The organism is Kumtagia sp., from assembly GCF_059502445.1.
In genome coordinates, this window is sequence record NZ_JCACER010000096.1 from 55,135 (window position 1) to 167,495 (window position 112,361).

Here is a 112,361-nt window from a genome sequence, read left to right on the forward strand (position 1 = left end):
GGCGCAGTCGCGCCGGCGGCCGAGGGACGTGATGAAGAATTTCCTTGCCCAGTTCTTTACCTGGTGGAACGGCCAAACGCTCGGCACGCGCTTCCACACCTGGCGCTACGGCAACAAGGTGGGGCAGGACGAATTCGGCAACACCTATTACGAAGGCGGCATCAATTCCGACGGCCGCACCCGGCGCTGGGTGATCTACAACGGCGTGTCGGAAGCCTCGCGCATTCCGCCAGGCTGGCACGGCTGGATCCATCACCGGGTGGATGTCGCGCCGTCGCAGGAGACATACAAGGCGCGCGACTGGCAGAAGCTGCACGAGCCGAACCTGACCGGAAGCCCCGCCGCCTACCGGCCCAAGGGCTCGCTGGCGCACGGCCTGCGCCGGCCGCAGGTCACCGGCGATTACGACGCCTGGACGCCGGGCGGGTGATCGGGCGCTTCGGTGTCGCCACAATCCGGGGTTAACGGCATGTTGACCTTGACGGCGCGATACGCCAGTCAGGGTTTTCAGGCAGGCACAGTCCGGAATCATCGATGATGACGCTTTTCTCGACCCTGCACGGGGCCAAGCTCGCAGCTTTCACAGCCGCGAGCCTGACGGTGGGCGTCTGTTGCGCGCCGCCCTCGGCGCAGGCCGAGCGCCTCACCAATCCGGTGGCCGAATTCACCGGCGTCGACAAGATCACCGGCCGCATCATCACCTTCGACGTCTATATCAACGAAACGGTGCAGTTCGGCGCGCTGCAGGTGACGCCGCGCGTCTGCTACTCGCGGGCGAAGGAGGAGGAGCCGAAGACCGACTCCTTCGTCGAGGTCGACGAGATCACGCTTGACCGAAAGATCCGGCGTATCTTCACCGGCTGGATGTTCGCCGAGAGCCCGGGGCTCAACGCCGTCGAGCACGCCGTCTATGACGTCTGGCTGAAGAGCTGCAAGCAGAACTCCGACGTGCCGGCGCCCGAGGCGAGCAAGACGAACTGAGTGGGGCGGGCGGAGGGCACAGGAAGAGCGGTGCCAGGCCTCTCTACGGATAAAAACGCGCAGCGCCCCGCAGCGCCTCTTCCAGCATCGTCTCGTATTTGCGCCGCGGCACGTCGATCGCTCCGAACGATTTCAGATGCTCGGTGGTGAACTGCGTGTCGAGCAGCACGAAGCCGCGCGCGCGCAGCCGCTCCACCAGATGCACCAGGCAGACCTTCGAGGCGTCGGTCTCGCGCGAAAACATGCTTTCGCCGAAGAAGGCGCGGCCCAGCGTCACCCCATAAAGGCCGCCGACCAGTTTTTCCTCACGCCAGGCTTCCACCGAATGGGCGTGGCCGATCCGGTTCAATTCCACATAGGCCTCGCGGATGGGTGCGTTGATCCAGGTGGAATGCCTGCCCGCGCGCGTCTCGGCGCAGGCGTCGATCACGCCGGCAAAGTCGGTGTCGACGCGGATGTCGAAGGGATGGCGCCGCACGGTCCTGCGCAGGCTTTTCGATACGTGGAAAGCGTCGAGCGGCAGGATGCCCCGCGCTTCCGGCCGTACCCAGAAGACTTCCGGATCATCCGAGCTTTCGGCCATCGGGAAGACACCCGAGGCATAGGCTTTCAACAGCAGGTCGGTCGGGATGCGATGGCCGGGCGCAAACGGGCGTGCCATGGGACCCAGCGCGTCAGGCGCTCTCCGCGAGATGTTTTTCCAGCCAGTGGATGTCGTAGTCGCCATTGGCGATGTCGCTGTTGCCGACCAGCTCGCGGAACAGCGGCAGCGTCGTCTTGATGCCGTCGACCACGAACTCGTCGAGCGCCCGGCGCAGCCGCATCATGCATTCAACCCGGTTGCGGCCGTGCACGATCAGCTTGCCGATCAGGCTGTCGTAGTAGGGCGGTATGCGATAGCCGGAATAGACGCCGGAATCGACGCGGATGCCGAGCCCGCCGGGCGTGTGGAAATGGGTTATGGTGCCGGGCGACGGCGTGAAGGTGCGCGGATCCTCGGCGTTGATGCGGCATTCGATGGCGTGGCCCTGGAACTTCACGTCCTCCTGCCTTACCGACAGGCCGCCGCCCGACGCCACCCGGATCTGCTCGTGCACGAGGTCCAGGCCCGTGATCGCCTCCGTCACCGGATGCTCGACCTGCAGGCGCGTGTTCATCTCGATGAAATAGAACTCGCCGTTCTCGTAGAGGAACTCGATGGTGCCGGCGCCGGAATAGCCGAGCTCGGCCACGGCGTTGGCGCAGATGTCGCCGATGCGTGCGCGTTCCGACTCGTTCAGCGCCGGCGACAGCGCTTCCTCCCACACCTTCTGGTGGCGGCGCTGCAGCGAGCAGTCGCGTTCGCCGAGATGCACACCCTTGCCGGCGCCGTCGCCGAACACCTGCAGCTCGATGTGACGCGGCTTTTCCAGGTACTTCTCGATGTAGACGGAATCGTCGCCGAAGGCGGCACCCGCCTCGGTGCGTGCGGTATGCAGCGCCTCGACGAGATCGGCCTCGGTGCGCGCCACCTTCATGCCGCGTCCGCCGCCGCCGGCGGCCGCCTTGATGATCACCGGGTAGCCGATGTCGGCCGCCAGCCGCTTGGCCTCGGTCTCGTCGGAGACCGCCCCGTCGGAGCCGGGAACACAAGGGATGCCGAGCCGCCTGGCCGTGCGCTTGGCCTCGATCTTGTCGCCCATGATGCGGATGTGCTCGGCCGAGGGGCCGATGAAGGTGATGTGGTGGGCGGCCAGGATGTCGGCGAACTTGGCGTTCTCCGACAGGAAGCCGTAGCCCGGATGCACGGCGTCGGCGCCGGTGATCTCGCAGGCGGCGACGATCTGGTGGATGTTGAGATAGCTCTCGCGCGACGGCGGCGGGCCGATGCACACGCTCTCGTCGGCGAGCCGCACATGCATGGCGTCGGCGTCGGCCGTCGAATGCACGACGACGGTCTTGATGCCGAGCTCCTTCGCCGCGCGAAGCACCCTGAGCGCGATCTCGCCGCGGTTGGCGATGAGGATCTTCTGGAACATCGGCAACCTACTCGATCACCACCAGCGGCATCCCATATTCGACCGGCTGGGCGTCCTCGATCAGAATCGCGGTGACGGTGCCGGCGCGCGGCGAGGGGATCTGGTTCATCGTCTTCATGGCTTCGATGATGAGCAGCGTCTGGCCTTCGCGTACCGTCTGCCCGACCTCGATGAAGGCCTTCGCGTTCGGCGCGGGCGCCAGATAGGCGGTGCCGACCATCGGCGAGGCAACGGCGTTCTTCGACAGGTCCGCGGCCGGAACCGGGGCGGCAACAGCGGCGGCCGCCGCGGCGGGAGCGGCAGGCAGCGGGGCGGCATAGGCCTGGATCGGCGCGGCGTGGCGGGCGACGCGCAGCTTGAGGTCGCCGAGCTCGACTTCGATTTCGGAGAGATTCGTGTCGTTCAGGATACCGGCGAGATCGCGGATGAGCTGCTGGTCAACATCCGTCTTCTTTGTCGACATTTCGAGACCTTTTCCCTTCTGTTGCCGGCTGCCTAGAGCCGAGCGGCGAGCGCCTGCAGCGCCAGCACATAGCCCAGCGGCCCGAAGCCGCAGATCATTCCCACGGCGACCGGAGCGATCATGGACTTGTGCCGGAACGGCTCGCGCGCGTGGATGTTGGAAAGATGCACCTCGATGACCGGCAACGGCGCGACGGCGCGGATCGCGTCATGGAGGGCGATGGAGGTGTGTGTGTAGGCGCCGGCGTTGAGAACCACGCCGACCGCCTTGTCGGCAGCCTCGTGCAGCCAGTCCACCAGGTCGCCCTCATGGTTGGACTGGCGGAAGTCGACGGCCAGCCCGAGCGGCTCGGCCGCAGCCTTCAGGTCCGCCTCGATCCCGGCAAGCGTCTTGCCGCCATAGATCCCGGGCTCGCGCTTTCCCAGCGCGTTCAGATTGGGACCGTTGAGGACGAAGACCGTTTTCAATCAGCAACACCTTGCACCGGCGCCCGCAGGAATTGCGGCACCGCGACCTCTATAAAGGGCATAGGCCGCCCCGGAAAGAGCGCAAGCGCGTTCTTTCGCTGTCCACAGGCGGAGGAGGGCGTCGGCCCGACTTCGGATCAGCAGGCGGTTTCGAGACAGTCTTTCGCAGCCGCGATCTTCTCGGCCAGCACTTCGCGGCCGAGCGCGCCGAAAACCACCTCATTGCCGACGACATAAGACGGGGTGCCGGTGATCGACAGGCGGTTGGCGAGGTCGTAGGTCTGCTCGAACGCCTCGCCGATCGCCGGATCCTTCATCGCCTCGCGCAGCTTCGCCTCGTCGGCGCCGAGCGAGACCGCGAGCTGGACGGCGCTCGCCTCGGTGGCGCGGGTCTGGGCGGCGAGCAGACGGTTGTGGAACTCGTCGTACTTCTCCGGCATCACCTTCAGAAAGGCCTGCGAGACGATGTGAGCTTTTTGCGAATCGGCTCCGAGGATGGGGAATTCCTTCAGCACGAAACGGACTTCCGGATCGCTCTCGATCAGCGCCAGCATGTCCTCCTGGGCGCGTTTGCAGTAGCCGCAATTGTAGTCGTAGAACTCGACGATGGTGACCCTGCCCCGGGGATTGCCGAGCACCCCGTCATGGGCGGAGTTGAAGATCAGGTCCCTGGAATCCTCGATGACCTTCACATTGGCGAGCTGCTGCTGCTCGCGCTGCTTGGTCTCCAGTGCGGTCTGGACTTCCAGCATCACCTCCGGATTGGCGAGCAGATAGTCGCGGACGATCCTTTCAACCGCCGGACGATCCAGCCCCGGGTCGGCTGCCGCCGCCTGCGGGGCATTGTCGGGCACCGTGTTTGCCTTGCTGCCGGCGGCGAAGCCGACCGCCAGCGCGGCGAAAGCCACGACCACGCCGGTCGCGCCCAGCAGGATTGCCTTGTTCATCGAATCGTTCTCCTGCCGCGGCGACGCGATACGCCTGCCGCTAGCCTCTTTTCTTGCTCGGAATCTTGAAATTGATGATGTCCTGCGCCCGCACCCAGCCGGGCGAGCCGCGCTTCATCTTGGCCTGGGCGCGTGCTGCGAACACCTTCGCGTCCTGATATCTGCCGGCATAGAAGTTGCCCTCTGCGCTGGCGAGGTCGGCTTCCGGGATCTGGCCGAGCTGCCCGTAGGCCTGCGCGAGATAGCGATAGCCCATGGCGTTCTCGCGGTCGCGCTCCAGCCCGGTGTTGATCTCGCTCACCGCCTTCTTCAGCGAGGCGGGATCGCCGGTGGCGATCAGCGCCTGCCCGAGCGCGATGCGCAGGATGCCTGATTTGTAGGAGTCGAGACGCACCGCGTCCCGATAGGCCTCCGCCGCCTGGCCGGGGCGATTGGCCTTCATCAGCACATCGCCGAGCAGCTCGTGGAAATAGGGGTTCTTCGGCTGCGCGCCGACCAGCGCCTCGGTCTTCTTCTGCGCCGAACGGAGATTGCCGTAGAGATAGGTCGCCATGGCATCGCCATACTGGTTGGCGAGGCCTTGCGGCGCCTTGCGAAACAGCCTCGCGGCCGCCGACTGGCCCTGCGTGTAGACGGCGATCTTGGCGCGCATCATGTCGTGGCGCTGCTGCAGGGCAGGCGGGTCCTCGACATCGAAATATCTGCTGCCGGTGGCGAGCGCCTCCAGATTGGCTATGCGCTCGCGCGGCATCGGATGGCTGATCCGGTAGGGATCGACCCGCGTGCCGGAGAGCGACAGCGCGTTCTGGAAGCGCTGGAAGGTCTTGAGCATGCCCTTGGCCGACTGGCCGGTGGCCTCGAGATAGGTGATCGCCGAACGGTCGGCGGTGGTCTCCTCGGTGCGCTGGTAGCCCATCAGGCTGCGCCGCGCCGCCTCGCCGCCGCCCATGACGATGCCGCCGCCGGCCTGGGCGAGCTCGCTGGAATTGGCGGCCGCGCCGGCGGCAATGGCGCCGATGCCGAGCAGGCTAGCGACGATCGCCATGGTTTGCGCCCGCGCGATCTGGTCGCGCAGCCGCTCCTGGTGGCCGCCGGCGAGGTGGCCGGCCTCGTGGGCGATCACGCCGATGATCTCGTTCGGGGTCTCCGACTGCATCAGCGCGCCGGTGTTGATGAACATGCGGCGCCCGGCGACGAAGGCGTTGAAGCCGGGATCGTTGACCAGGATGATATCGATGTTGGACTTCAGGCCCGCCGCCTTGAAGATCGGCCGGGCATAGTCGCGCACCAGCGCCTCGATCTCGGCGTCGCGCACCACGGAGACGTTGCCCTGCGCCTGCGCCGGCATGGTCGCGGCGAGGCCCATGGCGATGCCGACGGCGCAGCCGACGAAGGCCCGGACAGCCGAGCGCAGGACGGGGATTTTTCCGGTTGTGATCATGGCCGCAAGCACTGGTAACCGAGTGGTGGAGCGATGAAAAGGCGATGGGTCGATTTTCCTGAACTTGTGATCCCCACATCAATCGGGCATTTGTGCGGCGCGGCGGCATCGCCGGACGACGGAGCAGACAGCGAATGACAGCACTATCCCGACGCGGCGAGGTCGAGCCGTTCCATGCCATGGACGTGCTGGCGGAGGCGAACCGGCTCAAGGCCGAGGGTGTTCCGGTGATCTCGATGGCGGTCGGACAGCCGTCCGATCCGGCACCGCTTGCGGTGCGCGAGGCGGCCGCGCGGGCGCTGGAGCATGGCCGCATCGGCTATACCGACGCGCTCGGCACGGCAGCCCTGCGCGTGGCGATCGCCGCGCATTACCGCGAGCTCTACGGCGTCGAGGTGGCGCCGGAACGGGTCGCGGTGACGACCGGATCGTCCGCTGCCTTCAACCTCGCCTTCCTCGCCATGTTCGACCCCGGCGACGCGGTCGCCATCGCCTCGCCCGGCTATCCCGCCTATCGCAACATCATGGCGGCGCTCGGCCTCGACGTGGTCGAGGTGGAGATGGAGGAGGCGCCGTTCCTCACGGCCAGGCAGCTCGCGGCGGCGGATGCGCGCAAGCCGCTGCGCGGGCTGCTGTTCGCCAGCCCGGCCAATCCGACCGGAGCGGTGGTGCCGCCGGCGGAGATGGCTGCACTGCTCGCCGAGGCGAGAGCGCTAGGCATCGCCGTCATCTCCGACGAGATCTATCACCGGCTGAACTACACCGCGCCCGACGTCACCGCGCTGTCGCTCGACGACGACGTGGTGGTCATCAACTCCTTCTCCAAATACTACTGCATGACCGGATGGCGCATCGGCTGGATGGTGCTGCCGGAAAAACTGGTCCGGCCGGTGGAGCGGATCCAGCAGAGCCTCTACATCTCGCCGCCTGAGCTGTCGCAGATCGCCGCCTGCGCGGCATTCGGGGCAGGCGCCGAGCTCGACCGGGTGAAGGCGCGTTATGCGTCGAACCGCGATCTGCTGATGCGGCGCCTGCCGGAGCTCGGTTTCGCCCTGGCAGCCCCCATGGACGGCGCCTTCTACGCCTTCTGCGACGTCTCGACCCTGACCAATGACAGCATGGCCTTCGCCCGCCGCATGCTGGCGGAGGCGCATGTCGCGGCGACGCCCGGCCGCGACTTCGACACGCTGCAGGGCAACCGCTTCATGCGCTTTTCCTATGCAGGCAGTCACGAGGACATGGCCGAAGCGCTCCTGCGCATCGAGCGCTGGCTGAAATAGGGGATCATCTTGCCGGAAATCGAAGACGTCCTCAGCGACCTCGCCGCCGAGATGGCGGCGCGTACCGACCGCGGCGATGTCGCCACCTACATTCCGCAGCTCGGCAAGGTCGACCCGAAGAAATTCGGCATCGCGGTCGCCACCGTCGACGGGCGGGTGATCGCCGCCGGCGACGCGGGAGAGCCGTTCTCGATCCAGAGCGTATCGAAGGTTTTCACGCTGACGCTGGCGCTCGGAAAAGTCGGCGATTCGCTGTGGAAGCGGGTCGGCCGCGAGCCGTCCGGAAATTCCTTCAACTCGATCGTCCAGCTCGAGCACGAACGCGGCATTCCGCGCAACCCGTTCATCAACGCCGGCGCCATCGTCGTCTCCGACGTGCTGCTGGCCGGCCACCAGCCGCGCGAGGCGATCGGCGAGATCCTGCGTTTCGTCCAGTTCCTGACCGACGACGACAGCGTCTACATCGACCAGGGCGTGGCAGCGTCGGAGCGGGAGACCGGCTTCCGCAACTTCGCGCTCGCCAACTACATGCGCTCCTTCGGCAACCTGCACCATCCGGCCGAATTGACGCTGGGCGTCTACTTCCACCACTGCGCCATCGCCATGAGCTGCCGGCAACTGGCGCTTGCGGGCCGCTTCCTCGCCTGCGGCGGCCGCAATCCGGCGACTGGCCATTCGGTGATCTCCAGCGAGCGGGCGCGCCGCATCAATGCGCTGATGCTGACCTGCGGCCATTATGACGGCTCGGGCGACTTCGCCTTCCATGTCGGCATTCCCGGCAAGAGCGGCGTCGGCGGCGGCATACTCGGCATCATCCCCGGCGTAGCCTCGGTTGCGGTCTGGTCGCCGGGCCTCAACGCCAATGGCAACTCGCATCTGGGATCGGTGGCGATGGAAAAGCTGGCGCGGGCGATGAACTGGTCGATCTTCTCACCCTGACGCCGATCGTGCGTTTCAGATCAGAAACGCAAAACCCGCGCAGCCGGGCTGGCTGCGCGGGTTTCGTTTCACTGCGATCCGGCTTCAATGAGTGAAGCCAGGATGCCGATCGGCTTATAGAAAACCCCGCCGCTGCCACCAGCCGGATTTTTTCGGCCGGTCGGCCGCCGGCTGCGGTTGCGCCACAGGCTCCGTCGCGACAGGCTCCGGTTCCTGGGCAGGCTCGGCATGCGGCTCGTCAGATGCGGCTTCCGGCTCCGGCTCGGGAGCCTCGGCGGCGGGCGCCGCTTCGCTAGCCTCCGCAGCCTCGGGCTCCTGCTTCTTGCGCGAGCGCCTTGCCGGCTTCTTGGCGGGAGCAACTTCGGCATCGGCCACGGCCTCGCCGCCGGCTTCCTCGGCGGCGGCTGCCTTCTTGCGCGGCGCGGCACGGCGCTTCTTCGGCGCTTCGACCGGCTCGGCTTCGGCCGAAACGTCCTGTTCGGGCACGACAGCGGCAACGGCCTCGGCTTCTTCGACGACTTCGGCCTCCGCAGGTTCGACGGGTCCCTCGACCGCAGACGCCTCCGTGGCCGCCTCATCCTCGGCCTCGCCGCGATGACGACGACCGCCGCGCTTGCCGCGCCGCCGCTTCTTGCGTTCTGCCTCTTCGGCGGCCGACACGGCTTCGTTCACGTCTCCGGTGCCGCCGGCTTCCTCGACCTCGCCGGAGACCGCCTCGTCGTGCGCGGTATCCTGCTCGACGCCCGCCGTTGCTTCCTCGGCATGCGGCTGGGCATCGTGATCGCGGTCGCGTCCGCCGCGCCGCCGGCGCCGGCGGCGCTTGCGCCGGTCGCGCGACTCGCCTTCCGGATGGGAGCGTTCCTCGCTGGGCTCGGCCTCGACGACGACGCCTTCATCCTCGGCCTCGATTTCGTCCTCTTCCTCGAAGGCTGGCTCCAGGGTTGGGCTGACGATGGCGGAGGGAGGGGTCAACGACTTCTCGGCGATGGCGCCGCGGAAGATCGCATAATGCTGCGAGCCGACCGTCTCGTCGGCCTCGATGGTGATGGTCAGGCCGAAGCGTGCCTCCATCTCCATCAGCGAGCTGCGCTTGTGGTTGAGCACGTACATGGCCGTGGAGACCGGCGTCTTGACGACGATGTGGCTGCGCGAATCCTTGAGCAGGAATTCCTCGATCGCCCGCACCACCAGCAGGGCGACGGAGGAATCCGAACGCACATGGCCGGTGCCGCCGCAGTGCGGGCACGGTTTCATCGTCGATTCCAGCACGCTGGCGCGGATGCGCTGGCGGCTCATCTCCATCAGGCCGAAATGCGAAATGCGGCCGAGCTGGATGCGCGCCCGGTCGTTCTTGAGATGATCCTTGAGACGCTTCTCGACCGCACGGTTGTTGCGGTTCTCCTCCATGTCGATGAAGTCGATGACGATCAGGCCGGCAAGGTCGCGCAGGCGCAACTGGCGGGCGACCTCCTCGGCCGCCTCCAGATTGGTGTGCAGCGCCGTCTCCTCGATCGAGTGCTCGCGCGTCGAGCGGCCGGAGTTGACGTCGATCGAGACCAGCGCCTCGGTCTGGTTGATGATGATGTAGCCGCCGGACTTCAGCGTGACCTGCGGCTGCAGCATGCGGTCGAGCTGCGCCTCCACGCCATAGCGCGCGAACACCGGCACGGTGTCGCGGTAGGGCTGCACCACCTTGGCGTGGCTCGGCATCAGCATGCGCATGAAGTCCTTGGCCTCGCGGTAGCCGTCCTCGCCGGCAACATGGATCTCGTCGATGTCCTTGTTGTAGAGGTCGCGCACCGAGCGCTTGATCAGGCTGCCTTCCTCATAGACGAGGGCAGGGGCCGACGACTGCAGCGTGAGCGTGCGCACGTTCTCCCACAGCCGCATCAGATATTCGTAGTCGCGCTTGATCTCGGCCTTGGTGCGGCTCTCGCCGGCGGTGCGCAGGATGACGCCCATGCCCTGCGGCACCTCGAGATCCTGCACGACCTCCTTGAGGCGCTTGCGGTCCTGCGCGTTGGTGATCTTGCGCGAGATGCCGCCGCCGCGGGCGGTGTTGGGCATCAGCACCGAATAGCGGCCGGCGAGCGACAGATAGGTGGTGAGTGCGGCGCCCTTGTTGCCGCGCTCCTCCTTGACGACTTGGACCAGCAGGATCTGCCGGCGCTTGATCACTTCCTGGATCTTGTACTGGCGCCGCATCGGCTTGCGGCGGACCTGCACTTCCTCGAGCGCATCGTCGGCGCCCACCGATTCGATCTCGTGATCATCCGTGGATGTGTCGGCAAGTTCCTCGACCTCGCCGCCGCCCGGCGCGGGCGCCGTCTCGTGCGTCTCGTCGGCGACCGTCTCCACCTCTTCCGACACGACATCGGCCTCGATGGCGGCCGCCATGTTGGATGGCTTGTCGCTGCCGGACCGGTTTTCAGGCTCATCGGCCGGTTCCGGAACCTCGGCCGATTCGAAGGCGGCATCCTCCGCCCCGCCCGCCTCGGCGGAAAGCTCCTCCGCAACCGGGGCTGCATCCTCGTCGCCATCGGCATCTTCGCCGGCTTCGGCCCCGGCGCGCGATGCGTCCTCGCCATTGCGGCCGCGGCTGCGTCCGCGCCGACGGCGGCGCCCGCGGTTGCGTTCCTGGCGGTCCTCGCTTTCGCCGTCGTCATCCGCCTCGTCCTCGGCGGCTTCGGCTTCGGCGCGCAGCAGCGCCTGGCGGTCTGCGACCGGGATCTGGTAATAATCGGGATGAATTTCGCTGAAGGCGAGGAAACCGTGCCGGTTTCCGCCATATTCGACAAAGGCAGCCTGAAGGGATGGTTCGACCCGAGTTACCCGGGCGAGATAGATGTTTCCTTTTAGCTGCTTCTTGTCCTGTGATTCGAAATCAAATTCTTCAATACGGTTACCGTGAACGACGACGACCCGTGTTTCCTCCGGGTGGGAGGCATCTATGAGCATTTTGTTGGGCATTATGTTTTTTCCTGCCGAGCGCACGCCTTCCGCCGCGGGGCAAAGCCTCCGTGGTGAGCAGAATCTGCGCTTCGATCGTATTGATGTCCGCCTGCCGCTGCCGCCGCGCCACGGTGGTGCCGCCCGCCGCCTGATAGGCGCGGTACAGTGCGGACCTTTCCGAGATTGCGCTTCCGACCATTGCTTGCGTTGCGGATCCTCTTGAACCAAGGCCCGGGGAGCCCGGACCAGCTATTTGCTCGTGTCGAGCCGGCGCGAATTTCCTGTTCGCGCCGTTTGCCTTGACGTTCCGAGAGCCGTGGGGACGGCGTCCCGGGACGAATTCTGTGCTGGCCACGCCTGCCCGGACGGAGCTGTCCGGCCGCATTTATCCGACTCCACAGTCTGCCACTAGAACAGCAGACACCGAGCATTGCAGTGTACCAGTCCCGCTTTTATGATTTGACCGTGTTTTAGGCAACCCCGGATTCCGATTGCCGACAAAATGGATGGCGTTCACCGGGCGCGAGGCAAAAAGGCTTGGTTAACCTTATCTGGATACCAATCCTTAATTGAACAGGGCCCGCAGGCGACGGGCCGGGGCAGTTCGTCCAGCGTCGGAACGGGTAGCAGCATGAGTCCAACCGGTCGAGCCAATCGCAGGGCGATGTGCAGCCTCGCGGCGATGCTGTGGGTGGGCGGCATGATTCTGCTGATCGCCATCCTGTCGCCCGTTTCCGGGGCGGCTGCGGCAAGTCTCGGTGCTAAGGGGTTCAAGATGGCCGGCGATGCGACGCGCATGCGCGTCGTGATGCATTTCGATGCCGAGCCGGAGTTGCGCTGGTTCCTGCTGCGCGGCCCGCACAGGCTGGTGTTGGACCTGCCCGATACCCGCTTCGCCTTCGAGCCTAAGGACATGAAGCCGCGCGGCCTCGTCCGGCGGGTCAGCTACGGCGACGCCGGCGAGGGCAGATCGCGGGTGATCTTCGCCACCAAGGGTCCGTTCGTCGTGGAGCACGCAGACGTGGTCGCCGAAGAGGACGGCGCCGGCTACCGGCTGTCCATCGATATCGCGGCGGCCGGGGAGCGGCAGTTCGAGGCGGCGCTGGCGGATCAGGCCGAAGTCACCGGCTCGACCGCCGCGGCACCCAAGGGCAGCCGGGTAGGGGCCTCCGTGGACCGCCCGGCCAAGCCCTTCGTCATCGTCATCGATCCGGGGCATGGCGGCATCGACAGCGGCGCGCTCGGGGTCAACGGAACCGTCGAAAAGACCATCACGCTGGCCTTCGCGCTCGAGCTCAAGGCGAAGCTGCAGGCGGAGGGCAAATACGACGTCCATCTGACCCGGTCGAGCGACCTGTTCCTGAGGCTCGACGACCGGGTGCGGATCGCGCGCCAGCAGGAGGCGGATCTGTTCATTTCCGTCCATGCCGATACCATCAACCTGAAAGGCATCCGCGGCGCGACCGTGTACACGGTGTCCGACAAGGCGTCCGACGCCGAAGCCCAGGCGCTGGCCGATCGCGAAAACCTTTCCGACAAGCTCGCCGGCATCGAGGTCGAGGATGAGAACCACGAAGTCGCGGACATTCTGGTCGACCTCATCCGCCGCGAGACCCACGCCTTCTCCATCCGCTTTGCCCGAACGCTGGTCGGCGAACTGTCCGAGACGGTGGGCCTGATCAACAATCCCCATCGGTTCGCCGGATTCAGGGTGCTGAAGGCGCCGGACGTGCCGTCGGTGCTGGTTGAGCTCGGCTATCTCTCCAATGCCGAGGACGAGGAGCAGTTGCGCAATCCCGAATGGCGCGGCAAGGCGGTGACCTCGATCTCGAATGCGATCGCGGCCTTTGCCTCGGCCAGGGCGGCGGGCGGCTGATGTCGCCGGCGGGCTCGTCGCGAGGTTGCGTTGCGGCTGCGCCACACCCGAACGGTTTCGGCGGAGAAGCCCCGGATGCCCATCACAATGCCGTATTTTGTCTACACGCCGAGGACAATGCTATATTGATGTTCGGGCTCGCCGGTTCGGGTTGCCGACCAGTTGGGAATCAACAAGAACCGCCGGGGCTTGAAGTGGAGCGGAAATGATTCGTCTCATCGGCTATTTCTTCGGGATCGGCACCATGCTGGCGCTGCTGGTCGCCGGCGCCGTTGCGGTCTATGTCGGCGGTCTCTCCAAGGATCTGCCCGACTACGAGGTGCTGGCAAACTACGAGCCGCCGGTGACGACGCGCGTGCATGCGGTCGACGGTTCGCTGATGGGCGAGTTTGCACGCGAGCGGCGGCTGTATCTGCCGATCCAGGCGATCCCGGACCGCGTCAAGGCGGCCTTCCTCTCCGCGGAGGACAAGAATTTCTACCATCATCCCGGCGTCGACGTGGAAGGCGTGGTGCGCGCGGCCCTCGTCTATGCGCGCGGCGGGCCGATGCAGGGCGGCTCGACGATCACGCAGCAGGTGGCGAAGAACTTCCTTCTCACCAACGAGCGGTCGCTCGAGCGCAAGGTCAAGGAAGCGATCCTCTCCTTCCGCATCGAGCAGGCCTATTCCAAGGACCGCATTCTCGAACTCTATCTCAACGAGATCTTCTTCGGCCTCGGCGCCTACGGCGTGGCGGGGGCCGCGCTGACCTACTACGACAAGTCGGTGAATGAGCTGTCGGTCGCGGAGGCCGCCTACCTTGCGGCCCTGCCGAAGGGGCCGTCGAACTATCATCCGTTCCGCTATGCGGATCGCGCGATCGTGCGCCGCAACTGGGTGATCGATCAGATGGTCGACAACGGCTATGTGACGCGCGAGGAAGGCGTGAAGGCCAAGGCCGAGCCGCTCGGCGTGACGCCGCGGCGCAAGGGTACCTACCTGTTCGCCGGCGAGTATTTCACCGAGGAGGTTCGCCGCGAGATCATCGCCCGTTATGGCGAGAACGCGCTCTACGAGGGCGGCTTGTCGGTCCGCACCACGCTCGACCCGAAGATGCAACTGGTTGCGCGGCGGGCGATGCAGAGGGGCCTGCTGAAATACGACACGCTGCGCGGTTATCGCGGCCCGGTCACGCATGTCGAAGTGGGCGGCGACTGGGGCGTGCCGCTGGGCGAGGTCAAGCGCCTGGACGATGTGCCGGAATGGCAGCTCGCCGTGGTGACGGATGTCGGCGCCTCCGGAGTGACGATCGGCTTGCAGCCTCCCCGCGAGGCTTCCGGCAAGCTGTCCGACGAGCGCAAGACCGGAAGCATCGCGAAAGCGGACATGGCCTTCGTCATGCGCCACGTGGTGGACGGCAAGCGGCTGAAGGCGAATTCGCCCGAAGACGTGCTGAAGATCGGCGACGTGATCTATGTCGAGGAGAAGCCGGAGAAGGACGGCTATCTGGTCCGCCAGGTGCCGGAGGTGTCGGGCGGCCTGGTGGCGATGGATCCGCATACGGGCCGCGTGCTGGCCATGGTCGGCGGCTTCTCCTATTCGGAATCCGAGTTCAACCGCGCGACCCAGGCCTGGCGTCAGCCGGGCTCGTCGTTCAAGCCGATCGTCTATGCCGCCGCGCTCGACAACGGCTACACGCCGGCTTCCGTCATCATGGACGGACCGATCACCATCAAGATCGGCACCGAGGTCTGGACGCCCAAGAACTACGACGGCAAGGCGGCCGGACCGTCGACGCTGCGCAACGGCATCGAGCGCTCGCGCAACCTGATGACGGTGCGGCTCGCCAACGACATGGGCATGAAGCTGGTCGCCGAATATGCCGAACGCTTCGGCGTCTACGACAAGATGCCGCCGCACATCGCCATGGCGCTGGGCTCCGGCGAAACCACGGTCATGCGCATGGTCTCGGCCTATGCGGTGATGGCCAATGGCGGCCGGCAGATCAAGCCGTCGCTGATCGACCGCATCCAGGACCGCTACGGCAAGACCGTCTACAGACATGACGAGCGGGGCTGCGAAGGCTGCAACGCGGCCGAGTGGAACAACCAGCCCGAACCTGACCTGGCGGACAATGCCGAGCAGGTGCTCGACCCGATGACCGCCTACCAGATCACGTCGATGATGGAGGGCGTGGTGCAGCGGGGCACGGCGGTGACCGTCTCGGAGCTCGGGCGTCCGATCGCCGGCAAGACCGGCACCACCAACGACGAGAAGGACACCTGGTTCATCGGCTATACACCGAATCTCGTCGTCGGCCTCTACATGGGTTTCGACAAGCCGCAGACGCTCGGCAAGGGCGCGACCGGCGGCGGCCTCGCCGCGCCGATCTTCAAGGAGTTCATGGGCGAGGTGCTCAAGGACACGCCCGTCGTCGACTTCCAGGTGCCGGAAGGCATGAAGCTGATCGCCATCAACCGCAAGACCGGAATGCAGGCGAGCGAGGGCGCCGGCGGCACCATCATCGAAGCCTTCAAGCCGGGCACGGGTCCCGCCGACAGCTACTGGGTGATCGGCATGGACGACGGCGGCCCGGCGGGCGTCGCCGAGAAAATCTCGCCGCAGGCGAGCAAGGCGATCAGCCAGGGCGGCGGCGGTCTCTACTGACCTGGTCCGGCCGCCTCCAGGCGGACGGCAAATCTCATTTCCTTGGCTTTACACCCGGTCGGCGCGTGCCTATGGTCCGCGCCGACCGATTTTCCCACGCAAGCGAGAAGGGCAAGAACACTGCCATGCGTGCAGAGACCGAAAAGCTCGTCGACGAAATCAAGCAGGCCATAAGCCTGCTGAGGAGGCATCTTTGACTGGGATGCCGCTTTAAAGAGACTGGACTACCTCAACAGCCGCGCCGAGGACGCCACCCTGTGGAACGATCCGCAGGAGGCGCAGAAGCTGATGCGTGAGCGCCAGGGCCTCGACGAGGGCATCACCTCGATCAAGCAGCTGACGCAAGCCCTCGAGGACAATGTCGGCCTGATCGAACTCGGCGAGGAGGAGGGCGACGAGGCCATCGTCTCCGAGGCCGAGACTGCCATCCGCTCGCTCTCCGGCGAGATCAAGGCACGCCAGATCGAGACGCTGCTCTCGGGCGAGGCCGATTCCAACGACACCTATCTGGAAGTGCATGCAGGCGCCGGCGGCACCGAGAGCCAGGATTGGGCCAATATGCTCCTGCGCATGTATACGCGCTGGGCAGAGCGGCGGCGCTTCAAGGTGGAAGTGCTGGAGATGCACGACGGCGAGGAGGCCGGGATCAAGTCGGCCACCCTGGTGATCAAGGGCCACAACGCCTATGGCTGGCTGAAGACCGAGTCGGGCGTGCACCGCCTGGTGCGGATCTCGCCCTATGACAGCAATGCGCGCCGGCACACGTCGTTCTCGTCGGTCTGGGTCTATCCGGTCATCGACGACACGATCGAGATCGACATTCCGGAATCGGACGTACGCATCGACACCTACCGCTCGTCGGGAGCGGGCGGGCAGCACGTCAACACCACCGATTCGGCGGTCCGCATCACCCACATCCCGACCGGGATCGCCGTGGCCTGCCAGGCCGAGCGTTCGCAGCACAAGAACCGCGCCAAGGCCTGGGAAATGCTGCGCTCGCGCCTCTACGAGGAAGAGCTGAAGAAGCGCGAGGCCGAGGCCAACGCGACCGAGGCGGCCAAGACCGACATCGGCTGGGGCCACCAGATACGCTCCTATGTGCTGCAGCCCTATCAACTCGTGAAGGACCTGCGCACCGGCATGGAGAGCACGAGCCCGTCGGACGTGCTCGACGGCGACCTCGACGACTTCATGGAAGCGTCGCTGTCGCACCGCATCGAGGGCGGCGCCGGGCAGGTGGCGGATATCGACTGACGGCGATGCCGCGCCCGCCGGTGATCCGGCCGGCGTGGAGTATCTCCCGGCGAAAGCCCGTCGACCAGGTCACGCGGCCTTTCGCACCGCGATGAGCTTTGCGGCGGCAGGAAAACGCCTGCAACGGCCGGGGCCCGTGCAACCCTTCTTGTAAGTAATCGTTAATGCTGGCGGCGCACACTTGCCCTGCGGTCGGCGCGATAGGGTTGCATTATTGTGCACTGCAGCAATGTCTTGCGCCGGCTTGGGAATCGGTCCAGCCTGCAAGGGTTGGTGCAAAAAGCATTGATGGCCGGTTGCGGCATTGGATCAACGCTGACGTCCGGCTGAAAGGGAGACACGTTCCGGGAAGGGGCAAGCCATGCGCTTGATGACCTCACTTCGAAGGAATGCGTCATGCCCAAGACAGCCAAAGTCAACCAGAAATCGGCCCATGCACGGTCGCCCCGCGCTTCGTCCGCCCTCGTTGCTTTCTGGGTCATTGTCGGTTCCGGAGTTTTTGGTGCCGCGCCCGCCGGGGCGCACGATGCGTTGCCGACGGCCGCCCAGCCCAATGGCTGGAGTTATCCTTTCTCCTGTTGCTCGGGCTATGACTGCCGCGCGGTCCCGCAAACGGCGATCAGCGAACGCCCCGAAGGTTATGTGATTCAGGGAACAGGCGAGGTACTGCCTTACCGGGACGCCCGGCTGAAGGATTCTCCCGACGGGGAGTTTCATTGGTGTTCGGTTGCCGGAGCGAATGATTCCCGTACGATCTGCCTGTTCGTCCCGCCGCGCTCCTACTGAGTGCTACGTCTCGACCTCCAGGGAACGTCACGGCGGCAGGTTCGTTAGGCGTTTCCTTCGATGGAGATCGACATGGTCAGGCTCGTGCTTATCGCCGCATTGCTGGGGGCGACACAGGTTCATGCGGCTTCGAGGTTTTCCGCGGCGGACATGAGTTGCCGAAGCCTCCAGCAAGGCATAGCCGCGGACGGCGTGGCGATCGTCTATTATTTGTCGTCCCGCGGCAACCTGCTCTACGGACGCTATGTCCGCAGCCAGCAGTTCTGCGGCAACGCGGAGGTCACGAGCACCAGCTACATCCGAACCGCGGACAGCCGGTCCTGCCCGGTCAAGACCTGCGTTCAATACGACTTCAAGCCGGACTGATCCCGCGCTATCGCAGCCATGCGGAGGCCTTCCCCGGCTGCCGCTCCGGATCGGCCGCGCTCAGCGACCTCGGAACTGCGCCTGCAGAGCAGAGGCAGGCTGGAGGCGGAAAAAACGCGACCCTTGCAGTGCGCGGCGCAATCGGGCACACCGCGCCATCGAAAAGGCAGCCGATAGTCTCGCCCTTTGCCGTGCGACCTGTACCTGCCTTCGCGCCCGAGGAGTTACCATGACCAGCCCCAACCCGATCGTCGCCGTCGGCAACGTCTCCTTCGACAACGCGGCGCCGCTGGCGCTGATTGCCGGACCCTGCCAGCTCGAAACCCGCCAGCACGCGATCGACATTGCCGGCCGTTTGAAGGAAATCTGCGCCGGGCTCGGGATCGGACTGGTCTACAAGACGAGCTTCGACAAGGCCAACCGTACGTCGCTCGGCGGCCGCCGCGGCGCCGGTCTTGAGGCTGCCCTGCCTGTATTTGACGAAATCCGCGAAAAGCTCGGTCTGCCGGTGCTGACCGACGTCCATACCGAGGAGCAGTGCGGCATCCTCGCCGCGCATGTCGACGTGCTGCAGATCCCGGCCTTCCTGTCGCGCCAGACCGATCTCCTGATCGCCGCGGCAAGGACGGGCAAGGTCGTGAACGTCAAGAAGGGCCAATTCCTCGCCCCCTGGGACATGAAGAACGTGGTGGCCAAGGTCACGGCTTCCGGCAATCCCAATGTGCTGGTTACCGAGCGGGGCGCCTCCTTCGGCTACAACACGCTGGTGTCGGACATGCGCGCCCTGCCGATCATGGCCGAGATCGGCGCGCCCATCATCTTCGACGCCACCCATTCGGTGCAGCAGCCGGGCGGGCAGGGCGGTTCATCCGGCGGCGACCGCCGCTTCGTCGAAACCCTGGCCAGGGCGGCGGTCGCCGTCGGCGTCGCCGGTGTCTTCATCGAGACGCACGAGGATCCGGACAACGCGCCATCGGACGGGCCGAACATGGTGCCGCTGGACAAGCTGCCTGGGCTTCTGGAGCGGCTCGTCGCCTTCGACCGCGTCGCCAAGGGCCTGTAGCGACAGGCAGGCGGGCGCTCTCCGTCGCAGGACCGCAAGACGTTCGTTTCGACGGAACCTCGACGGCGTCCGGTCATTCTCCTCCCATCACCAGATGAGGAGTTTTGCCATGACAACAGCTACCGGCCACACGGATGCCATCGCCGCCTCGCGCGTCATCGGGACGGCAGTCTACAACACGTCCGGCGAGAAAATCGGCACCATCCAGGACGTCATGCTCGAGAAGACGACGAACGGCATCATGTTCGCCGTCATAGGTTTCGGCGGCTTTCTCGGCATGGGCGAGAAATACCATGCGGTGCCCTGGTCGGTCCTCGACTACGATGAGGGCCGAGGCGGTTATGTCGTTCCTTTCACGAGAGAGCAGATCGAAGCTGCGCCGGCCGATTCCATCGACGCGCTGACCCGCGGCGACGGCGAAAAATCCCGCAACGCGGCCTACCAGTATTACGGCGTGGAGCCCTACTGGCACTGACCGGCCGTTTCGAACCAAGCGTGCGGCCCCGGGATGCCCGGGGCCGCATTCGTATCGGCCTATGGCAGTGGACAATGGGTGAAACGAGCGTCTTTTGCGGGTTAGTTGGCGCTCGGCCATAATCCTGCCCGCTTCCCGACACAATCGATTAATGGCGTGATAACAGTTTCCCGTTTAGGAAGGGACGGGGACGATTTGTGGCTGCCTGTGTCGTTCGCGCAACGCGAGGACCAGGCGGACGGCACGCAAACGAAGGTGTTGGGGACTTCCGTATGGCTCTTTCGGCGCGCTCGCGTCTCCGCCGCGCAAGCTCAATCACGGTGATCGCGCTTTGTGTCGGCTTCCTTGCCGCATGCGCCGGTCCGCAGCCTCAGCAGGCCGCCAAGAAGACGCGCTCGAAGGAATATTTCCCCGAATCCGTATGGGGCGTTAAGGCCAGCCCGCGCGTCAGCGACAAGAAATCGAACCTGCCGCGCGGCGGCGGCCGCGACCAGACCGGCAAGCCCTATCAAGTGCGCGGCAAGATGTACTATCCGAAGGAAGAGAAGAACTACAAGAAGGTCGGCTATGCCTCCTGGTACGGCGACGCCTTCCACGGCCGTCTCACCGCCAATGGCGAGATCTACGACCAGACCCATCTGACCGCCGCGCATCCGACCATGCCGCTGCCGAGCTATGCGCGCGTCACCAACGTAAAGAACGGCAACTCGGTGATCGTCCGCGTCAACGACCGCGGGCCTTATTCGAACGGCCGGGTGATCGACCTGTCCAGGCGTGCGGCCGAGATGCTCGATTATACGCATCACGGCACGGCCCAGGTGCAGGTCGAATATGTCGGCCGGGCGCCGCTGGACGGCCGTGACGACCAGTATCTCATCGCGTCCTACCGGCCCGGCAACGTGGCGCCCGATCCGTCCGACGGTCTGCCGACCGGCGTGATGATCGCCATGAACGGCTCGACCCCGAGCAACCCGCAGGTGGGGCAGCCCGCAGCCGCCTTTCCGGGCACACTCACCGACGTAACGCCAGCGCAGCGCGCCGAGACGGTGCTGACGGCCAACGTGCCCGGCGAACTGGTGCTGCCGGCCTTCGGACCGATCGCCCCGGAACGGCCGTCCGTCGGCGAGACCCGGATGGCGCTGGCAAGCATGTCCTATGCGCCGCAGGAGAACGTACCGGCTTCGCAAGCCTTCGACGTGCTCGTGGGCAGCGCCAAGGCGCCGAGCGGGAAGGGGCAGGCGGACCGGATTCTGGTCGAGCAGGCTGGCGCCCCGAATCCTGCGGCTTTCGTCATGGCGGGCACCTTTGCCGCTCGAGTCGACGCCGAGCGAGTCCGCCAGGATCTGGCGCCGTTCGGTCGTGCCGTGCTGGAAACCGCCCGCATCGACGGCGTCGAAATGGTTTCGGTCAATCTCTACGAGGACGGCCGCAACTCCCTCGACGACATGCTGGTCGCCGCCTGGCGGAACGGAGCGCCGGACGCGATCGCGGTGCGCGACTGATTTTCCTGGTGCCGTCGCCATCCGGTGCCATCCTGTTTCGCCGACGGTTGGAGTCGGCCGCTCCATCGGGAAAGCGCAGAGTTCTTGAACCTCGTCGCTGGCGGTCTTTCCAGAAAGGCTGGGCAGGATGCGCCTGACATTTCCGGTCATTGCCGCGGCGATCGCGTTGCTGCTGGCGGTTGCGCCGGCGCAAGCGCAGGAACCGTTCGAGACAAAGGCGTCGGAGGCGTTGCTGATCGATGCGGAAACCGGCGCGGTGCTGTTCGCCAGGAACCCCGACAGGCCGGTCCCGCCGGCGGCTCTCGCCAAGCTGATGACGATGGAGGTGGTCTTCCACGCCATCGAGGAAGGCAGGGTCAATCTCGATGACAGTTTTGTCGTCAGCGAGAACGCCTGGCGCAGGGGTGGCGCGCCGTCCGGCGGCTCGACCATGTTCGCCGCGCTCAAATCGTCGATCCGGCTGGAGGACCTTGTCCAGGGGGTCATCGTGCAGTCGGCCAATGACGGCTGCATCATCATCGCCGAAGGCATGGCGGGCGACGAGGAAAAGTTCGCAGCACTCATGAATGAGCGGGCGCAGGCGATCGGCCTGAGCGCATCGACCTTCCGCAATTCCAGCGGGCTGCCGGCGGAGGGCCAGCTCGTCACCATGCGCGACCTGGTTCGGCTCGCCATGCATCTGTGGCGCGCATATCCGCAGTTCTACCGCTATTATGCCCAGCCCGAATTCACCTGGAACAAGATCCGCCAGCGCAACCGCAATCCGCTGCTGACGATGGGAATCGGCGCCGACGGTCTCGGCACCGGCTATACCGACGAATCCGGCTACGGGATCGTCGGCTCCGCCAGCGGCGGCGGCAGGCGGGTGTTTGTGGCGATGAGCGGCATGGAGAGCGACCGACAGCGCGCGGACGAGGCCCGCAAGCTGCTGGAGTGGGGTATGAAGGCCTTCAGCGAGGTCAGGCTGTTCGTGCCCGACGAGATCGTCGGCACCGCGGCTGTCTATGGCGGCGAAAAGGCGGCCGTGCCGCTTCGTGCCGACGGCGCGGTGAACGTGCTCGTGCCCGCCGCGGACCGCAGCCAGGTCGAAGCGCGCATCGTCTACGACGGGCCGGTCGCGGCGCCGGTGGAGCAGGGCGCCCGCATCGGCGTCCTGCAGGTCTGGCTTGGGGACACGCTGAGCCAGGAAGTGCCGCTCTACGCCGCCGAAACGGTGGCGCTCGGGGCGATCCACCAGCGCGCCATGGGCGCCGTCGCCGAACTGCTCACCGGTTGGATGCGATGAGGTCGATGTCCTTGCCGATGGACCTTGCGGTCCGCCGGTTCTAAGAGGGGTTCGGAATTCGACACAGGCAGGCCGGTTTGGCGCGCGGATTGTTCATAACGTTCGAAGGCGGCGAGGGCGCCGGCAAGTCGACGCAGATCCGGCGGCTTGCCGAGAAGCTGCGCCGCAAGGGCTACGACACGCTGGTGACGCGCGAGCCCGGCGGTTCGCCGGGCGCGGAGGCGCTGCGCCACGTCATCCTGTCCGGAGCTGCGGAGCCTTTCGGCCCGCGGATGGAGGCGCTGCTGTTCGCCGCCGCCCGCTCGGATCATGTCGAGCAGGTGATCCGGCCGGCGATCGAGCGCGGCGCGATCGTGCTGTGCGACCGCTTCCTCGATTCCTCCCGCGTCTATCAGGGACTCGCGAACGACGACGACAGCGCCTTCGTTGCGATGCTCGAGCGCGTCGCGGTCAACGGCATGATGCCGGACATGACGCTGATCTTCGACATCGACGCCGAGATCGGGATGCGCCGCGCCGCGGCAAGGCGGGGCGCCGGCGAGGCCGACCGCTTCGAGAAGGAAACGCTGGAGACGCATCGCCGCCGCCGCGACGCCTTCCTTGCCATCGCCGAGAAGGAGCCGGAGCGCTGCATCGTCGTCGATGCCTCCGAGAGCGAGGACGAGGTCGAGCAATTGGTGACCGCGGCTGTTTTCGCCGCGCTCGAGGTGCGGGCGGCGGCTGCCGGTGGCAAACGGGAGGCCGGATGATCTTCGAGCGCATAGCCCCCGAACAGCACGACACGCTGGAAGGCGTGGCCGAGCCGGGCGAGAACCCGGTGCTGGTCGGCCACGGCGACGCTGTGGCGATGATCGCGGGCGCATACGCCGCCGGCAAGCTGCCGCACGGCATCATGCTGGTCGGGCCGCGCGGCATCGGCAAGGCGACCCTGGCGTTCCACATTGCCCATCACCTGCTTCGGCATCCCGTCGCAGCGGCCGCGCCGGACCGGCTGGCCGAGCCGGATCCGGCCTCGCCGCTATTTCGGCAGATCGCCACCGGCGCCCATCCGGCGGTGCTGCACCTAACCCGGCCGTTCAACGACAAGACCAAGAAATTCGCGACCCTGCTCACCGTCGACGAGATCCGCCGGGTCAACCGGTTCCTGTCGATGACCTCGCATGACGGCAGCTACCGCATCGTGATCGTCGACCCGGCCGACGACATGAACACCAACGCGGCCAACGCCCTGCTCAAGAACCTCGAGGAGCCGCCGGTCCGCACCGTGTTCCTGCTGATCGTCCATTCCGCCGGCAGCCTGCTGCCGACGATCCGCTCGCGCTGCCAGGTCGTCCGCCTGCATCCGCTGTCGGCCGAGGAGGTCGAGACGACGCTGCGCCGTCTCGGCGTCGCCCTGCCCGAGAACGCGGCCGCGCGCCAGGCGCTGCTGGAGCGGGCAGGGGGGAGCGTGCGCAACGCCGTGCTGCTGACCGAATTCGGCGGGCTGGAGATCGCCGACACCGTCGATTCCCTCGTCGCGGCGGCGGACCTGGATCTTGCCCTGGCCTACCGGCTGGCCGATGCGGTCAGCGGGCGCGACCACGAGATCCGTCTCGATCTGATGAATGCCCACATGCTCGACCTGGTGGCGAATGCCGCCAGCGCCGCCGCCGCGGCCGGCCAAACGGCCCGCGCCGACGATTTTGCCGGCCTCTGGCAGGAATTGCGCATTGCGATCGGCGATACGGATACCTACAATCTGGATCGCAAACAACACGCGCTGAACATGATCCTGCGTCTGCACGACACGCTTCGAATGTGACGCCGCCCCCCGGCCGGGGTGGCGGCAGCCGTCCCCTTGCGCTATCTCACCCTCCGCTTTCTTCAAGGCTTGGCAACGGCACGCTCATGTCACGCGAAAAATTCTACATCACCACGGCGATTTCCTATCCCAACGGCAAGCCGCATATCGGCCACGCCTACGAGCTGCTTGCGACCGACGCGCTGGCGCGCTTCCAGCGGCTCGACGGCAAGGACGTCTATTTCCTGACCGGCACCGACGAGCACGGCATCAAGATGCTGCAGACGGCGAAGAGGGAAGGCCTGTCGCCGCGCGAACTCGCGGACCGCAACGCGCCGGAATTCAAGCGCATGGCCGAGGCGCTGAACGCCTCGAACGACGATTTCATCCGCACCACCGAGCCGCGCCACTATGCGTCGAGCCAGGCGATCTGGAAGGCGATGGCCGCCAATGGCGACATCTACAAGGGCGGCTATGCCGGCTGGTATTCGGTGCGCGACGAGGCCTATTACGGCGAGGAGGAGACCGAACTGCGCGACGACGGCGTCCGCTACGGCCCACAGGGCACGCCGGTAGAATGGGTCGAGGAGGAAAGCTATTTCTTCCGCCTTTCCGCCTATCAGGACCGGCTGCTGGCTCACTACGAGGCCAATCCCGGCTTCATCGGGCCGGCCGAGCGGCGCAACGAGGTGGTGAGCTTCGTCAAGTCCGGTCTGAAGGATCTGTCGATCTCGCGCACGACCTTCGACTGGGGCGTGCCGGTTCCCGGCGACGACAGGCACGTCATGTATGTCTGGGTCGACGCGCTCACCAACTACATCACCGGCGTCGGCTATCCCGACACGCAGGCGGAGAGCTGGCGCTACTGGCCGGCCGACGTCCATGTCATCGGCAAGGACATCGTGCGCTTCCACGCCGTCTACTGGCCGGCCTTTCTGATGTCGGCGGGGATCGACCTGCCGAAGCGTGTGTTCGGCCACGGCTTCCTGTTCAACCGAGGCGAGAAGATGTCGAAGTCGGTCGGCAACGTCGTCGACCCGTTCACGATGGTCGAGCACTACGGCGTCGACCAGGTGCGCTACTTCTTCCTGCGCGAGGTGCCGTTCGGGCAGGACGGCAGCTACAGCCACGAGGCGATCGTCAACCGCACCAACGCCGATCTCGCCAACGACCTCGGCAACCTCGCCCAGCGCTCGCTGTCGATGATCGCCAAGAACTGCGGCGGCGCGGTGCCCAGGCGCAGAACGTTGGCCGACGCCGACAAGGCCATCCTCGACCAGGCGGAGACGGCGCTCGCCACCGCGCGCAAGGCGATGGCCGAGCAGGCGATCCACGTCGCCCTGGGGGCGATCTTCGGCGTCGTGGCCGAGGCCAACCGCTACTTCGCCGGCCAGGAGCCCTGGGCGCTGAAGAAGACGGATCCGGCGCGCATGGAGACGGTGCTGCATACGACGGCCGAGACGGTGCGGCGGGTGGCGATCCTGTGCCAGCCCTTCATCCCGGCATCGGCCACCAAGCTGCTCGACCTGCTGGCGGTGCCGGCGGATCAGCGCGACTTCGCCCATGTCAGCGATGCGCACGCGCTTGCCGAGGGCACGCCGCTGCCAGCGCCGCAAGGCGTCTTTCCGCGCTATGTCGAGAAGGGCGAAGGCTGAGCCGATGCTGGTCGACAGCCACTGCCATCTCGACTTTCCGGATTTTTCCGAGGAGCGCGCCGCCATCGTGCGGCGTGCACTCGACGCCGGCGTCGGCCGCATGGTCAGCATCTCGACGCGTGTCAGGCGATTTCCGGAACTTATCAAGATCGCTGAGGAATTCGAGGCCGTCTATTGCTCGGTCGGCACCCATCCGCATAATGCCGGCGAAGAAGCCGGAATCGCTGCCGAAGAGCTCGTCAGGCTGTCCGAGCACCCCAAGGTCGTAGCGATCGGCGAAGCCGGCCTCGACTACCATTACGACAAAGCACCGCGCGACCTGCAGGCAGAAGGGTTCCGCACCCACATCGCGGCGGCGCGCCAGACAGGTCTGCCGCTCGTCATCCATGCACGCCAGGCCGACGACGACATCGCCGCAATCCTGCGCGAGGAAACGGGGAAGGGGGCCTTTCCCTTCGTCCTGCATTGCTTCTCTTCCGGCCGCGAACTGGCAAGGACCGGCGTCGAGCTCGGCGGCTACGTGTCGTTTTCCGGCATCCTGACCTTCAAGAATTCCGAGGAGCTGCGCGGCATCGCCCGGGAACTGCCGCGCGACCGGTTGCTGGTCGAGACGGACGCACCTTACCTCGCGCCGGTGCCGCATCGCGGCAAGCGCAACGAGCCGGCCTATGTGGCGCGGACGGCGGCCGTCCTGGCGGAAACCATAGATGCCGACGAAGCTGAAATCGCCGAGATCACCACCGACAATTTCTTTCGTCTTTTCAGTAAGATGCCGAGGCCGGCGGAAGTGGGTCGCTAAGCCGTGTCGGCGCGACTCAGACTGACGATCCTCGGCTGCGGCTCGTCGCCGGGAACGCCGCGCATCACCGGCGACTGGGGCAATTGCGATCCGTCCAACCCCAGGAACCGGCGTACGCGGCCGGCCGCCATGGTCGAGCGCATCGCCGGGAACGGCGGTGTCACGCGCGTCGTCATCGATACCGGCCCGGATTTCCGCGAGCAGATGCTTGCCGCCCAGGTGCAGCGCCTCGATGCGGTCATCTACACGCATCCGCATGCCGACCACATCCACGGCATCGACGATCTGCGCAGCTTCGTGCTCGAACAGCGCAAGCTGATGGACATTTTTGCCGACCAGCCGACGCTGGAGCGGCTGATGCAGGCCTTCGGCTACTGCTTCGAGACGCCGCCCGGCAGTTCGTATCCGCCGATCCTCAAGGCGCATCGCATCGACCATGCAGAGACTGTCATCGTCGAGGGCGACGGCGGCGCGCTTTGCTTCGAGCCGCTGCCGCAGATCCATGGCGACATCGTTTCGCTCGGCTTCCGTATCGGCCCCGTCGCATATTGTCCGGACGTGAGCAATTTTCCGCCGAGCACGGCCGAGCGGCTCGGCGGGCTCGACCTGCTGGTGATCGACGCGCTGCAGTACCGCACGCATCCCAGCCATTTCTCGCTGGCCGAATCGCTGGAGTGGATCGGCCGGCTGGCGCCGAAGAAAGCCGTGCTGACGCACATGCACGTGCCGCTGGATTACGCAACGGTGCTGGCCGAGACGCCCGATCACGTCGAGCCGGCCTATGACGGCATGCTGCTGGAATTTCTTTTAGAATCAGACTGAAGATATGCGTTCCTCAAGTATGGGTGGCGGTTTGGACGAGATCCAGGGCGGCTGGCGCGGCTGCGAAAGTTCCATAATATATCTTATGCGACTTAAGCATGCGCCCGATCGAGGAAGTATGACGGCGTTGCCTTTCGCCAAGCGCGATGGCCGCCTTGATTCGGCAAAGGTCCGTTGTTGAATCCGACCACGCCTTGTAGATTGGGCACATGGCGCTCAAACGGATGGACAATGTAGGAATTGTCGTCGATGACCTCGACGGGACGATCGATTTCTTTCGCGAGCTCGGCCTCGAGCTCGAAGGGCGGGCCACGATCGAAGGAGAATGGGCCGGACGAGTCACCGGACTGGGCGATCAGCGCGTCGAGATCGCCATGATGCGCACGCCGGACGGCCACGGCCGGCTCGAGCTCTCCCGCTTCCTCACGCCGCCTGCCCTCGAGGATCACCGCAACGCCCCGGTCAACGCTCTTGGCTACCTGCGCGTTATGTTCGCCGTGGACGACGTCGACGAGACGCTTGAAAGGCTCCGCAAGCGCGGCGCGCAGCTCGTGGGTGAAGTCGTCGAGTATAAAGACGCTTATCGGCTCTGCTACATCCGCGGGCCTGGAGGGCTTCTCATCGGACTCGCGCAAGAACTGAGCTGAGCGCACTTACTGGAACGCCCGACCGGCTTGCGCAACACGGGCGCCCGCCGAAGCCGGGCAATCGGCCGGACCCCTGCCCGCTAGTCGAGCACGACCACGGCCTCGACCTCGACGAGCATGGGGTCGATTGCCAGCTTGGGAACGGGAACCAGCGTCTGCGCCGGCAGCGCCTCGCCGAACATCTCCTTGACGTTCCTGGTCAACACCTCGAGCTTGGACATATCATGATCGACCACGAAGACCGTGAGCTTGGCGACCTGATCCGGCCTGGCACCGAGTGCGTCGAGGGCGGCGCGCAGATTTGCGTAGGCCTGCTCGACCTGGACGGCGAAGTCGGGCGACAAGCCTCCCATGCTATCCTGGCCGCCCTGCCCTGAGATATAGGCCAGCCGGGCTCCGCGGGGCGTGATCACTGCCGTGCTGTAGCCGTTCGGCGACGGGTCATAGAGGTTTTGCGGATTGACGATGGTCAAGCCGCGATCATTCTCATTCGCTGTCGTCGCGATTGAAATTCCCAGGGTCATGGTGCCGAGCCCTCCGATAAGCATATGCCTGATTGAGCGTGACATGATTTTCTCTTGATGCTGCTGCCGAGCAACACGCCCGCAGCCGGCATTCATCGACCTTCGATCCGTCGGTCCCATGACGACTCGTACGTAGTACCATACGGCATGCGAGTCATCGTATGGTACGATGTACGAGTCAACCGCTCGGCATCGACATTCCTGACGTTGCCTGCCAAAATCGCAGGTATGACCAGCGGGGAAGACGAATGGCAGGCAAACGCGGCGCCCGCAGCAAACGGACGCAACGGACAAGTGGACCGCTCCCGCCCGTGCGCAGTGAACCGCCTCTCTCCCGGCAACGCATCGTCGCCACCGCGGTAGAGCTGCTGGACGCTCAGGGACTCGATGGATTGACCATGCGTCGGCTGGCCGATCGCCTCGGCTCGGGTGTGATGAGCCTGTATTGGCATGTCGACAGCAAGGAGGACGTCTTTGATCTGGCGCTCGATTCAGTGCTCGAATATCGCGGATCGCCGCACATCGCCCAGCTTCACGACTGGCGCGGAGAAATCATTCACGTACTCGAGGACTGGCGCGCCAGCATGCTGCGTCATCCCTGGTCAGCGTCGCTGTTATCGCGCCGGGCACTCGGCCCGAACACCCTCGGCCGGCTGGAGCTGCTGAGCAAGGCCCTGTCCAGGGCCGGTGTAGCCGCCGCGGATATGAACGTCGCGATATGGTCGCTCTGGAACTATGTGATGGGCGCCACCATCACCCGTGCGAGCTTCGAGCTTTCGGACGAGGACAGGGCAGCCGCGCAGCTGCGCCTGGCACGTCTCAGCGAACGCTACGCGGCGATCGAACGCTCCCGGCTGCTGCTGGATGACGATTGGGATGGCACGTTCCGGAGAGGCCTGGGCTTCCTGCTGGACGGCCTCGCACCAGGACAAAATTCGAGCGCGCCATGATGACACGACCAGGATGAGACAAGGGCTGCGGCCGGGGGAACTGGCCGCCGAAACCGGCGCGTCAGTCCGGCAGCCCTGCCTTTCTGAAGCCATCGACAAAATGCGCGAGCGTCGCGGCATCGCGGAACGGTTCGGTGGCGGCCCAGTGGCGGGTTGAAAACTGCGGGTTGGCGACGAGGAACAGTTCCGCCTCGGCACGCGCCGCGTCGAGCCGGCCGAGCTGCGCGAGGCTTGCCGCCAGGAAACGGCGTGAGCTCGTCCGATACGTCTCGTCGCGGCGCAGCGTCTCGACAGCCGCCTCGTAGTCGCCGGCCGCATATTGCGCCTGGCCGAGCACCAGATAGTACCAGCTTGCCGGAAACGGATTCAGCCGGAACGCCTTGCGAACATGCTCGAGCCCCTCCCCGATCCGCCCGGCGAGCACCGTGATGTCGGACAATGCCGCCCAGGCGTCGGCTTCGTTCGGGTCGAGTTCGATCGCTCTGGCGAATTCCGTATCCGCTTCGGCGAAGTTGCGGTCATAGGCCAGCAGATAGGCCAGCACCCAGCGGCAGCCGGCATCGTCGGGATCGAGCGCCACCGCCTTGCGCGCCAGCTCCAGAGCGTCGCCGCGGGCGGCCTCGCTCGGCCCGCCGGAATGCACCCAGCCCATCCACCGGTTCATGGCAAGCCAGCGATAGGCGTCGGCATAGCCCGGATCGAGCGAGACAGCGCGCGTCAGCATCAGATGCGTTTCCCGCGCTGCCTGCGGCGTGTCGTCCATCAGCCTGCGCGCCCGCACGCAGAGGTCGTAGGCCTCGACGCTTTTCGGCCGCTTGCGCGGCGGGGGTACGGCGAGCCGGCCGAGCAGTGCCTCGACGATCCTGGCCGTCACCTCGTCCTGAACGGCAAAAATGTCGTCGAGGCCGCGGTCGAAGCGTTCCGACCATAGATGGTCGCCGCTCGCCGCCTCGACGAGTTGCGCGTTGATGCGCACGCGACCCGCGGCGCGGCGTGCACTGCCGGTGAGCAGATAACGCACGCCAAGCTCCTCGGAGATCGCCCGCACGTCCATCGCCCTGCCCTTGTAGGCGAAGGCCGAGTTGCGCGCGATGACGAACAGGCCGGCGTTCCTTGAGAGATCGGTGATCAGGTCTTCGGTCAGTCCGTCGGCGAAGGCGACTTCGTCGGGATCGTTCCCGAAAGTGTCGAAGGGCAGCACGGCGATCGACGGCTTGTCGGGCAGCGGCAAGGGATTTCGCTTCGCGCCGCCGAGCCGTTCGACGGCGCCGAGGAAGCGATAGCCGACGCGCGGCACCGTTGAAATCCACTCGCCACCCCCCTTCCCGGCTGGGCCGAGCAGCTTCCTGAGCTGCGCGATCTGGACGGTGAGGTTGCCTTCCTCGACGGCCATGCCGGGCCAGGCCGCGTCCATCAGCTCGGCCTTGCCCAAAATTTCGCCGGGCCGACCGACGAGTGCCGCAAGCAGCTTCAGCCCGCGATGGCTGGCGGCAACAGGCACATCGTCCCGGACGAGCGTTCCCGCGTCCGGATCGAGCACGAACGGACCAAAGGCGAAGCGCGATCCCTGCATGCGGCGTATCGTCAGAGTGTCAGATTCACAGGTTGGTCTTCTCCGTGATCCGGGTCAGGCAGCAGCCCTCCTGTCCAGGGGACCAGAGTTCAATCTCATAGTCGAAGCCCGCGGCTTCCAGGGTCGCCTCGTCAAGCGCGGAGGCGCAGTAGAGCAAGGTGATGATTTCCGCTTCGCTGCACCCGGCTTCGACCCATGCGTCCTTGATCGGGCATGCCATCATCTTCACTTCGAGGCATGTGCTGTCGAGCCGCCTGATGTCCGGGCAGAACACCGACCCGTCATCCGGGGATTTCGCAAAACCTCTTGCCATGCACTGGAAATCCCTCGGGGCGCAGCCCGCGAGCGATCTGCCGATGTGAAGTCCGTGGGCGCGGCTTGCACTGCGCATGACGTCCTTGGCCTCATCTTCGCCATAGCGGGCCTTGAGTTCGCGAAAGACCATCAGGTAGGCCGTGCCCCGGTCCTTGATGGCGTCGTACAAGAGTTTGTTGGTTGGCTTGCCGGTCATTCAAGCCTGCCGGACGATGGCGTCGATCGCGTTGACGAGAAGGTGCGCGGCGGTCAGGGCCGTCAGGCCGTCGATGTCGGCGGGCGGATAGAGTTCGACAAGGTCGAAGCCGGCGATGTTCGCTCGCCGGCCGAGGCCCGCGATCAGGTCGATGGCCTGCGTGTAGGTGAGGCCGCCGGGCGTGCGCGCCGCCACGCCAGGCATGATGCCGGGGTCGAGGCCGTCGCAGTCGAGGGTGACGACCACCCGCGCGCCTTCCGGAATATGCCGCAAGGCGGCTTCGGCGCCCCCGGCATGAACCTCCCGGGCGGTGACGAAGCGGCTGCCGAAGTGCCGCGCCGCTTCGATTTCGGTGAGGCGCGCGCTGCCGACGCTGCGCAGGCCGACCTGCACGATGCCGGCGACATGCGGCATCTCGCTCGCCCGCCGCATTGGGCTCGAATAGCCGTAGCGTTCGCCATGCACCTCGTCGCGCCAGTCGATATGGGCGTCGATCTGCAGGATCCAGACCGGTCCGTGATCCGCAAAGCCGGCAAGGAAGGGAATGACCACGGAATCGTCGCCGCCGAGCAGGATCGGCACGGCGGGCAGCGCCAGCACCTCGCGGGTCTTTGCCTCGATGCGGGCCCGGTTGCCGGCGTTGTCATGCATGGTGGTCGCAATGTCGCCGGCGTCGACGCAGCAGATCGGCCCATCGCCGAACAGCGGACCGCCCAGATCGAAATCCCAGTGCCCGACGAGCGCCGCATCATCCTGGCTGGCAGCACGAATGGCGTTCGCGGCCAACGCATGGCCGCTGCTGTCGTTGCCGGGGTAGGTACTGCCGTGACCGGCCCCAAAAATTACCGCGCGCGGCACGCCCCCTTCGGCGAGGCGGTCGGGAAAGCCGAGAAAGGAAGGCAAAGCGGTCATTTTCTCGATGGTTTCGGTTGCGATTTTGCCGATTTCGGTGCGCGAGACTAGCCCGTTTGCAAGTTTTTGGAACTATTTGGGTGAGCTTAATTACGACGCTGCGCACATCCCGCAGAATTCAACCTCTTAGGATCGAGGGCCTCAGCCCTCAAACCACAGGAGGTTGCCATGGGCGGTACCCCTTCCCCGCATCGGACAGCGTGGCATGACGCGCCTGTCGGGTCGGCTGATGTCTCGTGTCGGCACGACGGACTGGCGGCCCTGCGAGGCATCATCGCGATCTGGGACGGACGGATACGCTTGCGCTGGAAGCTCGCGCAGATGTCGAGGGACGATCCCCGTTTGATCGACGACATCGGCCTGACGAGACGGCAGGCCGAGGCGGAGATCGCCAAGCCCTTCTGGCAAGCATAAGGCGGCGCCCGCATGACCGCCGAAGGCACGACATCATCGCGCGAGGATCGCATCCCGTTGGCTGCGATGGCGGGCCTCATCGCGACCGTCACGTTGGGCGCCGTGGCGGCGGGGCTGACCTATCCGCTGCTCAGTTTCATCCTCGAGCGCCAGGGCACCGCGCCCGGCCTGATCGGCTTGTCGGCGGCGATGATGCCGCTGGGCTTCATCGTGTCTGCCTATCTGACACCGGCACTGACGCGGCGCCTGGGGGCGGCCCGGCTTGCAATCGCGTGTTCCCTCCTGGCGGCTGCCACGCTGATCGCGATTGGCTGGACGCAGGACGTCTGGGCCTGGATGCCGCTGCGTTTCCTGCTCGGCTTCTTCAGCAAGCCGTCTTACGTGATCAGTGAAACCTGGCTGATCGCGATCACGCCGGCATCGCGCCGGGGCCGCATCATCGGTCTCTATTCGGCGATCGTTTCGGGCGGCTTCGCCATCGGCCCGCTGTCGCTCGGCCTGGTCGGCACCGAGGGCTGGCCGCCCTTCATCGTCGCCATCATTGCTCTGCTTCTCTGCGGCCTGATCGTGCTTGCGGTCGTTCCGCTCCTGCCCGAGATCCCGCACGACGGCGAGACGACTTCGGTCGGCCGCTTCTTCGCACTGGCGCCGCTGCTGTTGTTCGCGGTTTTCGCCGCGGCCGCCTTCGAGCAGACCCTGATTTCGCTGTTCGCGGTCTATGGCGCAGCACTCGGCAGCTCCGAAAGCCGCATCGCTGCGCTGATCGGCTGCTTCATAGCGGGCGATGCCGCGCTGCAGATATTGCTCGGGCGCATGGCCGACCGGTTCGGCTCTGCGCGGATCATGCTGTTCTGCGTGCTCGCCTCGCTGGCCGGCTGCTTTGTTCTGTCGCCGACCTTCGGCTCGTGGCTTGTCTGGCCGCTCGTCTTCGCCTGGGGCGGGGTTTCGTTCGGCATTTACACCATGACGCTGATCCAGCTCGGCGAGCGTTTCACGGGGCAAGCCCTGATCGCCGGCAATGCGGCCTTCGCATTCGTGTGGGGTGTCGGCGGCATCGTGGGATCGCCCGTCACGGGACTGGCGATGCAACTCATAGGACATCAGGGGCTGCCATTGTGCCTCGGCCTGCTGTGCGGGGCTCTGGCGGTGTTTCTGATGTCGGAGAAACGGCGCGTGTGATCCATGCCCATCGACATTATGCGCGGGGCACGGCGGAAACAAACACGCGCTCCGCGCGTTCGCAATCAGCGACGGGCAGCAACGGGGAACCATGGAAAGGACTTTTTTATGCCCGCCCTCCCCGGTCAACTCGGAAGCTGTTGGTCTTCGACCGCCGCGGCGACGCGTTATGCCCGCCTCGAGGGATCGATGCATGCTGACACCGTCGTTGTCGGAGGGGGAATAGTCGGCCTGACCACGGCACTACGCCTTTGCGAGCAAGGCCGTTCGGTCATCCTGCTGGAGGCGCTCAAGATCGGTGGACAGGTGACGGGCCGCTCGACGGCGAAGATCACGACGCAGCACGCCCTGATCTATCGATACCTTATGGAGACCCTCGGCCGCGAAGCAGCAAAAACCTATGCCGAGGCCAACGGCGCCGGCGCCTCCTGCATCAGGAATTGGATCGACGGCTATGGCATCTCGTGCGACTTCGAGGTCAAGACCGCCTATGCCTACACACATCAGTCGATGCGCCGGCACGAGATAGCGGCCGAAGCCGGGGCCGCGCGCGAGTTGGGGCTGAATGCGGAAATGCTCGGCCGCGCTCCCCTGCCCTTCGCCACCGCGGCAGCTCTGGCGTTTCCCGATCAGGCGCAGTTCAACCCGGCGCGCTATCTGGTCGGTCTCGCCGGGGCTGTCGCCGGCCGCGGGGGGCAGATTTTCGAGAACAGCCGGGCCAGGCTGATCGATGAGGCGAGCCGCTGGCGTGTCGTGACCGACGGTGGCACGGTGCATGCCGAACATGTGATCGTGGCCACGAACCTGCCCGTGAAGAGCCCGATCGGCATGGCGAACCGGACGCAGCCGCGCAGTCATGTCGCGATGGCGTTCCGTACCGACGATCCAGTCATGGTCGACGGCATGTTCATCGGCATTGATGAGCCGACGCGGTCCCTGCGGATGGGCCGCGACGCCGAAGGGCCACTGCTCATCGTGCTCGGCCCGAAATTCGATACTGGGCAAGACGGCGACGTGGCGCGCCGCTTCGTCGAGGTCGAACTGTGGGTCAGGCAGCACTTTCCCGTCGGCGAGGCGGCTTGGCGTTGGTGCAACGAGGACTACGACACGGCCGACCGGGTACCTTTCGCGGGAACGCCTGATCCCGAAAAGGCACCGGGCTTCCACATCGCCACCGGCTTCAACGGCTGGGGCATCAGCAACGGAACGGCAGCCGGCATGCTGATCGCAGACCTTGTCGCGGACAAGGCGAACTCCTGGAAAAACCTCTATAATCCGACGCGGCCTTTTCCGAAGGATTTTCACCGGAACGGCGAAAGCCAGTCGATCGTCGCCAGCGCCGAGGACATCGCGCCCGGCGGAGCAGGCGTCCTCCTGCGAGGCGACGAGAAGATCGCCGCCTGGCGTGACGAGGACGGCAGGCTGCATGCGACTTCGGCGACCTGTACCCACAAGGGCTGCACCGTCACATGGAACAATGCGGAGCGCACCTGGGACTGTCCATGTCATGGTTCCATCTTCGCGGCGGACGGATCGGTGATCCATGGACCGGCGAGAAAACCGCTTCCACCGGCTCAACTGTAGCGAGCCTCCGGCGCAGTCGCCGGCGCTTCGCCAATTTCCTGCCTTCACGAAGAAGTCGGAACGTCGAATCTCCCGAGATGTTCCCGTTCCTTTTCTTCGCCCGCGTTATGGCGAGTTCGCTATGTATCTCTTCCGTAACTGTTAAGTATCGTTTTTGAAACAGTGGAAAACTATGCGCGATAATGCCGAAACAAAGCTCCTTTATTAATGATCATATCGATTATTTTGACAAAGGACTTGGGAAATGTCTATTCTCGACGATATAGGCCATTTCGGTACCGCGTTGCGCGCAGCACGCCGCAACAGGCGGACCTTTCGTGAGATCAACGCGCTGCCGCCGGAGCTCCAGAAAGACATAGGCTGGCCGATGGTGAACGACTCGCCGGCCGATCTGGGGGCTGTCAACTCGCTCTGGCGTACGCTGCGCTGATCGCGGGACGCCGGCCCGCGCTTCGCGTCAAAACCTGCCGGTCTCCCGAAACACCTCGAAGGTGGCGCGGATATGGTCGGCGACAGCCTTCACCGGCGCGCTGGCGTCCGGCGCGACGATCATGGCAAGGCTGTAATTGCCGATCTCCGGCATGCCGTCCTTGGGCGTGAGCTCGACCATGTCGTTGCCGAGGAAGGATCTCGGCAGCGGTGCGACGGCCAGATCGGCCTGGATGGCGGCGCGCTGTCCGGCCGTGTGCGCGCTCATATAGGCGACGCGATAGTTGCGGCCCTCACGGCCGAGCGCCTCGAGAGCCCCTGCCCGCCAGACGCAGCCCTCCTCCCACAGCGACACCGGCAAGGGCTCGCGCATATGGGCGCAGCCGCCCTTGGAGCCGGCCCAGACGATCGGCTCGGTGAGCAGCACCTCGGCGCCGATCGCGCTGGTCTTGTAGGAGTTGGTGAGCAGTGTGATGTCGAGCGCGCGGTCGTCCATGCGCCGGCGCAGGTTGATCGACTGGTCGATGGTGACGTCCACCGCGATCGACGGATGCGACTGGGCGAAACGCTTCAGCACATGCGGCAGCACGCGCTCGCCATAGTCGTCCGGCGAGCCGAGGCGGACCACCCCGATGATGTCCGGCACGATGAATTTCGACACCGCCTCGCGGTTGATGGCGAGCAGCCGCCGCGCGTAGCCGAGCAGCATCTCGCCGTCCGTGGTCAGCGATACCGAGCGGGCGTCGCGGGTGAACACCGAGCGGCCGAGAATGTCCTCCAGCTTCTTGATCTGCATGGAGACGGCCGACGGCGTGCGGAATACGGCGGTCGCGGCGACGGTGAAGCTGCCTGTCTCGGCGATCGCCACGAAAGTGCGCAAAACGTCGAGGTCGAGCAGCGGCAGCGGATGATTGAGCGGCGCGTTCATCGGTGTCGTTCCATTCAAAAAATCTGATCGGAGCAATCACTTCATTTCGTTTGATTGAACCGTAGAAGAGAGCGATAGTCAACATCGTGGACGGCGACAATCTTGTCATCCTGACAATCGCCGCCAATGCGAAGACCGAAATCGAAGTCGAACGGATCGCGGACCGACCGGCCCGCGTCAGCGACCCGGCTTGTCCCGGGTCAACCGAAGGAGGACGTCATGTCTGTCATTTCTGCTCTCGGTCGCATCGCCGCGGAATATCAGGCGGCCCGCAACCGCTATCTCACCGAGCGCCAGGTTCATGCCCTGCCCTACGAGATCCAGAAGGATATCGGCTGGCCGGACCTGTACCAGCGCCGGCCGTCGCATCTGCCGCTCGGCACATGGGCCGGTGACACCGACCGTGTGCACTGAGCCGTGAGCCCCGCCGCCGAAGCGCGACGGCGGGGCCTGTCTCTACCCTGCCCGATTTCCGCGCAGCCATGCTTGCCGTGCATGCCGCATCCCGGGCAAACACATGGCTGGACCGAAACAACGGCAACAGGTTGATTTTCTTGTTCTTTGCCGATCTGATCGATGTCGTTCCCGCGCCCGCATGTCGTTTTTCAAGCGGAGCACTTCGCTTTCCCTGCTTCGACAACAACAAACAATGCCTATATCCGCGCCAGCAAACGAGATGCCCCACTCCTAACAGACCTAGCGAAGGCACCCCGTGTAACTCGACTGCATGGAGCCGTGTCATGACGTTCTTCTCCCGCCTGTTCTCGCGCAATCGCGACATCAACCTGACCACCGCCCTGGAGCGCCAGCGGCTCGACCGCACCATGCCCGGCCAGTCGGGCGCGCTTGCCGCCGCCCGCCTCGGCTTCCTGGTCCGCTAAAGCCGTAGCGCCGTTCTTCTCCTCCCGCGTTTTCGGGAGGAAGAAGCTGCGCGTGCCGCTGAAGGCGGCGAACGCGGCAAGCGGCCTGGCGCAGCACCGTCCCTTGCCCACGCGATACGTGCCTTCCTAGGCGGCCCGCCGGATCATGGGATGTCGCAAATTTTGCTGTCACGCAGCGTGCACATCCATTGACAGTCAAGGGTTTTCCTGATGACGCTGTGCTGATCGCGACATCGGCGTCGCGTCGTCAGGCTCGCGCGAGGAACCCTTGAACGCCGTCAAACATCCGATCAAACGATCGCTTGTCTTCTTCCTGGTCCCCGATTTCACCATGATTGCGTTCGCGACGGCGCTGGAGCCGTTGCGTTCGGCCAACCGCATGCTCGGCTACGACGCCTATCGCTGGCGGCTGGCGAGCTATGACGGCAGGCCGGTGCATGCCTCGAACGGGGTCGAATGCGCGGTCAATACGTCGCTCGACGAGGAGCGGCGCAAGATGGCCGGACCGGATCGGCCGTCCATGGTGGTGGTGTGCAGCGGCATCAATGTCGAGAGCTATTCCAACCGGTCGGCCTTCGCCTGGCTGCGAGAGGAGTACAATCGCGGCGTGGCGATCGGCGGACTGTGCACCGGCGCGCATATTCTGGCCGCCGCCGGGCTGCTGGCGGGCAAACGCTGCGCCATCCATTGGGAAAACCTGCCGGGGTTTTCGGAAGCCTTCCCCAAGGCGAATGTCTTCGCCGACCTGTTCGAGGTGGACCAGAACATCTATACCTGCGCCGGCGGCACCGCGGCGCTCGACATGATGCTCAAGCTGATCGGCGACGACTTCGACGACAACCTCGTCAACCGCGTTTGCGAGCAGGTCCTCACCGACCGCGTGCGCAGCCCGACCGACCGGCAGCGACTACCGCTGCGTGCCCGCCTCGGCGTGCAGAACTCAAAAGTTCTCTCCATCATCGAACTGATGGAGGCGAACCTGTCCGAGCCGCTGTCGCTGATCGAGATCGCCGACCATGTCGGCCTGTCGCGACGCCAGATCGAGCGGCTGTTCCGCACCGAGATGGGCCGTTCGCCGGCACGTTACTATCTGGAGATCCGGCTCGACCGGGCCCGTCACCTGCTGCTGCAGTCGTCGCTGCCGGTGGTCGAGGTCGCCGTCGCCTGCGGTTTCGTCTCAGCCTCGCATTTCTCCAAATGCTACCGCGAGCTCTATTCGCGCTCGCCGCAGCAGGAGCGCGTCGACCGCAAGCAGTTGATCGCGGCGTAGCGGCGCCGACGTTCACCAAGCGGAAAGCCGAAGACCTGTATCCGTGGACGTCCTGCCACGGAGATAGCGATGACGGGCATTGCGTTTGTCGGCACAGGCTTCGTCGCCGACTATTACATGACGACGCTGGTCAACCATCCCGGGCTGCGGCTGGCGGGCGTGTTCGACCGCGCGCCGGCTGAGCTGCGGCGCTTTGCCTCTTTCTACAAGGTATCCGCCTATCCGTCGCTGGACGCGCTGCTCGACGATCCGGCTGTGGAGATCGTCGCCAACCTCACCAATCCGGAAAGCCACTATGAAGTCTCAAGGCGTGCGCTGGAGAAAGGTAAGCATGTCTATTCGGAAAAGCCGCTGGCCATGCGCCACGACGAGGCGGAACAACTGGTGCGCTTGGCCGCGCAAAAGGGCCTGAGCGTCGCCGCAGCCCCGGCCAACGGGCTGAGCGCTGCCCATGCGGCCGTCGCCAGGGCGATCGCCGCGGGCGAGATCGGAACGCCGCGCCTCGCCTATGCCGAGATGGAGGACGGCGCGGTGTTTCGCGACAAATGGCAGAGCTGGCGGTCGCGCTCCGGCGCCAAATGGCCGGGCCTGCACGAGTTCGAGATCGGCTGTACGCTGGAGCATGCCGGCTATGCGCTCACCTGGCTGGTCTCGCTGCTCGGCCCGGTCGCAAGCCTCACCGCCTTCTCCACCCTCGCCTTCGCCGACAAGGGCGTCGGCACGCAAGGCCACGCCATGGGGCCGGATTTTTCCGTGGGCTGCCTGCGCTTCGCGTCGGGCGCCGCCGCCCGGCTGACCTGCGGCCTGGCAGCGCCACGCGACCGCTCGCTCACCATCCTCGGCGACGGCGGCACGATCTTGGTGCGCGACCTGTGGGACCATCATTCACCGGTCTATCTGGAAAAGGCCGGCGCGCCGCGCAGCCTCGCCGATAAAGTGCTCGGCCGCATCGAACGCCGGCTGGCGAACGCCTTACCCCTGAAGCCGCGGCCGGGAAAGCGGCTCAGCCTTCCCCTTGACGCGCGGCGGCCTGTTCTACCGGCATTCCCGTCGCAGATCGATTTCTGCCGCGGCATCGCCGCCCAGGCGGAGGCGGTCGCGCGCGGCGGCGCGCCGTTCTTCTCCGGCGACGTGGCGCTGCACATCACCGAGCTCGCGCTCGCGCTGGCGCTGTCAGATGCCGGCGAGAGGGCGCAGCCCTACGAGGTCCGATCGAGCTTCACGCCGGCTGCGGCGGCTGGCCGAGCACCGTCTCGATGATCTCCAGCACGGCGACGCTGTCCCCGAGCGGCATCCGGGGAGACTGCCGCTCGCCGCGCCGCATGGCATCAATCGCCGCGGCGGTTTCGAACTGAAGACCATTGCCGGGGAAGCGGAAATTTTTCACCTGACGACCTGGTAGCGGCAGCCGCGACAGGATCCTTGCCGCCGGTCCGGATGTCGCCCCGCGCGCGCCAACCAGCGGCCAGTCGCAAATCGTCTGGCCAAAGAGCGTCACCTGCTGAGCCTTCAGGAACGGCGCCTCGATGCGGATCGCGCCGCGACTGCCGAGGATCGTGAAGGTGTTACGGCCATCGCGGTCGAAGCCGCACGAGAGCATCGCCGTGACGCCAGCGAAGGAAAGCTGGAAATCGGTCCTGCGGTCGACACCGGTTCCTGCCGCCCACCAGCGGCCGGACGTTTTTTCAGGGCGGCCGAACAGATCGAGTGCCAGCGACAGCGGGTAGACTCCAAGGTCGAGCGCCGCGCCGCCTCCCATGGCAGGGTCGAAGAAGCGCCCGCCCTTTTCTTCCTTGCGGTAAGCAAGTTCGGCTTCGACATGCCGGACTTCGCCAATCGCGCCGGCTGCAAGCATGCCTCGCACCGCCTCCACAGCCGGCAGGAAGCGCGTCCACAGGGCCTCCATCGCGAACCGATCCGCGTGGGCCGCCGCTTCAACGACGCGTGCCGCGTCGCGGCTCGACGTCGCCAGCGGCTTTTCGACCAGCACCGGCTTGCCCGCCGCCAGCGCTTCCAGCGTCTGACCCGCATGCAAGTGATTGGGCGTCGCGATGTAGATCGCGTCGATAGTCTCGTCGGCCAGCAGCTCGGGCAATGTGGCGCAGTATCTTCGGATACCGGCTGCCGCCATGAATGCCTGCGCCGACTCCTCGCTGCGCGAGCACACCGCTCCTATCCGCGCCCCGGCGACATGCGCCAGATCGGCAGCGAACTGGCGCGCGATCGTACCCGCGCCGACGACGCCCCAAGTAACGGGGCGGGCCGCGACCGTCGCCGCCTTGTAAATGTCCTGATCCTGCATGGCGAACAGCATAAGGCTGTGCGCCTAAGAGAGGATTGACGGGATGAGCAGGTTTTTGGGTCGTGCGTCAGCGGTGCATCGAAGCACTTACCGCGATTCCCACAGATAGGAGCGGTCGCGCCACATCTTCTCGCCGACCTGGCAATCGTAGCCCTTGGTCTCCTGCGCAAGCACGACCGGCAACGCATCGTATTTGTGCACCGGCCTATTGTCCGCCAGCTCCAGCACCAGCTTGCGCCGGATGGCTTCCGGGAACTGCGACCAGTCGTTGACCGGAATCATGAAGGCGCCGGGGCCGCCGATGACGCAGTCGGTATAGTAGCGGTCGAGATCCTTCACATCGTAGACGCTGGTGAAGCCGCCATTGGTCATCAGCGGCAGGCCGTTGATGACGATGCCCTGCTCGAGGACACGGTCGCGGACCAGATCCACCGGCGCGCCCTGGTTGTTCGGTCCGTCACCGGAGATGTCGATCACCCGCTTCATGCCGCGGAAATGGCTCTCCGCGAAAAGGTCGGCGCCGAACTCGAGCGCTCCGGAGATCGATGTGCGCCGGGCGCTGTTCGGCGGATTGGCGGAAAGCTGCGCCACCACCCGCTCGGCGTCGGCGCGCGACGCGATCACCGTCCAGGGCACGATCAGGTGCTGTGTGGTCGAGCCGGCCCATTCGAAATAGGTCACGGCGATCTTGCCGTAGGCGCCGTCGGCGATCGCCTGCAGAACCTCGTCGTCGGTCAGCGCGGTCGCATAGCCGCGGCGCTGGATCTCCAGTTCCTGCGGTGACATGGAAAGCGAAACGTCGACCGCCAGAACCAGCTCGACATCGACGGCTTCCTGGGATTGTGCGACCTCGAAGGGCAGCAGGCCGAAGGCCAAAGCGACGGCTGCGAAGTAATGTCCGGTGCGCGAGGGACGAGACATTTTGGAAAGGTGGCCCGAATCGGCCGGTTTGAAAAGAAAGCGTCGGAAAAGCCCCGGCGCTTTCCCTTCACAATTTCGCGACCGGGGTGTGCTGCCCGTGCCGATCAGCTTCGCGGCTTGAGATTCTCCGGATCGTAAAGCGGCTTGTAGCCCACGCCGGCCACCTCGACCGGAAACGCCTCGCCAAAATACTCGACCGTCAGCTTGCGGCCTTCCTGGCACCAGGCCCACGGAAGATAGGCGAGCGCGATGTTCTTGCCGATGGTCGGGCCGTAGGCGACCGAGGTGGTGAAGGAACGGCGGCCAAGCTCGTCGACCAGCGTCTCGCCGGTTCCGGGGTCGAGCACCGGCATGCTGCCGACGGGATAGCGCGGCACGCCTTTCGAATCGCGATTGTCGGTCATCACCAGCGTGCACAGCATCGCCGGCTGATTTTTCCGCGCGCGATGCTCCAGATGCTTCTGCTTGCCGCGGAAGTCCGCCTCCTTGACCTTCGGGCGTTGCAGATCCGACTCGATCAGGTTGTATTCGGTCAAGAGATCGGCGTTCTGCAGGCGCAGGCTCTTCTCCATGCGGCGCGAGTTGGCATAGGTCTCGACGCCGAAGGCCATGACGCCCGTCGAGCGCAGCGCATCCCATACAGCCAGGCCGTCCTCGTAGCGCATGTGCAGTTCCCAGCCCTGCTCGCCGACATAGGAGATGCGGAAGGCGGTGACGTCCTTGACGGCAATCTTCATCGGCCTGATCGCCGCGAACGGGAAATTTTCCGGCAGAAGTCCAGCGGGATCTTCCACCACTTTCTGCAGCGTCGCCCGCGCGTTCGGTCCCCAGATGCCGATCGTCACGAACTTTTCCGAAACATCGGTGACCGTCACGTCGAACCCTTTGTCCTCGGCGACGCGCTTCACATAGTGGAAATCGCGCGGGCCGGCATCGGCGCCGTCGATCACGCGGCAGCGGTCAGCCATGCGGATAACGGTAAGATCGGCGCGCACCATGCCCTCGTCGTCGAGGAAATGCGTATAGATGCCTTTTCCGATATTGGCATCGCCACCAATCCTTGCCGCGCACAGCCATTCCATCAGTTCGACGTGATCCGGGCCTTCGACGTCGAACATGTAGAAATGCGACAGGTTGACGATGCCGCAGTCCTCGCTCATGGCGAGATGCTCGGCATTCGACACGCGCCAGAAGTGTCTGGCGTCCCATTCGTTCTCTCGCACCGGCACGCGGTTGCCGTATTTTTCCAGGAGATGCTCGTTGGCGGCATAGCCATGGGCACGCTCCCAGCCGCCGAGCTCCATGAAATAGCCGCCGAGCTCCTTCTCGCGCTCGTAGAAGGGCGAGCGCTTGACGTTGCGCCCGGTCGCATAGGGCTCGCGCGGATGGACGGCGGGATTGTAGATTTTCTGCGCCGCCTCGCCGCAACGTCCCTCGACGAACTTCTCGTCCATCTGGTGGGGATAGAAGCGGGAGTAGTCGATCCTGGCGTGATCGATGGAGGTGCGGCCGTCCGTCATCCAGTCGGCGACGAGCTTGCCGAAGCCGGGACCGTCCTTCACCCAGATGGCCACGGCATACCACAGCCCCCTCACCGTCTGGCTCTCGCCGACAGACGGACCACCGTCCGCCGTCACCTGCAGCAGGCCGTTGAAGGAGCGCCGCTCGTCATAACCGAGTTCGGCAAGGATCGGGGTCAGCTCGATGGCGCGCTCCAGCGGCTCCAGAATCTGCTCCATGTCGAGGTCGCGCTGTGAGGGAGACAGCCGTGCCTGGTCCTTTTCCAGCAGGTCGCGCGGATGGCAGAGCCGCGGATTGGTCTCCTCGTAATACCCCCATTCGATCATGCCGCCTTCCGACGTGGTCGGGTCGCCGGTGTCGCGCATATAGGCGGAATTGCCCTGGTCGCGCAGCAGTGGATAGCCGATGTCCTTGCCGGTGCCGGCGAACTCGGTATAGGGGCCGAAGAAGGTGAGCGGATGGTCGACCGGCATGACCGGCAGGTCCTCGCCGGCCATCTCGGCGATCAGCCTGCCCCACAGGCCGGCGCAGACGACGACATGGTCGGCATGGATGGTGCCGCGGTCGGTGACGACGCCCCTGATGCGCCCGTTCTCGATGACGAGCGACTTCGCGGGCGTATTGGCGAAAGCCTTGAGCTTGCCGGACTTTTCGCCCATGTCGACCAGCTTGCCGGCGACGGTCTGGCTGCGCGGGATGACGAGGCCCGCATCGGGATCCCAGAGACCGCCCTGCACCATCGACTCCTCGATCAGCGGGAATTTTTCCTTGATCTCGGCCGGGTCGATCAGCCGCGCGCGCGTCCCGAACGCCTTGCCGGACGAGACCTTGCGCCGGATCTCCTCCATGCGGGCGTCGTCGCCGACACGCGCCACTTCCAAGCCGCCTATGCGGTCGTAATGGCCGAGCTTGTCGTAGAAATCGATGGAATAGAGCGATGTCCAGCAGGACAGGAAGTCATGGCTGGTCATGTAGCAGAAGTCGGAGGCATGCGCGGTCGAGCCGATGTCTGTCGGGATGCCCGACTTGTCGATGCCGACGATGTCGTCCCAGCCGCGCTCGATGAGGTGATGCGCCACCGAGGCGCCCACGATGCCGCCCAGGCCGATGATGACGACCCTCGCCTTAGTCGGAAACTCTGCCATTGCCCGTGCTCCGAGATGTTCTGCAGGCAGACTTATAGGGCCGTGCGGCGCCAAGCGCGCAGCCTGTTTGCGACATTGCTCCGAAGCGGCGCGACTTGGGTGCCGCATCTTGGCGCTACGCGGTCTCGGCGAGCGGCATCAGCGTTTTCGTATTCTCGGCACCGGCCTTCAACTTGAAATATACGGCAATTTGCCGTATTTACGCCGATAATGGAGGCATACGACATGGGTGAGTCCACTATGGAGATGGCGCGGCTCGAGGCGCGCATTCCCGTCGAAACCTATCAGCAGATGCAGCGCGCCGCCAAGCTGCGCGGCATGACGCTGACGGGCTATCTTCTGGCGACCGCCGGGGAGGACGCGCGGCGCGTGATCGAAGAAGCCGAGATTATGCGGCTGAGCCGCGAGGACCAGATCAGGTTCGCCGAAGCCTTGATCACCCCCCCGAAACCCACCGCCAAGTTGGTGCGCGCGGCTGAACGTCATGCCAAGCTCTTCAGGAACCGATGAGCCGCAGTTCCTTATCGAGTCTCTGGGGAAGGAGCATGATCGTTCGCGGTTCGCCTGCGGCAACGAGCGCATCGACGCCTATTTTCGTCAGGCCGTTTCGCAAGACATAAAGCGCCAATACGCCACATGCTTTGTAGCCCGCCCGGCAGATAGCAGCAGGGTGGCCGCCTTTTACACGCTCTCGGCCAGCTCCGTACCGGTCACCGAGGTGCCGGAGCCGCTTGCTCGGAAATTGCCGCGCTATCCGACAGTTCCCGCTATCTTGATTGGCTGGCTGGCTCGCGATCTTGACTATTCCGGGTTCGGCCTTGGGGAAGCGATGCTGTTCGACGCCATACGAACGGTCGCGAGCGCACCCATCGGTGCGCATGCGGTGTTCGCCGATGCGATTGACGATCGCGCGAGTGCCTTTTACCGGTCATATGGGTTCACGCCGCTCACTTCACGGTCTGCGACGTTTTATCTGCCGCTTGCCGCCGCCAAGACGTTGGTGCGATGACCTCTGGCGAGCTCATCGCCATTCACGCAAACGCCCAGACATCCTCGGCATAGAGGCCGACCTTGTAACCGGCGGTCTTCAGCTTGACGACCACCTGGCCGATCTCGTCGGCCGGCAGCGCCCCGACCTCGACCTTGACCATGCCCGGCCGGTAACGCTTGAGATCGAGCTGCTCGAACACCATCCAGTCGGCGCCCTCGCAGTCGACCAGGAAGGCGTCGATGTGCTCGACCCGGTTGCGGTCGAGCACATCCTGCAGCGTATCGCCCGGTACGTCGATGTCCTTGAGATAGGGCGCGAATTTCTCGAAGTTGCCGTCCGCCTCGCCCCAGGCGTTCTTGCCCGACATCAGGTTGGTGTCGGTGATGGAGGAGCAGCCGACGAACTCGATCGGCAGCCGACCGTCCTCGAGGGCGGCGGCGTCGAACGTCTTCACCCGGATCGCGCCCTTGGTCCTGGTCACCGCCACGGGCTCGATGACGAAGCGCTGGGCGTCCGGATAGTTGGCGCGCAGCCGCTGCTGGTTGTACGGAATGGGCTCCACCAGGACGGCCCGCGATCCGGGAATGCGGTTCAGCCATGGCGTCACGTCGTCGAACAGGACGCCGTCGCATGCGCCGACATTGACCATCTGGAACGGACGGCTGTTTCCAAAGCGGGCTCCGAGTGCGGCCTGGGCGAGGAAGCGCGTCCCGCGCAGCGGTGCGCCGCGGTCCAGAATCCCGACGGGGACGGCGAAGGCCGCCATCATGCGCAGGAATTCCAGGAAGATCGAGACTTCGCCGCCGTCCATGACTATGTCCTTATGCGTGCCGTATCGAAACGCGGCTTCCAGATCGCCACCAGCAGGACCGCCATGCCGATGATGAAGACATGGTAGAAGCGGTCGTCGGGCAACGGGAAGCTCGCGAATTTTCCGAGCGCGCCGATCGCCAGAGCGAACAGCATGCCGTTCTGTCGGCTGGTGATCGCCCTGCCGAAGCGGTTGAGCAGCGCCCAGCCGGCCGTGAACAGGGCCAGTAGTGCCGGCCAGTCGCTATGCACCAGCGAGACCACGACGCCGCGCGCATAGCCCTTTGCCATCGCCGCCAACGACAAGTCCGGATGGAAGCCGATCATCGACTTCTGGATCTGCACGCAGGAGAAGTAAAAATGCGCCCACCATCCTGGATGCCCGCCATATCTGGAGATCAGCGCGCAGGCGGCGAAGCTCGCCACGAAGGTCGCCAGCAGCGGCAGGATGCGCCAGCCGAACACCACGGCGGTGACGAGCATCGCAAAGATCAGGATGATGTTGTCCGGGCGGACGAAGACGCTGGCGAACAGCAGCACGCAGGCGAGCGTGTCGCGTCCCCGCACGAAAGCATAGATGGCGGCCAGCGACACCAGTGACAGCAGCATGTCCGGCACCACCGCCGTGGTCATCTGCGCCTGGTCGGCCAGCATCAGCAGCGGCGCCAGCACGAAGGCGCCCTGCAGTGCGTTCTCGCGTGCCAGCCAGTAGAGCGCCAGCGCGCCGACCAGCAGCGACGGGATCACCGAAAGCAGGATGGAGGCATTGGCCAGCCCGACCACCGGCTCCATCAGCCGCATCAGCCAGATGTAGCCGACCTTCACCCGGTACATGGAGAGCTGCGACTGGAAGTCGGCCGGGTTCTCCCACTGGTGCTTGTTGTACGGGTTGCCGTACTGGATCTCGTAGAGCTGCGATTCCCGCGCGCCCTCCGAGATGACCGCCCAGGTCGCGGCATGCAGCTCGGCCGGATCCTGGTAGCGGTCCTCCAGCGCGGTCGCCACATAGGCGACCATGTCCCAGTTGTAGTCCGGCTTGATCACCCCGTAGAGGGCGATGGCCACGCAGACGCAGGCGAAGAAGGCGACCGCCAGCCGGTCGAGCAGCGTCCTGTTCTCTGCAACCTGGGCGAGGTTTTTGCCAAGCCCTGTGTCCAGCGCCCAGATGATCGGCGCCCGCTCGCTCTTTATCATTGCCCCTGCCTCTCCTGCCCGAGGGTTTCTCCCCCGCCTCAGTTCATCTGGCTCTTCACGAAATCCTTGACGATCGAAACGATGCCGCGCGACAGCAGGCTGTCCAGCGCCTCGACGAAGCGGTCGACATGCTCCCTGCCGCAGATGAGCGGCGGCTCCAGGCGGATGACGTTGCGGTTGTATTCGGTGAAGGCAACCAGCACGTCGTAGTCGCGCAGCAGCAGCGACCCGACGAAACCCGACAGCGAGCCCTTCAGCTTGTCGTCAAGCACGCTCACCACCGGCCGCAGCACCATCGGCAGCGTCTGCGAGAAGTCGTGGAACTCCAGGCCGATCATGAAACCCTTGCCGCGCACGTCCTTGATGATCTTGGGGTGCTTGGCCTGCACGGCCTTGAGCCGTTCCAGCAGATAGGCGCCTGTATCGGCGGAATTGTCGATCAGGTGTTCGTCATAGAGCACGTTGAGGCCTTCGATGGCGGTGACGCAGGCCTCGCCGATGCCGCCGAAGGTCGCCATGGCATGGATCATCGCCGTCTTCGGCGTGCCGTAGGCCTTCATGTAGACGTCGCGCCGCGCGATCATGGCGCCCACCGCCGCCTTACCAGCGCCCAGCGACTTCGCCAGCGCGGTGACATCCGGCACTACGCCATAGTGCTCGAAAGCGTAGAAGCGGCCGGTCCGGCCATAGCCGCACTGCACCTCGTCGGCGACCCACAGCACGCCGTACCGGTCGCAGAGCGCGCGGAGCTTCTGCCAGAATTCCGCCGGCGCCTGGATGATACCGCCGCCGCCCTGGACCGTCTCCAGCACGATAACGCCGATCTCCGGATCGCTGCGGAACGCCCGCTCGATCGCATCGATGTCGCCGAAGGGCACGCGCACGGTGTTGTCGGCCATCTTGAACTCGGCGCGGTAGAGCGAGCCGTCGGTGATGGCCAGCACGCCCTTGGTCTTGCCGTGGAAGGAATTCTCTGCATAGACGATCTTCGGGCGCTTCGGCCCGGCGGCGCGCTCGGCGACCTTCACCGCCGCCTCCATCGCCTCGGAGCCGGAGGAGCCGAGGAAGACCATGTCGAGATCGCCCGGCGAGCACTGCGCGATGTTGTAGGCTAACGCCGTCGCATATTGCGACATGAAGGCGATGGCGATCTCCTGCCGCTTCTCCTCCTGGAATTTCTTGCGCGCCTCGAGGATGCGGGGATGGTTGTGGCCGAAAGCGAGCGAGCCGAAGCCGCCGAAGAAATCGAGGATCTTCCGGCCGTTCTGGTCGACGTAATACATGCCCTCGGCGCGCTCGATCTTAATCTTGTGGAAGCCGAGCAGCTTCATGAAATGCAGCTGGCCGGGATTGAGGTGGGCCTTGAACAGGTCGGTCAGCCGGGCGACGTCCATCGCCTTGGCCTGCTCGACCGTCATCAGCGCCGGCTTGGGGATGCCGCCGGGCACCAGTGCCGGGGCTGCGATTGTCGGGCGGGCTGCCGTGTCCGGCTTGGTCATGACGTTCATGGAAAAGACTCCTATTCGGCCGGGACGTGGGTTGCGGCGGGCGCGCGGCCCTCTTTCTTGGCGCGATATTCCGTGTAGGCGGCGATCAGCATGTCCTCGTCGCGGAACTGGGGCACCCAGCCGAGCTGGCGCTCGCCCTTGGAGACGTCGAGCACGCATTCCTCGTCGGCGATCAGATACTGCTCGGGGTCCATGATCGGCATGTTCACGAGGTCGAGCAGGTCGAGCGTGCGCTTCACCGCCCAGCCCGGCGTCGGGACCAGGATCGACTTCGAGCCGGCATGGCGGATGAGGTCGCCCAGCAGCTTTCGCACCGGCGGTGGGTTGAGCGAGCCGAGGTTGTAGGCCTCGTTGGGCACGCCCGCCTTGAAAGCGGCGCGGGCGGCCTCGGCGCAGTCGAACACCGAGATGAACTGGTAGGGGTTCTTGCCTGACCCGATCATCGGCACGGGAAGATTGAAATCGATCAGCTTGAACAGCTTTTCGAGGATGCCGAGCCGGCCGGGGCCGATAATCAGGCGGGGCCGGAACAGCGAGATCGACATGCCCTTCCCGCGCCACACGGCGGCGAGCTTCTCGGTCTCCCATTTCGACATGCCGTACTCGCCGAGCGGCGCGACCGGATGCTCCTCCGTCATCGGATAGGTGACGGTGTGGCCGTAGATCATGTCGGTGGTGAAGTGCACCAGCTTTGGCGCGCCGGCCTTGTCCATGGCGCGGATGATGTTCTCCGTGCCGTGATAGTTGACCGGGTAGAAGAAGTCGTGGCGCTTGGCCCGCACCTGGATCGGCGACAGCATCTTGGCCGACAGGTTGTAGACCATGTCGTCGGCCTTCATGCCGACAGCGGCGACCGACGCCGGGTCGGTGACGTCGCAATGGACGAAGGACGTATGGCGGTAGTGCGAAAGATCGCTCTTGACGATGTCGGCGACGACAACCTCGTGGCCGTCGGCGAGGAGCTTGGGGGCGAGGTGGCGACCGACGAAGCCGTCGCCGCCGAAGATGACGTGTCTCATTTTGAGATCTCACTGGTTTTCAAGGGAGCAGCAGCAAGCTTCGTGCCATCCTCATGGCCGGAACGGTCGCTCTGGGCGATGAGCACCGTGCCGACGCAGATGAGGGCGATACCGGCGATGCGCCAGGCGTTCAGGTCCTCGCGGAAGACGAAGTAGGCGAACACCGCAACCGCGACATAGGCGAGGCTGAGGAAGGGATAGGCGAAGGAAAGCTCGACCTTCGACAGCACGTAGAGATGGGAGGCCATCGAGATGACGAAGATGCACAGCCCGAGGAAGACCCACGGGCTGAAGACGATCTGCAGGACCTTGATGGCCGGGTTGACGCCCTCGAAAGAGAGCGGCCCAAGGCTCATCATGCCATGTTTCAGCATCAATTGAGCGGCGGCATTGGTCAGCACGGTGAAAAGGATGAAAGGCAGGAATTTCATGTCGTTCGCTCTCTTTGTTCGATCCCTACCAGAGACCTGGAAACTTCCCGTGAAATCAGTCGCGGCATTTGACTAGAATTGTCCGCATCTTGGGCTGAACCGTTATTCCGCTGCCCGCGCCAGTCCCTGGTCGCGGTTGCCGAGCCGCATCGCTGTCCTTGCCCAGAATCGGGACAGGAAGGCCGGATCGCGCATGGCCTCCATCTGCCGCCATGCCGGGAACGAAGCCGCGAACGTCTCCGCCGACATGCGCGCGTCCTTGTAGGGGTTGACCGCGCCGCCGGCCGCGACCGTGATGGCGTCGAGTTCACCAAGCAGCGCCAGCGTGCGCGCGCCGCGGTTGGGAAAGTCGAGCGTCAGCGTATAGCCGGGGCGCGGAAACGACAGCAGGCCGGGCGAGGCGATCGCCCCGAACCGTTTCAGGACAGTCAGGAAGGAACCCTGCCCCGCCATGCGTGCAGCCTCGAGCATGGCCGGGATGGTTTCGGCCGCTGCCTCGAACGGGATCACGCTCTGGTGCTGGAACAGGCCCTTCGGACCATAGAGCCTGTTCCAGTTCGCCACGCCGTCGAGCGGAAAGAAGAAGCCCTGATAACCGGTCCTATGCGTGCTGAGATCGCGACCGCGACGCCATCGGTAAGCGGCATTGAACGCGGTGAGGAACGGCCGGTTGAGCACGTTGAGCGGCGGCTGAAACGGCACGGACAGCCGCCTTCCGGCCGTGTCTGCCTGCCTCGCGCCTTGCTTCGCGTGATTGCCGCTGATCAGCAGGCCGCGCCCGGCGCGGCGGCCGGCGGCGAGCTGGTCGATCCAGGCGACGGCGTATTCATTCTCCCTGTCCGCCGCTTCCGCCTGCTCGAAATACTGGGCAAGGCTGTCGAACGGCACCGTCTTCTCGATGATGTCGAGGGATGGCACTCGCATCAGCCGCAGCGAGGCTGACAGGATGATGCCGGTCAGCCCCATGCCGCCGATGGTCGCGGAATAGAGTCCCGTGTTGGTCGCAGGAGTGCAGAGATGCGTCTCGCCGTCCGACGTGAGGAGTTCGATCCGCTCGACATGGCAGCCGAAGGTGCCGCGGCGATGATGGTTCTTGCCGTGCACGTCGTTCGCGATCGCGCCGCCGAGCGTCACGAACTGCGTGCCGGGAACGACCGGCGGGAAGAAGCCATGCGGGGCGGCGTAGGCGATGATGTCGGAAAGCAGGACGCCCGCCTCGGCCGTGAGCAGGCCGGTGGCGACATCGAAATCGAGGATGCGGTTCAGCGAGCGCATGTCGACCAGCGTGCCATCCTCAACCTGGCAGGTGTCGCCATAGGAACGGCCGTTGCCGTAAGGCAGGATGGTGTCCGCACCGCCTTTCCCACTCCGCAGCGCGGCGATCGCTTTCGCGGCGTCGACGACGCGCGGCGACGGCGGCGTGACGCGTCCGAAGCTCGTGCAGGCTGCGGTCATCGGACGAGACCCGCCGCGACCAGCATGACCGCGCCGAGCAGCACCACGATCTGGCTGCGCCAGTCGCGCACGATGAATACCACCGGATCGTCGTGCAGTTCGTCACGCCGCGCCAGTATCCAGATGCGCATGGTAAGGTAGAGCACGATCGGCGCCAGCGGCCACACCATCCAGGGATGCGAGTAGAGCTCGCGCACGGCGGCGCTGTCGATGTAGAGCGCCAGCACCAGCGCGGCGGAGAAGGCCGAGGCTATGCCTGCCTGGGCGACGATCTCCTGATCCTCGGCCCGATAGCCGCGACCGGCGATGCGCTCGCCGGGCACCAGCATCGAGGATCGCAGCTCGACATAGCGTTTCACCAGCGCCAGCGACAGGAAGAAGAAGGTCGAGAAGGCGAGCAGCCAGAACGACACGCCGATATTGGTGGCCGCCGCGCCGGCGAGGATGCGCATCGTGTAGAGGCCGGCCAGCATCAGCACGTCGAGCAGCAGCATGCGCTTGACCGACAGCGAATAGGCGGTGGTGGCGACGAGATAGGCCGCGAGCACGGCAAGAAACAGAACCGGCAGCAGCGCTGCCGTGGCAAAGCTCACCGCCAGCAGCACGACGATGGAGGCCATGCCGAAGCGCATCGACAGGAGCCCGCAGGCGAAGGGCCGGTTGCGCTTGGTCGGATGGCGGCGGTCCAGCGCCAGGTCGAAGCAGTCGTTGAGGATGTAGATGGCCGACGCCGCCGTGCTGAAGGAGATGAAGGCGAGCAGGCAGGACAGCACCATGCCGGGGTTGAAATATTCGTGCGACAGCACGACCGGCACGGCGATCAGGCCGTTCTTCAGCCATTGGTGCACGCGCAGCATCTTCAGGATGGTCTTGAAGGTCGGCTTGGGCGTAGCGATCAGTTCGCAGCCATGCTTGGCCTGCCAGCGCGCCGCGCTGCGGTCGGGCGCCACCACGGCCGCCTCGCGCGCCGCGTCGAAGATTTCGAGGTCGTGCCGGCTGTTGCCATAATAGTCGAAGCCGGCATCGCCATAGGCGGCGACAAGGGCGGCGCGCTTGCGGTGCGAGGTCAGGTTTTCCGCCCCGTCGGTCGCCAGCACGGCATCGAAGATGCCGAGATGCGCGGCGATCTGCTCGGCAAACTTGCGCGGCGTGCCGGTGGCCAGGACGAGCTTGCGGCCGGCGGCATGCGCGGCCTGCAGACGCTCCATCACCTCCTTGCGATAGGGCAGCGAGGCCGCATCGATGTCGATGCGCTTGGCCATTTCCAGCTTCAGCGTGGCCGGGCCCCGGGCGAGCCAGAACGGCACCAGGAACAGGTAGAGCGGGTTCTTGCGCAAGAGCAGGAACAGCCCCTCCCACAACAGATCGGTCGCGATCAGCGTCCCGTCGAGATCAACCGCCAGGGGAACTGCATTCTTGTCGGACCGGGCGTCCATCGGGTCATTTCCGCAAGAGGGGGAAGCGCCATTCCCGGCGCCATGGGAGCGGCTATAGAGGAGCGACCATTAGGGACGGTTAATTCCGGCCGGGCCGGCAGCCGGCGCCGGCGCACTTCGTCGCTCAGGGTTAAGGCACGGAAACCGGAACCGTTAAAAGGCGAGATATCCCGCCGGCGTGGATCGCAGCCGGCGATTGGCGCGCTTGCCGCCCAGCCGGCGGAACGGTCATCCACGGGTGCCCTTGCGTTGCCGCGGCGAACGTCTTAAACGTCCGCCACGCCCGGGGGCGATTAGCTCAGTTGGTAGAGCGCTTCGTTTACACCGAAGATGTCGGCGGTTCGAGCCCGTCATCGCCCACCATTCCCGGTGTACTTCAAGAAATACACGGTCATTCTCCCGTGCACCCCGCTGTGCTATGTCTCAAAACTTGCACAGGAGGGTTTTATGCTTGTCAGTCAGTTCGCCTCGGGGGTTTCGCCGGAATTTTCGCTGGTCCGCGTCGGCAATCAGGTGGTCGCCACGCTCTACTACGGCCTGGAAGGCACCTCCACCTGGAACGGAGACATCACCGCCAGTATCGGCACGTATCAGGCGTCGGCCACTCAGAAAAGCGCGCCGCCGCTTGATCTTGAGTTCTACGCGACGTTGGCCACGGGAATAACCACCGACGGCGCCTTCATGCTGCACGACAACAATGCAGGGATCGAGCTGACCAGGGAATTCACGGTTACGCGCTACACCGTCGCGGGGTCGTTCACCGGGACGAACAAGGCCGACTATGTTTTCGGTTCGACTTATGGCGACACGTTCCAATCCCTTGGTGCCGGTGATGTCTTTGAAGGCGGCATGGGCGACGACCTCTACCGGGTCTACAGCGCCGACGTGCGGATCATCGAGGACGCCGGACAAGGGACGAACGACCGCGTCGCAGCGGGCGTGTCCTATACGCTGGCTGCTGGCGTGGAAATCGAGCAACTGACGACCAACGGGGCGGCCGGAACGGCGGCGATAAACCTGACCGGTAATCTGCTGGCGCAGTCGATAACCGGAAACGCCGGCGCGAACATCCTGAGCAGCGGCGGCGGGCAAGCCGACAGGCTGAGCGGGCTCGCGGGCAACGACACCTACAGGGTCTACAACGCCGCCGACGTCGTTGTCGAAGCCGCCGGAAACGGAACGGCCGACCGCGTCATGGCGGCAGTGAGCTACAAACTGGCGGCCGGCGCGGAGATCGAATTGCTCACCACGAACGGCGTTACCGGCACCGCCAAGATCAACCTGACCGGCAACGAATTCGGCCAGACGATCATCGGCAACGCGGCGAACAATCTCCTGGAAGGCGGCGGCGGCGACGACACGCTTTCCGGCGGCGGCGGAAACGATACCCTCAGAGGAGGAACCGGTAACGACACCTACCTCGTCGACAGTTCTGACCAGATCGGCGAAGGCGGGGTCGGCAATGATCGCGTTATCGCCTCATCGAGCTTCGATATCGGTTCGGACAATGGGATCGAGTGGATGATGACCAGCGATGCAAAGGGCACCGGCGCCATCAACCTCTACGGCAGCAACTCTTCCCAGACCATCATCGGCAACGCAGGCGCGAACATGCTGTTCGGCAGAGGAGGTGATGACATCCTGATCGGTGGAGCAGGTGCCGACAGGCTGGAGGGCGATGTTTCCCCCGGCGGCTACGGAAACGATACAGCTAGTTATGAGACAGCGTCCGAAGCGGTCACAGTCGATGTCTCCGACATGGCCGCCAACACCGGCGACGCAGCTGGCGACGTCTTTGTATCGATAGAGAAAATTATCGGCACGTCGTTCGACGACACCCTGAAAGGTGCAGGCCACATGGAGGCCATCTACGGAGGCGCCGGTTCCGACACGATCGACGCGGGAAAGGTGGGGGCAAACAACCCGAATTTGGATGGCGGTGCCGGATATGATTATATCTATGGCAGCAGATTTAATGATCGTATTCGTCTGAACGCCGACGGCGGCTATGCCGCCGGCGGCCTGGGCAACGATTTCTACCACGTCACCGGAGCGGCGAACGAGGACATAGTCGAGGTAGCCGGCCAGGGCACCAAGGATGTGGTGGCCACGTCGTCCAGCTATGTACTGTCCGCAGATCTCGACATCGAAGTCATGCAGACGACCAACCGCAACGGCACCACGGCCATAAACCTGACCGGCAACCAACTGCGGCAGAGCCAGATCCTCGGAAATGCCGGATCGAACGTGCTCGACGGAAAGGGCGGTTCGGACGTTCTCGACGGAGCCGCCGGCAAGGACTTTTTCGCCTTCACCACCGCCTTGGCCGCGGACAACGTCGACACGATCCTGAATTTCAGTGCCGTCGATGACACGATTCGTCTGGAGAACGCGATCTTCACGGCGCTGACGGTGACCGGACCATTGGCCGCGTCCGCATTCCGCGCCGATACCACGGGTCTCGCGCAGGATGCCGACGACCGCATCATTTACGAGACCACCACCGGCCGGCTGTTCTACGACGAAGACGGCGTGGGCGGCGCGAGCGCAATCCAGTTCGCCGTTCTTAGCGGCACGCCGACGATCACCAACGCGGACTTCCAGGTAATCTGATCGTCCTTGGCCGACGCCGATCGCATACGCATGATGCGGGTGGCTACGGCCGCCCGCGCATGCCAGCGCCTCCAGCCTGAGAAGAGTCTTCAGGCAACGGGATGGTCTCAGGCGTTTCGGGAAACCAACGAAGCGGTACGGGCGCCGAAACTGCCCGGACAAATGCGCCCCTTTTCCTTACGGCCAAAACCGACTAGATAGCGCCAAACTTGCGCGTGGCGGCAGGCTGCGCGACTCTGCACTCTTTCTAAGGAATCGCCGTGTCCACGACATTCGACAAGGTCGCTAACATCATCGCCGAGACGAGCGAGATCGACCGCGAGAAGATCACGCCGGAAAGCCACACCATCGACGATCTCGGCATCGACAGCCTCGATTTCCTCGACATCGTCTTTGCCATCGACAAGGAGTTCGGCATCAAGGTGCCGCTCGAGAAGTGGACGCAGGAAGTCAACGACGGCAAGGTTTCCACCGACGAATATTTCGTCATGAAGAACCTTTGCGCCAAGATCGACGGGCTGGTGGCCGCCAAGGCCGCCGCCTGATCGGCGCCCTGCCCCGACCATGAGCGCGCACGACGTCGTCATCACCGGCATCGGCCTGGTTTCGTCGCTCGGCGAGGGAGCGGAGGCCCATTGGACCGCCCTTTCCGCCGGACCGCCCGCGCCTGTCGTCGATTCGGAGCGCTTTGCGCCGTTCTCCTTCCACCCGCTGCCGGAAATCGACTGGAGCAGGCAGATAGCCAAGCGCGGCGACCAGCGCCAGATGGAAACCTGGCAGCGGCTCGGCACCTACACGGCCGGCCTGGCGCTCGACGACGCGGGCATGAAGGGGGACGAGGCGCTCGTCGGCTCGATGGACATGGTGATCGCGGCCGGCGGCGGCGAGCGCGACGCGGCGGTGGACGCAGCCATCCTCGCCGCTTCGCAGACGCGGGCCGACCGCGAGGTGCTGCTCAACGAGAAGCTGACCACCGAGTTGCGTCCGACCCTCTTCCTGGCGCAGCTCTCCAACCTGCTTGCCGGCAACATCTCCATCGTCCACAAGGTCACCGGCTCCTCGCGCACCTTCATGGGCGAAGAAGGTGCGGCCGTCTCGGCCGTCGACACGGCCTTCGCCCGCATCCGCTCCGGCCAGGCGACGCATGTGCTGGTGGGCGGCGCCTTCCAGTCGGAGCATCCCGACATGCTGCTCGGCTATGAGCTTGGCGGCTACCTGCATCGTGGACCGCATGCGCCCGTATGGCAGCGCCAGGGCATGCCCGGCGGCGGTATCGTCAGCGGCTCCGGCTCGGCCTTCCTCGTGCTGGAGCAGCGCGAGCATGCCGAAAAGCGCGGCCGCAAGGCCTATGCCGAGCTGCTCGCCGTGACGCCGGGCCGGTCGAAACGCGACGCCGGCTACGAGGACGCGCTGGCGTCGATCTATGCGCGGACGGCGAAGGATGCCGAAAACCTGCTCGTCGTCTCGGGTGCCTCGGGGGCTCATGCCGCTACGGCCGCCGAGCAGGCGGTGCTCGCGCGCAACGGCGCCGTGGTGCGCGGCTACTCCTCGCTGATCGGCCACGTGAAGGAGGCGCAGTTTTTCGTGGCGGTGGCGCTGGCAGCGCTCGCCGTCGGCAAGGGCAAGGCCTTTTCGCCGTTCGACGGCTCGGAAAAGCCATTCTCCGGGCCGCTCACCGGAGCGCTGGCAACGACGGTCGGCTATCACTATTTCGAGGGCATGGCGCTGGTCGCCGCCGCGGAGTAAGCGCCATGACGAAATACACGGATCATCTCGGGCGGCCGGTGGTGGCGGTGACCGGCATCGGCGTCGTCACCTCGCTCGGCGTCGGCAAGCAGGAAAACTGGGCGGCGCTGACGTCTGGCCGCTCCGGCATCCATCCGATCACCCGCTTTCCGGTCGACCTCCTCAACACCCGCATTGCCGGCACGGTCGATTTCCTCGGCTCCAGCAATCAGGGCGCGACTGCGCTGACTTACGAGCTCGCCGAGACGGCCGCCGCTGAGGCGATTGGCCAGTCCGGCCTCGCCGGCGCCTTCGACGGCCCGCTGTTTCTCGCCTCGCCGCCGGTCGAGCTCTCGTGGCATTCGCGCTTCGCCATGTACGGCCAGTCCGACGAGCAGGAAGGCTACGCCCGGCTGCTGGCGATCGCCAGCAAGCAGAATGGCGACGTTTTCGATTCGGTGATGTTCGGCGCCGTTGCCGATCGCCTCGCCGACCGGTTCGGCGCCACCGGCCTGCCGATCACGCTGTCGACCGCCTGCGCGTCGGGCGCCACCGCCATCCAGCTCGGCGTCGAGGCGATCCGCCGCGGTGAGAGCGACCGGGCGCTGTCGATCGGTGCGGACGGTTCGGCCACCGCCGAGGCGCTGATCCGCTTCTCGCTGCTGTCGGCCCTGTCGACGCAGAACGACGTGCCCGAGAAGGCGTCGAAACCGTTCTCGAAGGACCGCGACGGTTTTGTCCTCGCCGAGGGCTCCGCCGCGCTCGTGCTGGAATCGCTGGAGAGCGCGCTGGCGCGCGGCGCGAAAGTGCTCGGCGTGCTGGCCGGCTGCGGTGAGCGCGCCGACGATTTCCACCGCACCCGCTCGAAGCCCGACGGCTCGCCGGCCATCGCCGCGGTGCGGGCGGCACTTGCCGATTCCGGGCTCGGCGAGGATCGGATCGACTACATCAACGCCCACGGCACATCGACGCCCGAGAACGACAAGATGGAGCACATGTCGCTGTCGACCGTCTTCGGCGAGCGCATGCGCAGGCTGCCGATCTCCTCCAACAAGTCGATGATCGGACACACGCTGTCGGCCGCCGGCGCCATCGAGGCGGCGTTCTCGCTGATGACCATGCTGGAAGGCGTCATCCCGCCGACCATCAACTACGACAATCCCGACCCTGCGATCGAGCTCGACGTGGTGCCGAACGCCAAGCGGCAGGCCGACGTCTCGGCGGTGCTCTCCAATTCCTTCGGTTTCGGCGGCCAGAACACCTGCCTTGTCATGGCGCGGGAACCCGTTTAGGCGGAACGCTCACTTTCTGTTTTCCGAGCGGTTGCCGTTGCGTTCCTTCGCACCCCCCTCTGTCCTGCCGGACATCTCCCCCGCAAGGGGGGAGATTGGCAGTTTCGCCATCCGCGCCCCGCGTGCCACGCTGGCGATTGGCGAAGCCCATGCGGCCGATACAATCTCCCCCCTTGCGGGGGAGATGTCCGGCAGGACAGAGGGGGGTGCGAAGGAGCGCGAACTTGCGAACCGGCGGACGCCCGCCCAAAGGACGACCCCCTAATGCGCGCACTGCAGCTCATCGAAGACCGCCGGCTCGAGCAGGTCGACATCCCTGCCCCGCCGCCGCCCGCCATTGGCGAGGTGACGGTGCGCATCAAGGCGGTGGCGCTTAACCACATCGACGTGTGGGGCTGGCGGGGCATGGCGTTTGCCAAGCGCAAGCTGCCGCTGACCATCGGCGCGGAAGCTTCAGGCGAGGTGGAAGAAATCGGCCCGGGCGTGGGGGGCATCGTCCCCGGCCAACTGGTTTCGATCTACGGCGCGCGCACCTGCGGCCTGTGCAAGGCTTGCCGGACCGGCCGTGACAATCTCTGCGAGCACGTCGGCGGGGTACACGGCTTCCACCTGGATGGATTTGCGCAAGAGAAGATCAACCTGCCGGCGCGCCTGCTGGTTCCTGCCCCGCCCGGCGTCGACGCGGTCGGCGCGGCCGTCGCCCCGGTTACCTTCGGCACGGTCGAGCACATGCTGTTCGACAACGCAAAACTCGAGCCTGGCGAGACCATTCTCGTTCATGCCGGCGGCTCCGGCATCGGTTCGGCGGCGATCCAGCTCGCCAAGCGCATGGGCTGCACCGTGATCACCACGGTCGGCTCGGCCGACAAGATGGCGAAGGCGACGGCACTGGGGGCCGACCACGTCATCAACTATCGCGAGGACCGTTTTGAGGGCGTGGTGCGCAAGCTGACGAAGAAGAAGGGCGTCGACGTGGTGTTCGAGCATGTCGGCGCCGATACCTGGGCGGGTTCCATGCTGTCGCTGAAGCGCGGCGGCCGCATCGTCACCTGCGGCTCGACCTCGGGCGTGTCGACCCAGATGAACCTGATGCAGCTCTTCCAGCAGCAGATAAAAATCTTCGGCTCGTTCGGTTGCCGGATGGAGAACATGGCCGACGCCATGCAGAAGATGGCCGCCGGTATCGTGAAGCCCGTTATCGACACCGAGGTGGACTTCGCCTCGATCGGCGAAGCGCTGAAGCGCATGGAAGGCCGGGACGTTTTCGGCAAGATCATCCTGCGCGTGGGATGAACCGGCGCGACCGCCTCTACCGTTGGTCGCGCTTATCGCGGCAGGCTGGCCACTGGCTGACCGCGCAGGTGGCGCTCGCCATCATGCGCGTGCTCAGGCTGTTTCCCGCCGACAAGGCGATCAACTTTGCCGACCGCGCCGCGCGCCGGCTCGGGCCGCTGGTCGGCCGCCACCAGGTGGCCCTCGACAATCTGCGTAAGGCTTACCCGGACAAGAGCGAGGCGGAGATCCGCGAGATCGCCGTCGACATGTGGGGCAACATGGCGCGGCTCGCCGCCGAATATGTCTTTCTGGACAGCCTGTTCGACTTCGACGTTCATGCGACGTCGCAAGGTCGTGTCGAAGTGGAAGGCATCCCGTTCTTCGAGAAGATCGCCGTCGAGGACAAGCCCCACATCCTGTTCACCGGCCATCTCGGCAATTTCGAGCTTTTGCCGATCGCCGGCGCCGCCTACGGTATGAAGGTCACTTCGCTGTTCCGGCCGCCGAACAATCCTTATATCGCCAATTTCATCCACTCGACCCGCCGCTCGGCAATGGGCGACCTGATCGCCTCGCGCGCCGGCGTCTCCTTCACGCTGGCGCGCATCCTCGACGAGAACGGCACGATCGGCGTGCTGGTCGACCAGAAATTCGTCAACGGCCTGCCCACCACCTTCTTCGGTCGGCCCTGCGAGACCAGCCCGCTGCTGCCCAAGCTGGCGCGGCAGTATGAATGCGACGTCTATCCGGCGCGCTGCGTCCGGCTTCCCGGCAACCGTTTCCGCCTCGTGATCGAGCCGAAGCTCGAACTGCCGCGCACCGAGCGTGGCCGCGTCGACATCCACGCCACCGCGCAACTGCTGAACGACGTGGTCGAGCGCTGGGTGCGCGAGGACCCCGGCCAGTGGATGTGGTTCCACAAGCGCTGGAAGCTCACCAAGGCAAGTCGCCGGCGGGCCCGCGGCGCGGCATCGGCCTGAGCGAATCGCGGCACGACGGAACAACCGCGCAAAGCGTCCGTTCTTCTTGCGAAGCGCCCACCAAGAGAAGGCCGGCGCGGAAACGGATAGACGGATGAACAAGGAAGCGACGATCGAACGCCTCAGGCCGCGGCGGAAATCTTCCGCCCCGACGATGTGGACACCTTGGGGTCCGCAAAATACCTCCGAGCGCGATGCGCAGGTGGCAGCGACGCGCCGTCTCGTGCGCAAAGTCGAGAAGATACGGCCGGCGAGGCCGTCCCGCCACTGACCCTCAGGCGCCGTAGTAGTTCATCACGGCATGCCGCGCCTCGGCGAAGAACAGCCAGCGCTCGACGAAGACCCCGAGCAGGTGAGACGCAGTCGCGAGGCCGAGGAGCACGGCCGCGGCTGACGGCGCCCCGGCCAAGGCTGCCATTGCGAGCAATAGAAACACGGCGGCAAGCGCCGCGCCGGATAGGAAGGAGAGCCGCGCAAGCTTGGCCGCGTGCTTGCGGGCGATCTTGAAGCCCATCTCCCGCGTAAGGTAATTTTCCGTCATATGCGGCCGTTCGAACAGGCGCACCCGCCCGATGGTGCCGAGGCCGGTAGCCGTCTCGGGTGTGGAGAGCGACGGCATCGCCAGCATGCGCCTGCGCCATGCCGTCTTCGCGGTCCAGGCGGCGAGCGTGGCGGCGAGCGCGCAAAGCGTCAGCACCAGCGTGTTTCCTCCACCCGCGGCCCCCGCCAGCGCGCCCAGGATCGAGCCGCCGGCCAGCGCCAGCAGAAGAAAGCAGGCCGGTGTCAGCGGCGTATGCCACGCCTGCACGGATTTCAGCGACGCATAGATCATGCCGGTGCAGTAGACAGTGATTGCCGCGCCCAGAACACCCAGCAGGGCCGGCAGCGGCAGGTAGCGGTCCTCCACGACTGTTCCCCAGGCCGACCACAGCAGCGGCGGAAAAGTCACCAGCGCCATCACGCCCTCGCGCGACAGCCAGCTCGACCGCCACTGCGACAGCGCCCGCCAGGCGCGCTGCGGATTTCCCAGATGGAGCGTGGAGGACAGCAGCCCGGCGCCGATGAAAACGAGCGTGGCAACGTGAGTCACCTTGGTGGCGATGGCCGAGGGGTCGAGCAGGCCGAGGCCGAGTATGGCGGCAAGCCCGTAGCCGAGCCCGGATAGGGCGGTGAAGACGATGATGGAGAAGGCGGGGTGCATGGCTATGCCACGTGCTGCCTGGCATGTATCGGCGGCGTTGGGCGTTCTTTCGCACCCCCCTCTGTCCTACCGGACATCTCCCCCGCAAGGGGGGAGATTGGCTGGCCGCCTTGGTTTCGCCAATCGTCACCGTAGCAGGACGCGCGGTGTTGCTGAAGCTGCCAATCTCCCCCCTTGCGGGGGAGATGTCCGGTAGGACAGAGGGGGGTGCGAAAGAACGCCCCGCGTCGTCGATACGCACGCAGATAGACACCCATTCAAATCCGGTCCAGCATGCCGTCGAGCCAGGCGAAGAAGCCGGTGGCGCCGGTGGTGTTTTCGGCAAGCAGCGCGCCGGCGCTGGCGGCGAGCGGCTTTCGCGGGCGCGGCGGCAGGTATTTGTTGACCGGGCGCGTGCCCTGCTCCGGCATCAGATCGATGCCGCCGCGCTCGGCAACCATGACCGACACCGCCGAGGACGGATCGGCAAGATCGCCGAAATGACGGGCGTTGGCCGGGCAGGTGCGCACGCAGGACGGCACGCGGTCGACCTCCTGGAGCGTCTCGTTGTAGATGCGGTCGACGCAGAGCGTGCATTTCTTCATGACGCCCGCTGCGAGATCCATCTCGCGCGCGCCATAGGGGCAAGCCCAGGCGCACAGGCCGCAGCCGATGCACTTGTCCTCTTCGACCAGCACGATGCCGTCCTCGCCGCGCTTGTAGGAGGCGCCGGTTGGGCAAACGGTGACGCATGGCGCGTCGTCGCAATGCAGGCAGCTTTTCGGGAAATGCACGATGCGGGCTTCGCCCGCCTCGCCGATCACCTCGCCGCCTTGCGGAACCACCTCGAAGGTGTGGATGCGGTTGAGGAATGCGCCGGTGACGTCCGGACCATAAGGGTTCTGGTCGGACAGCGCTGACCCATAGCCGCCGGTGTTCCACTCCTTGCACGAAACCACGCAGGCATGACAGCCGACGCAGACGTCGAGGTCGATGACCAGGCCGAGCTTTTTGCCGGAGCGTTCGGTGGGGAGGCTGGTCATGACAACCCCTTGCCCTTTGGACGGTTCGGGAAGCGTTTCTTCGCACCCCCCTCTGTCCTGCCGGACAGTCCGGCAGGACAGAGGGGGGTGCGAAGAAGCACCGGCCTCACGAAAGCTGCCTTCCGTGCGCTCACTTCGCCCACTCCTGGCCGTAGCGCAGTTCCGCCGGCACCTCGTCCTTCCGGCGCAATCCGGGGACGGCGGGAAAATGCGGCTGGCTCTCGACACCGGCCTCCGCCTTCTCGATACGCACCCTCAGGTCGTACCAGGCCGCCTGCCCCGTGATCGGGTCGGAATTCGACCAGCGCAGCCCGTCGCCCTTGGGCGGCAGCAGTTCGTTGATCAGATGATTCATCAGAAAGCCCTTGGTCGCCTCTGGCGAGTTCGGGTCGAGCGCCCAGGCGCCGCCGCGCTTGCCGATGGCGTTCCAGGTCCAGATCGTCGAGGAATTCACCGCTTCCATCCGCGCCACCTCGACCTTGATGCGGCCGTGGTTGGAGATCACCCACACCCAGTCGCCGTCGCGCAATCCATGCTCGTCGCAGATCGGGCCAGGAACATAGAGCGGGTTGCGGGTGTGAATCTGCCTGAGCCAGGCGTTCATCGAGCCCCAGGAATGGTACATCGCCGCCGGCCGCTGGGTGATCGCGTGGTAGGGGAATTCTTCCCGGTCGACAGCCGCCTCCTCGAAGGGCCGGTACCACATCGGCAGCGGGTCGAAGGTTTCGAGGATGCGCGCGCGGTGCGTTTCCGGCGCGACCGGCTCGCGCACGCCTTCGGCGGAAAGCCGGAACTTCTGCAGCGATTCCTGGTAGAGCTGGAACGTCACCGGCTGCGGCTGGTCGAAAAATCCCATGCGCACCGCAAAATCCTGGTAGGCCCTGTTCGCGTGCTTGAAGAACTGCGCCTCCAGCGGGATATGCGCGGAGAAGAACGAGCCATTCTCGATGTAGCGCTTGAGCTGGTCCGGATTGCTGGCGCCGCGCCCGGTGCGGTCGCCGTCGCGGCCGCGAAAGCCGGCCAGCGGGCCGATTCCCGGCCGGCGTTCGTGCCGCACGATATAGTCGGCATAGTTTTCGTAGATCGGCTTGCCGCGATTGTCGACGAAGGCCGGCAATTTCAGCCGTGCGCCGAGGTCGAGCAGCACGGACTGGAAACCGCGCACGTCGCGATCGGGTTCGACCACCGGCCAGCGGATGGCATCCTGCACCGCGTCAGGTTCCGAGATCGGTCGGTCGAGCATGGAGATGCAGTCGTGGCGCTCCAGATAGGTCGTATCCGGCAGCACAAGGTCGGCATAGGCGACCATCTCGGAGGCATAGGCATCGGAATAGATGATCTTGGGGATGCGGTATTCGCCGGAAGCTTCGTCCTTGTCCTCCAGCATCTTGATGACGCCGGCCGTGTTCATCGACGAGTTCCACGCCATGTTGGCCATATAGAGGAACAGCAGGTCGATGGGGTACGGATCGCCGGCATGGGCGTTGGCGATCACCATGTGCATCAGCCCGTGCGCCGAGAACGGCGCGTCCCAGGAAAACGCCTTGTCGATGCGGGTCGGGTTGCCATCCTTGTCGATCAGCATGTCCTCGGGCCCGCGCGGAAAGCCGAGATGCGGGCCCGACAACGGCTTGTTGGAGCCGAAATGTTCCGCCTTGCCGTGCGGTGTCGGATGGGCTTCCACCGGCTTCGGGTAAGGCGGCTCGAAGCGGAAGCCGCCGGGGCAATCGATCGCGCCGATCAGCACCTGCAGGAAATGCAGGGCGCGGGCTGTCTGGAATCCGTTGGAATGGGCGGAGATGCCTCGCATCGCATGGAAGGATACGGGTCGTCCGACGAAACCGTCATGGCGGTTGCCGTTCAAGTCCGTCCAAGGCTGGTCGAGGAAGATAGCCTCGTCGAAGGCAACCCGCGCGATCTCGGCGGCAAGCCCGCGGATCACCTCGGCGGCGACGCCAGTCTCGGCGGCGACCGCTTCCGGCGCGTATTGCGCGTCGAGGTATCTTTCGGCGAGAAGTTGGAACGCCGGCACGGCGCGGCGACCATCCGACAGTTCGATTCGACCGGAAAGCGCAGCGCGTGCGCCCTGCGTGCCGAGCGGCACTGCCCGCTCGGTGACGCTCTCGAACACCAGCGGCTTTCCATCCGCGCCGCGCGCGAACAGTCCGTGGTCGGCAGCGCCCGGCTGGTCGATCACCAGCCAGGTGGCGTTGGTGTAGCGCACGATGTAGTCGACATCGATCTTTCGCGCCTTCAGCAGTTCGTGGATCACCGAGAGGATCAGCAGCCCGTCGGTGCCTGGGCGGATGCCGATCCAGTTGTCGGCGATCGCCGAATAGCCAGTGCGCACCGGATTGACCGAGACGAAGCGCGCACCGTTCTGCTTCAGCTTCGACAGTCCGATCTTGATCGGGTTGGAATCGTGGTCCTCGGCCACGCCGAACAGCACGAAAAGCTTCGTGCGGTCCCAGTCCGGCTGACCGAACTCCCAAAAGGCGCCGCCGATGGTCATGATGCCGGCCGCCGCCATGTTGACGGAGCAGAAGCCGCCATGCGCGGCGTAGTTGGGCGTGCCGTACATCTGCGCCCAATAGCCGGTGAGCGACTGCGACTGGTCGCGGCCGGTGAAGAAGGCGAGTTTTTTCGGGTCTTTTTCCCGCACCTCACCGAGCCAGCGCGTCGCGGTCTCCAGCGCCTCATCCCAGGAGATTTCCTGAAACTGTCCGGAGCCGCGCGGGCCGACGCGCTTCAGCGGCGCGCGCAGCCTTGCCGGTGCGTAATGCTGCATGATACCGGCCGAACCCTTTGCGCACAGCACGCCGCGATTGACCGGATGGTCGCGGTTGCCTTCGATATAGCGGATCTTGCCGTCCTTGATGTGCACGTCGATGCCGCAGCGGCAGGCGCACATATAGCAGGTGGTCTTGCGAACCTCGTCCGAGACGGGTTCCGAAAGCGCGACCCTTGGCTTAGCCGGCATTCCCTGTCCCTCGGCCTGGCTGGTCATCCCGACCACGTGCCCGACCATCTCTAACGGGCGAGCCCAGGGAAGAAAATGCTCGAAAGCGTCAATTCATAGCAAATTTTGTATAGACAAATGGCGCACCGTGCAACGGTCGGCACGCCATTCCCCTGCAACGCGAAATTCGAAGATCCGCCATGGCAATCAGTTCGTCACGATGATGCGCGTATTGCCAGGCCCGAACTGCTTGACCAGCTGATAGAAATGCGCGGCATTGCCGGTGGCGAGGCGCACGCAGCCATGCGAGGCCGGGCGGCCAAGCCTGCCGACCGCGCTGGTACCATGGATCGCATAGCCGCCATAATAAAAGACCGAATAAGGCATCGGTGAATTGTCGTATTTTCGCGAACGCCACATCTTGTGCAGTCGAGTCGGCCGCCAGCTTCCACGCGGAGTAATGTAACCCTTCCGCGCCGTCGACACCTTCCAGACATGGACGACCTTGCCGTATTTGCTGATGGTCATGGTCTGGTTACCGACATCGACCTTCGCCACGAGACTTGCCGCGGCGCTCGTTGCCATGCCTGCGGCAAGAAATGCGAGACATATGCTCGCCGCCAATGCAATCCTCTTCATGCGACAACCCCCTGCGCGCCGCTTCCGTTCGCACATCTTCTGCACGCTTCCATGCAACCTTGACAAGAAATCTCCAATCAATTTGTCACCACAGATGGATTCGGCCGATCAATTTCCTGCGAGCAGGCACTACCGAAATCCGTCGACAGCCGCTGCAGGCGGCTTGCCAAGCCCCCGCTTCGCCTGCTGAAATCGCAATCATGACCGACAGTCTGCTTGATGCGGTGGCAGCACGCCGCGACGACCTCGTTTCGCTCACCATAGACCTCGTTCGTTTTCCGACGGTAAACCCGCCGGGCGAAGCGTACCGGCCCTGCGCTGAGTATCTCGGCGAGCGGCTGCGCAGGCGCGGCTTTGCGGTGGAATATCTGCGCGGCGAGGGTACGCCCGGCGACACCGACCGCTACCCGCGCACCAATGTCGTCGCCCGCATCGAGGGGCGCTCGCCGGGCAAGATCGTGCATTTCAACGGTCACATCGACGTGGTCGAGGCCGGCCAAGACTGGACGGTCGATCCGTTCGCCGGCGTCGTGAAGGACGGGCGCGTCTACGGCCGCGGCACCTGCGACATGAAGGGCGGGCTGGCGGCGGCGATCGTCGCCGCGGAAACCTATATCGACCTCAACCCGGATTTTCCCGGCGCCATCGAGATTTCCGGCACGGTCGACGAAGAATCGGGCGGCTTCGGCGGCGTCGCCTATCTGGCGCAGAAAGGCTATTTCTCGAAACCGCGCGTCGACCATGTCATCATCCCGGAGCCGCTCAACAAGGACCGCATCTGCCTCGGTCATCGCGGCGTCTGGTGGGCGGAGATCGAGACCAAGGGCGAGATCGCGCATGGCTCCATGCCGTTCCTCGGCGACTGCGCGGTGCGCCATATGAGCGCCGTTCTCGCCGCCTTCGAGGCCGAGCTGTTCCCGCTGCTCGACACCAAGCGCACGCGCATGCCGGTGGTGCCGGAGGGGGCGCGCCGCTCGACGCTCAACTTGAACTCGATCCATGGCGGCCAGACCGACGACTTCAAGCCGGGTCTGCCCTCCCCCAACGTGCCCGATTCCTGCCGCCTCACCATCGACCGGCGCTTCCTCCTGGAGGAGAGCCTCGAAGAGGTGAAGGGCGAGGTCGTCGCCATCCTGGAGCGGCTGAAGCGCGAGCGGCAGAAATTCGACTACGAGATCCGCGACGTCATGGAGGTGCGGCCGATCATGAGCGAGCGCGACGCGCCGGTGCCCACCGCGCTGGCGCAGGGCATTCGCGCCGTGTTCGACCGCGAGCCGGACTATGTGATCTCGCCCGGAACCTACGACCAGAAGCATGTCGCACGCATCGGCCACATCTATGATTGCGTGGCGTATGGGCCAGGCATCCTCGACCTCGCCCACCGGCCGGACGAATGGGTCGGCATCGACGACATGGTGCAGTCCGCGCAGGTCATGGCGATCGGGCTCGATCTGCTGCTGCGTGGCAAGGCCTGAGATCGGCGAGCCGGCGGGCGCGACCGGCAGACTACCGCCGCGTGAAAAGCGGGAAACCGAATTCCCGCACACCCGCCTTGTCGAACCGAAAGCCGATTTACTCGCGTGGAAAATCACGCTTCTATCCGCAGGCAATGCTTCAGGAGGGAGCCCGGCCGATGAAAGCGTGGACGATTCTTGCCGCCGCAGCAACGCTGACGCTGTTCGGCACAAGCACCGGGCTGGCAGCGCGTACCGATCTCGTGCTGGGCATGCAGCTCGAGCCGCCGCATCTCGATCCGACAGCCGGCGCGGCCGCGGCGATCGACGAAGTGCTTTATGCCAATGTCTTCGAGGGCCTGACCCGAATCGGCCCGTCCGGCGAGGTCCTGCCGGCGCTCGCCGACAGTTGGGCGATCTCCGACGACGGCAGGACCTATACCTTCAAGCTGCGCTCCACAGTGAAATTCCACGACGGCACCGATTTCGACGCCGAGGACGTGAAGTTTTCGCTCGACCGGGCCCGCGCCGTCGATTCCACCAACGCGCAGAAGGCGCTGTTCGCGGCGATCGATACGGTCGAGGTGGTCGATCCCGTAACCGTCAAGGTGACGCTGAAGCAGCCGCAGGGCTCCTTCCTCTACAATCTCGGCTGGGGCGACGCTGTCATCGTCGCGCCGGAAAGTGCCGCCACCAACAAGGAAAAGCCGGTTGGCACGGGGCCGTTCAAGTTCGACAACTGGGCGAAGGGCTCGGCGATCACCATCGTCAGGAATCCCGACTACTGGGGCGAGCCGGTGGCGCTCGATCGTGCCGAGTTCCGTATCGTGCCGGACGCCGCCTCCCAGATCCCGGCGCTGCTCTCGGGCGACATCCAGGCCATTCCCAATGCCAGCATCGGCGACGCTCTGCCGCAGATGCAGTCCGACCCGCGCTTCAAGGTGGTGCTCGGCTCCACCGAGGGCGAGACGATCCTGTCCACCAACAACAAGAAGCCGCCCTTCGACAAGCTCGAGGTGCGCCAGGCGATCGCCCACGCCATCGACCGCAAGGCGATCATCGACGGTGCCTCCTCAGGCATCGGCACGCCGATCGGTTCGCATTTTTCGCCGGCCAACAAGGCCTACGTCGACCTGACCGGCACCTACCCGCACGACCTCGCCAAGGCTAAGGAACTGCTCAAGCAGGCCGGCCTGGAGAACGGCTTTTCGGCGACTCTGAAGCTGCCGCCGGTGCCCTATGCCCGCGACGGCGGCCAGATCATCGCCTCGCAGCTGCGCGACGTCGGTATCGATCTGCAGATCATCCCGGTCGAATGGGCCGATTGGCTGAAGCAGGTCTTCACCGACAAGGATTACGACCTGTCGATCGTCTCGCACACCGAGCCCAACGACATCGATATCTACTCGCGCAAGGACTACTACTTCAACTACGACAACCCGGCCTTCGACAAGGTGATCGAGGAACTGAACCTCACCTCCGACGAGGCTAAGCGCACCGAGCTCTACAAGCAGGCGCAAAAAATTCTCGCCGACGATGCCGTCAACGGTTTTCTGTTCGAACTGCCGAAGATCGGCGTCTGGGATGCCAAGCTGGAGGGGCTTTGGGAGAACTCGCCGATCCAGGCGAACGATCTGACGAAAGTCAAATGGCTCGACTAGCTCCGGCGTCTCCCTCCCTCTCGAGGGGAGGGTGGCGAGCGAAGCGAGCCGGGAGGGGTCGCCGCGGCCGGGCTCGACGGCCCTTCTTTGCACCCCATGCTTCCGCACCGACCCCACCCCGGCGCTTCGCGCCGACCCTCCCCTCAAGGGGGAGGGAGGCGTCGGCGCCCTTATGATCGCCTACCTGGCTCAACGCCTGCTGGTCGCCCTTGTGACCCTGCTGGCGGCCTCGCTCGTCGTCTTCGCCATGCTGGAAGTGATCCCGGGCGATCCGGCCAGGCTGATGCTCGGCATGAACGCCACGCCGGACGCGCTCGAGGCGCTTCGCAACGAGATGGGCCTGAACGACCCCCTGCCCGTTCGCTATCTCGACTGGGTGGCCGGCATGGCGACGCTCGATTTCGGCCGCTCCTACACCTACTCCGTCCCCGTCATCGATCTGATTGTCGAGCGCATCGTCGTGTCGCTGCCGCTGGCGCTGATATCGCTGGCGCTCTCGGTGGTGATCGCCATCCCCGCCGGCGCCTTCGCGGCGCAGCGGCGCGGCCGCGCCGGCGATGCCCTCAGCATTGGCGCGGCGCAGCTCGGCGTGGCGATCCCGAATTTCTGGTTCGCGCTGCTGCTCATCTACCTTTTCGCGGTATGGCTCAGGCTGGTGCCGGCCGGCGGCTTTCCCGGCTGGAGCGCCGGGATATGGCCGGCCTTGAAGGCGCTGCTGCTGCCGGCGGTCGCGCTGGCCCTGCCGCAGGCGGCGATTCTGGCGCGCGTCACCCGCTCGGCGCTGATCGAGACGCTCGGCGAGGATTATGTCCGCACCGCCCGCGCCAAGGGCCTGCCTTTCGGCACCGTGCTATGGCGGCATGCGCTGCGCAATGCGCTCATTCCGGTGCTCACCATCGTCGGCCTGCAGTTCTCCTTCCTGCTCGCCGGCACCATCATCATCGAGAACGTCTTCTATCTCCCCGGCCTCGGCCGCCTGGTCTTCCAGGCCATCACCCAGCGCGACCTGATCGTGGTCGAGGGGGTGGTGATGCTGCTGGTGGCGACCGTGGTCGCCGTCAATTTTCTGGTCGACATCTCCTATGCGGTCGTCGATCCAAGGCTGAGGGCGCGGTGATGGGTGTTGTCATTTTCTCGCGAACAGCTCGCGCTCCTTCGCACCCCCCTCCCAAGGAGGGTCGATGACCTATCTCCCTTCCGCCTTCATCCCCCGCGACGGCCTTTCCGCCTTCCTCGCCCGTGCGCTGGCCAGCCGTTCGTTCATCGCCGGCTTCATCGTCACCGCGCTGATCGCGCTGATGGCCCTCGTCTCCTTCTTCTGGACGCCCTACGACGTGACGAAGCTCGTCGTCGGCGACCGCATGCTGGCGCCTTCGGCCGCCCATTGGTTCGGCACCGATCATTTCGGCCGCGACGTGCTCTCCATGATCATGGTCGGCTCGCGCAACTCGATCGCCGTGGCGCTGGTCGCGGTAGGCATCGGCATGGGGCTCGGCGTGCCGCTCGGCTGCCTGGCGGCGGCGCGCGGCGGCTGGCTCGACGATTTTGTGATGCGCTTCAACGACGTCGTGTTCGCCTTTCCGGCGCTGCTGTCGGCGGTGATGATCACCGCGGTGTTCGGCCCCGGCGCCGTCAACGCCATCATCGCCATCGGTATCTTCAACATCCCGGTGTTCGCCCGCGTCGCGCGCGCCGGCGCGCTGGCGATCTGGCCGCGCGAATTCATCCTCGCCGCCCGCGCCGCCGGCAAGGGCAAGACGCGCATCACGCTCGAGCATGTCCTGCCAAATATCGCCACGCTGCTCCTCGTGCAGGGCACCATCCAGTTCGCGCTCGGCATCCTGGCGGAGGCCGGCCTGTCTTATGTCGGGCTCGGCGCCCAGCCGCCGATGCCGAGCTGGGGACGCATGCTGTTCGACGCGCAGACGCGCATGATGGTGGCGCCGACGCAGGCGCTGTTCCCCGGCCTCGCCATCATGATCACCGTGCTCGGCCTCAACCTTTTGGGCGACGGCGTCAGCGACGCGCTGGATCCGAAGCTGAGGCGGCGGCGGTGAGCCTGCTCGCCATAGAAAACCTGTCGCTGTCGATCGACGAGACGCCGATCCTGAAAGCCGTCGACCTGTCGATCGAGCCCGGCGAGGTGCTCGGCCTCGTCGGCGAATCCGGCTCCGGCAAGTCGATGACGGCGCTCGCCGTCATGCGGCTCCTGCCCGATGCCGCGAAGGCACGAGGCAGCATCCGCTTCGACGGCACCGATCTGCTCAAGGCCGACGAGGCGGCGATGTGCCGGCTGCGCGGCGACGACATCGGCATGGTCTTCCAGGAGCCGATGACGGCGTTGAACCCGGTGAAGACCATCGGCGAGCAGGTGGCCGAGGGCATCCGCTGGCACGCCGGCGCCAGCCGCGCCGAGGCCGAGCAGCGCGCGGCAAGAATGCTCGACCGCGTCGGCCTGCCGTCGCAAAAATTCCCGCTGTCGCGTTATCCGCACCAGCTCTCCGGCGGCCAGCGCCAGCGCGTCGTCATCGCCATCGCCTGCGCGCTCAAGCCGAAGCTGCTGATCGCCGACGAGCCGACCACGGCGCTCGACGTCGTGCTGCAGGCGCAGATTCTCGAATTGCTGCGCGAACTGGTCGCCGAGAACCGCATGGGCCTTCTGCTGATCTCGCATGACCTCGCCGTGGTGACGGAGATGTCGGATCGCATCGCGGTGATGCGTGGTGGCGAGATTCTCGAGACCGGCGAGACGGCCGCGACGCTGTCGGCGCAGGTGCACCCATATACGCGCCAGCTGGCGCTGGCTTCCATGCATGTGCCGGCGGGGCGACGCATTTCCTCCTTCCTTGAGGGGGAAGTGCCACCGAAGGCGGCGGAGGGGGTTGCCGAAGGTTGGCGCGCTGCAGGGAAAACCACGCCGGAGTCTGGGTTCGAAAGCTGGCGCACTGCCGCCCGCACCGCCTCCGGCCCTTCGGGCCATCTCCCCTTCGAGGGGGGAGAGGACGTTGCACCGCTGCTCTCCGTCGAAAATCTCCGCAAGGATTATCCCGGCGCCCGCATCTCGCTGTTTTCCAAGCCGAAACCCTTCCGCGCTGTCGACGACGTCTCCTTCACCCTTGCGCCGGGCCGTTCGACGGCGCTGGTCGGCCGCTCGGGCTGCGGCAAATCTACCCTCGCCCGGCTGGTCCTCGCTCTGGAGCGGCCGAGCGGCGGCACCATCCGGCTGGAGGGCGAGGAAATCACGGGCAAGAGCGAGGCCGAGCTTCTGCCGGCCCGCCGCGCCGTGCAGATCGTGTTCCAGGACCCCTACGGCTCCTTCGACCCGCGCCACCGGGTGGAGCGGCTTGTCGCCGAGCCGCTCGGCCTGCTGAGGCCGGCGCCGGACAAGGCGACGCGGCGCGAGCTGGTCGCCGAGGCGCTGCATCAGGTCGGCATGAAGCCGGACGACATGCAAAAATACCCGCACGAATTCTCCGGCGGCCAGCGCCAGCGCCTGTCGATCGCGCGCGCCATCATAACCCGGCCGAAGCTGGTGGTGGCCGACGAGGCGGTGTCGGCGCTGGACGTATCGATCCGCGCCCAGATCCTCGACCTGTTTTCCAAGCTGAACCGGACGCTAGGCGTCGCCTATCTGTTCATCACCCATGACCTGACGGTGGCGCGGGCCATCACCGACGAGGTACTGGTGATGCATGAAGGCCGCATCGTCGAGCGGGGTCAGACTGCCGCGGTGCTCGACGATCCGCGGTCGGAGGCCGCCAGGGCCCTGGTCGCCGCGGCGCCGGATCTGCGCCGGGCGATCGCGACGAAGATGCGCGAGCAGGGTTGACCGGACGTCCCCCGGTCAGGTCTGATCCTTCACCACGTCCACCGGGCTGAGACCCAGCAGCTCCAGCGTGCGGCGCAGCAGCCGCACCTCCTTTTCGGCAAGCTTGTGGTCGGCCTTGGCGATGTCGGCCATATGGCGGGCAAGCAGCTTGCGGCGGTCGAGGTCGAGCTCCTGGAACAGCGACAGCGCCTGCGTGCCGCTGGTCTCGTAACCAAAATCGTTGAGGAATTCGACGACGCCGTCGATGCTGTTCTCGCCGATGCCGAAGCCCTCACGGCAGATGCGGCGGAAGGTCTCCAGTTCGCTGTCGCTGACCACGCCGTCGGCAAGGATCATGCGGAAGAGCAGCAACAGCTCGGCGGTCAGCGCCGGATCGTCGGCGACCTTGCGCACGCCGGGATCGCCCTCGAAGATCGTCCGCACCCGCGCCAGCAACCCCATCGCCATCCTGCGTTCTCCGCGTGCTTGATGTCGTCCTTCGTAGCGCGAAATCGGCCTTGCGCAAATGGGTTCCATGTGGTCGAAGCGCGCGACTTCGCTAACGCGGAACGGCTTTCCTTTGGTCGACCTTTCTCTCGAGATACTCGCACTGCTGGCGGCGGCCGCCTTCCTGGCCGGTTTCGTCGATTCCATCGCCGGCGGCGGCGGACTGATCACCATCCCGGCGCTGCTGCTTGCCGGGCTGCCGCCGGTGGACGCGCTCGGCACCAACAAGCTGCAAGGCCTGTTCGGCACCGGCGCAGCGACGCTCACCTATGCCCGCAAGGGACAGGTCGACCTGCGAAAGCAGGCGCCGGCGGCGCTGTTGTCGCTGGCCGGGGGTGCGGCGGGCGCACTGCTCGCCAGCGTGCTCCCGGGCGAATGGCTGCATATCGCGCTCCCCTTCGTGCTGATCGCCATCGCGCTCTATTTCGCGCTCAAGCCCAACATGGACGACGTCGACCGCGCCGAGCGCATGACGCCCTTTGTGTTCGGCGCGGCGATCGTTCCGGCGATCGGTTTCTATGACGGCGTGTTTGGCCCGGGCACTGGCTCCTTCTTCATGCTGGCCTTCGTCAGCCTGGCCGGCTACGGCTTGCTCAAGGCCACGGCGCATACCAAGCTGCTCAACTTTGCCTCCAACATCGGCAGCTTCGCCGCCTTCGCGTTGGTTGGCGCGGTCTTCTGGAAGATCGGCTTGCTGATGGGTGTGGCGCAAATCCTTGGCGCGCGCGTCGGCGCCGGGCTGGCCGTACGCAAGGGTGCCAGGATCATAAAGCCGCTGCTGGTGGTCACCTGCGTCGCCCTCGCCGTCCGCCTGCTTGCCGACCCGGCGCATCCGTTGAGGGTGATGCTGGGCCTTTGAGGGCACTTTGACGCCACGCCGGCCGCTTGGTACCTTGCCGGAGGTCGAGAGCCCCGATGTCGTCAACCATACAGCCGCTCTTTTCGCCGCCGGCCGGCACCGAACTGGTCGAGATACGGCCCCGCGGCCCTCTGGACGGCATAGTCTCCCGCATGACCGGCTACCGAGAAACGGCGCGGCGGCACATCCGTATGCGCGAGCCGGCGTCGCTGACCGTTCCATTGATCCTCAGCTTCGGCGAACCCTTTGCCATCGGCCTGGGCCGTCCCCCGACTGAAGCCGATCGCATCGCCAGCTTCGCCGCCGGCCTCTATGCCGGCCCGGTGCTGATCGAATCCTTCGGCGCCTCGGCTTGCCTGCAGATCGACTTTTCGCCACTCGGTGCGCGGCGTTTCTTCAGGATGCCCATGCACGAGCTTGCCGACCGCATGATCTTGCTGGACGACGTGCTCGGCAACGCTGGGCTGGCCTTGCGCGAGCGCCTCGGCAACACGCCGGACTGGCAAGGCCGTTTCGCGCTTGCCGTGGATTTCGTGTCGTCACGCATCGGCGCCGGCAAAACGCCGTCCGCAGAGGTGCGTGAGGTTTTCTCCGGCATTGATGCTTCGGGCGGCCGGGCGCCGGTGTCGCGGCTTGCCGCCCGCGCCGGATGGAGCAGGAAACATCTGGCGGAGCGATTTCGTGCCGAGATCGGGCTCGGGCCGAAATCGGTGGCGCGCATCGTGCGCTTCAACCGGGCGCTCGCCGCGGCGCGCACCGGAAATTGCAACTGGGCCGGTATCGCGGCCGACTGCGGTTATGCCGACCAGGCCCATCTGACGCGTGAATTCCAGGATCTGGCCGGCCTGACACCCGCCGCGTGGCGGGCCGGGCTGGCCTGAGCGGGTTACATTCCTTCAAGACGGCGCAACCGCGACGGCCCAATGTGGCTTATCGCAATGCATCCGGCACAGGAGGAAACCATGGCCGAAACGACCGCGATCGAGCCCCCGCGCATCTACCCCACCTTCCGCTACCGCGACGCCGCAAGAATGATCGACTGGCTGCAGAAGGCGTTCGGCTTCGCCGTCCACGCCAAATATATGGACGGCGACCTCGTCGCCCACGCCCAGCTGACGCTCGGCTCGTCGATGATCATGCTGGGCAGCGTCCGCGACGACGCCTATGGCGCGATGGTCGGCGGGCCGGGCGACAATGCCGGCAAGAGCACCTACATCGCCGTCTCCGACACCGATGCGGTCTACGCCCGTGCCAAGGCGGCGGGCGCAAAGATCCTCGAGGAGCCGACGGACCGCGACTACGGCAGCCGCGACTTCATCTGCGCCGATCCGGAAGGCAATGTCTGGTCGTTCGGCACCTACTGGCCGAAGGCGCACGAGAAGGCGTGAGCACGATGCCGACGACCGCCGCTACCGCACCGCTCAAGCCGGTCGTGCTGCGGCCCGGCGAAGGACGCAGCTACGCGATGCCGGCGATGCGCGCCGTCTTCAAGGCCGACGGCGCCGAGACCGGCAACCGCTACAGCGTGTCCGAATGGTGGATCGAGCCGAACAGCCCGGGTCCCGGCGCGCACAGCCACGCGGCGAATGACGAGATTTTTTACGTGGTCGAAGGCACCGTCTCCCTGCTGGTCGGCGATAGCTGGGTCGACGCGCCACGTGGCTCGTTCTTCTTCATTCCGGCGGGTACCACGCACAATTTCGCCAACCGCACGGACGAGCCGGCGGGGCTGTTCAACGTCTTCGTTCCCGGCGGCTTCGAGACAAACATGCCGGCGATAGTCGCGTGGTTTGAAGAGAACCCGCCGAATACGAGGCGCTAGAGCATGATCCCGAAAAGTTGCAGACTTTTCGGACAAAGATCATGCGACAAACAAATAGATAGAGTGGAATTCCGGTCCATCTTGACCGGATTCCGCTCTAGCGCGCCAGTCCGAAGATCGCGTCGCAGTCGAGGTGTTTTTCCAACTCCGCCGCGATCTCGTCCAATGCGCGCTCGACTTCGGCCCGGTAGTCGACGCCGCCGCCGCGCACGCCCAGACTTTCGAGGAAGCGGGCGCGGAACAGGTCGGCCGAGAACAGGCCGTGCAGGTAGGTGCCGAACACCTTTCCGTCGGCTGAACTGGCACCGTCCGGCACATTATCGATGACGGTCGCAGGCCGCGCGCAGTCGGGGCCGAAGGTGCGGCCGAGATGGATCTCGTAGCCCGAAAGCGGCGCGTCGAAGGCGAGCGACCGGGCGGCGACGTTGCGCACCGTCTTTTCCGGCTCCATCACCGTCTCGACGTCGAGCAGGCCGAGGCCTTCGGCCTCGCGAAGACGGCCCTCGATGCCGTCGGGATCGCGCACGGTCCGGCCGAGCATCTGGTAGCCGCCGCAGATGCCGACCACGTAGCCGCCGCGGCGGCGGTGCTGGGCAAGGTCGCGGTCCCAGCCGTTCTGGCGGAACTCGACGAGGTCACCGATGGTAGATTTCGAGCCGGGGATGACCACCAGCCCGGCATCGGCGGGCAGCGACTGGCCCGGCGGCACGAACGCCACCTCTACCTGCGGCTCGGCGCGCAGCGGGTCGAGATCGTCGAAATTGGCGATGCGGGCAAGCATCGGCACCGCCACCTTGAGCGCCCTGCGCTCGCCAGCGGTCAGCCGTTCCAGCACCACCGAATCCTCCGACGGCAGCCGCGCCGCCGCCTTCAGCCATGGAACCACGCCGAAGCAGCGCCAGCCGGTGAAGCGCTCGATGGCCTTGATCCCGTCGTCGAACAGCGAGACGTCGCCGCGGAACTTGTTGATGAGATAGCCGGCGATGGTCGCCCGGTCCTCCTCGGGCAGGATGAGATGCGTTCCGGCGACCGAGGCGATGACACCGCCGCGGTCGATGTCGCCGACCAGGATAACCGGCACGCCGGCGCGGGTGGCAAAACCCATATTGGCGATGTCGCGCGGCCTGAGGTTGATCTCGGCCGGTGAGCCGGCGCCCTCGACGATGACGAGATCGGCGCCTTCGCCGACCTGCCGCCACGAATCCATCACGGCGTCCATCAGCTTCGCCTTCAGCGCCTGGTAGTCCCGTGCCTTCGCCTGGCCGTAGACTTTGCCCTGGACGACGATCTGCGAGCCGATGTCGCTCTGCGGCTTCAGCAGCACCGGGTTCATGTGCACCGTCGGCGCGACGCCGCAGGCGATCGCCTGCAGCCACTGCGCCCGGCCGATCTCGCCGCCGCCCGGCTCGCCGGGAAGGTCGGCGACGGCGGCATTGTTCGACATGTTCTGCGGCTTGAACGGCCGCACCTTCAGCCCGCGCCTGAGCGCGGCGCGGCAGAGGCCGGCGACCAGCACTGTCTTGCCCACGTCCGAGCCGGTGCCCTGCAGCATGACGGCGCGTGCCATAGTCAAACGTTCCTGCCGCCGATAACGGATCTTTGGGCCAGCGGGCCGCCGCGCCAGAGATAGATGGCCAGCAGCGGATCGTCGCCGGTGCGCATGGCGTGGTTTATGTTTGAAGGATGGTGGATCACCTCGCCGGCCTTCCTGGTCACGAACCCGCCCTCGCCTTTCCGCCACCCCGTCCCATCCGTCAGCGGGATGTAGATCTCTTCGGCGACATGATGGTGGTCGGGATAAACCAGATTCGGCCCGAGCACGAGAAATCCGGCCGCGACATCATCGTTCACGAAATGCCCGCGCGTGCCGAAAAGTTCGAGCCAGCCGTAATTGTCGATGAAACTCCGTTCGAAATCGGCGGCGGTATAGGTCTGGCCCCAGGCGAGGCTGTCCGCCTGAACCAGCAACGCACCGGTCAGCGCCCGTGCGGCAGGCGGTGCCAGATCATGACAGCGGCCGAGATGACGCAGACAGGGCAGCCGTTTCGGCGCAAGGTCGCGTTCCTTCGTCGCCGGCAGAAGATCGGCCGTGAAGCGCCGCGGCACGTCGTCAGCCCGATGAAACAGATAACCCCGGAACGCATGCAGGAGTTGTTCCGTCATGGCCGCCATGCAAATCCCGCTCTCTATTTCTTGCACAGCCGCTTCGCGTCCGGTCGCGGTTGCGCGGCGGCATCATTGGTCTAGATTGGCGGCAAGGCATAGCCAAAAACGTCAGGGAGGACGCCATGGACGCCGCAGTCGATCCTGCCGCCATCCAGTTCGACCTCAACGAGGACCAGCGCGCCATCCGCGAGGTGGCGGAGGCGTTCGCGGCCGACCGGGTCGCGCCGAACGCGCTGGAATGGGACAAGAGCCGGCATTTTCCCGCCGACGTGATCAGGGAGACCGGCCCGCTCGGCTTCGGCGGCATCTATGTGCGCGAGGATGTCGGCGGCTCCGCCCTCGGCCGCCTCGATGCCGTGCTGGTGTTCGAGGCGCTGTCGCGCGCCTGCCCGGGATTCGCCTCCTTCGTCTCCATCCACAATATGGGCGCGTGGATGATCGACCGCTTCGGCGATGACGAGCAGCGCCGGCGCTTTGTGCCGAGGCTCACCTCGATGGAATGGCTCGCCAGCTACTGCCTGACCGAGCCGGGATCGGGATCGGATGCGGCCGCGCTGAAGACCCGCGCCGTGCTGGACGGCGACCACTATGTGCTGAACGGCACGAAACAATTCATCTCCGGCGCCGGCGACAGCGACATCTACGTGGTGATGGTGCGCACGGGCGGCGACGGGCCGAAAGGCATCTCCACGCTTGTCGTCGAGAAGGACACGCCCGGCCTCTCCTTCGGCGCGGTCGAGAGCAAGATGGGCTGGCACATGCAGTCGACCCGGCAGGTGATCTTCTCCGACTGCCGGGTGCCGGCGGCCAACCGCCTGTCCGGCGAAGGCGCCGGTTTCTCCATCGCCATGGCGGGTCTCGACGGCGGCCGGCTCAACATCGCCGCCTGCTCGCTCGGCGGCGCCCAGGCGGCGCTCGACAAGGCGGTCGCCTATGCCGGCGAGCGCAAGGCATTCGGCAAGCAGCTCAAGGAATTCCAGGCGCTGCAGTTCAAGCTGGCCGACATGGAGACCGAGCTGCAGGCGGCCCGCGTCTTCCTTTATGCCGCCGCGGCGCGGCTCGATGGCAAGAGCCCGGAAGCCGGCAAATGGTCGGCGATGGCCAAACGCTTCGTCACCGATGTCGGCTTCCAAGTGGCCAACGAGGCGCTGCAGATCCATGGCGGCTACGGCTACCTGCACGACTACGGCGTCGAGAAGCTGGTGCGCGACCTGCGCGTCCACCAGATACTCGAAGGCACCAACGAGATCATGCGCGTGATCGTGGCGAGGAATTTGCTGGGGAGGCAGTAGGCAAACGGGAGGCAGTAGGGAATAGGCAGTCGGCAGTAGGACCCCGATCGTGCTTCTTCTGCCGTCGGCGCCCACCGGCCCGCTGACCGACCCTACTGCCTACTGCCTACTGCCTATTGCCAATCTTGAAGGACCACTACCATGCCAACCATCGCTTTCATCGGCCTCGGCAATATGGGCAATCCGATGGCCGCCAATCTGGTGAAGGCCGGCCATGCCGTGCAGGGTTTCGACCTCGTGCCCGACAATCTTGCCAGGGCGCGCGAGAGCGGCGTGACGGTGATGGCCAATGCGGCGGCCGCGGTGACGGGCGCCGAGGTCGTGGTCACGATGCTGCCGGCCGGCAAGCACGTCATCTCCGTTTACGAGGACATCGCGCCAAAGGTGGCGGAGGGCGCCCTGCTGATCGACAGCTCCACCATCGACATCGACTCGGCCCGAAGGGCCCATGCGATCGCGGCGCGGCGCGGCCTGCCTTCGATCGACGCGCCCGTCTCGGGCGGCACCGGCGGTGCCACCGCCGGCACCCTCACCTTCATGGCCGGCGGCAGCGCCGAAGCCTTCGCCAGGGCCGAGCCGATCCTGCAACCCATGGCCGGCCGCATCGTGCATTGCGGCGAGGCCGGCGCCGGCCAGGCGGCGAAGATCTGCAACAACATGATCCTCGGCATCTCGATGATCGGCGTCGCGGAAGCCTTCGTGCTGGCGGAGAAGATCGGCCTGTCGCACCAGGCGCTGTTCGATGTGGCCTCGACGTCGTCCGGCCAGTGCTGGTCGATGACGACCTATTGTCCGGTTCCGGGCCCGGTGCCCACCTCGCCGGCCAACCGCGACTACAAGCCGGGTTTCGCCGCGGCGCTGATGCTGAAGGACCTCAAGCTGGCGCAGGAGGCCGCCCAGGCGTCAGGCGTGGCCACGCCGCTCGGCGCACAGGCCTCGCAGCTCTATGCGCTGTTCTCCGGCCTGGGCCACGGCGACATGGATTTCTCCGGCATCATCCGCATGCTGCGCGGCGACATCGGCTGATTTCGTGCCGATCCGGTGCCAGAGAGCGTACCCGACCAGCTCTTGCTACGAGTTGATGCCGGCAAACGATCCAACCAGCCGGCTACCGCGAAAACGCCCGATTCAGCTTTGCTTAAGGTCTCGATAACCGCGCGGTAACATTGTCGGCTTAAAAGAGAAGACAGATCGGTTGTCGCAGCCGCTCTCACGCTCCGGATCAGGTCTCGCGTACCGGAGCCAGGTTTCTCGCGCTGTATTGCGTCCGTGTATGCCGTGCGTGACTTTGGCAAGACCGCGCTTTTCCGCTCGGCGGAACGGCGCGGTTTTTGCTGTCGCCGCCGCGGCGGGACGCTGCACTGTCGCACTGCTCGAAGATAGCTGCCGCCTGTAGGTCCCCCCTCTCCAACGGGGCATGCATCGGCTAGCCTTTGCGGCTGCTCAACCTTCGATAGTTCGCCTTGACCTTGCGCCCCGCCGGTTTCATCGCCGCCTGGATCGCCCGGTCTGCGGCCATGCCGCTCATAAGCGACGGCGTCCTGCCGGACAGCAGTTCGGGCCAGAAGCGCAGGGCCGCGCTTGCGATCTCCATCTGTGCCGCGGCCATGCCTTCGGCCAGGGCGGCTGCCTTCTCGGAAACGGCCCGCGCCGTCTCGCTGCCGGGCCCGGCCGCATAGGCGCCGGCTTCCGCCACCAGCAGCGGCACGCGCATGCCGATGACGAGCGGGGCAAGCATCAGGTCGGTGGCAATCCCGGCTTTCCGCTTGATGGCTCGCCTCCCCTTCATTCGTGCGGCTCGAACTGCACGTCGACCGGCGGTTTGAGGCCGTTCACCAGCCGGTTGGTCTCGTTGGCCATGCCGACCACCGCAAGCAGTTCCATAAGCTGTGCATCGGTCATGCCTTTGGCGCGCGCCGAGGCGGTGTGGGAGTAGGTGCAGTATTCGCAGCCATTGCTGGCCGACACGGCGATATAGACCAGCTCCTTGGTCAGCGGATCGAGCGCGCCCGGCGCCATCACCTGCTTTATCGAGTCCCAGGTGCGCTTGAGCAGCGCCGGATCATGCGCCAGCACCTTCCAGAAATTATTGATCCAGTCGGTGTTGCGGGTGGCCATGATGTCGTCGTAGACGGCGCGCACCTCCTCACCGGCCATTTCGTATTCAATCAACGGAAGCAGCGATTTACCCGACATTCCTGACCTTTCGTTGAAGAATGGGCGGGCAGCAGCGCCCGCCCTTGTCGGCGTCAGGCCGCCTTGCGCAGGTCGGCCTCGGCGAGATCGAGCGCCCTGGCGATACGCTCGCCGGCGAGATCGATCGTCTGCCGCGTCCAGATCAGCGGCGGCGACAGGATCATGGTGTCGCCGGTCGCCCGCATCATCATGCCCTGGCCGATGGCATGGTCGCGCACCAGGACGGCGGCGCTGCCGACGGGCTGGAAGCGCTCGCGCGTGCGCCTGTCCCCGACGATCTCGATCGCGCCCATCAGGCCGACGCTGCGCACCTCTCCGACCAGTGGGTGGCCGCCGATGCGCTCGCGCAGCATCTCGGCGAAATAAGGACCGGTGTCGTCGCGCACCCGCTCGACCAGCCCCTCCTTCTCCATGATCTCGAGGTTCTTCAGCGCCACGGCGCAGGCCACCGGATGGCCGGAATAGGTGTAGCCGTGATAGAACTCGCCGCCCTTCTCTTGCAGCGTGCCGGCTATGCGGTCGCCGACCAGCAGGGCCGACAGCGGCTGGTAGCCCGAGGTCAGCGCCTTCGCCGTCGTGATTGTGTCCGGCTCGACGCCGAAGGTCTCGGCGGCGAACCAATGGCCGGTGCGACCATAGCCGGTGATCACCTCGTCGAGCATGAGCAGCACGTCGTATTTGCGACAGATGCGCTGCACCTCCGGCCAATAGCTCGCCGGCGGGATTTTTACGCCCCCCGCCCCCATGACCGGCTCGCCGATGAAGGCGGCTACCTTGTCCGGACCGGCTTCAAGGATCGCGTCCTCCACCGCCCTGGCGGCGCGCAGCCCGAAATCATGGTCGCTCTCGCCCGGCAGCGACAGCTCGAACGCATAGGGCATCATCACATGCACGATGTTCGGCACCGCGCCGCCGAGCTGGCCGTGCATGCCCTCCATGCCGCCGAGCGACGTGCCGGCGACGGTGGAGCCGTGATAGGCCATCTTGCGCGAGATGATGCGGTTCTTCTCCGGCTTGCCCTCAAGCGCCCAGAAATGGCGCACCAGCCGCAGCGCCGTGTCGTTAGCCTCAGAACCCGAAGAGCCGAAGAACACCTGGCTCAGCCCCCTCGGCGCCAGCTCGGCGATCTTCTTGGCAAGCAGCGTCGGCGTCGGCGTGGTGCAGCGGAAGAAGGAATTGTAGTAGGGCAGCTCCTTCATCTGCTGGTAGGCGGCCTCGGCCAATTCGTTGCGGCCGTAACCGATATTGACGCACCACAGGCCCGCCATGCCGTCGAGGATCTCGTTGCCCTCGGAATCGTAGACGAACGGCCCGTCGGCCCGCACGATCATGCGGCTTCCGGCGGCGCGCAGGTCCTTGTGGTCGGTGAACGGGTGCAGATGATGCGCGGCATCGATCTGCTGCAACTGTTTCAGCGAATAGTTCTGGTAGGTCATGAGTTTGGCCTCTCGACTTGAACTGATCCGGCGGATGCCGGGACGAATTCAGCGAGCGGCGGCGGGCGGCGAATAGCCTATCCGGGCGCACAGCCGAAGCAGTTCGACATGGATCGTGCGCCGCGAAGGCGTCGAGGCATGTCGGTCGCAGCAGGAATGGCCGTCGCGCATGAGAGGACTGTAGTCGACCTTGGCAGGAACGTTCAAGACCGCCGCGACAATGACCGCAATAGCGCGAAGGTGACCAGCAGGCTGCTCAGTCCGGCGATGACGACAGGAAGGCCAAGCGGCCCGATGGCCTGCATCAGGGCACCCGAGGTCGGCGGGCCGACGATGCCGCCCAGTCCCCACATGAGAGCGAAAGCGGCGTTTCCGGTCACCAGCGTCGTACCGTGGAAACGGTTGCCGAGTTCGACCAGCGCCATGGTGTAGACGCCGTAGCCCACGCCTCCCATCACCACCAGCAGCGGCCATACCGCCGGCGTCAGGACCAGGGTTGGCAGCAGCAGCGCGCAGCATGCCGTCGCCAGCGCGCAGGCCAGCATCATGGTGCGGCCGCCCAGCCGCTCGGCTGCGAGGCCCAGCGGGATCTGCAAAACGATGTTGCCGAGCGAGAGCGCCGTGATCAACGAAGCGAGCACGGCCTCCGGAAGGCCATAGGCTGCCCCGAAGACAGGCGTCAGCGAGTAGGTGCTCTGCTGCACGGCCGACGACGACAGCACCGCGGCCAGCAGTGCCGGCGCGATCATGGCGAAGCCGAAGACGCCGCCCGCCTGCCCGCTTTCGCCCTCGAAGCCGGCAAGGCCGGAAGAGACCAGGTGTAGGACGGCGCCGCAGGCGAGAAAGCCGCCGATGGCGATGAGGAAGGGCGGCCAGCCTTCGACGCCGATCATGGTGAGCGACAGCGGGCCGACGGCATAGCCGGCACCCATGACGGCGTTGAAGACGCCCATCACGCGGCCGCGCTTGCCCGGCGGCGCCAGCGCCAGCGCCCACACTTCGCCGAGCACGTAGAGCGGGTTGATGACGAAGCCGAGAAGGAAGCGGATGACGAACCAGCCGATCCAGTTCTGCATGGAGCCGATGAGGAAGAAGCAGAATGCGCCGACCAGCGCGCAGGTGACGGCAACGTTGCGCGCGCCGAATGTTCGCACCGCCCATGGCACGAATGAGGCCGAGAGGATGAGGCCGAGCGGCATCATCGCCGCCGAGGTGCCGATCAGCGCCGGCGACAGGCCCTGCCTCTGCATCAGCAGCGTGAACAGCGGGTAGCTCAGTCCCTGCGCCATGCCGAACATGGCGAGCGCGGCGGTCACTCCCATCAGCGCCGACCAGCGCGGCTGCGTCTCCTGCGCCGCCGTCATGCCCGGTCTCGGGAACGCATGAGAATGGAGACGACTAGGCCGAGGCAGAGCAGCCCGAGCGCCAGCGGCAGGCCCTGCACGCCGGCGATGTCCATGACGGCGCCGGTCACCGGCGGCCCGGCGATGCCGCCGATACCCCAGAACAGAGCGAAGGCGGCGTTGCCGGTGATCAGCATGGCGCCGGAAAACCGCTCGCCGAGCTCGATCAGCGCCATGGTGTAGATGCCGAAGGCCACCGCGCCCCAGACGAATACCATCGGCCAGATCAGCGGTGTCGCGAGCAGCAGCGGCAGCAGCGCGCAGCCGAGCACGGCGACGACCGCGCAGAGCAGCATCACCCGGCGCGCGCCGATGCGCTCGGCCAGCGCGCCCAGAGGAAGTTGGAGCGCTATGTTGCCGGCGATGAAGACGGCGAGCAGCGAGGCGAGCGTCCGCTCCGGCGTGCCGTAGCTCGCGCCATAGACAGAAAACAACGACAGCAATCCCTGCTCGAAGGCCGCGGCCGCCGCCACGGCGAACAAGAGCAGCGGCGCCAGCATGGCGAAGCCGCCCACCGAAGTCGTATGCGCCTCGTCCTGCATGTCCGGCAGGCGCGGCAGCACGATCACCAGAATCAGCCCGCAGACCAGGAAAGCGCAGATGCCGACGAGGAAAGGCGGCCAGCCCTGCGTGCCGACCACGGTGAGGGTCAGCGGGCCGAGGGCAAAACCGCCGGACACGATCGAGGTGTAGATGCCCATGATCCGGCCGCGCTTGGCGGCCGGCGCGATCGCGATCATCCAGGTCTCGCTGATCACGTAGAGCGGGTTGGCGAAGAAGCCGAGCAGGAAGCGCAGCGGGAACCACAGCCAGACGTCCTGTGTCCAGCCGATGGCCGCCAGCATCAGCGTCGCCAGGCCGGCGCAGCCGACCGTCAGCGGTCCGGCGCCGAAACGGCGCGACAGCCACGGGATGAACGGCGCCGACACGATATACCCGAGCGGCGTCATTGCCGCCGAGGCGCCGATCATGGCCGGCGAATAACCCTCGCGCAGCAGGATGAAGCTGAGCAGCGGATAGGTGAGCCCCTGCGCGATGGCGAATACCGACACGGTCGCGATGATGCCGGCCAGCGCCGCCAGCGGCATCCCCGAAGTGTCCCGTACCTTTTCCACCATCGTTTGCTCGAGCCGCCGGAACTGGCGAGCGGCCTCCATGCCACGACGGCAGACCATGCGCACTACGGCACGGCAGCGATTTCGCCCCGCCACGAAGCGGCGCCTACGCCAGGGACTCCTTCAGCCTCTGCGCATCCGCCGGCGCGGCACTCTTCACGTCGTTGTCGAAGAAACACCAGACGCCCCGCCCCTGCCGGCGCCATTTGCGGATGTTCCTGGCCCAGCCGGCGAGCTGTTCGTCGCTGTAGCTGCCATGATAGCGGCCGCTCGGACCATGGTTGCGAATATACACCCAGTCCGCCGTGACCTCGAGCGGCGCCGGCGCGTCGGCATGGTCGGACAGGCAGAGCGCGGCGTTATGGTCGGACAGCAGCTCGAAGACCGGCTTCTCGTACCAGCTCGGATGGCGGAACTCGAAGGTGTGTAGCCGCCCTTTCGGCAATCGGTCGAGGAAGCGAGCGAGCCGCTCACGGTTGACCGCCATGCGCGGCGGCAGCTGGAACAGGACCGGCCCGAGTTTTTGCCGCAGCAGTTTCACGCGTGAGTCCAGCAGCTCCATCGAATGCGCGTCGATGTTGAGCCGGCGCCAATGCGTGATGAATTTCGACGCCTTCCAGGCGAAGCGGAAGTCGCCGGGCACGGTGTCGAACCAGTTCTCCACCGCCTTCTCGGTCGGTGTTCGATAAAAAGGCGCGTTGAGCTCGGTGCTGTCGAATCTCGTCGAATAATAGTCCAGTGCGTCCTTCTTCCTGACCTCCCTCGGATAGAACGGCCCCCACCAGCCGGCATAATGCCAGCCGGAGGTGCCGATGCGCAGCTCGGCCTCATTGCGCTTGCTTCGCGGCATGTTTCAACCCGGGTCCGTTTCGAGTCAGTCCCGTCGGCACGGCGGGAGCGGCCAATGCCCGGGTTCAACGCACCACCATGCCTTTGGTCGCAGACCTGGCCCGCCAGCCGGCGGCGGCATGAGACGCCGTTGCGTCATGTCGCTTCCTTTGCGCTAGTGGTCGTCGCCTCCGCAATGGCGTGACGGGCGGCGGTCCATTATGCGCCGGCACTGAAATACGAGGATGATCATGAACGCCGTGCAGCCCGACCTAGCCGCTCCCGTGGCCGAACGCTCCCGCCGCGGCGGCCGCGCCGGCAAGCGTTCGGGCGCGGGCGCCGGCTTCGAGCAGCCGCCGTTCCGGCAGTTGCGGATGCCGCTGCAGCCGACGAAGCTCGTCTCCGACGACCAGCTGGAATCGATCCATCTCGCCTCGCTCCGGGTGCTGAAGGAGATCGGCGTCGACGTGCTGCACGACGGCGCCCGCCAGATCATGAAGGAGCATGGCGCCGACGTGCGCGACGGCAGCGAGCGCGTGCGCTTCGATGGCGACATGATTCTGGAGCTGATCGCCCACTGCCCGCCGGAATTCACCATCCACGCGCGCAATCCCGCCCACAACATCCGTTTCGGCGGCGACAATTTGATCCTGTCGATGATGGCCTCGGCGCCGAACTGCTCGGACATCGACCGCGGCCGCCGGCCCGGCAACCAGCAGGACTACCGCAACTTCCTGAAACTCGCGCAGATGCACAATGTCCTCAACTGCACGGGCGGCTATCCGGTCGAGCCGATCGACATCCACCCGTCGGTGCGCCATCTCGACTGCATCCGCGACCTCGCAACCCTGACCGACAAGGTCTTCCACATCTATTCGCTCGGCAAGGAGCGCAACGTCGACGGCATCGAGATCACCCGCATCGCCCGCGGCGTGTCGCGCGAGCAGCTGATCGACGAGCCTTCGGTCTTCACCATCATCAACACCAACTCGCCACTGAAGCTGGACGTGCCGATGATGGAGGGCATCATCCAGATGGCGTCGATGGGCCAGGTGGTCATCGTCACGCCGTTCACGCTGTCCGGCGCCATGGCGCCTGTGACCGTCGCCGGCGCGCTGGTGCAACAGAATGCCGAAGCGCTGGCCGGCATCGCCTTCGCGCAGATGGTCCGCAAGGGGGCGCCGGTCGGCTATGGCGGCTTCACCTCCAATGTCGACATGAAGTCGGGCGCGCCGGCCTTCGGCACGCCGGAATACATGAAGGCGCAGCTTGTCGGCGGCCAGCTGGCGCGGCGCTACAACATCCCCTACCGCACCTCCAACACCTGCGCCGCCAACACCGTCGACGCCCAGGCCGCCTATGAGAGCGTGTTCTCGCTTTGGGGCGCCGTTCAGGGCGGCGGCAACATGGTCATGCACGGCGCCGGCTGGCTGGAGGGCGGGCTGCGCTGCTCCTACGAAAAGACGATCCTCGACATCGATCTTCTGCAGATGGTGGCGGAATTCCTCACTCCGCTCGACCTCTCCGAGGAGGCGCTGGCGGTGGACGCCATCCGCGACGTCGGGCCGGGCGGGCATTTCTTCGGCACGCCGCACACGCAGTCTCGCTACAAGACCGCGTTCTACGCGCCGGTACTGTCCGACTGGCGCAACTACGAGACCTGGGCGGAGGCCGGCAGTCCGACGGCTATCGAAAGGGCGAACCGCGTGTGGAAGGAGCGGCTGGCGCAATACGAGGAGCCCTGGATGGACCCGGCCATCCGTGAGGAGCTCGACGCCTTCGTCGAAAGGCGCCGCGCCGAAGGCGGCGCTCCGACGGATTTTTGATACAGCGCATGACCGCCCTGGACGCCGTGTCCCCTGGTCCCGCCCTGATCACGCCGCGCGCGGCGGTGGGAACCGTGTTCCTTTGCTTCGGCCTGGCGATCGGCCTGCTCGGCGGTTCCGTTCCCGTGATCGCCCGGCTCGCCGGCACGTCGCCGGAGATGATCGGATCGGCCTTCTTCGGCTCTACCATCGCCGGCATCCTCGGCCAGACCCTTGCCGGCCGCGTCGGCGGCGGGGTCAGCTTGAAGAAACGCCTGCTCATCCTGCAACTGATCGCGGCCGTGTGCCTCGTCCTGCTGTTCCAGGCGGAAAATGCCGTCGCGCTGATCGCCGGGCTGTTCGTCTTCATCTTCTTTTCAGCCAGCATCGACCTCGTGATGAACAGCGAGGGCGTCGCGGTTGAACGGGCTCTCGACCGCCCCGTTCTCTCCGGCTTCCACGGCCTCGCTTCGCTGGGCGTCGGGCTAGGTGCCATCGGCGGCAGCTACCTGTCGGTGACGGTCGGCCTGACGGCAACCGCGATCGTCAGCCTCTTGGTGCATGCGGCCGCCATCGCCGCGGTTATGTCCGGCACGCCGGACCGCGGCGCCACACAGCCTGCCGAGGCCGGCTCGAGCTGGTTCCGGCCCTCCGCCGCGCTTGTCGCCCTGTCGCTCGTGCTCGGCGTTTCGATGGCTGGCGAAATGGCCGCCACGATGTTCTCCGCTCAGACGCTGGTCGACCAGGCGCCGGCGCTCGCCGCCTATGCCGGCGCGGGCGCAACCGCCTTCGCGCTGTTCCAGGCGGCCGTCCGCCTGAGCGGCGACCGCCTGCGCGCGCTGCTCGGCGACGAAAGGCTGATCCGCGTCTCGTTGGCGGTGGCGTTCGTCGGGTTCGCGGTGATCACGACCTCCTCCAGCTTCGCCGTCAGCGCCCTGGGCTTTGCCGCCGTAGGCATCGGCACCGCCTGCATCGTGCCCTGCGGCTTCGCCGCCGCGGCGCGGATGTCGGCGCGGCCGGCGGCGGCTGTGATCAGCATGCTGTCGCTGATCACCGGTCTCGTGCGCATCCCCGCCCCGCTCGCCTATGGCTGGCTCGCCGAGGAGATCGGCTTCGCTCCCGCCTACCTTCTTTATGCCCTGCTCGCCGCCGCCGCGCTTTGCCTCGCGTCCTTCGCGGTCGGCCGAGCCCGTTCCAGGAGTTCCACATGAAATCCCACGTCAAAGCGGTTGTCATCGGCGGCGGCGTCGTCGGCTGCTCGGTGCTCTACCATCTTGCCCGCGCCGGCTGGACCGACGTCATGCTGATCGAGCGCTCGGAGCTGACGTCCGGCTCGTCCTGGCACGCCGCCGGCGGTTTCCACACGCTCAACGGCGACCCCAACGTCGCGAAGCTGCAGGCCTATACCGTGCAGCTCTACAAGGAGCTGGAGGAGCTTTCGGGCCAGTCCTGCTCGCTGCATCTCACGGGCGGCGTCATGATGGCCGACACGCCGGAGCGCATGGATTTTCTGCGCCTCGCCCATGCAAAGGGCCGCTATCTCGGCATGGACACCGAACTGATCACGCCGTCGGAAGCCAAGGCGATGTTCCCGCTGATGGACGAAAAACATTTCGTCGGCGCCATGTGGGATCCGGTCGAAGGCCATCTCGACCCGTCGGGCACCACTCACGCCTACGCCAAGGCGGCCAAAAAGCTCGGGGCCGAGATCGTGCTGCGCAACCGCGTCGTGGAGCTGACGCAGGAGGCCGACGGCACCTGGAACGTGGTCACCGAGCAGGGCACGGTGAAGGCCGAGCATGTGGTGAACTGCGGCGGCCTGTGGGCGCGCGAGATCGGCCGCATGGTCGGCGTCGAGCTGCCGCTGCTCGCCATGGAGCACATGTACCTGCTCACCGAGCCGATGCCGGAGGTCGAGGAGTTCAACAAGGCGACCGGCCGCGAGATGGTCGGCGTGCTCGACTTCAAGGGCGAGATCTACACCCGCCAGGAACGCAACGGCGTGCTGCTCGGCACCTATGAGAAGGCATGCAAGCCGTGGTCGCCGGTGAATACGCCGTGGGACTTCGGCCATGAACTGCTGCAGCCCGACATCGACCGTATCGCACCGTCGCTGGAGATCGGCTTTCGGCATTTCCCCGGCATCGAGAAGGCCGGCATCAAGCAGATCATCAACGGCCCCTTCACCTTCGCGCCCGACGGCAACCCGCTGGTCGGCCCGGTCCAGGGCCTGACCAATTTCTGGTGTGCCTGCGCCGTCATGGCCGGCTTCAGCCAGGGCGGCGGCGTCGGGCTGGCGCTCTCCAATTGGATGGTCAACGGCGACCCCGGCTTCGACGTCTGGGGCATGGATGTCGCCCGTTTCGGCGAATGGGCGAGCCTGCGCTACACCAATGCGAAAGTTCGCGAAAACTACTCGCGCCGCTTCTCCATCCGCTTTCCCAACGAGGAATTGCCCGCCGCGCGGCCGGCGCAGACCACGCCGCTCTACGACACCATGGTCGCCAACAACGCGGTGATGGGCGACAGCTGGGGCCTGGAGACGCCGCTCTGGTTCGCGCCGAAAGGCACCGAGGCGAAGGACATCGTCTCCTACCGCCGCTCCAACGATTTCGAACATATCGGCGCGGAGGTCCGCGCGACGCGCGAACGTGTCGGCGTCACCGAGATCGCCAATTTCGCCAAATACGAAGTCTCCGGTCCGGGTGCAGAGGAGTTCCTCAACCGGCTGATGACCAACCGCATGCCGAAGAAGGGCCGCATCGTGCTCACCCCGATGCTGAACGAGTTCGGCAAGCTGATCGGCGACTTCACCATCGCCAGGACGGGCGACGAGACATTCATGATCTGGGGCTCGTCGGCCGCGCAGAAATACCACATGCGCTGGTTCGAGAAGCACCTGCCGAAGGATGGGTCGGTGCGTATCCACCGCTTCGACCAGACGCTGGTCGGCCTCTCCATCGCCGGGCCGAAGAGCCAGGCGCTGCTGCAAAAACTCGTCGACGAGGACGTGTCGTCAAAAGCCTTCCGCTTCATGGATTTCCGCGAAATGGCGGTCGGCGGCGCGCCGGCAATCGTCAACCGCATCACCTATACCGGCGACCTCGGCTACGAGATCTGGATGCAGCCGGCCTATCAGCGGCTGGTCTATGCCGCGATCAAGGAGGCAGGGGCGGAATTCGGCATCGTCGATTTCGGCATGCGCGCCCTGCTCTCCATGCGGCTCGAAAAGAATTTTCCGACCTGGTTCCGCGAGCTTCGGCCGATCTACGGACCTTTCGAGGGCTCGATGGAGCGCTTTATCAAGCTGGAAAAGAACGACTTCATCGGCCGCGAGGCTGCGGCGAAGGAGCATGCCGCAGGGCCGAGGCTGCGGCGCGTGTCGCTCATCGTCGATGCCCTCGACGCCGACGTCATGGGCGACGAGCCGATCTGGGCGAAGGTGAACGGCAAAGATTTCGGCACCGTCGAGAAGCCGCATGGCTATGGCGCGCCACGTTTCGACACCACCGGCAAGGAAGTCCGCGGTTCGACTGCGGCGACCGGAGCCTCAATGGTGCGCGGCATCCGTGACGGCGAATGGTCGGTAGTCGGCTGGGTGACGTCGGGCGGCTATGCGCATTTCGTACAGAAGTCGCTGGCGCAGGGCTATGTGCCGGCCGAGCTGGCGGAGGACGAAAGCGAAGGCCTGTTCGAGATCGAGATTCTGGGCCAGCGCCGCCCGGCGCGCATCAATGTCGAGCCGCTGTTCGACCCCGCCGGCGAGAAGATGCGGGGGTAGAGGCCCAGGGATGTCAGTGCTGCATCTTCGCACCCCCCTCTGTCCTGAGCTTGTCGAATGGGCCGGACATCTCCCCCGCAAGGGGGGAGATTGGCAGCTTCAACGGCATCACTCCGCCTGCAACATTGGCCATTGGCGAAACCACATCGGCAAGCCAATCTCCCCCCTTGCGGGGGAGATGTCCGGCAGGACAGAGGGGGGTGTGAAGGATTACAAACCTCGGCGAACCGCGTTGCGAGAGCGACCCTAATGGAGCCGCTCGTCAAAAGTACCTTCGGCCGCCACCGCAAGATCATGCCATTCGAGCCTGGCGCGGCCGCCGATATCGAGGCACTGCGCCAGCAGGCCCGCCAAAAAGCTGCCTCCCTCAACCAGCATGTCCTTGGCTATGGCGAGACTGCCGAGCGCGAATGGGCCGCCGCCGGCATTCCGGCCCCCGACCTGCCGGCGATGCGAAAATACCGGCTGGAGCGCATCCGCGCCGAGCTGAAGCGCCGCGGCTATGCCGGCGCGCTGCTCTATGATCCCGTCAACATCCGTTACGCCACCGACTCCACCAACATGCAGCTCTGGGTGGCTCACAACCCGACCCGCCACTGTTTTGTCGCGGCCGAAGGTCCGGTCGTGCTTTTCGACTATTTTTCCTGCGAGCATCTTTCCGACCATTCCGGCGTGGTCGACGAGGTGCGGCCGGCCGTCTCGTGGATGTATCTGTACGGTGGTGAACTCAGTGACCGGCGCGTGAAACGCTGGGCCGGACCGATTGCCGATCTCGTCAGAGCGCATGGCGGCGGCAATACGCGGCTTGCCGCCGACCATCTCGATCCGGAAGGTGTGGCTGAACTCTCGCGGCTGGGCGTCTCCGTCCACAATGGCGAGGCCGTGATGGAAAGCGCCCGGCTGATCAAGTCGCCGGACGAAATTCTGGCCATGCGCCGCGCCGTCGTCTCGTGCGAGGCGGCGATGGCGGAAATGCGGGACGCGCTGAAGCCCGGTATTACGGAAAACGAACTCTGGGCGGAACTGCATCGCGGCAATATTTCGCGCGGCGGCGAATGGATCGAGACCCGGCTTCTGTCGTCCGGACCGCGCACGAATCCCTGGTTCCAGGAGTGCTCCTCCCGAAAATCGAGGCCGGCGACCTGGTTGCCTTCGACACCGACCTGATCGGCCCCTATGGCTTCTGCGCCGACCTGTCCCGAACCTGGCTATGCGGCGACGGGGAACCGACCGCCGAGCAGCGCGATCTTTTTGCCATCGCCGTCGACCAGACCGCCCGCAACACCGCGCTGATCCGTCCCGGCATTTCCTTCCGTGAGCTGGTCGAGCGATCGGCAGTGCCGCCGCCGGACTGCTTTCCCGCCCGTTACGGCGTGCTTTACCACGGCGTCGGCCTGGCCGACGAATATCCGACCCTGCCGCATGCCGCCGACTGGACCGACGACACGCCGGACGGCGTGCTGGAACCCGGCATGGTGCTCTGCGTGGAAAGCTATATCGGCCGGCTCGGCGGGCACGAGGGTGTGAAGATCGAGGAACAGGTGCTGGTTACCGAAAGCGGGCGCGAGCAGCTGTCGCGCTTCCCGGTGGCGCTCACCGCATAGTGCCTGCCAGGCGGTCGAAGCGGCGGGAACTCGGATTGGTCTCGCCTTTCCGTTTTTCCGTGTCGACACGGATCGGACAGCCGTCGTTTTCTTCCGTGTCGACGTAAGGCTCGTCCACGGCCTCGCGCAGTTCGCTGCGCTCGGCAGGCGTCAGCTTTCGCTGCTTGATCAAGGCAAAGGCAACCGCGGCGGCAAGGATGGCCGGGCCGGCGATCGTGACAAGCACCCACAGACTGGAATCCAACATGGCGCGCTCCGTTCCTTGAACGATGCAACGCGCATGCGGCACCGCACGTTCCATGCGGTCCCTGCGCCACCTTCAGCGCGGCAGTTCCGTGACCGGCGAACCGAGGGCGGCGATGTAGGGCAGGCCCTTGCGCCGCCCGGTCCAGCCGACCACCCGCACCGCGCCGGCCTTCGGCTCGAAGCGCCTGATCAGCTGCCAGCTGCGGCAGTCGACGGCCGCCACATCCGCCCTGCCCTCGGCCACGGCCATGACCGAGGCGCGGTGCGCGCCGGTCTCGACCAGACCCGAAAAGACGTCGAGGCCCTCGCCGAGCGCGGCAAGATCGCGGGTCAGCGCCAGGATGCCCGACATGGAATCGTGACTGTTGAAGGCCAGCCTCTTGCCGCGGATGCGCCCGAGCGGGATTGTCGCAGTACCGTCGGAGGGCGCCCCCACGTCCCCCTCCCCCTCGAGGTGAGGGTCGCCGCGAAGCGGCGGGGCGGGGTCGTCGCGGCCGCGCTCCGCGGTCTCCTGCCGTAGCCCGCTGCCCCAACCGGCTCCGTCCGGCCCTTCGGGCCATCCCCCGCTCAAGGCGGGAGGATTCCGACGCATCAGGATGGCGCTCGAATAGAGCTCGCCCTGCCCGCCTTCGTAGGCGGAATAGTCGGGCTGGCCAACGATGCGTACATTCGACACCAGTTCCAGCTCCAGCGGCCCCCAGCAAGTCTGCCCGAACAGCAGCTTCGGGTGATGCCAAAGTGTGGAGAAATCGAGTTCGTCGGGCGGCAGCGTCGCCGGGTCTGGCGCAACGATCGCGCCCGCCGCGTCGCGGATGCCGCCCGGCACCGGCGGCATGTCGGCATTGCGCCGCACCAGTTTTTCCGGCGCGTCGATGCCGGCGGCACGCAGGCGGGAACGGATCGCCGCCCACTCGGCATCGACCTCGGCACGGGCCTCCGGCCAGTCATACATGGGCAGCGCGGCGAAGAAATCGGTCATGCCAAAGATGTCGGCGAAGCGGCGGCCCGGCGCAAGGGCGGGCCGCGCTATTCCTTGGGCGGCTCGGCCGGCACCGGCACCGAGCCCATACCGTTCAGCGAACGCGAGCGCACCCGCGGCGTAAAGGCGCGGCCCCTTTCCGGCGTGCGGCGCAGCGCCGGATGCACCACCGGCTCCTTGGGCTTGAAGGCATAGCTCCTCAGCAGCGCGAAATAGCTCGGGAAGACATAGCCGCGGTTCATCGCCAGCCATTCCTCGCGGCGGGCGCGGAACAGCGCCGGCAGATCGTACCAGGCGACTGTCGGGTTCTTGTGGTGGACGAGGTGCAGATTGTTGTTGAGGAACAGGAAGGCGAAGGGCGAGCGCTCGACGATGATGGTCCGCCCGTCCGGCCGCTCCGACCATTGGTGCTCGGCGAAGGTGCGCACCGAGATCAGCGACTGGCCGAGCCATACCGAAAGCAGATAGGCCCAGGCGGGGATGTCGAACACGGCAAGCACCAGCGGCATCACGACGGCAAGGCCCGCGGCGTGCAGCAGCCAGGCCTTTCGCACCGCGCGGTCGCCGGCGGCGATCAGCTTCGCCTCGGCCGCCAGGAAGCCGGCGGTGCCGAGCAGCGGCCCGATGACGAAGCGGCCGACCATGGTGTTGTTGACGTGCAGCAGGAATTTCAGCGCGGCCGGCAGATCGCGGTGCTGCCAGAGCGCGCGGTAGTAGGATTCCGGATCGTCGAAGGGATCGGTAAGGTTGTCGTCGGCGTGATGCCTGAGATGCAGCGCGCGAAACCGCCGGAACGGATAGACCAGGCCGGCCGGCAGGCCGACCAAAAGCTCGTTCAGCCATCCCCTGCGCGTCGGATGTCCGTGCGCGGCCTCATGCATGAGCGACGATTGCAGCGCCAGCACGAAGCCGAGCGCAACGATCGTCGCGGCCGGCCAGGCCGGCCAGGCGAGTCCGCAGAGCGCGGCCCACAGCGCATAGGTTGCGAAGATAAGAAGGACCGTCGGCCACTCCACGCGTTGCCGCCTGTGCGCCGTTCGCCTGCCTGCATTCATTTTAATCGACCACTGCCCCCAGCCGCCGGAATCGGCGATTCCTGACAGCATGGTGTCAGGAGAATGAGCAGCCTTCAACGCGACAATGCGCAGAAAGTGTTGTGATTGCGCATAAGAGGCCTCACATGTTATAGAAAGTAAACAGCAATCGGATTCGTGTTCTCTGTTTCCGGGTGGGAAGGACCTCCCGGAGTAGAATTTTCCTTCGCGAGGTCTCTCTGAAATGGACAAACGCGATCTTTCAAGCCTGTTTCGCGAGCGGCTGCGCGTCCTGCTCGCCCGCTATGCCGGCAACCAGTCGGCCTTCGCCGCATCGATCGGCATCGACCGCTCGGCGCTGTCGCAGATGCTGTCGGAGACCTCGACGCGCCTGCCGCGCGCCGAGACGCTGCTCACCATCGCCGCCGAGCACAAAATCTCGCTCGACTGGCTGATGGGCCTATCGCAGGACGAAGGCCTGACCGGCGAGATCCGCGAAAGCCTCGAGATCGAGGAGGCGCCCGACGGCTTCGACCGCACGCTGCTCGCCAAATGGCACGCAGAGGCGGCCAGCACGAAAATCCGTTACGTGCCCGCGGGCATCCCCGACCTTTTGCGCACCGACGCCCTGATCGACTACGAATCGGAGATCTCCAACCGCAGCCGCGCCGCCCAGGCCGGCGAGACGCAGTACCGCATCGACTACAACCGGCGGCCGGAGACCGACATGGAAGTCTGCATGCCGCGCCACACGCTGGAAGTCTTTGCGCGCGGGCTTGGCGTCTGGTCGGGCTTTCCGGAGCAGGCGCGGCGCGAGCAGCTCGAGCACATGTCGCGGCTCCTCGACGATCTCTATCCGACCTTCCGTCTCTTCCTCTACGACGGCCGCATGCGCTATTCGGTGCCCTACACGATCTTTGGCCCCTACCGGGCGGCGGTCTATGCCGGCGACATGTATCTGGTGCTCAACGCCACCGCGACCGTGCAGCGCCTCACCCGTCATTTCGACACGCTGATCCGCAGCGCCGAGATCAATCCGCACGAGGCATCGAGCTTCACTGCCGGCCTTGCCGGGATGCACTTCTGAGCATCGAGCTCATTGGAGTTCATTGAGCTGAGATTGACCCGACATAAAGACTTCTTTATATCTTTATCCAAACCTTGATGCCAAAGGGCCTTCTCGCAATGACCAATCCTATCGACGCCCTGCTCGCCGAAAAAGGCGTGCTGCTTGCCGACGGCGCCACCGGTACCAATTTGTTCGGGATGGGCCTGGCTTCGGGCGAGGCGCCGGAACTGTGGAACGAGGACGCGCCCGAGAAGATCGTCGCGCTGCACCAGAATTTCGTCGATGCCGGCGCCGACATCATCCTCACCAATTCCTTCGGCGGCACGCGCCATCGGCTGAAGCTGCACGACGCGCAGGACCGTGTGTTCGAACTCAACAGGAAGGCCGCCGAGATCGCCCGCTCGGTCGCCGACAAGGCCGGCCGCAAGGTGATCGTCGCCGGCTCGGTCGGCCCTACCGGCGAGCTGCTGCAGCCCCTCGGCGCGCTCACCTATGACGCCGCCGTTGCCGCCTTCAAGGAGCAGATCGAGGGGCTGAAGGCCGGCGGGGCGGAGATCGCCTGGATCGAGACCATGTCGGCGCCGGAAGAGGCGAAGGCAGCGGCGGAAGCCGCGATCGCCGTCGGCCTGCCCTACACCTACACCTTCTCCTTCGATACGGCCGGCCGTTCGATGATGGGCCTGGCGCCGAAACATGTCCACGGCGTCGCCGACGGGCTGGCCGAGCCGGCGGTGGCGGTCGGTGCCAATTGCGGCGTCGGCGCTTCCGACATTCTCGCTTCGCTGCTCGACATGACCGAGGCCAATCCGGACGCGAAGGTGATCGTCAAGGGCAATTGCGGCATTCCGGAATTCCGCGGCACCGAGATCCATTATTCCGGCACGCCGGAACTGATGTCGGACTATGTCCGGCTCGCCGTCGATGCCGGCGCAAAGATCATCGGCGGCTGCTGCGGCACCTCGTTCGAGCATCTGGCCGCCATGCGCAAATCGCTCGATTCGCACCAGCGTCAAAGCCGGCCGACCGTGGCGGCGATCATCGAGCGCATCGGCCCGCTGCGCAACAAGACGGCCGACCAGAGCGGCGCGGTCCAGGGCGGCGAAGGCCGCCGGCGCCGCCGCGCCTGAAGAGCAACGCTTGGTTCTTGAACGCTTGCGTCATTTCTGTAGTGTCAACCACTGATGGAGTAATATCTCGGCTTGGTGTCAAGCATGTCTGACGATCTCGACAAGACGTTTGGACGTTTGAGAAATCCTGAGCGCATCGACAAATGGGAAGATCGGCCTCCAGAATCACTAAGCAACCTGAATAGGCAGCTAGCGGACGATCTGATCGCTCTCGAAAAATGCGCCCAGTCGCAACTCCTGAAGTTTTCTGCCAGGACAATAAATTATCTATGGGTAGTGGACGAAGCAGGGGCTATTAAGATTTCTGTCGAAGAGATCGCGCTCAAGCCTCCAGATGCTCCACGCGCGGGATATCCTAGGCGACGTGGGTATCGGCATATTTCGGAAGAGAAGAAACTCGGTCATCCAACGCTACTTTGCGGTGGCCCGGCCCGCATTGCTGGTGAACTGGCTTTTGACGAAATCTCGGGGCGCCTGCGCTGGATGCTTAACGCAAATTCCGGCCGCTATTGCCGCCGTGAGCCACCAACCCAAGAGCAGATTGATGCGGTTGCAACTTTGTTTCGAGAGTTAGGCGTGGACCTAGAGGTCGACTACCTTATATAAGCGAATGAGACCGGATTGAGGATCGCATGGCAAATCTCACTCCAGAGCAGTCGGTGTTGGCAAGCCGATTGACGACCTTTCGTCCGAGTGACCGTCAAGAGATAGACCGTGCGCTGCGTGACCCAAATCGCAGGCGCGACGTAATGCGTGCGTTAATCAGTTATGTTGAAACCTGGGAGAAGGCAAACTGGATAGAAGATTATTCTATCGAAAGAATAGGAAAGTGGTTTGCAATTTCAGCAGATAAAGACTTTGTCGTCGAACTCTCGAATTGGGCAAAGAAAAGGAAAACCAAGGCGCGTCTGGCTCTCAAAGCAGGGCTTAACAAAGGCCGCAGTATGCCACTCGCGGCGAGAAACCTTGCAAATCGTGAGCTTGCCGAGATTTAAAGTCCCCGATAGGGGATCAGTAAACCCCACGCCTTTAGGCGGACTGGGATGGAAGGCTTCTGTTTAGAATGTGGGATGGAAGCGTACAAGCGTGGCAGTCATACGGTTTGGGACTGCAAATACCATCTGGTCTGGGTGACGAAGTATCGCCGGGCGGTGCTTGGAGGCGATGTTGGCGAGCGCTGCCGCGAGCTGTTGCGGGAGACGGCGCGAGCTCATGAGATGGTTGTGCATGCCGGGTCGATCAACCGGGACCATGTGCACATGCTTGTGTCGGTCCCGCCCAACCTGTCGGTATCGCGGGCGGTGCAACATCTGAAGGGCCGCAGCTCGCACAAGCTGCTGAGTGAGTACGCCCTGCTGCGTAAGCGCTACTGGGGCCAGCACCTTTGGGCGAGGGGCCATTAGGTGGCAAGCAGCGGCAACGTGACGGGCGAGATGTGGATGGGGTACATCAAGAACCAGGCGCCGCCCGAGCCGGATGACAATTTCAACGTCACTTAGGCTGGCACCAGTCCGCCGAACGGCGGACCAATCCGGCTTCGAGCTGCAACCTGAAGCCACCGCCTTTAGGCGGTGGAGTATTCATGCTGCACAGATTGTTCGATTGAGCATACTGCCAGCATCGGCGGTGTTTTGAAGGCGTTTCCGTCGCCAGCGATGCCGAATCTTTTACCTCTGTATCCCGCTCAGCACGCGAAAATAGTGTTCCTCGCGTCCCTCCAGCCATTCATACGCCGCGGGCCAGCAGGCCGGATCGGTCACCGGCAAGGGATGGTTGCTGAGATAGCAGCAGCCTTCATAGCCGCGCAAGCTGGCACAGAGCGCCTCGCCAAGTTCGGGCTCGCAGGCCGAAAGCCGGCTCACCGTCGTGGCCCAGCGCTCGCCCCGCTGGCCCCTGACGAACAGGCCAACGCTGCGGTTGGTCAAGTAGAGCGAGATGACCAGGTCGTCGGAGACATGGCGCCAGCGCGAATAGAGGCTGCCGTGCTCGATCTTCGCGCTCTTGCGGCGGACGATGTAGCCGTTCCAGAATGTCTTGATCTCGGCCGCCGACACCGAACGCAGCCCGCGCGAAAAATCCCATTCGTCGAGGACGCGATCCGCCATGGGCTTCACCTCTCCGTTTGGCGTCGCGGTCGGCGGACCGACCGCGACGTGGAGGTGAGGCGTATCACAGATCCTCGATGTCGCGCCGCGCCTTTTTCAGGATGTCGCGGGCTTTGCGCGCCTGCTCGGGCGTGAACTGGCCGCGCCGCAGCCGCATGAACACGGCCTTCACCACGCCCCTTACCTCTTCGCCCAGCGAGACCTCGCCGCCTTCGGCCGAAGCTTCGTCGATCTGGGCGTTGATGCGCGCGAGATCCGCCGCGTTCTCCTCGATATAGGCTTTGCCCTGCTCGGTGATCGAGTAGAGCCGCTTGTTGCCATGGGCCTGCGAGGCGACGAGGTCGGCCTCCTCCAGCATCTGCAGCATCGGATAGATGGCGCCGGGGCTCGGACTGTAGGCGCCCTGGAATTTCGCCTCCAGCGCCTTGATGATGTCGTAGCCGTGGCGCGGCTCTTCCGCGATCAGGCCGAGCACGACGAGGCGCAGCGCCCCGGGATCGAACATGCGCGGACCGCGCCCGCCGAACGGGCCGCCGCGATGCCGGCCGAAAGCCGCGCCGAAGCCGCCGCGCCGGCCCCCGCCGAAACGGCCGCCCTCGCCCGACATCGACCATTCGCCGCAGCGCTTATGCGACCGGTGAAACCGATGGAACATGGTTCTTCCTTTCTCAGATATATCGTTCATGCGATATATCTAGAGAACGATATATCTTTTGCAAGAGGAGTATGGCTTTTCGGTACGTCGTTGCCGGCGACGGGGCGTACGATGGCCTCAATCCGGTTGGCGATCCCCCTGATCGCGGCCCGCCTGTGCACCTGACCGAAGCGGGAGAGATCGAAGCACGCGGCGATTTGGCAGGTTCGATACGCGACTTCGAAATCAGGAAAGCGGGCGCACGAACATCGAGCGCCCGCCCCCGATCCGATTGCGCCCTACTACTTGCCCGCATCCAGCGCCGCCGCCAGCCGCACCAGCGACAGGAACTCCGAGCGGTAACCGTAGCGATCGTCGCCGCGGGCGGCGGCAGCGATCTCGGAAATGCGGTCGTAGCCGAAACCGGCCACCCGGTCGGCATGCCGGAGCTTCTGCCCGAAGGCGGCGACGGCAATGGAAAAGCGCTGGTCGGTCGAGGCAGCGTCGAAGGAAGCGACCTCGTTGCCTGCCGTCACCGGCGTGGTGATCAGCTTGGACACGTCGCCATCCGGCGCCTTGTAGCGGATTTTGACGAAGGCATATTCGTCGGCATTCGCCACGCCGCCATTGGCCGTCGAAGCCTCCCCGTAGCGCGGAGGATCGATCATGGCGGCCGAGCTGCCCTTCGGCGTCACCTCGTAGATCGTCGTCACCGAATGGCCGGAGCCGATCTCGCCGGCGTCGACGCGGTCGTTGTTGAAGTCCTCGCGTTTCAGCGCCCGCGTCTCGTAGCCGATCAGCCGGTATTCCGAGATTTTTGCCGGATTGAACTCGATCTGGATCTTCACGTCCTTGGCGATCGGGAAGATGGTCGACGAGGCGTCCTGAACCAGCACTTTCTCGGCTTCGGCCAGCGTGTCGATATAGGCGGCGGTGCCGTTGCCGTTCTGGGCGATGGTCTGCATCATCTGGTCGTTGAGGTTGCCGCGGCCGAAGCCGAACACCGACAGGAACACGCCGCTCTTGCGGTTCTCCTCGACGATGCGCTTCAGGTCGGCGTCGTCGCTCTGCCCGACATTGAAGTCGCCGTCGGTCGCCAGCATGACGCGGTTGACGCCGCCCTTCACGAAGGACTGCTTCGCCAGCCGGTAGGCCTCGCGTATGCCTGCCTCGCCGGCCGTCGAGCCGCCCGGCGCCAGCGTATCGATCGACCGAAGGATCTTGTCGCGCTCCGATACTTTCGTCGGCTCCAGCACCGTGCCGGCCTCGCCCGCATAGGTGACGATCGATACCGTGTCGTCCGGCGACAGCGTGTCGACCAGCAGCCGCAAGGCGGATTTGAGCAGCGGCAGCTTGTCGGGCTCGTCCATCGAGCCGGACACGTCGAGCAGGAAGACGAGATTGGCCCGCGGCCGCTCCGCCGGCTTCACGTCAAAACCCTTGATCGCCACATGCATCAGCTTCGTGCCGGCGTTCCACGGCGTCGGCATGACGGTGACCGTCGTGTTGAACGGCGTCGCCGCGTTGTCCGGCCCCTTCCAGTCGTAGGGGAAGTAGTTGACCATCTCCTCGACGCGCACCGTGTCGGCATCCGGCAGTATCCCCTCCTTCAGCGAGCGTCGCACGAAGGAGTAGGACGCGGTGTCGACGTCGATGGAGAAGGTCGACACCGGCTGCTCCTGCGTCGAACGCAGCGGGTTGCTGTCGAAGGCGGCGATGCGGTCCCGGTCCTCGCGCGGAAGCGGGGGCATGTCGGCGGGTGCGATCGAGGGCGCGGCCTGCCGAGCATAGGTGCGGGCCGCGCCGTCGCGGCCGGGCCGCGCGGTTTCCAGCATCGTCGCCGGCGCGGCCCCGCCCTGGCCGACGGCGCTTTGCGGAACCGGCGTCGCCGTCAGCGCATCATGTGGCGCAGCGGCGGGGGCTTCGGGCTTCGCCAACTGCGCCGGTACCCCGCCCGCCTGCGTCCGAGTGTCCTGCGCGTCGACCTCCTGCTCGGCGACCGGCGCCGGCGCGATCTTCTGCCTGTAGGGCTCGTGCGGCGCCGGGACGACATTGTTTTGCCCGGTCTCCAGCAGGTAGTAGGCCGTATAGCCGGCCAGCGGCAGGGCCAGCAGGGTCGCCAGCGCCGGGGCCGCATAAAGTTTCTTCTGCATCATCCCACTCCAAAGCTTCATTGCTCTGGCGGTAAGACGGGGCGGTTCCGCAATTCCTTGGGCGGCGTTCGGCTTTTTTTCGGCGGCCTCTGGTGCATTCGCCCGATACGCGGCCATTGCCGCACCGACCGCACGGGCCTTCGCGTCGGCATCGGGCGACGGCGCGGCGATGCGGCCGAGCCTTTCGAGTTCGCTTTCGTCGACCATGGTCAACCTTCCCCGGCCTGGCGCATCAGCACCTTCAGCCGCTTCTTCGCTTCATGGATGTGCCACGAGACGGTCGCCTCGGAGATCGCCATCACCTCCGCCGCGGCGGAATGGCTGAGCCCTTCGCCATGGACCAGAAGCACCGCGTCGCGCTGCCTGTCCGGCAACTGGCGCACCGCTTCCCACAGCGCATCGGAGCGCGCCTGCGGTTCCGTTTCGGGTCCGCCCCCTTCGGCGATCAGCGCGTGGACGCCGTAGGCCTCCGCCCTGGCGGCCTCCCGCACCGATCTGCGCAGCGCGTCGCGGGCGGCGTTCAAGGTCAGCGCATAGAGCCATGTGGTGAAGGCGCCGGCGCCGCGATAGCCGCGGATCGCCGTGCCGAGCCGGATGCAGACCTCCTGCGCGACGTCGTCGGCATCCGCCGCGCGGCCGCACCAGCGCCAGGCGACGCGGTGGACGAAATCATAGTGCCGTTCGACCAGCCGGCCGAACGCGGTCTCGTCGCCCGCGCGGGCGCGATCGACCAGTTCCGTGTCGGAGGCTTCCGGTTTCGCCTGCACCGTCATGACCGTCATTACCGGTTGGACGACGGCTATCGGCCATTCCTTGGGGTGTGAAAAGGACTTTTTTCCAGGATTGCCGGTTCGATTTTCTATGTCTTTTCGGAGAAAACCGTAGCGAACCGTCGCGAAAGTTTTCAGCTTCCGCCCAAAATCCGCAGCGTCCGCGGATCGGGATCGCCTCCGAAACATCTGTCGAGGGCGCGCAAGAACACCTCCTCGCCGGAGGCCTCGCAGAACAGCGTCAGGCAGGAACGGAATTTTGCGTCGTCGGGGCTGCCGAATATCTCGCGAGTGGAGCGGCCGTCGTTTTCCAACACCAGCTCGACGCATTCGCGCAGGCGATCGCCCAGGATCGGGTGGTCGAGATAGGCGCGCGCCTCGGCGAGCGAGCCGATGGCATATTTCCGCGACATGGCGCTCATGCCGAGGCCGGCCATCTGTGGGAAGACGAACCACATCCAGTGGCTCGTCTTGCGCCCGCTCCGCAACTCGGCCCGCACCCTGTCGATGACCGGCGCCTGCGCAGCGACGAAACGCTGAAGATCATACGGATCGTCGGACATGATCGTGTTCGCGGGTCTTTCGCTCAGAGCGTATCCGAAAGCGTCTCGGCAAAGAAGGTTTTGAGCCGCTTCAAATGCCGCTCCGCGCCTTTCCTGTCATAGGCGCCATGGTCCGGCACAGCCCAGCCATGCGCCATGCCAACGTAGTTTTCGATGACGTGGTCGACCTCGGCCGTGCGCAGGGCCTCGGCCAGCTTTGCCGACTGTTCCGGCGGAAAGCTGCGATCGACGCCGGCGACGCCTATGTAGACGCGCGCCTTGAGCCTTGCGGCGCTCCGGTGCGGACTGTCGGGGGCATCGGATGCGAGATTGCCGCCATGGAAGCTCGCGGCGGCGACGATCCGGTCGGGATAGGCGGCCGCGGCGTTGATCGCCCGGCCGCCGCCCATGCAATAGCCGACGGCGCCGACCGGCCCATTGATGCCTTCCGCGTCGAGTGCTGCGAGGAAGGCGCCGGTGTCGCGCACAGTCATCTCCTGCGACGTGCCGGAGATCAGCGCCATCAGCTGGTTTTTGGTCGTTTCGTCGCTGAAGGCGGTCTTGGCATCGAACGGGCCGTAGGGGGCGTTGCGGTAGAACAGGTCGGGTACCAGCACAATGTAGCCTTCGCCGGCGAGCTGCTCCGCCATGCCGTCCAGCGCCGGCCTGGGGCCGAAGGCATCCATATAGAGAATTACGCCGGATCCCCCGCCCGCTCCGCGGAACAGACCGGCTTTGGCAACTCCGTCATCGGTCCTGATCTCGATCTCGCGCTTGCTCATCGGGCTTCCTCGGGAAAATTTCGTCCGCCGCAGAACTTATCGGCCCGCCGCCGGTTCTCAAGCCCCGGCCATGGAATTCGGATGCTCCGTTGCGGACGGGATCAACCCCGCGCCTCGTGCGTTGGGCAGGAGTCAACGAGGAGATTCGACATGCCATCCCAGGAAAGAGCCGAAGCCAGGAACGAGGCCGACAAGCAGCGCAAGATCCAGAAAGGTGTCGACCGGACGGACGCGAAAAAGAAAAAAAACGGGGGCGGCAACGGTGCCATGCAGGCCGGCGCGCGCGCCTATCCCGAGCCTCCTTTCCCCAAGCAGCATCATCCGAAACCCGGCGAGGAATGGAAGATCGAGCCGGCGCCGCTGTATGATGCGCCCTTCTACATCGGTTCCAAGAAGCTGGAGGGGAAGGTCGCGCTGGTCACCGGCGGCGATTCCGGCATCGGCCGGGCGGTGGCGGTGCTGTTCGCGCGCGAAGGCGCCGACATCGCGATTTCCTATCTCACCGAGCACAAGGATGCGGAGGCGACGAAGAAGGCGGTCGAGGCGGAAGGGCACAGGTGCATCCTGTTCCCGGGCGATGTCACGGAGCGCGACTATTGCCGCTCGGTCGTCGCCGAAACGGTGAAGCGGCTGGGCAGCCTCGATGTCCTGGTCAACAATGCGGCGTTCCAGATCCATTCCACAAAATTCGAGGACCTGACCGAAGAGCATTTCGACACCACGCTGAAGACCAATCTCTACGGCTATTTCCACATGGCCCAGGAAGCGGTGCCGCACATGAAGCCTGGCTCGGCGATCATCAACACCGGCTCGGTGACCGGCATCGACGGCAGCAAGGAACTGGTCGACTATTCGATGACCAAGGGCGGCATCCACGCCTTCACCCGGGCGCTTTCCGGCAATCTGGTGTCGAAGGGCATCCGCGTGAATTGCGTGGCGCCCGGCCCGGTGTGGACGCCGCTCAACCCGTCGGAGAAGGAGGCGGAGGACGTCTCGCAGTTCGGCGCCAAGACGCCGATGAAGCGGCCGGCGCAACCCGAAGAGATCGCGCCGGCTTATGTGTTCCTGGCCTCGCCGCAATGCTCCAGCTACATCACCGGCGAGATCCTGCCGATCGTCGGCGGCTACTGAACGGTCAGTTGATGGTGCTCTTGCCGCCGATGTCCTCCATGGTCGGATCGAGCGGTTTCTGCCCGGTGGCGCGGTTGACGAAGACCGTGACGACCCACAGCACCACGCCGATGGCGAGCAGCACGCCGGCGATCTTGTACTGCTCCGGATTGCGTCCCGTCCACGGTCCCGTCAGGAACCCACAGGCGATCGCCCCGACGATCGGCAGGATGGTCGGGGCCTTGAAATGCGCATGCTCCACCCGGTCCTTGCGCAGGACGAGCACCGCGACGTTGACCACGGTGAACACGCATAGAAGCAGCAGCGCCGTGGTGCCGCCGAGCTGCGGAACGCCGCCGACGAAGGTGATCAGGCCGAACGCCAGGAGCGTGGTGAAGAGGATCGCCAGGTAGGGCGTGCGCCGCGTCGGATGGACCTTGCCCAGCACCGCCGGCAGCACGTGCTCGCGGCTCATGCCGTAGATCAGCCGGCTCGCCATCAGCATGTTGATCAGCGCGGTGTTGGCGACGGCGAACATGGTGATGAAGGCGAATATGCCGAGCGGGAAGTTGGGCGCGCCGGCCTCCACCACCTTGAGCAGCGGCGTCTCGCCCTCGCCGAGCGCGGCCGGCTCGACCAGCGTCACCGCCGAGATCGACACCAGCATGTAGATCAGCGCCGTTGCCAGCAGTCCGATCAGCAGGATTTTCGGGAAAATCCGCACCGGGTCCTTGGTCTCCTCGGCCATGTTGACCGCATCCTCGAAGCCCACCATGGCGAAGAAGGCGAGCGTGGTTGCGGCGATCACCGGCCAGACGGCGCTGACGCCCTCCGGCGTGTGAAACTGGGTGACGCGCGAGACGTCGCCCTGCCCGGCGCCGATCGCCCACAGGCCGATGAAGATGACGATGAGCAGGCCGGACAGCTCGACGCAGGTCAGAACGATGTTGACCTTCACGCTCTCGCCGACGCCGCGGAAGTTGATCGCCGCGACGATCGCCATGAACAGCAGGCCGAGCCACATGATGCCCCAGGTGTTGTTGCCGACGGCCGGATCGCCGAGGCCGAGCCCGAAGGCCGCGTCGAGATTGACCGAGAACGCCCGCGAGGCGGTCGATGCAGAGGTGATGCCGGAACTCATCACCGCGAAGGCGACGAGGAAGGTGACGAAATGGATGCCGAAGGCCTTGTGGGTGTAGAGCGCGGCACCGGCCGCCCGCGGGTACTTCGTCACCAACTCGAGATAGCTGAAGGCGGTGATCAGCGCGACGACGAAGGCGATGAGGAAAGGCAGCCAGACCACGCCGCCGACCTGCTTGGCCACCTGGCCGGTCAGCGCATAGATGCCGGTGCCGAGAATGTCGCCGACGATGAACAGGAGCAGCAGCCATGGCCCGATCGCCCGGTGCAGGGTGGGCTCGGCGGCGGGGGCTTTCCGGGGAGCGGTGGTGTCGGTCATCAAAGTCCCTCCGTTGCGCGACTACCCGCGCGACGCCGCGCCCCTTCACGGCCGTGACTCAAGCTCCCCGCCCGCGATGGTTGCGCAGCTTGCGCCGAAGATCAATTGCCCGTGAATGCCCGCATATGAAAAGCCTGCATCTCGGCCGGATAGCGATAGGCGGCGCCGTGCGGACAGGCGTTGCGGTCCAGGCAGCCCCGGCTCGCGCAGGCCCGCCCCTTAGCCGAGCGCACATATTCCAGGCAGCCGGCATGGTCGAAACCGGCCGCCACCGAATGAGCATCGACCGGACAGGACGCCAGGCACGGCTTTTCCGCGCAGGCGTCGCAAAGATGGGCCGGCGCGCCGGGGTCGGGCAGGTCGAGCTCATGGTCGAAAAGCAGCGCGCCGCGATAGGCGTGCCACAAGCCGTATTCCGGATGCATGAGGATGCCCAGCGGTGACGGTCTCAGCTTCTCCGCGCGCATCGCCCATTGCTGGAACGGCAGGTAGGGCCTTTCGGAGGGAAACACCGCCCTCGCCCCGAAGCGGCGAGCCACAGTGGCAATTACCTCATGTGACCACATGTCGAGGGGGTCGCGAAGCTGCGCCGGACGGCTTTCCCGCCATTTCAGGAAATGCGGCCACGCCGCCGCGCCGGCCTGGCCGACCAGTAGCAATGCCTTCGCCGGCGCGCCGGCAGGTCCGGCCGGTGCCGCGTCGCCGTCGGCAAAGCCGAAACCGCCACGCGGAATGAGCCCGTGTTCCGACAGCGCGGCCGCGATGACGGCCGCTCTGCCGACGATCGTTGCGGTGGAAGTATCAGACACCCGCGTTTTGCGCTCCGGAGCGCTCCATGCCGGCACACTATGCCTCATACGACCGCGCCGACAATGCTCTGCCGATACATCCGGCATCGCCGGCGGCACAATTTCGGTCAGTGCAACCATGCTATGTATTTTCGCGGCCGGTTGCATTGCTTCTTGATGTTCACCCCGAACCACCGAAGAGGGAGCTGTTCGATGGCATGGCAGTATCCGCAATCCACCACCTCGGACGCGACGATCGTCACCCTGGACGAAGATGGCGAGAGCGTCTTCATAGCGCGTGAGGTTTTCATCGCGTCGACGCTCTTCGAACCCACCATCCATGCGACCGTCGGCGCCAACAATCACAGCATCGTCGTTGCCGGTACGGTCGCCGGCTACACAGCTATCCATGTGGGCGGCTACTACAACGTCAACAACGGGTCGGTTGTCACCGTCGAGCAAACCGGCCAGGTGCGTTCCCCGGACGGTGTTGCGATTGCGCTTGAGGGTTACAACATGCAGGTCGCGAACCACGGCCTCATCACCGCCCACCACTTGGGCGTAGAGTTTCATGGATCGTCGGCAACAGGAGCGTCCTCGATCGTCAACACTGGCACGATAGAGGCCAGCGTCGGCATATATCATGGGAGACATTCCACGCAAGTATTGAAGGTCTTCAACTCGGGCACCATCGAGGGCAGTATTGCTTCCTTTGACACCTCATCCGAATCAATCGGCCGGAACGAGATCACCAACACCGGAACGATGATCGGCCATGTCCAATTCGCTGGGGCCGACGACCTCTACGATGGCCGTCTCGGCACCATCCAGGGCGACGTGCTGGGTCGCGGCGGGATCGACCGGCTCTATGCCGGCACCGGAAACAACCGGCTGTTCGGCGGCGACGGCAACGACACCCTGATGGGCGGCGCTGGCGCTGATTATCTCAGCGGCGGGACGGGCAGCGACCGCGCCGCCTACACCACGGCGAAGGCCGGGCTCACCGTCAGCCTCGCCAACGCCTCGCTCAACACCGGCGACGCCAAGGGTGATACCTTCAACTCGATCGAGAATCTCACTGGCTCGGATTTTTCCGACTACCTGTTCGGCACCAATACCCGCAACGTCATCTCGGGCGGGGCGGGCAACGACACGATAAAGGGCTATCGCGGCAACGACACGCTGGCCGGCGGCACCGGCAAGGACAGCTTCGTCTTCAATTCAGCGTTGAGCGCCAGCACCAATGTCGACACCATCACCGACTTCCGTGCCGTCGACGATACTATCCATCTCGACAACGCCTATTTCGCCGCACTGACGTCCACGGGCGTTCTGGCAGCGGGCGCGTTCCGGGTGCATCCCACCGGGCTGGCGCAGGATTCCTCCGACCGCATCATCTACGAGAGCGACACGGGCGAGCTCTACTACGACGCCAATGGCAATGCCGCCGGCGGCGGCGTGCTGTTCGCCAAGCTCGATCCAGGGCTCGCTTTGACGAACGCGGACTTCGTGGTGATCTGAGGCGGCGACGCTTGGACGGACCGATCGAGCGAACCAACCGATCGCACCCCCTTGCCGAGGAAAACGCCGCCTCAGAACCGCTCCAGCCGCCGCCTCACCTTCTCCAGAAAGGCCGCGCGCGAGGCCGGCGTCGAGCGGTCCATGTCGTAATGGGCGAGATAGAGCGTGCGGCTGCGCTTCGCGCACAGCGCCCGCATGCCGCGCAGGATCGTCTTGCGGCCCGGCTGGCCGATCAGGAACGACCACAGCCGCGGCGCGCCGCAGGT

The 112,361-nt window shown here is 65.5% G+C and carries 103 protein-coding genes, 1 tRNA gene and 2 pseudogenes (1 of these 106 running past the window's edge); 59 read left to right on the forward strand and 47 right to left on the reverse strand.

Going from position 1 to position 112,361, the window contains the following annotated elements:
• Positions 1-31: 31 nt before the first annotated feature.
• The gene (locus AC5JDC_RS24495; RefSeq protein WP_106772496.1) at positions 32-430 is read left to right on the forward strand and encodes an NADH:ubiquinone oxidoreductase subunit NDUFA12; all 399 of its coding nucleotides are present in this window, start codon (positions 32-34) and stop codon (positions 428-430) included.
• Positions 431-537: 107 nt separating this feature from the next.
• A complete protein-coding gene (locus AC5JDC_RS24500) occupies positions 538-981 on the forward strand; it encodes a DUF2155 domain-containing protein (RefSeq protein ID WP_495845792.1) in 444 nt (147 codons plus the stop codon).
• A gap of 43 nt (positions 982-1,024) precedes the next feature.
• On the opposite strand, the gene aat is transcribed toward AC5JDC_RS24500, so the two are convergent.
• The 6 genes from aat to AC5JDC_RS24530 all read right to left on the reverse strand — a co-directional run bounded on the left by aat (position 1,025) and on the right by AC5JDC_RS24530 (position 6,317).
• Entirely contained in the window at positions 1,025-1,642 is a 618-nt protein-coding gene (gene aat / locus AC5JDC_RS24505) for a leucyl/phenylalanyl-tRNA--protein transferase (protein WP_106772495.1), read from the reverse strand.
• A gap of 13 nt (positions 1,643-1,655) precedes the next feature.
• The gene (gene accC / locus AC5JDC_RS24510; protein ID WP_106772494.1) at positions 1,656-2,999 is read right to left on the reverse strand and encodes an acetyl-CoA carboxylase biotin carboxylase subunit; all 1,344 of its coding nucleotides are present in this window, start codon (positions 2,997-2,999) and stop codon (positions 1,656-1,658) included.
• A gap of 7 nt (positions 3,000-3,006) precedes the next feature.
• Positions 3,007-3,462: an acetyl-CoA carboxylase biotin carboxyl carrier protein gene (gene accB / locus AC5JDC_RS24515; protein ID WP_106772493.1), complete on the reverse strand. Its 456-nt coding sequence runs from the start codon at positions 3,460-3,462 to the stop codon at positions 3,007-3,009.
• 32 nt (positions 3,463-3,494) lie between these two features.
• Positions 3,495-3,929: a type II 3-dehydroquinate dehydratase gene (gene aroQ / locus AC5JDC_RS24520; RefSeq protein WP_495845432.1), complete on the reverse strand. Its 435-nt coding sequence runs from the start codon at positions 3,927-3,929 to the stop codon at positions 3,495-3,497.
• Positions 3,930-4,066: 137 nt separating this feature from the next.
• Positions 4,067-4,876: a DsbA family protein gene (locus AC5JDC_RS24525; RefSeq protein ID WP_495845434.1), complete on the reverse strand. Its 810-nt coding sequence runs from the start codon at positions 4,874-4,876 to the stop codon at positions 4,067-4,069.
• A gap of 40 nt (positions 4,877-4,916) precedes the next feature.
• Complete coding sequence (locus AC5JDC_RS24530) at positions 4,917-6,317, reverse strand: M48 family metalloprotease (protein WP_495845436.1); 1,401 nt, start codon at positions 6,315-6,317, stop codon at positions 4,917-4,919.
• Between the two features lie 134 nt (positions 6,318-6,451).
• Here AC5JDC_RS24530 and AC5JDC_RS24535 point away from each other — a divergent pair, with 134 nt between their 5' ends.
• Together AC5JDC_RS24535 and AC5JDC_RS24540 are read left to right on the forward strand one after the other, a co-directional pair.
• Positions 6,452-7,597: a pyridoxal phosphate-dependent aminotransferase gene (locus tag AC5JDC_RS24535; RefSeq protein ID WP_495845438.1), complete on the forward strand. Its 1,146-nt coding sequence runs from the start codon at positions 6,452-6,454 to the stop codon at positions 7,595-7,597.
• Between the two features lie 9 nt (positions 7,598-7,606).
• Entirely contained in the window at positions 7,607-8,536 is a 930-nt protein-coding gene (locus AC5JDC_RS24540; RefSeq protein ID WP_495845440.1) for a glutaminase, read from the forward strand.
• A 114-nt stretch (positions 8,537-8,650) separates the two neighbouring features.
• On the opposite strand, the gene AC5JDC_RS24545 is transcribed toward AC5JDC_RS24540, so the two are convergent.
• Complete coding sequence (locus AC5JDC_RS24545) at positions 8,651-11,506, reverse strand: Rne/Rng family ribonuclease (RefSeq protein ID WP_495845442.1); 2,856 nt, start codon at positions 11,504-11,506, stop codon at positions 8,651-8,653.
• Positions 11,507-12,119: 613 nt separating this feature from the next.
• Between AC5JDC_RS24545 and AC5JDC_RS24550 the strand changes: the two genes are divergently transcribed.
• From AC5JDC_RS24550 to AC5JDC_RS24620, 15 genes are all read left to right on the forward strand, one after another.
• Positions 12,120-13,364, forward strand: coding sequence for an N-acetylmuramoyl-L-alanine amidase (locus tag AC5JDC_RS24550; RefSeq protein WP_495845444.1), 1,245 nt, complete (start codon positions 12,120-12,122; stop codon positions 13,362-13,364).
• A 205-nt stretch (positions 13,365-13,569) separates the two neighbouring features.
• A complete protein-coding gene (locus AC5JDC_RS24555) occupies positions 13,570-16,011 on the forward strand; it encodes a penicillin-binding protein 1A (RefSeq protein WP_495845446.1) in 2,442 nt (813 codons plus the stop codon).
• Between the two features lie 125 nt (positions 16,012-16,136).
• Positions 16,137-17,265, forward strand: a protein-coding gene (prfB, locus tag AC5JDC_RS24560) for a peptide chain release factor 2 (RefSeq protein ID WP_495845448.1) whose coding sequence is annotated in 2 segments (ribosomal slippage) — positions 16,137-16,202 and positions 16,204-17,265 — 1,128 coding nt in all. Because the reading frame shifts where the segments join, the coding sequence is not laid out codon by codon here.
• A gap of 396 nt (positions 17,266-17,661) precedes the next feature.
• Positions 17,662-18,051 carry a hypothetical protein gene (locus AC5JDC_RS24565; RefSeq protein ID WP_245428415.1) on the forward strand — a complete coding sequence of 130 codons (390 nt, stop codon included), beginning with the start codon at positions 17,662-17,664 and terminating at the stop codon, positions 18,049-18,051.
• A gap of 60 nt (positions 18,052-18,111) precedes the next feature.
• Complete coding sequence (locus tag AC5JDC_RS24570; RefSeq protein WP_495845451.1) at positions 18,112-18,417, forward strand: hypothetical protein; 306 nt, start codon at positions 18,112-18,114, stop codon at positions 18,415-18,417.
• 229 nt (positions 18,418-18,646) lie between these two features.
• Entirely contained in the window at positions 18,647-19,480 is an 834-nt protein-coding gene (gene kdsA, locus AC5JDC_RS24575) for a 3-deoxy-8-phosphooctulonate synthase (RefSeq protein ID WP_495845453.1), read from the forward strand.
• A gap of 109 nt (positions 19,481-19,589) precedes the next feature.
• The gene (locus AC5JDC_RS24580) at positions 19,590-19,955 is read left to right on the forward strand and encodes a PRC-barrel domain-containing protein (protein WP_495845455.1); all 366 of its coding nucleotides are present in this window, start codon (positions 19,590-19,592) and stop codon (positions 19,953-19,955) included.
• Between the two features lie 272 nt (positions 19,956-20,227).
• Positions 20,228-21,457: a septal ring lytic transglycosylase RlpA family protein gene (locus AC5JDC_RS24585; RefSeq protein ID WP_495845457.1), complete on the forward strand. Its 1,230-nt coding sequence runs from the start codon at positions 20,228-20,230 to the stop codon at positions 21,455-21,457.
• Between the two features lie 127 nt (positions 21,458-21,584).
• On the forward strand, positions 21,585-22,742 hold the full coding sequence (locus AC5JDC_RS24590) for a D-alanyl-D-alanine carboxypeptidase family protein (protein WP_495845459.1): 1,158 nt from the start codon (positions 21,585-21,587) through the stop codon (positions 22,740-22,742).
• Between the two features lie 77 nt (positions 22,743-22,819).
• Positions 22,820-23,491 carry a dTMP kinase gene (gene tmk, locus AC5JDC_RS24595; RefSeq protein WP_495845461.1) on the forward strand — a complete coding sequence of 224 codons (672 nt, stop codon included), beginning with the start codon at positions 22,820-22,822 and terminating at the stop codon, positions 23,489-23,491.
• Positions 23,488-24,543, forward strand: a complete 1,056-nt coding sequence (locus tag AC5JDC_RS24600) for a DNA polymerase III subunit delta' (protein ID WP_495845463.1) — start codon at positions 23,488-23,490, stop codon at positions 24,541-24,543. The genes tmk and AC5JDC_RS24600 overlap by 4 nt, the downstream gene beginning before the upstream one ends.
• 86 nt (positions 24,544-24,629) lie before the next feature.
• Positions 24,630-26,177 (forward strand): methionine--tRNA ligase, encoded by a 1,548-nt coding sequence (gene metG, locus AC5JDC_RS24605; RefSeq protein WP_495845465.1) that lies wholly within the window; start codon positions 24,630-24,632, stop codon positions 26,175-26,177.
• A gap of 4 nt (positions 26,178-26,181) precedes the next feature.
• Positions 26,182-26,976, forward strand: a complete 795-nt coding sequence (locus tag AC5JDC_RS24610) for a TatD family hydrolase (protein WP_495845467.1) — start codon at positions 26,182-26,184, stop codon at positions 26,974-26,976.
• Positions 26,977-26,979: 3 nt separating this feature from the next.
• A complete protein-coding gene (locus AC5JDC_RS24615) occupies positions 26,980-27,798 on the forward strand; it encodes an MBL fold metallo-hydrolase (protein ID WP_106772476.1) in 819 nt (272 codons plus the stop codon).
• A 209-nt stretch (positions 27,799-28,007) separates the two neighbouring features.
• Positions 28,008-28,445, forward strand: coding sequence for a VOC family protein (locus AC5JDC_RS24620; protein WP_495845469.1), 438 nt, complete (start codon positions 28,008-28,010; stop codon positions 28,443-28,445).
• Positions 28,446-28,525: 80 nt separating this feature from the next.
• Here AC5JDC_RS24620 and AC5JDC_RS24625 read toward each other — a convergent pair whose 3' ends face one another.
• Positions 28,526-29,014, reverse strand: a complete 489-nt coding sequence (locus AC5JDC_RS24625; protein WP_495845794.1) for a RidA family protein — start codon at positions 29,012-29,014, stop codon at positions 28,526-28,528.
• A 203-nt stretch (positions 29,015-29,217) separates the two neighbouring features.
• On the opposite strand from AC5JDC_RS24625, the gene AC5JDC_RS24630 reads away from it, so the two are divergent.
• Positions 29,218-29,919: a TetR/AcrR family transcriptional regulator gene (locus AC5JDC_RS24630; protein ID WP_495845471.1), complete on the forward strand. Its 702-nt coding sequence runs from the start codon at positions 29,218-29,220 to the stop codon at positions 29,917-29,919.
• Positions 29,920-29,980: 61 nt separating this feature from the next.
• Here the strand turns inward: AC5JDC_RS24630 and AC5JDC_RS24635 are convergent, their stop codons facing one another.
• From AC5JDC_RS24635 to AC5JDC_RS24645, 3 genes are read right to left on the reverse strand one after another with little or no spacing between them, the layout of a single operon-like run.
• Positions 29,981-31,492 (reverse strand): winged helix-turn-helix domain-containing tetratricopeptide repeat protein, encoded by a 1,512-nt coding sequence (locus AC5JDC_RS24635; RefSeq protein WP_495845473.1) that lies wholly within the window; start codon positions 31,490-31,492, stop codon positions 29,981-29,983.
• Between the two features lie 25 nt (positions 31,493-31,517).
• A complete protein-coding gene (locus AC5JDC_RS24640) occupies positions 31,518-32,003 on the reverse strand; it encodes an L-2-amino-thiazoline-4-carboxylic acid hydrolase (RefSeq protein WP_495845475.1) in 486 nt (161 codons plus the stop codon).
• A complete protein-coding gene (locus AC5JDC_RS24645) occupies positions 32,004-32,915 on the reverse strand; it encodes an agmatinase (protein WP_495845477.1) in 912 nt (303 codons plus the stop codon). It abuts the gene before it with no gap.
• A gap of 168 nt (positions 32,916-33,083) precedes the next feature.
• Between AC5JDC_RS24645 and AC5JDC_RS24650 the strand changes: the two genes are divergently transcribed.
• From AC5JDC_RS24650 to AC5JDC_RS24665, 4 genes are all read left to right on the forward strand, one after another.
• Complete coding sequence (locus AC5JDC_RS24650; protein ID WP_495845479.1) at positions 33,084-33,329, forward strand: DUF1127 domain-containing protein; 246 nt, start codon at positions 33,084-33,086, stop codon at positions 33,327-33,329.
• A gap of 12 nt (positions 33,330-33,341) precedes the next feature.
• Positions 33,342-34,508, forward strand: coding sequence for an MFS transporter (locus tag AC5JDC_RS24655; protein ID WP_495845483.1), 1,167 nt, complete (start codon positions 33,342-33,344; stop codon positions 34,506-34,508).
• 108 nt (positions 34,509-34,616) lie between these two features.
• A complete protein-coding gene (locus tag AC5JDC_RS24660) occupies positions 34,617-36,092 on the forward strand; it encodes an FAD-dependent oxidoreductase (protein ID WP_495845796.1) in 1,476 nt (491 codons plus the stop codon).
• Positions 36,093-36,336: 244 nt separating this feature from the next.
• Entirely contained in the window at positions 36,337-36,522 is a 186-nt protein-coding gene (locus tag AC5JDC_RS24665; RefSeq protein WP_495845485.1) for a hypothetical protein, read from the forward strand.
• A gap of 27 nt (positions 36,523-36,549) precedes the next feature.
• Here AC5JDC_RS24665 and AC5JDC_RS24670 read toward each other — a convergent pair whose 3' ends face one another.
• The gene (locus AC5JDC_RS24670) at positions 36,550-37,449 is read right to left on the reverse strand and encodes a LysR substrate-binding domain-containing protein (RefSeq protein ID WP_495845487.1); all 900 of its coding nucleotides are present in this window, start codon (positions 37,447-37,449) and stop codon (positions 36,550-36,552) included.
• 219 nt (positions 37,450-37,668) lie between these two features.
• Between AC5JDC_RS24670 and AC5JDC_RS24675 the strand changes: the two genes are divergently transcribed.
• From AC5JDC_RS24675 to AC5JDC_RS24690, 4 genes are all read left to right on the forward strand, one after another.
• A complete protein-coding gene (locus AC5JDC_RS24675) occupies positions 37,669-37,863 on the forward strand; it encodes a hypothetical protein (protein WP_495845489.1) in 195 nt (64 codons plus the stop codon).
• Between the two features lie 326 nt (positions 37,864-38,189).
• Entirely contained in the window at positions 38,190-38,330 is a 141-nt protein-coding gene (locus tag AC5JDC_RS24680; RefSeq protein WP_495845491.1) for a hypothetical protein, read from the forward strand.
• Between the two features lie 331 nt (positions 38,331-38,661).
• A complete protein-coding gene (locus tag AC5JDC_RS24685; RefSeq protein WP_425351335.1) occupies positions 38,662-39,600 on the forward strand; it encodes a GlxA family transcriptional regulator in 939 nt (312 codons plus the stop codon).
• Positions 39,601-39,669: 69 nt separating this feature from the next.
• Positions 39,670-40,860, forward strand: coding sequence for a Gfo/Idh/MocA family protein (locus tag AC5JDC_RS24690; protein ID WP_495845493.1), 1,191 nt, complete (start codon positions 39,670-39,672; stop codon positions 40,858-40,860).
• Here AC5JDC_RS24690 and AC5JDC_RS24695 read toward each other — a convergent pair.
• The 3 genes from AC5JDC_RS24695 to AC5JDC_RS24705 form a co-directional block, all read right to left on the reverse strand.
• Positions 40,820-41,902, reverse strand: coding sequence for a Gfo/Idh/MocA family protein (locus tag AC5JDC_RS24695; RefSeq protein WP_495845798.1), 1,083 nt, complete (start codon positions 41,900-41,902; stop codon positions 40,820-40,822). The genes AC5JDC_RS24690 and AC5JDC_RS24695 overlap by 41 nt on opposite strands.
• A gap of 87 nt (positions 41,903-41,989) precedes the next feature.
• On the reverse strand, positions 41,990-42,823 hold the full coding sequence (locus AC5JDC_RS24700) for a DUF1194 domain-containing protein (RefSeq protein WP_495845495.1): 834 nt from the start codon (positions 42,821-42,823) through the stop codon (positions 41,990-41,992).
• Positions 42,824-42,927: 104 nt separating this feature from the next.
• Positions 42,928-45,489: a GcvT family protein gene (locus tag AC5JDC_RS24705; RefSeq protein WP_495845497.1), complete on the reverse strand. Its 2,562-nt coding sequence runs from the start codon at positions 45,487-45,489 to the stop codon at positions 42,928-42,930.
• Between the two features lie 225 nt (positions 45,490-45,714).
• Here AC5JDC_RS24705 and AC5JDC_RS24710 point away from each other — a divergent pair, with 225 nt between their 5' ends.
• Together AC5JDC_RS24710 and AC5JDC_RS24715 are read left to right on the forward strand one after the other, a co-directional pair.
• A complete protein-coding gene (locus AC5JDC_RS24710; RefSeq protein ID WP_106772552.1) occupies positions 45,715-45,999 on the forward strand; it encodes a type II toxin-antitoxin system TacA family antitoxin in 285 nt (94 codons plus the stop codon).
• Positions 45,974-46,498, forward strand: a complete 525-nt coding sequence (locus AC5JDC_RS24715) for a GNAT family N-acetyltransferase (RefSeq protein ID WP_106772460.1) — start codon at positions 45,974-45,976, stop codon at positions 46,496-46,498. Before AC5JDC_RS24710 ends, AC5JDC_RS24715 begins: the two co-directional genes overlap by 26 nt.
• A gap of 22 nt (positions 46,499-46,520) precedes the next feature.
• Here the strand turns inward: AC5JDC_RS24715 and AC5JDC_RS24720 are convergent, their stop codons facing one another.
• The 7 genes from AC5JDC_RS24720 to AC5JDC_RS24750 all read right to left on the reverse strand — a co-directional run bounded on the left by AC5JDC_RS24720 (position 46,521) and on the right by AC5JDC_RS24750 (position 54,333).
• Positions 46,521-47,249 (reverse strand): FkbM family methyltransferase, encoded by a 729-nt coding sequence (locus tag AC5JDC_RS24720; RefSeq protein WP_106772551.1) that lies wholly within the window; start codon positions 47,247-47,249, stop codon positions 46,521-46,523.
• A gap of 44 nt (positions 47,250-47,293) precedes the next feature.
• Positions 47,294-48,484, reverse strand: coding sequence for a hypothetical protein (locus tag AC5JDC_RS24725; RefSeq protein WP_106772459.1), 1,191 nt, complete (start codon positions 48,482-48,484; stop codon positions 47,294-47,296).
• A gap of 38 nt (positions 48,485-48,522) precedes the next feature.
• Entirely contained in the window at positions 48,523-49,983 is a 1,461-nt protein-coding gene (locus AC5JDC_RS24730) for an aspartate aminotransferase family protein (protein ID WP_425351334.1), read from the reverse strand.
• 20 nt (positions 49,984-50,003) lie between these two features.
• Entirely contained in the window at positions 50,004-51,011 is a 1,008-nt protein-coding gene (locus tag AC5JDC_RS24735) for an NAD-dependent epimerase/dehydratase family protein (RefSeq protein ID WP_495845500.1), read from the reverse strand.
• Positions 51,008-51,442, reverse strand: coding sequence for an EamA family transporter (locus tag AC5JDC_RS24740; protein WP_106772456.1), 435 nt, complete (start codon positions 51,440-51,442; stop codon positions 51,008-51,010). Before AC5JDC_RS24740 ends, AC5JDC_RS24735 begins: the two co-directional genes overlap by 4 nt.
• A 102-nt stretch (positions 51,443-51,544) precedes the next feature.
• Positions 51,545-52,897: an FAD-binding oxidoreductase gene (locus AC5JDC_RS24745; RefSeq protein WP_495845503.1), complete on the reverse strand. Its 1,353-nt coding sequence runs from the start codon at positions 52,895-52,897 to the stop codon at positions 51,545-51,547.
• Entirely contained in the window at positions 52,894-54,333 is a 1,440-nt protein-coding gene (locus AC5JDC_RS24750; RefSeq protein WP_495845505.1) for a UbiA family prenyltransferase, read from the reverse strand. Before AC5JDC_RS24750 ends, AC5JDC_RS24745 begins: the two co-directional genes overlap by 4 nt.
• A 287-nt stretch (positions 54,334-54,620) precedes the next feature.
• On the opposite strand from AC5JDC_RS24750, the gene AC5JDC_RS24755 reads away from it, so the two are divergent.
• From AC5JDC_RS24755 to AC5JDC_RS24785, 7 genes are all read left to right on the forward strand, one after another.
• Positions 54,621-54,696 (forward strand) — tRNA-Val (locus AC5JDC_RS24755).
• An 84-nt stretch (positions 54,697-54,780) separates the two neighbouring features.
• Positions 54,781-56,946 carry a beta strand repeat-containing protein gene (locus AC5JDC_RS24760; protein ID WP_495845507.1) on the forward strand — a complete coding sequence of 722 codons (2,166 nt, stop codon included), beginning with the start codon at positions 54,781-54,783 and terminating at the stop codon, positions 56,944-56,946.
• A gap of 254 nt (positions 56,947-57,200) precedes the next feature.
• On the forward strand, positions 57,201-57,491 hold the full coding sequence (locus AC5JDC_RS24765) for an acyl carrier protein (protein WP_207770998.1): 291 nt from the start codon (positions 57,201-57,203) through the stop codon (positions 57,489-57,491).
• 19 nt (positions 57,492-57,510) lie between these two features.
• Complete coding sequence (locus AC5JDC_RS24770; RefSeq protein ID WP_495845509.1) at positions 57,511-58,692, forward strand: beta-ketoacyl-ACP synthase; 1,182 nt, start codon at positions 57,511-57,513, stop codon at positions 58,690-58,692.
• Positions 58,693-58,697: 5 nt separating this feature from the next.
• Positions 58,698-59,963, forward strand: a complete 1,266-nt coding sequence (locus tag AC5JDC_RS24775) for a beta-ketoacyl-ACP synthase (RefSeq protein WP_495845511.1) — start codon at positions 58,698-58,700, stop codon at positions 59,961-59,963.
• 264 nt (positions 59,964-60,227) lie between these two features.
• Entirely contained in the window at positions 60,228-61,256 is a 1,029-nt protein-coding gene (locus tag AC5JDC_RS24780) for a zinc-binding dehydrogenase (protein WP_495845513.1), read from the forward strand.
• A complete protein-coding gene (locus AC5JDC_RS24785) occupies positions 61,253-62,218 on the forward strand; it encodes a lipid A biosynthesis lauroyl acyltransferase (protein ID WP_495845515.1) in 966 nt (321 codons plus the stop codon). Before AC5JDC_RS24780 ends, AC5JDC_RS24785 begins: the two co-directional genes overlap by 4 nt.
• Positions 62,219-62,492: 274 nt before the next feature.
• Here AC5JDC_RS24785 and AC5JDC_RS24790 read toward each other — a convergent pair whose 3' ends face one another.
• The 4 genes from AC5JDC_RS24790 to AC5JDC_RS24805 form a co-directional block, all read right to left on the reverse strand.
• Complete coding sequence (locus tag AC5JDC_RS24790) at positions 62,493-63,419, reverse strand: dimethyl sulfoxide reductase anchor subunit family protein (RefSeq protein WP_495845517.1); 927 nt, start codon at positions 63,417-63,419, stop codon at positions 62,493-62,495.
• Positions 63,420-63,676: 257 nt separating this feature from the next.
• The gene (locus tag AC5JDC_RS24795) at positions 63,677-64,441 is read right to left on the reverse strand and encodes a 4Fe-4S dicluster domain-containing protein (protein ID WP_495845519.1); all 765 of its coding nucleotides are present in this window, start codon (positions 64,439-64,441) and stop codon (positions 63,677-63,679) included.
• Positions 64,442-64,571: 130 nt separating this feature from the next.
• The gene (locus tag AC5JDC_RS24800) at positions 64,572-67,421 is read right to left on the reverse strand and encodes a molybdopterin oxidoreductase family protein (protein WP_495845521.1); all 2,850 of its coding nucleotides are present in this window, start codon (positions 67,419-67,421) and stop codon (positions 64,572-64,574) included.
• A 186-nt stretch (positions 67,422-67,607) separates the two neighbouring features.
• Positions 67,608-68,039: a L,D-transpeptidase gene (locus AC5JDC_RS24805; protein WP_106772443.1), complete on the reverse strand. Its 432-nt coding sequence runs from the start codon at positions 68,037-68,039 to the stop codon at positions 67,608-67,610.
• Between the two features lie 200 nt (positions 68,040-68,239).
• Here AC5JDC_RS24805 and AC5JDC_RS24810 point away from each other — a divergent pair, with 200 nt between their 5' ends.
• The 5 genes from AC5JDC_RS24810 (at position 68,240) to AC5JDC_RS24830 (ending at position 74,983) form a co-directional block, all read left to right on the forward strand.
• Positions 68,240-69,514: an acetylornithine deacetylase/succinyl-diaminopimelate desuccinylase family protein gene (locus AC5JDC_RS24810; RefSeq protein ID WP_495845524.1), complete on the forward strand. Its 1,275-nt coding sequence runs from the start codon at positions 68,240-68,242 to the stop codon at positions 69,512-69,514.
• A 158-nt stretch (positions 69,515-69,672) separates the two neighbouring features.
• Positions 69,673-71,154, forward strand: coding sequence for an ABC transporter substrate-binding protein (locus AC5JDC_RS24815; protein ID WP_495845526.1), 1,482 nt, complete (start codon positions 69,673-69,675; stop codon positions 71,152-71,154).
• Between the two features lie 172 nt (positions 71,155-71,326).
• A complete protein-coding gene (locus AC5JDC_RS24820; RefSeq protein WP_495845528.1) occupies positions 71,327-72,271 on the forward strand; it encodes an ABC transporter permease in 945 nt (314 codons plus the stop codon).
• Between the two features lie 64 nt (positions 72,272-72,335).
• The gene (locus AC5JDC_RS24825; protein WP_495845530.1) at positions 72,336-73,211 is read left to right on the forward strand and encodes an ABC transporter permease; all 876 of its coding nucleotides are present in this window, start codon (positions 72,336-72,338) and stop codon (positions 73,209-73,211) included.
• Positions 73,208-74,983: an ABC transporter ATP-binding protein gene (locus AC5JDC_RS24830; RefSeq protein ID WP_495845532.1), complete on the forward strand. Its 1,776-nt coding sequence runs from the start codon at positions 73,208-73,210 to the stop codon at positions 74,981-74,983. The genes AC5JDC_RS24825 and AC5JDC_RS24830 overlap by 4 nt, the downstream gene beginning before the upstream one ends.
• A gap of 15 nt (positions 74,984-74,998) precedes the next feature.
• Here AC5JDC_RS24830 and AC5JDC_RS24835 read toward each other — a convergent pair whose 3' ends face one another.
• Complete coding sequence (locus tag AC5JDC_RS24835; RefSeq protein ID WP_495845534.1) at positions 74,999-75,430, reverse strand: TerB family tellurite resistance protein; 432 nt, start codon at positions 75,428-75,430, stop codon at positions 74,999-75,001.
• 112 nt (positions 75,431-75,542) lie between these two features.
• On the opposite strand from AC5JDC_RS24835, the gene AC5JDC_RS24840 reads away from it, so the two are divergent.
• From AC5JDC_RS24840 to AC5JDC_RS24855, 4 genes are all read left to right on the forward strand, one after another.
• A complete protein-coding gene (locus AC5JDC_RS24840) occupies positions 75,543-76,328 on the forward strand; it encodes a TSUP family transporter (RefSeq protein WP_495845535.1) in 786 nt (261 codons plus the stop codon).
• A 191-nt stretch (positions 76,329-76,519) separates the two neighbouring features.
• Positions 76,520-77,209 carry a helix-turn-helix domain-containing protein gene (locus AC5JDC_RS24845; RefSeq protein WP_495845538.1) on the forward strand — a complete coding sequence of 230 codons (690 nt, stop codon included), beginning with the start codon at positions 76,520-76,522 and terminating at the stop codon, positions 77,207-77,209.
• An 81-nt stretch (positions 77,210-77,290) separates the two neighbouring features.
• Positions 77,291-77,716, forward strand: coding sequence for a VOC family protein (locus tag AC5JDC_RS24850; protein WP_495845540.1), 426 nt, complete (start codon positions 77,291-77,293; stop codon positions 77,714-77,716).
• Between the two features lie 5 nt (positions 77,717-77,721).
• On the forward strand, positions 77,722-78,150 hold the full coding sequence (locus tag AC5JDC_RS24855) for a cupin domain-containing protein (RefSeq protein WP_495845800.1): 429 nt from the start codon (positions 77,722-77,724) through the stop codon (positions 78,148-78,150).
• A 97-nt stretch (positions 78,151-78,247) separates the two neighbouring features.
• On the opposite strand, the gene AC5JDC_RS24860 is transcribed toward AC5JDC_RS24855, so the two are convergent.
• On the reverse strand, positions 78,248-79,717 hold the full coding sequence (locus tag AC5JDC_RS24860; RefSeq protein WP_495845541.1) for a cobyric acid synthase: 1,470 nt from the start codon (positions 79,715-79,717) through the stop codon (positions 78,248-78,250).
• Positions 79,718-79,719: 2 nt separating this feature from the next.
• Positions 79,720-80,322 carry a dimethylsulfonioproprionate lyase family protein gene (locus AC5JDC_RS24865; protein ID WP_495845543.1) on the reverse strand — a complete coding sequence of 201 codons (603 nt, stop codon included), beginning with the start codon at positions 80,320-80,322 and terminating at the stop codon, positions 79,720-79,722.
• Between the two features lie 116 nt (positions 80,323-80,438).
• Here AC5JDC_RS24865 and AC5JDC_RS24870 point away from each other — a divergent pair, with 116 nt between their 5' ends.
• Positions 80,439-81,608 carry an isobutyryl-CoA dehydrogenase gene (locus AC5JDC_RS24870; RefSeq protein WP_495845545.1) on the forward strand — a complete coding sequence of 390 codons (1,170 nt, stop codon included), beginning with the start codon at positions 80,439-80,441 and terminating at the stop codon, positions 81,606-81,608.
• A 141-nt stretch (positions 81,609-81,749) separates the two neighbouring features.
• Complete coding sequence (gene mmsB, locus AC5JDC_RS24875; RefSeq protein ID WP_495845546.1) at positions 81,750-82,634, forward strand: 3-hydroxyisobutyrate dehydrogenase; 885 nt, start codon at positions 81,750-81,752, stop codon at positions 82,632-82,634.
• 400 nt (positions 82,635-83,034) lie between these two features.
• Here the strand turns inward: mmsB and AC5JDC_RS24880 are convergent, their stop codons facing one another.
• From AC5JDC_RS24880 to AC5JDC_RS24905, 6 genes are all read right to left on the reverse strand, one after another.
• Entirely contained in the window at positions 83,035-83,397 is a 363-nt protein-coding gene (locus AC5JDC_RS24880; RefSeq protein WP_495845549.1) for a hypothetical protein, read from the reverse strand.
• Positions 83,394-83,765, reverse strand: a complete 372-nt coding sequence (locus AC5JDC_RS24885) for a carboxymuconolactone decarboxylase family protein (protein ID WP_245428411.1) — start codon at positions 83,763-83,765, stop codon at positions 83,394-83,396. The genes AC5JDC_RS24880 and AC5JDC_RS24885 overlap by 4 nt, the downstream gene beginning before the upstream one ends.
• Positions 83,766-83,857: 92 nt before the next feature.
• Positions 83,858-85,240, reverse strand: a complete 1,383-nt coding sequence (locus tag AC5JDC_RS24890; protein WP_495845551.1) for an aspartate aminotransferase family protein — start codon at positions 85,238-85,240, stop codon at positions 83,858-83,860.
• A gap of 203 nt (positions 85,241-85,443) precedes the next feature.
• Positions 85,444-86,604 carry an MFS transporter gene (locus tag AC5JDC_RS24895; RefSeq protein ID WP_495845553.1) on the reverse strand — a complete coding sequence of 387 codons (1,161 nt, stop codon included), beginning with the start codon at positions 86,602-86,604 and terminating at the stop codon, positions 85,444-85,446.
• The gene (locus tag AC5JDC_RS24900) at positions 86,601-87,761 is read right to left on the reverse strand and encodes an MFS transporter (RefSeq protein WP_495845555.1); all 1,161 of its coding nucleotides are present in this window, start codon (positions 87,759-87,761) and stop codon (positions 86,601-86,603) included. Before AC5JDC_RS24900 ends, AC5JDC_RS24895 begins: the two co-directional genes overlap by 4 nt.
• Before the next feature lie 103 nt (positions 87,762-87,864).
• Positions 87,865-88,608, reverse strand: coding sequence for a DUF72 domain-containing protein (locus AC5JDC_RS24905; protein ID WP_495845557.1), 744 nt, complete (start codon positions 88,606-88,608; stop codon positions 87,865-87,867).
• Between the two features lie 229 nt (positions 88,609-88,837).
• Between AC5JDC_RS24905 and AC5JDC_RS24910 the strand changes: the two genes are divergently transcribed.
• The 4 genes and pseudogenes from AC5JDC_RS24910 (at position 88,838) to AC5JDC_RS24925 (ending at position 95,776) form a co-directional block, all read left to right on the forward strand.
• Complete coding sequence (locus AC5JDC_RS24910; protein ID WP_495845559.1) at positions 88,838-90,412, forward strand: trimethylamine methyltransferase family protein; 1,575 nt, start codon at positions 88,838-88,840, stop codon at positions 90,410-90,412.
• Positions 90,413-90,420: 8 nt separating this feature from the next.
• Positions 90,421-91,602, forward strand: coding sequence for an MFS transporter (locus AC5JDC_RS24915; RefSeq protein WP_495845560.1), 1,182 nt, complete (start codon positions 90,421-90,423; stop codon positions 91,600-91,602).
• On the forward strand, positions 91,599-94,172 hold the full coding sequence (locus tag AC5JDC_RS24920) for a GcvT family protein (protein ID WP_495845562.1): 2,574 nt from the start codon (positions 91,599-91,601) through the stop codon (positions 94,170-94,172). The genes AC5JDC_RS24915 and AC5JDC_RS24920 overlap by 4 nt, the downstream gene beginning before the upstream one ends.
• Before the next feature lie 249 nt (positions 94,173-94,421).
• Positions 94,422-95,776: pseudogene (locus AC5JDC_RS24925) on the forward strand (M24 family metallopeptidase).
• Here the strand turns inward: AC5JDC_RS24925 and AC5JDC_RS24930 are convergent.
• The 3 genes from AC5JDC_RS24930 to AC5JDC_RS24940 are packed head-to-tail and all read right to left on the reverse strand — an operon-like array spanning position 95,766 to position 98,056.
• The gene (locus AC5JDC_RS24930) at positions 95,766-96,077 is read right to left on the reverse strand and encodes a hypothetical protein (protein ID WP_495845564.1); all 312 of its coding nucleotides are present in this window, start codon (positions 96,075-96,077) and stop codon (positions 95,766-95,768) included. The pseudogene AC5JDC_RS24925 and the gene AC5JDC_RS24930 overlap by 11 nt on opposite strands.
• An 18-nt stretch (positions 96,078-96,095) precedes the next feature.
• On the reverse strand, positions 96,096-97,001 hold the full coding sequence (locus AC5JDC_RS24935) for a phosphate/phosphite/phosphonate ABC transporter substrate-binding protein (protein WP_495845566.1): 906 nt from the start codon (positions 96,999-97,001) through the stop codon (positions 96,096-96,098).
• Between the two features lie 47 nt (positions 97,002-97,048).
• Positions 97,049-98,056 carry a fatty acid desaturase gene (locus AC5JDC_RS24940; RefSeq protein ID WP_495845568.1) on the reverse strand — a complete coding sequence of 336 codons (1,008 nt, stop codon included), beginning with the start codon at positions 98,054-98,056 and terminating at the stop codon, positions 97,049-97,051.
• Positions 98,057-98,279: 223 nt separating this feature from the next.
• On the opposite strand from AC5JDC_RS24940, the gene AC5JDC_RS24945 reads away from it, so the two are divergent.
• The 5 genes and pseudogenes from AC5JDC_RS24945 (at position 98,280) to tnpA (ending at position 101,730) form a co-directional block, all read left to right on the forward strand.
• Complete coding sequence (locus tag AC5JDC_RS24945; protein WP_495845570.1) at positions 98,280-99,122, forward strand: helix-turn-helix domain-containing protein; 843 nt, start codon at positions 98,280-98,282, stop codon at positions 99,120-99,122.
• Between the two features lie 98 nt (positions 99,123-99,220).
• Positions 99,221-100,231, forward strand: coding sequence for a betaine--homocysteine S-methyltransferase (gene bmt / locus AC5JDC_RS24950; protein ID WP_495845572.1), 1,011 nt, complete (start codon positions 99,221-99,223; stop codon positions 100,229-100,231).
• Positions 100,232-100,315: 84 nt separating this feature from the next.
• Complete coding sequence (locus tag AC5JDC_RS24955) at positions 100,316-100,837, forward strand: hypothetical protein (protein ID WP_495845574.1); 522 nt, start codon at positions 100,316-100,318, stop codon at positions 100,835-100,837.
• A gap of 26 nt (positions 100,838-100,863) precedes the next feature.
• Complete coding sequence (locus tag AC5JDC_RS24960) at positions 100,864-101,226, forward strand: hypothetical protein (protein WP_495845576.1); 363 nt, start codon at positions 100,864-100,866, stop codon at positions 101,224-101,226.
• 75 nt (positions 101,227-101,301) lie between these two features.
• Positions 101,302-101,730: pseudogene (tnpA, locus tag AC5JDC_RS24965) on the forward strand (IS200/IS605 family transposase).
• Positions 101,731-101,898: 168 nt separating this feature from the next.
• Here tnpA and AC5JDC_RS24970 read toward each other — a convergent pair.
• The 6 genes from AC5JDC_RS24970 to AC5JDC_RS24995 form a co-directional block, all read right to left on the reverse strand.
• Complete coding sequence (locus AC5JDC_RS24970) at positions 101,899-102,336, reverse strand: hypothetical protein (RefSeq protein WP_495845578.1); 438 nt, start codon at positions 102,334-102,336, stop codon at positions 101,899-101,901.
• 64 nt (positions 102,337-102,400) lie between these two features.
• Positions 102,401-102,991, reverse strand: coding sequence for a PadR family transcriptional regulator (locus AC5JDC_RS24975; protein ID WP_495845580.1), 591 nt, complete (start codon positions 102,989-102,991; stop codon positions 102,401-102,403).
• Between the two features lie 281 nt (positions 102,992-103,272).
• Entirely contained in the window at positions 103,273-105,123 is a 1,851-nt protein-coding gene (locus AC5JDC_RS24980) for a vWA domain-containing protein (RefSeq protein WP_495845582.1), read from the reverse strand.
• Positions 105,124-105,332: 209 nt separating this feature from the next.
• Positions 105,333-105,896: an RNA polymerase sigma factor gene (locus AC5JDC_RS24985; protein WP_495845802.1), complete on the reverse strand. Its 564-nt coding sequence runs from the start codon at positions 105,894-105,896 to the stop codon at positions 105,333-105,335.
• A 131-nt stretch (positions 105,897-106,027) separates the two neighbouring features.
• A complete protein-coding gene (locus tag AC5JDC_RS24990; RefSeq protein WP_495845584.1) occupies positions 106,028-106,456 on the reverse strand; it encodes a DUF1810 domain-containing protein in 429 nt (142 codons plus the stop codon).
• 23 nt (positions 106,457-106,479) lie between these two features.
• Entirely contained in the window at positions 106,480-107,217 is a 738-nt protein-coding gene (locus AC5JDC_RS24995; protein WP_495845586.1) for a dienelactone hydrolase family protein, read from the reverse strand.
• A 150-nt stretch (positions 107,218-107,367) separates the two neighbouring features.
• Here AC5JDC_RS24995 and AC5JDC_RS25000 point away from each other — a divergent pair, with 150 nt between their 5' ends.
• Positions 107,368-108,348: an SDR family oxidoreductase gene (locus AC5JDC_RS25000; protein ID WP_106772409.1), complete on the forward strand. Its 981-nt coding sequence runs from the start codon at positions 107,368-107,370 to the stop codon at positions 108,346-108,348.
• 4 nt (positions 108,349-108,352) lie between these two features.
• Here the strand turns inward: AC5JDC_RS25000 and AC5JDC_RS25005 are convergent, their stop codons facing one another.
• Together AC5JDC_RS25005 and AC5JDC_RS25010 are read right to left on the reverse strand one after the other, a co-directional pair.
• Positions 108,353-109,786, reverse strand: a complete 1,434-nt coding sequence (locus AC5JDC_RS25005) for an APC family permease (RefSeq protein WP_106772408.1) — start codon at positions 109,784-109,786, stop codon at positions 108,353-108,355.
• A 101-nt stretch (positions 109,787-109,887) separates the two neighbouring features.
• A complete protein-coding gene (locus AC5JDC_RS25010) occupies positions 109,888-110,742 on the reverse strand; it encodes a hypothetical protein (RefSeq protein ID WP_495845590.1) in 855 nt (284 codons plus the stop codon).
• Between the two features lie 45 nt (positions 110,743-110,787).
• Here AC5JDC_RS25010 and AC5JDC_RS25015 point away from each other — a divergent pair, with 45 nt between their 5' ends.
• The gene (locus AC5JDC_RS25015) at positions 110,788-112,095 is read left to right on the forward strand and encodes a calcium-binding protein (protein ID WP_495845592.1); all 1,308 of its coding nucleotides are present in this window, start codon (positions 110,788-110,790) and stop codon (positions 112,093-112,095) included.
• A 71-nt stretch (positions 112,096-112,166) separates the two neighbouring features.
• Here the strand turns inward: AC5JDC_RS25015 and AC5JDC_RS25020 are convergent, their stop codons facing one another.
• Positions 112,167-112,361: the 3' end of an NAD(P)H-dependent oxidoreductase gene (locus tag AC5JDC_RS25020; protein WP_495845594.1), read on the reverse strand. 393 nt of this gene lie beyond the right edge of the window; 195 of the gene's 588 nt are visible here — the last part of the coding sequence; the start codon falls outside the window, past its right edge; it ends in the stop codon at positions 112,167-112,169.

What these genes read in the sequence shown, in the direction of transcription:
- AC5JDC_RS24980 (WP_495845582.1), bottom strand. Translation starts at nt 105,123, where the DNA reads ATGCAGAAGAAACTTTATGCGGCCCCGGCGCTGGCGACCCTGCTGGCC.
- AC5JDC_RS24650 (WP_495845479.1), top strand. Translation starts at nt 33,084, where the DNA reads ATGGGCGGTACCCCTTCCCCGCATCGGACAGCGTGGCATGACGCGCCT.
- AC5JDC_RS24715 (WP_106772460.1), top strand. Translation starts at nt 45,974, where the DNA reads ATGCCAAGCTCTTCAGGAACCGATGAGCCGCAGTTCCTTATCGAGTCT.
- AC5JDC_RS24805 (WP_106772443.1), bottom strand. Translation starts at nt 68,039, where the DNA reads ATGAAGAGGATTGCATTGGCGGCGAGCATATGTCTCGCATTTCTTGCC.
- AC5JDC_RS24915 (WP_495845560.1), top strand. Translation starts at nt 90,421, where the DNA reads ATGACCGCCCTGGACGCCGTGTCCCCTGGTCCCGCCCTGATCACGCCG.
- AC5JDC_RS24895 (WP_495845553.1), bottom strand. Translation starts at nt 86,604, where the DNA reads ATGACGGCGGCGCAGGAGACGCAGCCGCGCTGGTCGGCGCTGATGGGA.
- AC5JDC_RS24850 (WP_495845540.1), top strand. Translation starts at nt 77,291, where the DNA reads ATGGCCGAAACGACCGCGATCGAGCCCCCGCGCATCTACCCCACCTTC.
- AC5JDC_RS24815 (WP_495845526.1), top strand. Translation starts at nt 69,673, where the DNA reads ATGAAAGCGTGGACGATTCTTGCCGCCGCAGCAACGCTGACGCTGTTC.
- aat (WP_106772495.1), bottom strand. Translation starts at nt 1,642, where the DNA reads ATGGCACGCCCGTTTGCGCCCGGCCATCGCATCCCGACCGACCTGCTG.
- AC5JDC_RS24735 (WP_495845500.1), bottom strand. Translation starts at nt 51,011, where the DNA reads ATGAGACACGTCATCTTCGGCGGCGACGGCTTCGTCGGTCGCCACCTC.
- AC5JDC_RS24645 (WP_495845477.1), bottom strand. Translation starts at nt 32,915, where the DNA reads ATGACCGCTTTGCCTTCCTTTCTCGGCTTTCCCGACCGCCTCGCCGAA.
- AC5JDC_RS24940 (WP_495845568.1), bottom strand. Translation starts at nt 98,056, where the DNA reads ATGAATGCAGGCAGGCGAACGGCGCACAGGCGGCAACGCGTGGAGTGG.
- AC5JDC_RS25005 (WP_106772408.1), bottom strand. Translation starts at nt 109,786, where the DNA reads ATGACCGACACCACCGCTCCCCGGAAAGCCCCCGCCGCCGAGCCCACC.
- accC (WP_106772494.1), bottom strand. Translation starts at nt 2,999, where the DNA reads ATGTTCCAGAAGATCCTCATCGCCAACCGCGGCGAGATCGCGCTCAGG.
- AC5JDC_RS24935 (WP_495845566.1), bottom strand. Translation starts at nt 97,001, where the DNA reads ATGACCGATTTCTTCGCCGCGCTGCCCATGTATGACTGGCCGGAGGCC.
- AC5JDC_RS24910 (WP_495845559.1), top strand. Translation starts at nt 88,838, where the DNA reads ATGAACGCCGTGCAGCCCGACCTAGCCGCTCCCGTGGCCGAACGCTCC.
- AC5JDC_RS24635 (WP_495845473.1), bottom strand. Translation starts at nt 31,492, where the DNA reads ATGCAGGGATCGCGCTTCGCCTTTGGTCCGTTCGTGCTCGATCCGGAC.
- AC5JDC_RS25010 (WP_495845590.1), bottom strand. Translation starts at nt 110,742, where the DNA reads ATGCAACCGGCCGCGAAAATACATAGCATGGTTGCACTGACCGAAATT.
- AC5JDC_RS24835 (WP_495845534.1), bottom strand. Translation starts at nt 75,430, where the DNA reads ATGGCGATGGGGTTGCTGGCGCGGGTGCGGACGATCTTCGAGGGCGAT.
- AC5JDC_RS24745 (WP_495845503.1), bottom strand. Translation starts at nt 52,897, where the DNA reads ATGACCGCAGCCTGCACGAGCTTCGGACGCGTCACGCCGCCGTCGCCG.
- AC5JDC_RS24730 (WP_425351334.1), bottom strand. Translation starts at nt 49,983, where the DNA reads ATGACCAAGCCGGACACGGCAGCCCGCCCGACAATCGCAGCCCCGGCA.
- accB (WP_106772493.1), bottom strand. Translation starts at nt 3,462, where the DNA reads ATGTCGACAAAGAAGACGGATGTTGACCAGCAGCTCATCCGCGATCTC.
- AC5JDC_RS24695 (WP_495845798.1), bottom strand. Translation starts at nt 41,902, where the DNA reads ATGCAGGATCAGGACATTTACAAGGCGGCGACGGTCGCGGCCCGCCCC.
- AC5JDC_RS25000 (WP_106772409.1), top strand. Translation starts at nt 107,368, where the DNA reads ATGCCATCCCAGGAAAGAGCCGAAGCCAGGAACGAGGCCGACAAGCAG.
- AC5JDC_RS24495 (WP_106772496.1), top strand. Translation starts at nt 32, where the DNA reads ATGAAGAATTTCCTTGCCCAGTTCTTTACCTGGTGGAACGGCCAAACG.
- AC5JDC_RS24655 (WP_495845483.1), top strand. Translation starts at nt 33,342, where the DNA reads ATGACCGCCGAAGGCACGACATCATCGCGCGAGGATCGCATCCCGTTG.
- AC5JDC_RS24680 (WP_495845491.1), top strand. Translation starts at nt 38,190, where the DNA reads ATGACGTTCTTCTCCCGCCTGTTCTCGCGCAATCGCGACATCAACCTG.
- AC5JDC_RS24890 (WP_495845551.1), bottom strand. Translation starts at nt 85,240, where the DNA reads ATGACCTACCAGAACTATTCGCTGAAACAGTTGCAGCAGATCGATGCC.
- AC5JDC_RS24750 (WP_495845505.1), bottom strand. Translation starts at nt 54,333, where the DNA reads ATGGACGCCCGGTCCGACAAGAATGCAGTTCCCCTGGCGGTTGATCTC.
- AC5JDC_RS24800 (WP_495845521.1), bottom strand. Translation starts at nt 67,421, where the DNA reads ATGCCGGCTAAGCCAAGGGTCGCGCTTTCGGAACCCGTCTCGGACGAG.
- AC5JDC_RS24970 (WP_495845578.1), bottom strand. Translation starts at nt 102,336, where the DNA reads ATGGCGGATCGCGTCCTCGACGAATGGGATTTTTCGCGCGGGCTGCGT.
- AC5JDC_RS24630 (WP_495845471.1), top strand. Translation starts at nt 29,218, where the DNA reads ATGGCAGGCAAACGCGGCGCCCGCAGCAAACGGACGCAACGGACAAGT.
- AC5JDC_RS24600 (WP_495845463.1), top strand. Translation starts at nt 23,488, where the DNA reads ATGATCTTCGAGCGCATAGCCCCCGAACAGCACGACACGCTGGAAGGC.
- AC5JDC_RS24500 (WP_495845792.1), top strand. Translation starts at nt 538, where the DNA reads ATGACGCTTTTCTCGACCCTGCACGGGGCCAAGCTCGCAGCTTTCACA.
- AC5JDC_RS24535 (WP_495845438.1), top strand. Translation starts at nt 6,452, where the DNA reads ATGACAGCACTATCCCGACGCGGCGAGGTCGAGCCGTTCCATGCCATG.
- AC5JDC_RS24660 (WP_495845796.1), top strand. Translation starts at nt 34,617, where the DNA reads ATGCCCGCCCTCCCCGGTCAACTCGGAAGCTGTTGGTCTTCGACCGCC.
- AC5JDC_RS24550 (WP_495845444.1), top strand. Translation starts at nt 12,120, where the DNA reads ATGAGTCCAACCGGTCGAGCCAATCGCAGGGCGATGTGCAGCCTCGCG.
- metG (WP_495845465.1), top strand. Translation starts at nt 24,630, where the DNA reads ATGTCACGCGAAAAATTCTACATCACCACGGCGATTTCCTATCCCAAC.
- AC5JDC_RS24820 (WP_495845528.1), top strand. Translation starts at nt 71,327, where the DNA reads ATGATCGCCTACCTGGCTCAACGCCTGCTGGTCGCCCTTGTGACCCTG.
- AC5JDC_RS24545 (WP_495845442.1), bottom strand. Translation starts at nt 11,506, where the DNA reads ATGCCCAACAAAATGCTCATAGATGCCTCCCACCCGGAGGAAACACGG.
- AC5JDC_RS24720 (WP_106772551.1), bottom strand. Translation starts at nt 47,249, where the DNA reads ATGATGGCGGCCTTCGCCGTCCCCGTCGGGATTCTGGACCGCGGCGCA.
- AC5JDC_RS24565 (WP_245428415.1), top strand. Translation starts at nt 17,662, where the DNA reads ATGCCCAAGACAGCCAAAGTCAACCAGAAATCGGCCCATGCACGGTCG.
- bmt (WP_495845572.1), top strand. Translation starts at nt 99,221, where the DNA reads ATGACCAATCCTATCGACGCCCTGCTCGCCGAAAAAGGCGTGCTGCTT.
- AC5JDC_RS24905 (WP_495845557.1), bottom strand. Translation starts at nt 88,608, where the DNA reads ATGCCGCGAAGCAAGCGCAATGAGGCCGAGCTGCGCATCGGCACCTCC.
- AC5JDC_RS24860 (WP_495845541.1), bottom strand. Translation starts at nt 79,717, where the DNA reads ATGGCACGCGCCGTCATGCTGCAGGGCACCGGCTCGGACGTGGGCAAG.
- AC5JDC_RS24870 (WP_495845545.1), top strand. Translation starts at nt 80,439, where the DNA reads ATGGACGCCGCAGTCGATCCTGCCGCCATCCAGTTCGACCTCAACGAG.
- AC5JDC_RS24780 (WP_495845513.1), top strand. Translation starts at nt 60,228, where the DNA reads ATGCGCGCACTGCAGCTCATCGAAGACCGCCGGCTCGAGCAGGTCGAC.
- AC5JDC_RS24555 (WP_495845446.1), top strand. Translation starts at nt 13,570, where the DNA reads ATGATTCGTCTCATCGGCTATTTCTTCGGGATCGGCACCATGCTGGCG.
- AC5JDC_RS24975 (WP_495845580.1), bottom strand. Translation starts at nt 102,991, where the DNA reads ATGTTCCATCGGTTTCACCGGTCGCATAAGCGCTGCGGCGAATGGTCG.
- AC5JDC_RS24705 (WP_495845497.1), bottom strand. Translation starts at nt 45,489, where the DNA reads ATGGCAGAGTTTCCGACTAAGGCGAGGGTCGTCATCATCGGCCTGGGC.
- AC5JDC_RS24710 (WP_106772552.1), top strand. Translation starts at nt 45,715, where the DNA reads ATGGGTGAGTCCACTATGGAGATGGCGCGGCTCGAGGCGCGCATTCCC.
- AC5JDC_RS24760 (WP_495845507.1), top strand. Translation starts at nt 54,781, where the DNA reads ATGCTTGTCAGTCAGTTCGCCTCGGGGGTTTCGCCGGAATTTTCGCTG.
- AC5JDC_RS24920 (WP_495845562.1), top strand. Translation starts at nt 91,599, where the DNA reads ATGAAATCCCACGTCAAAGCGGTTGTCATCGGCGGCGGCGTCGTCGGC.
- AC5JDC_RS24785 (WP_495845515.1), top strand. Translation starts at nt 61,253, where the DNA reads ATGAACCGGCGCGACCGCCTCTACCGTTGGTCGCGCTTATCGCGGCAG.
- AC5JDC_RS24675 (WP_495845489.1), top strand. Translation starts at nt 37,669, where the DNA reads ATGTCTGTCATTTCTGCTCTCGGTCGCATCGCCGCGGAATATCAGGCG.
- mmsB (WP_495845546.1), top strand. Translation starts at nt 81,750, where the DNA reads ATGCCAACCATCGCTTTCATCGGCCTCGGCAATATGGGCAATCCGATG.
- AC5JDC_RS24640 (WP_495845475.1), bottom strand. Translation starts at nt 32,003, where the DNA reads ATGACCGGCAAGCCAACCAACAAACTCTTGTACGACGCCATCAAGGAC.
- AC5JDC_RS24525 (WP_495845434.1), bottom strand. Translation starts at nt 4,876, where the DNA reads ATGAACAAGGCAATCCTGCTGGGCGCGACCGGCGTGGTCGTGGCTTTC.
- kdsA (WP_495845453.1), top strand. Translation starts at nt 18,647, where the DNA reads ATGACCAGCCCCAACCCGATCGTCGCCGTCGGCAACGTCTCCTTCGAC.
- AC5JDC_RS24585 (WP_495845457.1), top strand. Translation starts at nt 20,228, where the DNA reads ATGGCTCTTTCGGCGCGCTCGCGTCTCCGCCGCGCAAGCTCAATCACG.
- AC5JDC_RS24795 (WP_495845519.1), bottom strand. Translation starts at nt 64,441, where the DNA reads ATGACCAGCCTCCCCACCGAACGCTCCGGCAAAAAGCTCGGCCTGGTC.
- AC5JDC_RS24610 (WP_495845467.1), top strand. Translation starts at nt 26,182, where the DNA reads ATGCTGGTCGACAGCCACTGCCATCTCGACTTTCCGGATTTTTCCGAG.
- AC5JDC_RS24770 (WP_495845509.1), top strand. Translation starts at nt 57,511, where the DNA reads ATGAGCGCGCACGACGTCGTCATCACCGGCATCGGCCTGGTTTCGTCG.
- AC5JDC_RS24590 (WP_495845459.1), top strand. Translation starts at nt 21,585, where the DNA reads ATGCGCCTGACATTTCCGGTCATTGCCGCGGCGATCGCGTTGCTGCTG.
- AC5JDC_RS24885 (WP_245428411.1), bottom strand. Translation starts at nt 83,765, where the DNA reads ATGGCCGGTGAGGAGGTGCGCGCCGTCTACGACGACATCATGGCCACC.
- AC5JDC_RS24995 (WP_495845586.1), bottom strand. Translation starts at nt 107,217, where the DNA reads ATGAGCAAGCGCGAGATCGAGATCAGGACCGATGACGGAGTTGCCAAA.
- AC5JDC_RS24530 (WP_495845436.1), bottom strand. Translation starts at nt 6,317, where the DNA reads ATGATCACAACCGGAAAAATCCCCGTCCTGCGCTCGGCTGTCCGGGCC.
- AC5JDC_RS24740 (WP_106772456.1), bottom strand. Translation starts at nt 51,442, where the DNA reads ATGAAATTCCTGCCTTTCATCCTTTTCACCGTGCTGACCAATGCCGCC.
- AC5JDC_RS24985 (WP_495845802.1), bottom strand. Translation starts at nt 105,896, where the DNA reads ATGACGGTGCAGGCGAAACCGGAAGCCTCCGACACGGAACTGGTCGAT.
- AC5JDC_RS24960 (WP_495845576.1), top strand. Translation starts at nt 100,864, where the DNA reads ATGGCAAATCTCACTCCAGAGCAGTCGGTGTTGGCAAGCCGATTGACG.
- AC5JDC_RS24855 (WP_495845800.1), top strand. Translation starts at nt 77,722, where the DNA reads ATGCCGACGACCGCCGCTACCGCACCGCTCAAGCCGGTCGTGCTGCGG.
- AC5JDC_RS25015 (WP_495845592.1), top strand. Translation starts at nt 110,788, where the DNA reads ATGGCATGGCAGTATCCGCAATCCACCACCTCGGACGCGACGATCGTC.
- AC5JDC_RS24725 (WP_106772459.1), bottom strand. Translation starts at nt 48,484, where the DNA reads ATGATAAAGAGCGAGCGGGCGCCGATCATCTGGGCGCTGGACACAGGG.
- AC5JDC_RS24990 (WP_495845584.1), bottom strand. Translation starts at nt 106,456, where the DNA reads ATGTCCGACGATCCGTATGATCTTCAGCGTTTCGTCGCTGCGCAGGCG.
- AC5JDC_RS24580 (WP_495845455.1), top strand. Translation starts at nt 19,590, where the DNA reads ATGACAACAGCTACCGGCCACACGGATGCCATCGCCGCCTCGCGCGTC.
- AC5JDC_RS24665 (WP_495845485.1), top strand. Translation starts at nt 36,337, where the DNA reads ATGTCTATTCTCGACGATATAGGCCATTTCGGTACCGCGTTGCGCGCA.
- AC5JDC_RS24825 (WP_495845530.1), top strand. Translation starts at nt 72,336, where the DNA reads ATGACCTATCTCCCTTCCGCCTTCATCCCCCGCGACGGCCTTTCCGCC.
- AC5JDC_RS24930 (WP_495845564.1), bottom strand. Translation starts at nt 96,077, where the DNA reads ATGGAACGTGCGGTGCCGCATGCGCGTTGCATCGTTCAAGGAACGGAG.
- AC5JDC_RS24845 (WP_495845538.1), top strand. Translation starts at nt 76,520, where the DNA reads ATGCGCGAGCCGGCGTCGCTGACCGTTCCATTGATCCTCAGCTTCGGC.
- AC5JDC_RS24790 (WP_495845517.1), bottom strand. Translation starts at nt 63,419, where the DNA reads ATGCACCCCGCCTTCTCCATCATCGTCTTCACCGCCCTATCCGGGCTC.
- AC5JDC_RS24900 (WP_495845555.1), bottom strand. Translation starts at nt 87,761, where the DNA reads ATGGTGGAAAAGGTACGGGACACTTCGGGGATGCCGCTGGCGGCGCTG.
- AC5JDC_RS24775 (WP_495845511.1), top strand. Translation starts at nt 58,698, where the DNA reads ATGACGAAATACACGGATCATCTCGGGCGGCCGGTGGTGGCGGTGACC.
- AC5JDC_RS24620 (WP_495845469.1), top strand. Translation starts at nt 28,008, where the DNA reads ATGGCGCTCAAACGGATGGACAATGTAGGAATTGTCGTCGATGACCTC.
- AC5JDC_RS24865 (WP_495845543.1), bottom strand. Translation starts at nt 80,322, where the DNA reads ATGGCGGCCATGACGGAACAACTCCTGCATGCGTTCCGGGGTTATCTG.
- AC5JDC_RS24810 (WP_495845524.1), top strand. Translation starts at nt 68,240, where the DNA reads ATGACCGACAGTCTGCTTGATGCGGTGGCAGCACGCCGCGACGACCTC.
- AC5JDC_RS24955 (WP_495845574.1), top strand. Translation starts at nt 100,316, where the DNA reads ATGTCTGACGATCTCGACAAGACGTTTGGACGTTTGAGAAATCCTGAG.
- AC5JDC_RS24570 (WP_495845451.1), top strand. Translation starts at nt 18,112, where the DNA reads ATGGAGATCGACATGGTCAGGCTCGTGCTTATCGCCGCATTGCTGGGG.
- AC5JDC_RS24690 (WP_495845493.1), top strand. Translation starts at nt 39,670, where the DNA reads ATGACGGGCATTGCGTTTGTCGGCACAGGCTTCGTCGCCGACTATTAC.
- AC5JDC_RS24945 (WP_495845570.1), top strand. Translation starts at nt 98,280, where the DNA reads ATGGACAAACGCGATCTTTCAAGCCTGTTTCGCGAGCGGCTGCGCGTC.
- AC5JDC_RS24880 (WP_495845549.1), bottom strand. Translation starts at nt 83,397, where the DNA reads ATGAAGGGGAGGCGAGCCATCAAGCGGAAAGCCGGGATTGCCACCGAC.
- AC5JDC_RS24685 (WP_425351335.1), top strand. Translation starts at nt 38,662, where the DNA reads ATGATTGCGTTCGCGACGGCGCTGGAGCCGTTGCGTTCGGCCAACCGC.
- AC5JDC_RS24700 (WP_495845495.1), bottom strand. Translation starts at nt 42,823, where the DNA reads ATGTCTCGTCCCTCGCGCACCGGACATTACTTCGCAGCCGTCGCTTTG.
- AC5JDC_RS24670 (WP_495845487.1), bottom strand. Translation starts at nt 37,449, where the DNA reads ATGAACGCGCCGCTCAATCATCCGCTGCCGCTGCTCGACCTCGACGTT.
- AC5JDC_RS24625 (WP_495845794.1), bottom strand. Translation starts at nt 29,014, where the DNA reads ATGTCACGCTCAATCAGGCATATGCTTATCGGAGGGCTCGGCACCATG.